At 47.6% G+C, this 115,343-nt stretch carries 110 protein-coding genes (2 of these 110 cut by a window edge); 60 read left to right on the top strand and 50 right to left on the bottom strand.

Annotated features, from left to right (window positions below; genetic code table 11):
- The 5 genes from miaB to secG form a co-directional block, all read left to right on the top strand.
- Positions 1–194, top strand: partial view of a tRNA (N6-isopentenyl adenosine(37)-C2)-methylthiotransferase MiaB gene (gene miaB, locus WBJ53_RS13350; RefSeq protein ID WP_338876633.1) — the 3' portion only. Its footprint begins 1,270 nt before the window's first position; 194 of the gene's 1,464 nt are visible here — the last part of the coding sequence; its start codon lies off the left edge, out of view; its stop codon occupies positions 192–194.
- A 73-nt stretch (positions 195–267) separates the two neighbouring features.
- Positions 268–1,641, top strand: a complete 1,374-nt coding sequence (locus tag WBJ53_RS13345) for a sigma-54 dependent transcriptional regulator (protein WP_338876632.1) — start codon at positions 268–270, stop codon at positions 1,639–1,641.
- Positions 1,622–2,191, top strand: a complete 570-nt coding sequence (locus WBJ53_RS13340; RefSeq protein WP_338876631.1) for an LptE family protein — start codon at positions 1,622–1,624, stop codon at positions 2,189–2,191. Before WBJ53_RS13345 ends, WBJ53_RS13340 begins: the two co-directional genes overlap by 20 nt.
- A gap of 119 nt (positions 2,192–2,310) precedes the next feature.
- Positions 2,311–3,144 carry a hypothetical protein gene (locus tag WBJ53_RS13335; protein WP_338876630.1) on the top strand — a complete coding sequence of 278 codons (834 nt, stop codon included), beginning with the start codon at positions 2,311–2,313 and terminating at the stop codon, positions 3,142–3,144.
- A gap of 72 nt (positions 3,145–3,216) precedes the next feature.
- Positions 3,217–3,621: a preprotein translocase subunit SecG gene (gene secG / locus WBJ53_RS13330; protein ID WP_338876629.1), complete on the top strand. Its 405-nt coding sequence runs from the start codon at positions 3,217–3,219 to the stop codon at positions 3,619–3,621.
- Positions 3,622–3,693: 72 nt separating this feature from the next.
- Here the strand turns inward: secG and WBJ53_RS13325 are convergent, their stop codons facing one another.
- Positions 3,694–4,401, bottom strand: coding sequence for a hypothetical protein (locus tag WBJ53_RS13325; RefSeq protein WP_338876628.1), 708 nt, complete (start codon positions 4,399–4,401; stop codon positions 3,694–3,696).
- Positions 4,402–4,650: 249 nt separating this feature from the next.
- Here WBJ53_RS13325 and WBJ53_RS13320 point away from each other — a divergent pair, with 249 nt between their 5' ends.
- The 3 genes from WBJ53_RS13320 to WBJ53_RS13310 all read left to right on the top strand — a co-directional run bounded on the left by WBJ53_RS13320 (position 4,651) and on the right by WBJ53_RS13310 (position 7,317).
- A complete protein-coding gene (locus tag WBJ53_RS13320) occupies positions 4,651–4,947 on the top strand; it encodes a co-chaperone GroES (RefSeq protein WP_097124490.1) in 297 nt (98 codons plus the stop codon).
- A 104-nt stretch (positions 4,948–5,051) separates the two neighbouring features.
- Entirely contained in the window at positions 5,052–6,692 is a 1,641-nt protein-coding gene (groL, locus tag WBJ53_RS13315) for a chaperonin GroEL (RefSeq protein WP_338876627.1), read from the top strand.
- Between the two features lie 130 nt (positions 6,693–6,822).
- Positions 6,823–7,317 carry a GNAT family protein gene (locus WBJ53_RS13310; RefSeq protein ID WP_338876626.1) on the top strand — a complete coding sequence of 165 codons (495 nt, stop codon included), beginning with the start codon at positions 6,823–6,825 and terminating at the stop codon, positions 7,315–7,317.
- Between the two features lie 290 nt (positions 7,318–7,607).
- Here WBJ53_RS13310 and WBJ53_RS13305 read toward each other — a convergent pair whose 3' ends face one another.
- Positions 7,608–8,267, bottom strand: a complete 660-nt coding sequence (locus tag WBJ53_RS13305) for an ABC transporter ATP-binding protein (RefSeq protein ID WP_338876625.1) — start codon at positions 8,265–8,267, stop codon at positions 7,608–7,610.
- 160 nt (positions 8,268–8,427) lie between these two features.
- Between WBJ53_RS13305 and sucC the strand changes: the two genes are divergently transcribed.
- Entirely contained in the window at positions 8,428–9,645 is a 1,218-nt protein-coding gene (sucC, locus tag WBJ53_RS13300) for an ADP-forming succinate--CoA ligase subunit beta (protein ID WP_338876624.1), read from the top strand.
- A gap of 119 nt (positions 9,646–9,764) precedes the next feature.
- Here sucC and WBJ53_RS13295 read toward each other — a convergent pair whose 3' ends face one another.
- Complete coding sequence (locus WBJ53_RS13295) at positions 9,765–10,592, bottom strand: M48 family metallopeptidase (RefSeq protein WP_338876623.1); 828 nt, start codon at positions 10,590–10,592, stop codon at positions 9,765–9,767.
- Positions 10,593–10,802: 210 nt separating this feature from the next.
- Here WBJ53_RS13295 and WBJ53_RS13290 point away from each other — a divergent pair, with 210 nt between their 5' ends.
- The 10 genes from WBJ53_RS13290 to WBJ53_RS13245 all read left to right on the top strand — a co-directional run bounded on the left by WBJ53_RS13290 (position 10,803) and on the right by WBJ53_RS13245 (position 19,289).
- The gene (locus WBJ53_RS13290) at positions 10,803–11,414 is read left to right on the top strand and encodes a fumarylacetoacetate hydrolase family protein (RefSeq protein ID WP_338876622.1); all 612 of its coding nucleotides are present in this window, start codon (positions 10,803–10,805) and stop codon (positions 11,412–11,414) included.
- Positions 11,415–11,640: 226 nt separating this feature from the next.
- A complete protein-coding gene (locus WBJ53_RS13285; RefSeq protein ID WP_338877188.1) occupies positions 11,641–13,569 on the top strand; it encodes a M23 family metallopeptidase in 1,929 nt (642 codons plus the stop codon).
- Between the two features lie 89 nt (positions 13,570–13,658).
- The gene (gene bcp, locus WBJ53_RS13280) at positions 13,659–14,108 is read left to right on the top strand and encodes a thioredoxin-dependent thiol peroxidase (protein WP_338876621.1); all 450 of its coding nucleotides are present in this window, start codon (positions 13,659–13,661) and stop codon (positions 14,106–14,108) included.
- Positions 14,109–14,173: 65 nt separating this feature from the next.
- Positions 14,174–15,031 carry a transketolase gene (locus tag WBJ53_RS13275; protein ID WP_338876620.1) on the top strand — a complete coding sequence of 286 codons (858 nt, stop codon included), beginning with the start codon at positions 14,174–14,176 and terminating at the stop codon, positions 15,029–15,031.
- A gap of 85 nt (positions 15,032–15,116) precedes the next feature.
- The gene (locus WBJ53_RS13270) at positions 15,117–16,100 is read left to right on the top strand and encodes an AAA family ATPase (protein WP_338876619.1); all 984 of its coding nucleotides are present in this window, start codon (positions 15,117–15,119) and stop codon (positions 16,098–16,100) included.
- 65 nt (positions 16,101–16,165) lie between these two features.
- A complete protein-coding gene (locus WBJ53_RS13265; RefSeq protein WP_338876617.1) occupies positions 16,166–16,663 on the top strand; it encodes a hypothetical protein in 498 nt (165 codons plus the stop codon).
- Positions 16,664–16,672: 9 nt separating this feature from the next.
- Positions 16,673–17,626, top strand: a complete 954-nt coding sequence (locus WBJ53_RS13260; RefSeq protein WP_338876616.1) for a transketolase C-terminal domain-containing protein — start codon at positions 16,673–16,675, stop codon at positions 17,624–17,626.
- A 98-nt stretch (positions 17,627–17,724) separates the two neighbouring features.
- Positions 17,725–18,297, top strand: a complete 573-nt coding sequence (locus WBJ53_RS13255) for a sigma-70 family RNA polymerase sigma factor (RefSeq protein ID WP_338876615.1) — start codon at positions 17,725–17,727, stop codon at positions 18,295–18,297.
- A gap of 69 nt (positions 18,298–18,366) precedes the next feature.
- On the top strand, positions 18,367–18,831 hold the full coding sequence (locus WBJ53_RS13250; RefSeq protein ID WP_338876614.1) for a hypothetical protein: 465 nt from the start codon (positions 18,367–18,369) through the stop codon (positions 18,829–18,831).
- A gap of 26 nt (positions 18,832–18,857) precedes the next feature.
- A complete protein-coding gene (locus WBJ53_RS13245) occupies positions 18,858–19,289 on the top strand; it encodes a hypothetical protein (protein WP_338876613.1) in 432 nt (143 codons plus the stop codon).
- Positions 19,290–19,385: 96 nt separating this feature from the next.
- Here the strand turns inward: WBJ53_RS13245 and WBJ53_RS13240 are convergent, their stop codons facing one another.
- The 4 genes from WBJ53_RS13240 to WBJ53_RS13225 all read right to left on the bottom strand — a co-directional run bounded on the left by WBJ53_RS13240 (position 19,386) and on the right by WBJ53_RS13225 (position 22,367).
- On the bottom strand, positions 19,386–20,405 hold the full coding sequence (locus tag WBJ53_RS13240; RefSeq protein ID WP_338876612.1) for a DUF5668 domain-containing protein: 1,020 nt from the start codon (positions 20,403–20,405) through the stop codon (positions 19,386–19,388).
- Positions 20,406–20,495: 90 nt separating this feature from the next.
- On the bottom strand, positions 20,496–20,963 hold the full coding sequence (locus tag WBJ53_RS13235) for a PspC domain-containing protein (RefSeq protein ID WP_338876611.1): 468 nt from the start codon (positions 20,961–20,963) through the stop codon (positions 20,496–20,498).
- Between the two features lie 208 nt (positions 20,964–21,171).
- Positions 21,172–21,792, bottom strand: coding sequence for an N-(5'-phosphoribosyl)anthranilate isomerase (locus WBJ53_RS13230; protein ID WP_338876610.1), 621 nt, complete (start codon positions 21,790–21,792; stop codon positions 21,172–21,174).
- Between the two features lie 101 nt (positions 21,793–21,893).
- Positions 21,894–22,367, bottom strand: coding sequence for a DNA starvation/stationary phase protection protein (locus WBJ53_RS13225; protein WP_338876609.1), 474 nt, complete (start codon positions 22,365–22,367; stop codon positions 21,894–21,896).
- A 375-nt stretch (positions 22,368–22,742) separates the two neighbouring features.
- Between WBJ53_RS13225 and mnmA the strand changes: the two genes are divergently transcribed.
- The 10 genes from mnmA (at position 22,743) to WBJ53_RS13175 (ending at position 33,757) form a co-directional block, all read left to right on the top strand.
- A complete protein-coding gene (gene mnmA, locus WBJ53_RS13220) occupies positions 22,743–23,897 on the top strand; it encodes a tRNA 2-thiouridine(34) synthase MnmA (RefSeq protein ID WP_338876608.1) in 1,155 nt (384 codons plus the stop codon).
- Between the two features lie 154 nt (positions 23,898–24,051).
- Entirely contained in the window at positions 24,052–24,738 is a 687-nt protein-coding gene (locus tag WBJ53_RS13215; protein ID WP_338876607.1) for a DUF1080 domain-containing protein, read from the top strand.
- Between the two features lie 658 nt (positions 24,739–25,396).
- Complete coding sequence (locus WBJ53_RS13210; RefSeq protein WP_338876606.1) at positions 25,397–25,645, top strand: hypothetical protein; 249 nt, start codon at positions 25,397–25,399, stop codon at positions 25,643–25,645.
- Between the two features lie 78 nt (positions 25,646–25,723).
- Complete coding sequence (locus tag WBJ53_RS13205; RefSeq protein WP_338876605.1) at positions 25,724–26,404, top strand: HAD family phosphatase; 681 nt, start codon at positions 25,724–25,726, stop codon at positions 26,402–26,404.
- Positions 26,405–26,461: 57 nt separating this feature from the next.
- A complete protein-coding gene (locus tag WBJ53_RS13200) occupies positions 26,462–27,523 on the top strand; it encodes an agmatine deiminase family protein (RefSeq protein ID WP_338876604.1) in 1,062 nt (353 codons plus the stop codon).
- A gap of 6 nt (positions 27,524–27,529) precedes the next feature.
- Entirely contained in the window at positions 27,530–27,868 is a 339-nt protein-coding gene (locus WBJ53_RS13195; protein WP_338876603.1) for a n-acetylglutamate synthase, read from the top strand.
- A 32-nt stretch (positions 27,869–27,900) separates the two neighbouring features.
- Complete coding sequence (locus WBJ53_RS13190) at positions 27,901–28,614, top strand: hypothetical protein (protein ID WP_338876602.1); 714 nt, start codon at positions 27,901–27,903, stop codon at positions 28,612–28,614.
- Positions 28,615–28,844: 230 nt separating this feature from the next.
- A complete protein-coding gene (locus tag WBJ53_RS13185; protein ID WP_338876601.1) occupies positions 28,845–31,208 on the top strand; it encodes a peptidylprolyl isomerase in 2,364 nt (787 codons plus the stop codon).
- A gap of 92 nt (positions 31,209–31,300) precedes the next feature.
- Positions 31,301–32,683 (top strand): peptidylprolyl isomerase, encoded by a 1,383-nt coding sequence (locus WBJ53_RS13180; protein WP_338876600.1) that lies wholly within the window; start codon positions 31,301–31,303, stop codon positions 32,681–32,683.
- 111 nt (positions 32,684–32,794) lie between these two features.
- On the top strand, positions 32,795–33,757 hold the full coding sequence (locus WBJ53_RS13175; RefSeq protein WP_338876599.1) for a MoxR family ATPase: 963 nt from the start codon (positions 32,795–32,797) through the stop codon (positions 33,755–33,757).
- A 68-nt stretch (positions 33,758–33,825) separates the two neighbouring features.
- Here the strand turns inward: WBJ53_RS13175 and WBJ53_RS13170 are convergent, their stop codons facing one another.
- From WBJ53_RS13170 to WBJ53_RS13135, 8 genes are all read right to left on the bottom strand, one after another.
- Positions 33,826–34,014 carry a hypothetical protein gene (locus tag WBJ53_RS13170; protein WP_338876598.1) on the bottom strand — a complete coding sequence of 63 codons (189 nt, stop codon included), beginning with the start codon at positions 34,012–34,014 and terminating at the stop codon, positions 33,826–33,828.
- Between the two features lie 51 nt (positions 34,015–34,065).
- Complete coding sequence (locus WBJ53_RS13165) at positions 34,066–35,055, bottom strand: ABC transporter ATP-binding protein (RefSeq protein ID WP_338876597.1); 990 nt, start codon at positions 35,053–35,055, stop codon at positions 34,066–34,068.
- 89 nt (positions 35,056–35,144) lie between these two features.
- On the bottom strand, positions 35,145–36,236 hold the full coding sequence (locus WBJ53_RS13160; protein ID WP_338876595.1) for a hypothetical protein: 1,092 nt from the start codon (positions 36,234–36,236) through the stop codon (positions 35,145–35,147).
- Between the two features lie 184 nt (positions 36,237–36,420).
- On the bottom strand, positions 36,421–37,401 hold the full coding sequence (locus WBJ53_RS13155) for an SPFH domain-containing protein (RefSeq protein ID WP_338876594.1): 981 nt from the start codon (positions 37,399–37,401) through the stop codon (positions 36,421–36,423).
- Positions 37,402–37,531: 130 nt separating this feature from the next.
- Positions 37,532–39,157, bottom strand: a complete 1,626-nt coding sequence (locus WBJ53_RS13150; protein WP_338876593.1) for an NADP-dependent glyceraldehyde-3-phosphate dehydrogenase — start codon at positions 39,155–39,157, stop codon at positions 37,532–37,534.
- 145 nt (positions 39,158–39,302) lie between these two features.
- A complete protein-coding gene (locus tag WBJ53_RS13145) occupies positions 39,303–39,989 on the bottom strand; it encodes a LytTR family DNA-binding domain-containing protein (RefSeq protein ID WP_338876592.1) in 687 nt (228 codons plus the stop codon).
- A 3-nt stretch (positions 39,990–39,992) separates the two neighbouring features.
- Positions 39,993–42,839 carry a PAS domain S-box protein gene (locus WBJ53_RS13140; RefSeq protein ID WP_338876591.1) on the bottom strand — a complete coding sequence of 949 codons (2,847 nt, stop codon included), beginning with the start codon at positions 42,837–42,839 and terminating at the stop codon, positions 39,993–39,995.
- Positions 42,836–43,375 (bottom strand): heme NO-binding domain-containing protein, encoded by a 540-nt coding sequence (locus WBJ53_RS13135; protein ID WP_338876590.1) that lies wholly within the window; start codon positions 43,373–43,375, stop codon positions 42,836–42,838. The genes WBJ53_RS13140 and WBJ53_RS13135 overlap by 4 nt, the downstream gene beginning before the upstream one ends.
- Positions 43,376–43,603: 228 nt before the next feature.
- On the opposite strand from WBJ53_RS13135, the gene WBJ53_RS13130 reads away from it, so the two are divergent.
- Positions 43,604–44,167 (top strand): sigma-70 family RNA polymerase sigma factor, encoded by a 564-nt coding sequence (locus WBJ53_RS13130; RefSeq protein ID WP_338876588.1) that lies wholly within the window; start codon positions 43,604–43,606, stop codon positions 44,165–44,167.
- Position 44,168: 1 nt separating this feature from the next.
- Here WBJ53_RS13130 and WBJ53_RS13125 read toward each other — a convergent pair whose 3' ends face one another.
- From WBJ53_RS13125 to WBJ53_RS13080, 10 genes are all read right to left on the bottom strand, one after another.
- Positions 44,169–45,239: a membrane dipeptidase gene (locus tag WBJ53_RS13125; protein WP_338876587.1), complete on the bottom strand. Its 1,071-nt coding sequence runs from the start codon at positions 45,237–45,239 to the stop codon at positions 44,169–44,171.
- Positions 45,240–45,333: 94 nt separating this feature from the next.
- A complete protein-coding gene (locus tag WBJ53_RS13120; RefSeq protein WP_338876586.1) occupies positions 45,334–46,449 on the bottom strand; it encodes a D-TA family PLP-dependent enzyme in 1,116 nt (371 codons plus the stop codon).
- 3 nt (positions 46,450–46,452) lie between these two features.
- On the bottom strand, positions 46,453–46,929 hold the full coding sequence (locus WBJ53_RS13115) for a RidA family protein (protein WP_338876585.1): 477 nt from the start codon (positions 46,927–46,929) through the stop codon (positions 46,453–46,455).
- Positions 46,930–47,127: 198 nt separating this feature from the next.
- Entirely contained in the window at positions 47,128–48,405 is a 1,278-nt protein-coding gene (locus WBJ53_RS13110) for an amidohydrolase/deacetylase family metallohydrolase (protein ID WP_338876584.1), read from the bottom strand.
- A 16-nt stretch (positions 48,406–48,421) separates the two neighbouring features.
- Positions 48,422–49,645: an aminotransferase class V-fold PLP-dependent enzyme gene (locus WBJ53_RS13105; RefSeq protein ID WP_338876583.1), complete on the bottom strand. Its 1,224-nt coding sequence runs from the start codon at positions 49,643–49,645 to the stop codon at positions 48,422–48,424.
- 98 nt (positions 49,646–49,743) lie between these two features.
- Entirely contained in the window at positions 49,744–50,217 is a 474-nt protein-coding gene (locus tag WBJ53_RS13100; protein ID WP_338876582.1) for a RidA family protein, read from the bottom strand.
- 118 nt (positions 50,218–50,335) lie between these two features.
- The gene (locus tag WBJ53_RS13095) at positions 50,336–51,982 is read right to left on the bottom strand and encodes an alpha-L-fucosidase (protein ID WP_338876581.1); all 1,647 of its coding nucleotides are present in this window, start codon (positions 51,980–51,982) and stop codon (positions 50,336–50,338) included.
- 58 nt (positions 51,983–52,040) lie between these two features.
- Positions 52,041–54,314: a family 20 glycosylhydrolase gene (locus WBJ53_RS13090; protein ID WP_338876580.1), complete on the bottom strand. Its 2,274-nt coding sequence runs from the start codon at positions 54,312–54,314 to the stop codon at positions 52,041–52,043.
- A gap of 246 nt (positions 54,315–54,560) precedes the next feature.
- Positions 54,561–56,081, bottom strand: a complete 1,521-nt coding sequence (locus tag WBJ53_RS13085; protein WP_338876579.1) for a SusD/RagB family nutrient-binding outer membrane lipoprotein — start codon at positions 56,079–56,081, stop codon at positions 54,561–54,563.
- Positions 56,082–56,090: 9 nt separating this feature from the next.
- Positions 56,091–59,189, bottom strand: a complete 3,099-nt coding sequence (locus WBJ53_RS13080) for a SusC/RagA family TonB-linked outer membrane protein (protein ID WP_338876578.1) — start codon at positions 59,187–59,189, stop codon at positions 56,091–56,093.
- Between the two features lie 335 nt (positions 59,190–59,524).
- Between WBJ53_RS13080 and WBJ53_RS13075 the strand changes: the two genes are divergently transcribed.
- Entirely contained in the window at positions 59,525–60,283 is a 759-nt protein-coding gene (locus tag WBJ53_RS13075) for a DeoR/GlpR family DNA-binding transcription regulator (RefSeq protein WP_338876577.1), read from the top strand.
- A gap of 167 nt (positions 60,284–60,450) precedes the next feature.
- Complete coding sequence (locus WBJ53_RS13070) at positions 60,451–60,612, top strand: lmo0937 family membrane protein (RefSeq protein WP_338876576.1); 162 nt, start codon at positions 60,451–60,453, stop codon at positions 60,610–60,612.
- A 163-nt stretch (positions 60,613–60,775) separates the two neighbouring features.
- Here the strand turns inward: WBJ53_RS13070 and WBJ53_RS13065 are convergent, their stop codons facing one another.
- The 3 genes from WBJ53_RS13065 to WBJ53_RS13055 form a co-directional block, all read right to left on the bottom strand.
- A complete protein-coding gene (locus tag WBJ53_RS13065) occupies positions 60,776–61,522 on the bottom strand; it encodes a hypothetical protein (protein WP_338876575.1) in 747 nt (248 codons plus the stop codon).
- Between the two features lie 32 nt (positions 61,523–61,554).
- On the bottom strand, positions 61,555–62,634 hold the full coding sequence (locus WBJ53_RS13060) for an AMP-binding protein (RefSeq protein ID WP_338876574.1): 1,080 nt from the start codon (positions 62,632–62,634) through the stop codon (positions 61,555–61,557).
- Between the two features lie 100 nt (positions 62,635–62,734).
- The gene (locus WBJ53_RS13055; RefSeq protein WP_338876573.1) at positions 62,735–63,187 is read right to left on the bottom strand and encodes a Rieske (2Fe-2S) protein; all 453 of its coding nucleotides are present in this window, start codon (positions 63,185–63,187) and stop codon (positions 62,735–62,737) included.
- A gap of 112 nt (positions 63,188–63,299) precedes the next feature.
- Between WBJ53_RS13055 and WBJ53_RS13050 the strand changes: the two genes are divergently transcribed.
- Both WBJ53_RS13050 and menB read left to right on the top strand, forming a co-directional pair.
- Entirely contained in the window at positions 63,300–63,758 is a 459-nt protein-coding gene (locus WBJ53_RS13050; RefSeq protein WP_338876572.1) for a DUF2452 domain-containing protein, read from the top strand.
- A gap of 79 nt (positions 63,759–63,837) precedes the next feature.
- Positions 63,838–64,662 (top strand): 1,4-dihydroxy-2-naphthoyl-CoA synthase, encoded by an 825-nt coding sequence (gene menB, locus WBJ53_RS13045; protein WP_338876571.1) that lies wholly within the window; start codon positions 63,838–63,840, stop codon positions 64,660–64,662.
- Positions 64,663–64,721: 59 nt separating this feature from the next.
- Here menB and WBJ53_RS13040 read toward each other — a convergent pair whose 3' ends face one another.
- Positions 64,722–65,537, bottom strand: a complete 816-nt coding sequence (locus tag WBJ53_RS13040) for a hypothetical protein (RefSeq protein ID WP_338876569.1) — start codon at positions 65,535–65,537, stop codon at positions 64,722–64,724.
- A gap of 36 nt (positions 65,538–65,573) precedes the next feature.
- Positions 65,574–66,308: a hypothetical protein gene (locus WBJ53_RS13035; protein WP_338876568.1), complete on the bottom strand. Its 735-nt coding sequence runs from the start codon at positions 66,306–66,308 to the stop codon at positions 65,574–65,576.
- A gap of 105 nt (positions 66,309–66,413) precedes the next feature.
- On the opposite strand from WBJ53_RS13035, the gene bla reads away from it, so the two are divergent.
- The 4 genes from bla (at position 66,414) to WBJ53_RS13015 (ending at position 71,479) form a co-directional block, all read left to right on the top strand.
- Entirely contained in the window at positions 66,414–67,310 is an 897-nt protein-coding gene (gene bla / locus WBJ53_RS13030) for a class A beta-lactamase, subclass A2 (protein ID WP_338876567.1), read from the top strand.
- Between the two features lie 133 nt (positions 67,311–67,443).
- Positions 67,444–68,853, top strand: a complete 1,410-nt coding sequence (locus WBJ53_RS13025; protein WP_338876566.1) for a metallophosphoesterase family protein — start codon at positions 67,444–67,446, stop codon at positions 68,851–68,853.
- A gap of 208 nt (positions 68,854–69,061) precedes the next feature.
- Positions 69,062–70,375 (top strand): aminotransferase class V-fold PLP-dependent enzyme, encoded by a 1,314-nt coding sequence (locus tag WBJ53_RS13020; RefSeq protein WP_338876565.1) that lies wholly within the window; start codon positions 69,062–69,064, stop codon positions 70,373–70,375.
- Positions 70,376–70,495: 120 nt separating this feature from the next.
- Positions 70,496–71,479, top strand: a complete 984-nt coding sequence (locus WBJ53_RS13015) for a Gfo/Idh/MocA family oxidoreductase (protein WP_338876564.1) — start codon at positions 70,496–70,498, stop codon at positions 71,477–71,479.
- Positions 71,480–71,492: 13 nt separating this feature from the next.
- Here the strand turns inward: WBJ53_RS13015 and WBJ53_RS13010 are convergent, their stop codons facing one another.
- The 4 genes from WBJ53_RS13010 to WBJ53_RS12995 form a co-directional block, all read right to left on the bottom strand.
- On the bottom strand, positions 71,493–72,569 hold the full coding sequence (locus tag WBJ53_RS13010) for a hypothetical protein (RefSeq protein ID WP_338876563.1): 1,077 nt from the start codon (positions 72,567–72,569) through the stop codon (positions 71,493–71,495).
- Between the two features lie 6 nt (positions 72,570–72,575).
- Complete coding sequence (locus WBJ53_RS13005) at positions 72,576–73,211, bottom strand: ATP-binding cassette domain-containing protein (RefSeq protein ID WP_338876562.1); 636 nt, start codon at positions 73,209–73,211, stop codon at positions 72,576–72,578.
- A 132-nt stretch (positions 73,212–73,343) separates the two neighbouring features.
- The gene (locus WBJ53_RS13000) at positions 73,344–74,666 is read right to left on the bottom strand and encodes an ABC transporter permease (protein ID WP_338876561.1); all 1,323 of its coding nucleotides are present in this window, start codon (positions 74,664–74,666) and stop codon (positions 73,344–73,346) included.
- Between the two features lie 101 nt (positions 74,667–74,767).
- Positions 74,768–75,679 carry an ATP-binding cassette domain-containing protein gene (locus WBJ53_RS12995; RefSeq protein WP_338876560.1) on the bottom strand — a complete coding sequence of 304 codons (912 nt, stop codon included), beginning with the start codon at positions 75,677–75,679 and terminating at the stop codon, positions 74,768–74,770.
- A gap of 290 nt (positions 75,680–75,969) precedes the next feature.
- Here WBJ53_RS12995 and WBJ53_RS12990 point away from each other — a divergent pair, with 290 nt between their 5' ends.
- Positions 75,970–77,952 carry a zinc metalloprotease gene (locus tag WBJ53_RS12990; RefSeq protein WP_338876559.1) on the top strand — a complete coding sequence of 661 codons (1,983 nt, stop codon included), beginning with the start codon at positions 75,970–75,972 and terminating at the stop codon, positions 77,950–77,952.
- Positions 77,953–78,029: 77 nt separating this feature from the next.
- Here the strand turns inward: WBJ53_RS12990 and WBJ53_RS12985 are convergent, their stop codons facing one another.
- On the bottom strand, positions 78,030–78,455 hold the full coding sequence (locus WBJ53_RS12985) for an RDD family protein (protein ID WP_338876558.1): 426 nt from the start codon (positions 78,453–78,455) through the stop codon (positions 78,030–78,032).
- A 96-nt stretch (positions 78,456–78,551) separates the two neighbouring features.
- Positions 78,552–79,796, bottom strand: coding sequence for a dicarboxylate/amino acid:cation symporter (locus WBJ53_RS12980; RefSeq protein ID WP_338876557.1), 1,245 nt, complete (start codon positions 79,794–79,796; stop codon positions 78,552–78,554).
- 342 nt (positions 79,797–80,138) lie between these two features.
- Between WBJ53_RS12980 and WBJ53_RS12975 the strand changes: the two genes are divergently transcribed.
- The 3 genes from WBJ53_RS12975 (at position 80,139) to WBJ53_RS12965 (ending at position 85,241) form a co-directional block, all read left to right on the top strand.
- On the top strand, positions 80,139–80,426 hold the full coding sequence (locus WBJ53_RS12975) for a hypothetical protein (RefSeq protein WP_338876556.1): 288 nt from the start codon (positions 80,139–80,141) through the stop codon (positions 80,424–80,426).
- Between the two features lie 157 nt (positions 80,427–80,583).
- Positions 80,584–84,570 carry a two-component regulator propeller domain-containing protein gene (locus WBJ53_RS12970; RefSeq protein WP_338876555.1) on the top strand — a complete coding sequence of 1,329 codons (3,987 nt, stop codon included), beginning with the start codon at positions 80,584–80,586 and terminating at the stop codon, positions 84,568–84,570.
- 272 nt (positions 84,571–84,842) lie between these two features.
- Complete coding sequence (locus WBJ53_RS12965) at positions 84,843–85,241, top strand: LytTR family DNA-binding domain-containing protein (protein WP_338876553.1); 399 nt, start codon at positions 84,843–84,845, stop codon at positions 85,239–85,241.
- 194 nt (positions 85,242–85,435) lie between these two features.
- On the opposite strand, the gene WBJ53_RS12960 is transcribed toward WBJ53_RS12965, so the two are convergent.
- The gene (locus WBJ53_RS12960; protein WP_338876552.1) at positions 85,436–86,932 is read right to left on the bottom strand and encodes a glycine--tRNA ligase; all 1,497 of its coding nucleotides are present in this window, start codon (positions 86,930–86,932) and stop codon (positions 85,436–85,438) included.
- 91 nt (positions 86,933–87,023) lie between these two features.
- Between WBJ53_RS12960 and WBJ53_RS12955 the strand changes: the two genes are divergently transcribed.
- The 6 genes from WBJ53_RS12955 (at position 87,024) to WBJ53_RS12930 (ending at position 91,008) form a co-directional block, all read left to right on the top strand.
- Positions 87,024–87,209 (top strand): AAA family ATPase, encoded by a 186-nt coding sequence (locus tag WBJ53_RS12955; protein ID WP_338876551.1) that lies wholly within the window; start codon positions 87,024–87,026, stop codon positions 87,207–87,209.
- A complete protein-coding gene (locus WBJ53_RS12950) occupies positions 87,196–88,044 on the top strand; it encodes a DUF3696 domain-containing protein (protein ID WP_338876550.1) in 849 nt (282 codons plus the stop codon). Before WBJ53_RS12955 ends, WBJ53_RS12950 begins: the two co-directional genes overlap by 14 nt.
- The gene (locus WBJ53_RS12945) at positions 88,044–88,520 is read left to right on the top strand and encodes a hypothetical protein (RefSeq protein WP_338876548.1); all 477 of its coding nucleotides are present in this window, start codon (positions 88,044–88,046) and stop codon (positions 88,518–88,520) included. Before WBJ53_RS12950 ends, WBJ53_RS12945 begins: the two co-directional genes overlap by 1 nt.
- Before the next feature lie 10 nt (positions 88,521–88,530).
- Positions 88,531–89,013, top strand: a complete 483-nt coding sequence (locus WBJ53_RS12940) for a methylated-DNA--[protein]-cysteine S-methyltransferase (protein ID WP_338876547.1) — start codon at positions 88,531–88,533, stop codon at positions 89,011–89,013.
- A gap of 138 nt (positions 89,014–89,151) precedes the next feature.
- On the top strand, positions 89,152–89,643 hold the full coding sequence (locus WBJ53_RS12935) for a lipocalin family protein (RefSeq protein ID WP_338876546.1): 492 nt from the start codon (positions 89,152–89,154) through the stop codon (positions 89,641–89,643).
- A gap of 144 nt (positions 89,644–89,787) precedes the next feature.
- On the top strand, positions 89,788–91,008 hold the full coding sequence (locus tag WBJ53_RS12930; RefSeq protein WP_338876545.1) for a pyridoxal phosphate-dependent aminotransferase: 1,221 nt from the start codon (positions 89,788–89,790) through the stop codon (positions 91,006–91,008).
- Between the two features lie 114 nt (positions 91,009–91,122).
- Here WBJ53_RS12930 and rpiB read toward each other — a convergent pair whose 3' ends face one another.
- Positions 91,123–91,557 carry a ribose 5-phosphate isomerase B gene (gene rpiB / locus WBJ53_RS12925; RefSeq protein ID WP_338876544.1) on the bottom strand — a complete coding sequence of 145 codons (435 nt, stop codon included), beginning with the start codon at positions 91,555–91,557 and terminating at the stop codon, positions 91,123–91,125.
- Positions 91,558–91,820: 263 nt separating this feature from the next.
- On the opposite strand from rpiB, the gene WBJ53_RS12920 reads away from it, so the two are divergent.
- Entirely contained in the window at positions 91,821–92,621 is an 801-nt protein-coding gene (locus WBJ53_RS12920) for a TIGR00730 family Rossman fold protein (protein WP_338876543.1), read from the top strand.
- A 35-nt stretch (positions 92,622–92,656) separates the two neighbouring features.
- On the opposite strand, the gene WBJ53_RS12915 is transcribed toward WBJ53_RS12920, so the two are convergent.
- On the bottom strand, positions 92,657–93,643 hold the full coding sequence (locus tag WBJ53_RS12915) for a helix-hairpin-helix domain-containing protein (RefSeq protein WP_338876542.1): 987 nt from the start codon (positions 93,641–93,643) through the stop codon (positions 92,657–92,659).
- A 161-nt stretch (positions 93,644–93,804) separates the two neighbouring features.
- Between WBJ53_RS12915 and WBJ53_RS12910 the strand changes: the two genes are divergently transcribed.
- Complete coding sequence (locus tag WBJ53_RS12910) at positions 93,805–95,445, top strand: DUF3667 domain-containing protein (protein ID WP_338876541.1); 1,641 nt, start codon at positions 93,805–93,807, stop codon at positions 95,443–95,445.
- A 70-nt stretch (positions 95,446–95,515) separates the two neighbouring features.
- Here WBJ53_RS12910 and WBJ53_RS12905 read toward each other — a convergent pair whose 3' ends face one another.
- On the bottom strand, positions 95,516–96,775 hold the full coding sequence (locus WBJ53_RS12905; protein WP_338876539.1) for a PQQ-dependent sugar dehydrogenase: 1,260 nt from the start codon (positions 96,773–96,775) through the stop codon (positions 95,516–95,518).
- Between the two features lie 310 nt (positions 96,776–97,085).
- Here WBJ53_RS12905 and epsC point away from each other — a divergent pair, with 310 nt between their 5' ends.
- The 4 genes from epsC (at position 97,086) to WBJ53_RS12885 (ending at position 102,423) form a co-directional block, all read left to right on the top strand.
- Positions 97,086–97,931 carry a serine O-acetyltransferase EpsC gene (gene epsC / locus WBJ53_RS12900; RefSeq protein WP_338876538.1) on the top strand — a complete coding sequence of 282 codons (846 nt, stop codon included), beginning with the start codon at positions 97,086–97,088 and terminating at the stop codon, positions 97,929–97,931.
- Positions 97,932–97,960: 29 nt separating this feature from the next.
- Positions 97,961–98,869 (top strand): cysteine synthase A, encoded by a 909-nt coding sequence (cysK, locus tag WBJ53_RS12895; RefSeq protein WP_338876537.1) that lies wholly within the window; start codon positions 97,961–97,963, stop codon positions 98,867–98,869.
- 115 nt (positions 98,870–98,984) lie between these two features.
- Entirely contained in the window at positions 98,985–99,854 is an 870-nt protein-coding gene (locus tag WBJ53_RS12890) for a YitT family protein (RefSeq protein WP_338876536.1), read from the top strand.
- Between the two features lie 130 nt (positions 99,855–99,984).
- On the top strand, positions 99,985–102,423 hold the full coding sequence (locus WBJ53_RS12885) for an outer membrane beta-barrel protein (protein WP_338876535.1): 2,439 nt from the start codon (positions 99,985–99,987) through the stop codon (positions 102,421–102,423).
- A gap of 26 nt (positions 102,424–102,449) precedes the next feature.
- On the opposite strand, the gene WBJ53_RS12880 is transcribed toward WBJ53_RS12885, so the two are convergent.
- The 4 genes from WBJ53_RS12880 to WBJ53_RS12865 all read right to left on the bottom strand — a co-directional run bounded on the left by WBJ53_RS12880 (position 102,450) and on the right by WBJ53_RS12865 (position 105,477).
- Positions 102,450–103,343, bottom strand: a complete 894-nt coding sequence (locus tag WBJ53_RS12880) for an NmrA family NAD(P)-binding protein (RefSeq protein ID WP_338876534.1) — start codon at positions 103,341–103,343, stop codon at positions 102,450–102,452.
- 30 nt (positions 103,344–103,373) lie between these two features.
- Positions 103,374–103,967, bottom strand: coding sequence for a TetR/AcrR family transcriptional regulator (locus WBJ53_RS12875; protein WP_338876533.1), 594 nt, complete (start codon positions 103,965–103,967; stop codon positions 103,374–103,376).
- Between the two features lie 213 nt (positions 103,968–104,180).
- Positions 104,181–104,948: a class I SAM-dependent methyltransferase gene (locus WBJ53_RS12870; protein ID WP_338876532.1), complete on the bottom strand. Its 768-nt coding sequence runs from the start codon at positions 104,946–104,948 to the stop codon at positions 104,181–104,183.
- A 61-nt stretch (positions 104,949–105,009) separates the two neighbouring features.
- Complete coding sequence (locus tag WBJ53_RS12865) at positions 105,010–105,477, bottom strand: peroxiredoxin (protein ID WP_338876531.1); 468 nt, start codon at positions 105,475–105,477, stop codon at positions 105,010–105,012.
- A 258-nt stretch (positions 105,478–105,735) separates the two neighbouring features.
- Here WBJ53_RS12865 and WBJ53_RS12860 point away from each other — a divergent pair, with 258 nt between their 5' ends.
- The gene (locus tag WBJ53_RS12860; protein ID WP_338876530.1) at positions 105,736–106,656 is read left to right on the top strand and encodes an ROK family protein; all 921 of its coding nucleotides are present in this window, start codon (positions 105,736–105,738) and stop codon (positions 106,654–106,656) included.
- Between the two features lie 49 nt (positions 106,657–106,705).
- On the opposite strand, the gene WBJ53_RS12855 is transcribed toward WBJ53_RS12860, so the two are convergent.
- The 4 genes from WBJ53_RS12855 to WBJ53_RS12840 form a co-directional block, all read right to left on the bottom strand.
- Positions 106,706–109,348: a TonB-dependent receptor gene (locus WBJ53_RS12855; RefSeq protein ID WP_338876529.1), complete on the bottom strand. Its 2,643-nt coding sequence runs from the start codon at positions 109,346–109,348 to the stop codon at positions 106,706–106,708.
- Positions 109,349–109,500: 152 nt separating this feature from the next.
- Positions 109,501–110,244 carry an SOS response-associated peptidase gene (locus WBJ53_RS12850; protein ID WP_338876528.1) on the bottom strand — a complete coding sequence of 248 codons (744 nt, stop codon included), beginning with the start codon at positions 110,242–110,244 and terminating at the stop codon, positions 109,501–109,503.
- Between the two features lie 96 nt (positions 110,245–110,340).
- Positions 110,341–110,952: a hypothetical protein gene (locus tag WBJ53_RS12845; protein WP_338876527.1), complete on the bottom strand. Its 612-nt coding sequence runs from the start codon at positions 110,950–110,952 to the stop codon at positions 110,341–110,343.
- Between the two features lie 12 nt (positions 110,953–110,964).
- Positions 110,965–111,456 (bottom strand): RNA polymerase sigma factor, encoded by a 492-nt coding sequence (locus WBJ53_RS12840; protein ID WP_338876526.1) that lies wholly within the window; start codon positions 111,454–111,456, stop codon positions 110,965–110,967.
- A 106-nt stretch (positions 111,457–111,562) separates the two neighbouring features.
- Between WBJ53_RS12840 and WBJ53_RS12835 the strand changes: the two genes are divergently transcribed.
- Complete coding sequence (locus WBJ53_RS12835) at positions 111,563–112,198, top strand: pyridoxamine 5'-phosphate oxidase family protein (RefSeq protein WP_338876525.1); 636 nt, start codon at positions 111,563–111,565, stop codon at positions 112,196–112,198.
- On the opposite strand, the gene WBJ53_RS12830 is transcribed toward WBJ53_RS12835, so the two are convergent.
- A complete protein-coding gene (locus tag WBJ53_RS12830) occupies positions 112,156–112,782 on the bottom strand; it encodes a hypothetical protein (RefSeq protein ID WP_338876524.1) in 627 nt (208 codons plus the stop codon). The two genes, WBJ53_RS12835 and WBJ53_RS12830, sit on opposite strands and share 43 nt — an antisense overlap.
- A 13-nt stretch (positions 112,783–112,795) precedes the next feature.
- Positions 112,796–113,143 (bottom strand): DUF6249 domain-containing protein, encoded by a 348-nt coding sequence (locus WBJ53_RS12825; protein WP_338876523.1) that lies wholly within the window; start codon positions 113,141–113,143, stop codon positions 112,796–112,798.
- Between the two features lie 113 nt (positions 113,144–113,256).
- Here WBJ53_RS12825 and WBJ53_RS12820 point away from each other — a divergent pair, with 113 nt between their 5' ends.
- From WBJ53_RS12820 to WBJ53_RS12805, 4 genes are all read left to right on the top strand, one after another.
- On the top strand, positions 113,257–113,826 hold the full coding sequence (locus WBJ53_RS12820; protein WP_338876522.1) for a sigma-70 family RNA polymerase sigma factor: 570 nt from the start codon (positions 113,257–113,259) through the stop codon (positions 113,824–113,826).
- Positions 113,819–114,262: a hypothetical protein gene (locus WBJ53_RS12815; protein ID WP_338876521.1), complete on the top strand. Its 444-nt coding sequence runs from the start codon at positions 113,819–113,821 to the stop codon at positions 114,260–114,262. The genes WBJ53_RS12820 and WBJ53_RS12815 overlap by 8 nt, the downstream gene beginning before the upstream one ends.
- Before the next feature lie 89 nt (positions 114,263–114,351).
- Positions 114,352–114,852: a DUF4385 domain-containing protein gene (locus tag WBJ53_RS12810; RefSeq protein WP_338877187.1), complete on the top strand. Its 501-nt coding sequence runs from the start codon at positions 114,352–114,354 to the stop codon at positions 114,850–114,852.
- A gap of 102 nt (positions 114,853–114,954) precedes the next feature.
- Positions 114,955–115,343 carry the 5' end (the start) of a tetrahydrofolate dehydrogenase/cyclohydrolase catalytic domain-containing protein gene (locus WBJ53_RS12805; protein WP_338876520.1) on the top strand. The gene runs 493 nt beyond the window's last position, so 389 of the gene's 882 nt are visible here — the first part of the coding sequence; the start codon lies at positions 114,955–114,957; the stop codon falls past the right edge of the window.

The following is a 115,343-nucleotide window of genomic DNA, read 5'->3' as shown; positions in this document are numbered from 1 at the left end:
ATCAACGGCATATTGGTCAGATACAGCGTGTGCTGATCGAAGGGCCATCAAAACGTTCCGAGGATTTCCTCTGTGGGCGAAACGACCAGAATAAGATGGTTGTTTTTCCGAAAGGAGCCCTTCAAAAAGGCCAGTATGTGAACGTGCTGGTTACCGAGTGTACCTCAGCAACACTAATCGGGGAAGTGGTTTAGTGTTTACAGTTTCGGTATTTGGCTTATAATTTACCATAAACCAAATACCGAATACCGAATGCCGTAAACATTTATGAATAATCAAGAAATTCAGAGCGTTAAACAACGCTTCGGTATAATTGGTAACGCTCCTGCGCTCAACTACGCCATCAATGTAGCGATGCAGGTAGCATCTACCGATCTGACCGTATTAATTACGGGCGAAAGTGGTAGTGGTAAGGAATCATTCTCCAAAATCATCCATAGCCTGAGTGCCCGCAAACACGGCCAGTTCATTGCGATCAACTGCGGAGCTATTCCCGAAGGAACGATTGATTCGGAATTATTTGGCCACGAAAAGGGCTCCTTTACGGGTGCTGTCGATTCGCGAAAAGGCTATTTCGAAACAACCAACGGAGGAACTATTTTTCTGGACGAGATTGGCGAAATGCCACTGGGAACTCAGGCCCGATTGCTTCGGGTACTGGAAAACGGTGAGTTTATTCGGGTAGGTTCGTCGAAAACCCAGAAAACCGATGTCCGCGTTGTAGCCGCCACCAACGTCAATCTAATGGATGCCGTTGAAAAAGGTAAATTCCGCGAAGACTTATATTATCGCCTGAATACTGTACCTATCTACGTACCGCCCCTACGGGAACGTGGCACCGACATTGAACTCCTGTTTCGGAAGTTTACGACCGACTTTGCCGAACGTTATCGAATCAAACCGCTCCAACTTACCGAAAGTGCCAAACAGGTATTGATGAGCTACCCATTTCCGGGAAACATTCGGCAGTTGAAAAATATAGCAGAACAGGTATCGATTCTGGAGTCGGAGCAAAACAAACCAATTGACGCCGAAACACTGGCCAAATACCTGCCTCAGCAACAGACCAGCAACCGAACGCTGGCGTTATTTCCGCAAAGTCAGGGCAATGGCAATACCGAAAGCTTTTCGGAACGGGAACTGCTCTACAAGGTACTTTTCGATATGCGTCGTGATGTAAACGACCTCAAAAAGCTCGTTCGCGATGTGCTTGGTAGTGAACAGGATGGCCATCAGATTCTCAATAATCATAAAGACTTATTCGACTCCATTCAGCCTGATGGCGACTATCATCCGCAAAATGACACAAGCATAACCCGTTTTTTGCCCGCCGGTAACACTACAGCTCGAAACGAAGTCCCCCGCACTTCCGTACCACCACCTTCAGAAAGCTACGGAAGCCATCCCCCTGTTCAGCTATTCGACGATGTTGATCGGGATATTAACGACGTTCAGGTTGAAGATGTAACGCACGAAACCGAAGAAGATGATTCGCTGTCGCTGGAACGCCAGGAGAAAGAAATGATCCTGAAAGCGCTTCGCCGAAACAACAACAAACGCAAATATGCAGCCCAGGCGCTGGGCATCTCCGAGCGAACCTTATACCGGAAAATCAAGCAGTATGAAATTGACGAAGAATAGTTTTTTAGTGAAGAATGAAAAGTTAAGAATAAAGAATAAAAAAGCTGTTCACTTTAAACAGTTATTCTTCATTCTTAACTTTTCATTCTTCATTCAATCGTGCGGTATTTACTCCTTCACAGGAACTACCCTTTCGCCCGACATAAAGACCGTAACGGTCAATAACTTTGTGCTGGCAACGGCGGGCGGGCCAGCCAACCTGCCACTTACCTTCAATGAAAAGCTGAAAGAGTATTACCAGCGCTATACGAACCTGAAAGTTGTACCCAACAACGGTGATCTGGTACTGGAAGGCAATATTACGGGCTACGACCTGCTGGCTGTAGCGCCTACGGCTCAGGACCAGGCTGGTGTTAACCGACTCCAGATTACAGTGTTGGCTCGTTTTTATAATAACAAAGACGAAAGTAAGAACTTCGAACAATCGTTTTCATTCTATCAGGATTTCCCTCAGAACCAAACCCTTAGTCAGAATGAAAGTCGACTGGTGCCCAAAATCCTGGATCAGATTGTCCTGGACATTTTCAATAAGACGGCTGCCGACTGGTAATTTTTCGTTGACGAACTATGACTTATAGATGAGAAAAGTGAAAAACTCTGGACCATTCTTCATTTAAAATTCATGATTCATCACTACCTTCGAGCTATCGTATTGCGACACCCCAACCCATGCTGGCACTCGACAAAGAAACCTTTTCGTATTGGGTTACCCATCCGGATGACCTAACTACAACTGATTTTGTTCAACTACAGGAAAGTTTACAGGCATACCCATATTGCCAATCGCTGCATACCCTGACAGCCAAAGCGGCTTCTGTTCATCTCAAAAGCCAGATTGTTCCGTTTATCAGGCAGGCTGCTGCTCATGCACTAAGCCGAAATGCATTGCGCAAATTGATCGATAATGAGTTTCAATGGTCTGAAAACCTGCTGACCAGGCTAAACGAGCTATCGACCAAACACGTGCCCATTCCCGACGATTATCAGCAGGAGAGCTATGCACTCTTTAAATCAAAAGCAGGTTTAACTAACGGTTTTCCCAAATTGCCTTTATTACGCTTACCCGAGCCGGCTCCTCTCGAAATTAAGGAAACGACTCCAACCCCCGAAGATCCGACCCTGGCCGAAACCAATCTTCAAAATGAGCTCGCCCAGATTGCCGAAACATTGCCAGCAGAACCCATTCTTTCTGAAGCAGATTTAGCCCGGAAACAACAGTTTGATCTAATTGAAGATTTTATTAAGAAAGAACCACGTATTTCACCCGTACGAACCAAACTTGGTGAACCAATTGAGCAGGAAGACTTAACCAAACGCAATAAACCGGTTAGTGGTGGGCTAGTAACCGAAAGTTTCGCAAAAATTCTGGTAAAACAGGGTAAATTTGACAAAGCCCGCGAAATCTACGAGAAGCTCATGGTGAAAAATCCAGAGAAAAGCGCGTACTTTGCGGAAAAAATCAGTGAACTTACGAGTGCGGCCAACCAGTCGAGCGAATCGTAAACGCACTCAGTTTATTGAAATCAACTCATTTAAGAATAAACGCCCCGGCGTTCCGGTGGTCATTAAACGTTCATGCTAACGGCAACTATTGTCATTATTTGCATTCTCACAGTCTTATTGATTCTGATTGTGCTCATTCAAAACTCAAAAGGCGGTGGACTAGCCGGTGAATTTGGCGGGCTTGGTTCTAACCAACTCATGGGGGTTAAGAAAACAACCGATCTGCTCGAACAGATCACCTGGGGGCTTGGTATAGGTGTTATGGTTCTTTGCCTTGCTTCCTATATCATGATCGATCGTAATCAGGCTGGTATTATAAACAGTGCCAACGTAGATCGGGCTCAAACCCAAACCCTGCCGGGTGCGGCTGCCCCCACTCCTGCTCCTAACGCAGCTAATGGCGCAGCGCCTAGCCAGGCCGTTCCGGGAGCAGCTGCACCAGGTGCTTCAACCTCAGCTCTGACACCTCAGAAGTAAAAACTTGTAGAACCAATAAAAAAGGCAGCTCGTATGAGCTGCCTTTTTTATTGCCCTTGCGTTTCAACCCTGCTAGGCCACGGCTTTTGCCAGCAATTGGCGGGCAATTGGCAACAGTGTTTCCTGAATCGGATAGGGCTGTTGACTTTCGAGCATATAGGTAGCTGGATTGGGCAAGTAACGATGCCGCCGAATCAGGTCGAGTTTAATATTTTCAAATGTGCTGGTAATACTTTTCCGCACCGCTTCAACATAGCGAAGTCGCACCAATCGCCCTCCCGGCTCCTCTTCAGAATAGAGTGTCAGCCGAAAATAATAGACCTGCGTTTCGTCATGATTGGTGGCATGAATCAATAAATAGCCTTCTTCGGGCTGTAGCGGCAACAAACCAATTGGCATCAGACTCATTGAACTGGCAATATCGAGCCATCGTTGCTGCCCTTCTGTCAGCATAGCCTGAAAACGTGGCAGCGCAAAATTCATGATTGCATCGATCTCTGCCATGAATTCATTGTCCGTTACCTCAGATTTATACTCGATTCGGGGAGGTGGTCCGGTAATTCGCTCTACGCGCTTGGGAAACGCAGCATTTAGCGTACCTTTGCCCCTCGAAAAGTGAACACCGGCTTCATAATGACTACGTAAGTCAGCTAAATCGGGGTACAATTTATTTTCGGTAAAATTTTGCCGGACGGCCTGTAAGTATGCCATCACGACATACTTCTGGTACTCGGCATCAATCCAATTTTGCGTAAACCAGTCAGACTGCAATTTTTTCATAGACTCACTAACGCACTTTAATCAGCATATTGGTAGCTCAAAATAAGGAGCGAACACCAGAAAACCAAATTCTATTTGCTTAAAGTGTAGATTTTGAAAATGAAAAACAAATAAACGGGCAAATGGCAGACTGTCAGTTAAAACCCGGAAATTTTGACAGTTTGGCGAGTTGGCACAAAAATTGGCAGTCGGTGAACCGACGTGTAATGCATTGCACAAACAGTTAATAACCTTAATCAACTCATTATCATGGTAGCAGAAACGGAAAGCGTTAAAGTGAACGTGAAACCGCTGGCTGACCGGGTGCTGGTAGAAGCCGCACCGGCCGAAGAAAAAACCTCGTTCGGAATTATCATTCCCGACACGGCAAAGGAAAAACCTCAGCGTGGAACGGTCGTAGCCGTTGGTGCGGGCAAGAAAGATGAGCCGCTAACGGTTCAGGTGGGCGATACGGTGCTGTATGGCAAATATGCTGGTACAGAAATCACCGTTGAAGGCAAAGAGTACCTCATCATGCGCGAATCAGACATTTTCGCAATCCTGTAAGCTAATTATGAATGAAGAATGCTGAATTGTTCTCTGCTATAAAACAATCTTCATTCTTCATACCCATTCATAATTAATCATTCATAATTCATCATTAACCAACAATGGCTAAGAAAATATTTTTCGATACTGAAGCCCGTGAGCGGATTAAAAAGGGTGTTGATACCCTGGCTGATGCGGTAAAAGTTACCCTCGGCCCTAAAGGTCGCAATGTTATTCTTGATAAAAAATTCGGCTCACCAGCCATCACCAAAGATGGTGTGACGGTAGCGAAAGAAATTGAGCTGAAAGACGCCATGGAAAACATGGGCGCCCAGCTTGTTAAAGAAGTAGCATCGAAAACCGCGGATTCGGCGGGTGATGGTACAACCACAGCAACGGTTCTGGCACAAGCAATTTACTCGATCGGTGCTAAAAACGTAGCCGCTGGTGCTAACCCAATGGACCTGAAGCGTGGTATCGAAAAAGCTGTTGCTGCTGTAACTGCCAATCTGGCTGAGCAGGCACAGACCGTTGGCGACGACTTCGGCAAAATTGCTCAGGTAGCTACCATCTCAGCTAACCACGACGATGAAATCGGCAACATGATTGCCGAAGCCATGAAGAAAGTAGGTAAAGAAGGTGTAATTACGGTTGAAGAAGCTCGTGGTACTGAAACGGAAGTTAAAACCGTAGAGGGTATGCAGTTCGACCGTGGCTACCTGTCGCCTTACTTCGTTACTAACACCGAAAAAATGGAAGTTGAGCTGGATCGTCCGTTCATTCTGATTTCGGAGAAAAAAGTATCGTCGATGAAAGAGCTGCTGCCCGTTCTGGAGCAGGTTGCTCAAACCGGTCGTCCACTGCTGATCATCGCTGAAGATGTTGATGGCGAGGCTCTTGCTACATTAGTAGTTAACAAAATCCGTGGTGCTTTGAAAGTAGCTGCCGTTAAAGCTCCTGGCTTTGGCGATCGTCGGAAAGCGATGCTGGAAGATATCGCTATCCTGACCGGCGGTCAGGTTATCAGCGAAGAGCGTGGCTTCAAACTCGAAAACGCTACGATCGACTATCTGGGTCAAGCCGAAAAAATTCTGATCGACAAAGACAACACGACTGTTGTTAATGGCGTAGGTCAGAAAGAAGATATCACGGGTCGCGTGAATCAAATTAAAGCCCAAATCGAAAACACGACATCAGACTACGATCGCGAGAAATTGCAGGAGCGTCTGGCAAAATTGTCGGGTGGTGTGGCTATCCTCTACATCGGTGCGGCTACCGAAGTAGAAATGAAAGAAAAGAAAGACCGCGTTGACGATGCATTGCACGCTACCCGCGCTGCTGTAGAAGAAGGTATCGTAACTGGTGGTGGTATTGCCCTGATCCGTGCCATTTCGGCTCTGGATGGCATCAACACGATCAACGAAGACGAGAAAACGGGTGTAAACATCATTCGTGTTGCGCTTGAGTCGCCACTTCGTACCATTGTTGCCAATGCTGGTGGCGAAGGTTCAGTGATTGTAAATAAAGTGAAAGAAGGTACGGGTGGTTTTGGCTACAACGCGAAAAACGATACGTTTGAAGATCTGTTCGCTGCTGGTATCATCGATCCGAAAAAAGTTACTCGCCTGGCACTGGAAAACGCAGCTTCGATTGCGGGTCTGTTGCTGACGACCGAGTGTGTTATTGCGGATGAGCCAGAAGAAGCGCCTGCTGGTGGCGGTGCTCCTGGTATGCACGGCGGTGGCATGGGTGGCATGATGTAATCGTGATCGGCCTGCCGATATGGCCGGGATTTTCTGGATTTAACAGATCATTCTGGTTTATAATAAACAAAACGCCCCTGGTCGAAAGATCAGGGGCGTTTTGTTTATTTGCATCAATTATTCTTTAACCATGCTAACCTTACAACCGCTCTCCCCTGCCGACCTGGCTTTCGTTATCCAATCTGAACAGCATCCCGACAACCAACGCTATGTTGGCCAATGGACAGTAGAGCAATATCGCAACGCTCTTGACGATCCGAATTACCAGTGTTTTTTAATTATAGCCGATGGTAATCCAGTTGGTCATTGCATTCTATATGATCTCCAGAACCCCGATAATTCGGTATTGCTCAAACGAATAGTCATTCAAACCAAAGGACAAGGCTATGGTCGTATTGCGCTGGAAAACATAATGGCCTACGTATTTGGGGTCTTAAAGGCGAATCGCCTTTGGCTCGATGTAAGAACTTTTAATGAGCGGGCGGAGAAACTATATCAATCCATTGGTTTTCAGTATGAAGGAACCCAACGAAAAGCATCGCACGTCGATCAGGAGTATGTCGACTTAAAACTCTACGGAATGCTTCGGGAAGAATACAATCAACGAACCGGGCAAGCGGGGTAGCTGCTTATTTTGGCGCTGTTGAGCAGGTACATATAAACGAAAAAGCCAAGCGAGACACTCTCTTGGCTTTCTGATTTACTCAACGTTATGAAAAACTTTTCTTTTCGACACAATTATAAAACAAAATTACAGAATATTCATTCTTTTTCGTAAAATAATTTTTTCGCTTTTTCGTAAACACTTAACAGCCAATGAATTAATACCAATAAGCCACCGCCCCCTTAAGTACATATACTTACCAAAAAGAGAGTAAAACTCGCCTAAAGAGTAAACGTTTAGCAAGGCATAACTTAGTTAAACAGTAAGCCATCACGGATGGTTACGGTACGATCGGCCAGAGCAGCCAGCATTTCGTTATGAGTCACAATAATAAATGTCTGACCTAATTCCTGGCGAAGGCGAAAGAAAAGCTGATGGAGCTCTTCGGCATTTCGGGAATCAAGATTGCCGCTCGGTTCATCAGCAAAAACAATAGCGGGTTTGTTGATCAGTGCCCGCGCAACGGCCGTTCGTTGCTGCTCTCCACCCGACATCTGAGAAGGCAAATGATTCAGGCGCTCCTGCAAACCGAGTGTAACCAGTAGTGCTTCGGCACGCTCGCGCACTTCCTGCTCTTCTTTTCCGGAAATAAAACCGGGCAGGCAAACATTTTCCAAAGCAGTAAATTCGGGTAGCAGGTTATTGAATTGAAAGACAAACCCAATTTGCTCATTCCGAAACTTAGCCAGTTGGCGATCGTTCAGTGCGAATACATTCTGACCATTAATCTGCAAATCGCCCGAATCTGGTCGGTCGAGTGTTCCCAGAATTTGTAGCAGGGTAGTTTTTCCGGCTCCCGATGCTCCCACAATTGATACAACTTCGCCCGATTCGATACTTAAATTGATACCTTTCAGGACGGGCAGGTTGCCATAACTCCGGCGTATGTTCGTAGTTTGTAGTAGCGGCATGTAAATAATGATGAATGATAAATGATGAATGATTGCGGAGAAAAGAAGGTAGCATAATCCATTTAAGTCGATTACGTTCATCATTCATCATTCATCATTCATCATTTCCTGTTAACTTGCCGCAAAAATACGATTTCCAATTCTCCTTGTTGCAGTTGCCATGAATATACACGAGTATCAGGGTAAAGAAATTCTGAAAAAGTACGGTGTCCGGATTCAGGAAGGCATCGTGGCCGAGTCGCCTGAGAAAGCCGTTGAAGCCGCCAAACAAATTATGGCGCAGTCCGGCTCAAAGTTCGTTGTCGTTAAATCGCAGATTCACGCTGGTGGTCGCGGCAAGGGAAAAGTTGTCGGGAGTGAGCAACGGGGTGTCGCGTTAGCCAAGTCAGTTGATGACGTACGTGATATTGCTAAAAACCTGATCGGGAATGTTCTTGTCACCCATCAGACGGGGCCAGAAGGCAAGAAGGTAAACAAAGTTCTGGTTGCTCAGGACGTTTTCTACCCCGGTGCCACAGAGCCCAAAGAAATGTACATCAGTATCCTGCTCGACCGGACTAAAGCCTGCAATGTGATCATGGCCAGCACCGAAGGAGGGATGGACATTGAAGAGGTGGCCGAAAAAACCCCGGAGAAAATTGTAAAAGAATGGATTGACCCATCGGTTGGTCTGCAACCGTTTCAGGCTCGCAAAATAGCCTTTGGGCTGGGCCTTGAAGGCGAAGCCTTTAAAGAGATGGTAAAGTTCGTAACGTCGCTCTATAAAGCGTATGTCGATACGGATGCGTCGATGTTTGAGATCAATCCGGTTTTGAAAACATCGGATAACAAAATTCTGGCTGTCGACGCTAAAGTTAACCTCGACGACAACGCGCTTTATCGCCATCCAGACCTCGCCAATTTGCGCGATATTACCGAAGAAGACCCACTCGAAGTAGAAGCTACCGCCAGTGATCTAAACTACGTAAAACTCGACGGTAACGTGGGTTGTATGGTTAATGGTGCTGGTTTGGCCATGGCCACCATGGACATCATCAAACTATCGGGTGGTGAGCCTGCCAACTTCCTCGACGTAGGTGGTGGAGCGAATGCCAAAACGGTTGAAGCTGGTTTCCGAATCATCCTGAAAGATCCGAACGTAAAAGCAATTCTGATCAATATCTTCGGGGGTATCGTTCGCTGCGACCGCGTAGCAACGGGCGTGGTGGAAGCTTATAAAGCAATTGGCGATATTCCAGTTCCAATCATTGTTCGTTTGCAGGGTACAAACGCCGAAGAAGGCGCCCGAATCATCGATGAATCGGGGCTTAAAGTGCAGTCGGCTGTCTTGTTGAAAGAAGCCGCCGAAAAAGTTCGTCAGGTTGTCGAAGCACTGTAATTGCCACTAACAGCTTCCTGCTACTGATGTCTTATAATTTATGATTGCCAGCAAGAAGCTGTCATAGAAAAAAAGAAAGCCGGGTTTATGTCCCGGCTTTCTTTTTTATACTTATTGGTCTATCGACGTCCATTATAATATTTCATGGCATCGGGCAGCAGCTTTTGCAGGTCCGCAATTCGGCGGGCATCGGATGGGTGGTCCGAAAAGAATTCGGCGGGTGCTTTTCCGGCACTGGCTTTAGCCATTCGCTGCCAGAACGTAATGGCTTCGTTTGGATCGTAACCAGCCATTGCCATAAAAATCAGGCCCAAATGATCCGCTTCTGATTCCTGATTACGGCTATGCGGAAGTGCTCCAAAATACTGATACATCAGCGGTCCGCCAGTACCAATAGCTTGCTGAAATAGAGCCTGCGTTTGTGGGCTCTTTGATGCGGTCGCAATACCAGCCGCTACCTGGCCAACCTGAAGTATACCGTTTGCCACCAGGCCTTCACTCATGCGTTCGTTACCGTGTTCGGCTATGGCGTGCGACACTTCGTGACCCAGTACGGTTGCTAAACCGGCTTCGTTTTGCGTATAGGGCAGAATACCGGAGTAAACCACAATTTTGCCACCTGGCATACACCAGGCATTCACCTGATTGCTTTGCACAAGGTGATATTCCCACTTAAAGCCCTCCAGCCGTTTGCTATAGCCATTGGAGTTCATGTAGCTCTCCACTGCCTGACGGATTCGATCGCCTACCCGAGTTACCATAGCGGCATCGCCGGTGCTGGCAATAACCCGGCTAGTATCCAGAAATTGACGATATTGTGTAAAGCTCATTGAGAGCATGTCATTATTGGGAACCAGAATCAGTTGCTTTCGTCCAGTAAGGGGTACTTTCTCGCAGGCTGTAACAGCAAAAACGAGCGACATCATCAAGAATATGACTTTTTTCATTTCCATGTGTTTTTGTTCGGAATGGTCTTCTGACGTTATATGACCCGTAACGTATCGGATTTGTTCAAATATTTAGGCAGGGGTGTGGTAGGGCCCTCTTTAGTCGTTAGATTTGTAGCATTTTGAATAGTTTAGTGAAAAGCGGAGCCGTTCCGCATTATATATCATCCAGTGCGGGGCTCAATAAAGTGCCGCACCACCGCCTTACTTATGAAAATCATCTGCGTTGGCCGTAATTACGCCGAACACGTCAGGGAACTTAACAACGAAAAACCCGACGATCCTGTTATTTTTATAAAGCCTGAAACGGCTGTTCCACTTAAAAATGAGCCATTCTTCTATCCGAGTTTTTCGAACGATGTTCATTACGAAGTCGAAATTCTGGTAAAAATTAACCGGGTCGGCAAAAATATAGAAGAGAAGTTTGCCCACAAATATTACGATGAAATTGGTGTTGGTATCGACTTCACAGCCCGCGATGTTCAGAGTAAGCTAAAAGCAAAGGGGCTCCCCTGGGAACTGGCAAAAGGATTCAACGGCTCGGCTCCCATTTCGACTTTTGTACCAAAAACCGATTTCCCTGATTTACAGAATCTGAACTTCCGGCTCGATCTCAATGGCGAAACTCGTCAGGTAGGCAACACCAGTATGATGTTGTTTAAGATTGACTACCTGATTTCGTTCGTGTCGCGTTATTTCTTACTCCAGCAGGGTGATATCATTTTCACTGGCACCCCATCTGGCGTTGGTCCTGTACAAATAGGCGACCAGCTAACAGCATACATTGAAGATAAACTAATGCTGGCAGTTGACGTTAAATAAACGAATCCCATTGTTGGTTTTTCGTGCCTGATTGAGGTACTGAGGCAGGCAATGATTTTATTATTAGCTTTTGAAACGAGTAATCATTCATAGTTTTCTGGCGGCTATAGTGGCTTCCGGTCCGCTATTGGGACAGACGAGCGTCGACGCTGAAAAACCGTCAGCTAATTCGAAACTAACCGAAACGCTGCCTCCAGATTCTCCCGTGGCGCCAGCGGGCTATTTCATGTTCCCCATCATGCCGGGAGCAGCTAACTCATTGTCGGGTGGCATGGGCGATTTGCGGGCCAATCACTTTCATGCCGGTCTCGACATCCGTACTGGTGGTCGCGAGGGGCTCGATGTTCATGCGGCTGCCGATGGCTACGTTTCCCGTATTGCGGTTTTTACGGGGGGATATGGTAATGTTATTTTCATTAAACACCCCAATGGCCTTACCACCGTTTATGGGCATCTGAAATCGCTGAAAGATACACTGGGCACTTTCTTACGGGAGCAACAGTATCAGAAAAAAACGTTCGAAATCGACCTTCGGCCAACGCCCGGACAATTTCCGGTAAAAAAAGGGGATGTTGTTGCTGCATCAGGGAATACGGGCGGATCGGGTGGACCACACCTTCATTTCGAAATTCGTGACGCGAAAGACAATCTGATTAATCCGTTGCTCTACGATTTTTCGGAACTGCGCGACGATGTTCCGCCCTATTTTGAGCGTATTGCCCTGAAAACCATGACGGCTACATCGCGGGTCAACGGCGAATATCAACGGGTAAGTTATGCTCCTGTCCGATTAGCAGATGGCTCCTATACCCTCAAACAACCCATTACAGCTTCGGGACTGATTGGGCTTGAAATACTGGGCTATGACAAAACCAGCGGATCACCCTACCGGAATGGCATCAACTGCCTCGAAATTAGGCTCGATGGCAAGGAAGTGTTTGCCTACAACATGAATAGCTTCCCGAACGAGCAAACGCGGTTCATGAATATCCATGAAAACTACGAAGTAGAGCAAACCAGCGGTCAGCGCTATCACCGAGGCTATATTGCCGATGGCAACATTCTCAATCTTTACAAGCTACAGAACAATGCCGCTTACCGGGGCCGACTGCCACTACTGGACGGTCAACCGCATGAGGTCTCGCTGACGTTGTATGACGCCTTCGACCATGCAGCCAAGTTAACATTTACCATTCTGCCCGAAAAGCCCATCCCGGCACCCAACCGAACCGATTCGCTGACCATTCAGCCAGATGCCGACGAAGACACAGAAGAGGAATCGATTCAGGGCGATCCATCGGCAACCATTACAACGGATGAAAATGTGCTGAAACTTACGGTAAAAAATGTATCCGTAAGCAATCCACCTATGGCCAAACTCCACATTGGCCGAACCGTTGTTGAGCAAAGTGTCAGCTATATACATAAGAATCAGGCCGTTTATCTGATAGATTTGCGTCAGTCGCTGCCCGACTCTGTTCAGTTTGGGCGTAATGTAGTACGGACAAATTTTAAAAAGCGCATTATGCCGGGTCGCAGTGAAATGCTGGTTGATGGTAATACTCGACTGCGCTTTAGCCCTCAAACGTTGTTCGATACGCTGTATCTGGCCATGCGTACACTGCCGGGTGGAGGCCTGGAAATTAATCAGTCGACCATTCCCATCAACGACTATTTAACAATCCAGTATACGCCAAACTATCCAATTGCCATCGATACCATGCGAACCAAAGCTTACTGGGTAAGCGGAGGTAATGAGAGTTTTCTGGGCGGAACGTGGAACAAAGGAAAAATTGAGTTCAAAACGCGCACACTTGGGCGCTTTCAATTAATAACCGATGCCACACCACCCAGAGTCGAAATTCTGTCGGCAACGCCAAACGGTATTACAGCCCGAATTCGAGACGATTTGTCAGGAATTGCGGACTTCCGGGCACTGGTCAATGGTGAGTGGGTTTTGATGCAATATGATTACAAACGGGCTTTGTTATGGTCCGACAAACTGAATCCTGACGAACCATTCGAAACCGGAGCGGAAGTACTCGTTCAGGTTAAAGACCGATCGGGAAATATCGGTTCCGACAGTACAACCATTGCCATTCCTCGCCCGGCTGTTCGCCATAAGGCAGCTCCCAAACGACGCAGGAAGCGGTAAAGTCAGTATTCGGTTTACGGTGGCTCTGCCTGTTAGCTCGCTTTAATGCAAAGCCACCGTAAACTGAAAACCATAAACCATAAACCATCATGAACCTAAACATTGGCGACCCGGCCCCCGACTTCAGCAGTATAGACCAGAACGGTAATCCGGTAAAATTGTCAGATTTTCGCGGAAAGAAAGTTGTGCTGTATTTTTACCCCAAAGACGATACCCCCGGCTGTACGGCGCAGGCCTGTAGCTTACGCGATAACTACACTAGCCTGAAAGCAGCTGGTTATGAGGTTTTAGGGGTTAGTGTCGATGACGTTAAATCGCACAAAAAATTTGCAGGAAAATATGATTTACCCTTTACGCTAGTGGCCGATACCGATCAGCAGATTGTAGAGGCTTATGGTGTCTGGAAGGAAAAATCGATGTATGGCCGCACTTACATGGGAACTGTACGAACAACGTTCCTTATCGACGAAAACGGCATTATTACCGACATCATTGGAAAAATAGATACCAAAAATCACGCAGAACAAATTTTAAAATAGTTTTACGCGGGCAAAACCCGCCAATTGTTTACCGTAAAAAAAAGCGGGAATCCCCCGCACTACACATGGAAATCGAACAACTCGAACACATTGCCACTGCCGTTCGTCGCGACATCGTTCGCATGGTTGCAGCCGTCAACTCGGGCCACCCTGGTGGATCGCTGGGCTGTACTGACTTCATGGTCGCTCTTTATTTCGACGTCATGAAGCTCAAGAAAGATGCCGACGGCAAACCTATCTTCGATATGGATGCCCGCGACGAAGATGTTTTCTTCCTCTCTAATGGGCATATTTCGCCCGTTTTTTACTCTGTGCTGGCTCGTTCGGGCTATTTTCCACTCGAAGAATTGTCGACGTTCCGTAAACTCGACAGCCGTTTGCAGGGTCACCCAACCACTGCCGAACATCTGCCGGGTGTTCGTATCGCATCGGGTTCTCTGGGGCAGGGCTTATCGGTAGCCGCCGGAGCTGCCTATTCGAAAAAACTCAACGGCGACACCAACCATGTTTATGTGCTGATGGGCGATGGTGAACAGCAGGAAGGCCAAATATGGGAAGCGGCACAATTTATTCCGAACAAAAAGCTGGGCAACCTGACCGCCGTTATCGACTATAACCACGCTCAGATCGATGGTTCTACGGATAACGTGAACAGTAACCGCGACCTTGCGGCTAAATACAAAGCGTTTGGCTGGCATGTCGACGAAATGAAAGGGAACGACATGGCCGATGTTGTTGCAACCCTGAAAAAAGCCCAGGAAAACCCCGACGTACCGACGCTGATTCTGATGCATACCGAAATGGGTTATGGGGTCGATTACATGATGGGTAGCCACAAATGGCACGGTATTGCTCCGAATGCCGAACAGTTGCAGCAAGCCCTCAACCAGTTGCCACTGACCGTAGGCTATTCAGATTATTAATCAGACCGACTCAACTTCGACAACGTTTTAAGCCGCATTGGCGCGGAGTGGCCCGTGCCATCCGATTTGTCAAAGCATAAGGCTCATGAAGATCAAACGCCTGGTTATCGAAAATTTCAAGTCCATCGAACGGATCGAGCTTAGTGAGCCGAACCCGTTCACGGTCTTTGTCGGCCCCAACGGGTCGGGCAAGTCAAATATTTTCGAAGCGTTGGAGTTTGTGAATCTTAATTATAAGCTAGGTAGCCAAGGTGCTTTAAGCGTTATGGGAGGGTGGGATTCTATTCGAAATCGACATCGAAGCCATGAATTGTTTAAATCGATTATTGAGTTTGCTGATTATGAAATTTCAATAGATCCCGCTAAATCGGAGAAAACAGATGTACTATCGTATATATATTCTATGCCTTTAGTAGAAGGTATACATATGCATCCTAATGATTCTCTCAATAAAAAACAATTTATTAATGGTTTCACTCGCTTATTTGTCAAAAATAATCAGATTGTCAAGATCTCTTTAAATGATAATCAGCGTTTATCACTATCGGCGGCTAATCTGGAAAAGGTTCTAAAGCGTATTTTGAGCGACCAAACCTTACGGGCTGAAATTTTCGAATGGCTTGACCTGTTTGTGCCGGGTTTTAGAGCGGTTGAGGTCGATGATCGGGATGAACTTCATTGGTTCGAAGAATCAATCCCCGATTATTTCACCAAGGATCTGATCTCTGACGGAACTTACAACATTCTGGCTATGCTGGCCGCTGTTTACCAGAGCGATGACAAACCCCAGTTTCTTTGCATTGAAGAACCGGAAAATGGCTTACATCCGCAGGTTGCGGGCGAGCTAGTCGATTTCTTCCGTATTATGTGTGAAGAACGTGGTCATTACATCTGGCTGAACACACATTCACAGTCAATGGCGGCACGCGTGAAGCCAGAAGAATTTGTGATCGTAGAAAAGAAACAGGGTGCAACGGTAACCCGGCAATTCAGAAAAGAAGATTTTCATGGAATGCGGGTCGATGAAGCCTGGCTCACAAACGCGTTGAACGGAGGGCTGGCATGGTAAGGATCGGGTTTATCTGTGAAGGTGATACAGAGGTAAAGATTATAAAATCAGATGCCTTTCAACAAGTGTTACAAAAAGCTGGATTACAGTGTATTTTTCCCGTTGAAGACGCTGATGGCAATGGAAATCTGTTGCCTCATAACTTAGGCGAAAAGCGGGAAACACTTAAGAAAGCCGGGGCCGACGCAGTGGTTATCTTAACAGACCTTGATGAAGATTCCTGCATAACCCGAACCCGACAGCGAATTGGCGATTTTCCTAACCAGCACATTATTGTAGCTATACGGGAAGCCGAAGCCTGGTTTCTGGCCGATTCTGCTACATTGAGCGCGTTATTAGGGAAGACAGCTTATTTCGAATATCCAGAACAGGAACCGGAGCCATTTGAAACAATACGTCGGCTCTTCCTCAAAGAAACAGGGCGGGGAGTTGGAACAAAACCAATTCTTGCCCGTCGGATGCTTAAATACGGTTTCACCGTAGAAAAAGCAGCCCAGCATCCCAATTGTCCGAGTGCCCACTATTTTCTCACTAAATTGCAAACCATCGCTTCGGCGAACTGAATACAGACAATGAAAAAATACGAGTATACCGAAAAAAAAGACACCCGCTCCGGCTTTGGCGCGGGCATTGCCGAACTCGGCAAAACCCACCCCAATGTGGTAGCTCTGACCGCCGATCTGGCCGGGTCGCTGAAACTCGAAGCATTCATTAAAGAAAACCCCGACCGTTTCGTGCAATGCGGTATTGCCGAAGCCAACATGATTGGTGTTTCGGCCGGTCTGACTATTGGTGGCCACATTCCGTTTGCTACCACCTTCGCCAACTTCGCAACGGGCCGCGTTTATGACCAGATTCGCCAGTCGGTAGCATACTCGAACAAAAATGTTAAAATCTGCGCATCGCACGCGGGTGTAACACTGGGTGAAGATGGTGCTACACACCAGATTCTGGAAGATTTGGGCATGATGAAAATGCTGCCCAACATGACCGTCATTAACCCATGCGACTACAACCAGACCAAAGCGGCAACCATTGCTATTGCTAATCACGTTGGCCCGGTTTATCTACGATTTGGCCGTCCGGTTATTCCAGTCTTTACACCTGCCGATCAGAAATTTGAAATTGGCAAAGCCTGGACTGTCAATGAAGGCTCCGACGTGTCGATTTTCTGTACCGGTCACCTCGTTTGGGAATCGATCAAAGCGGGAGAAATACTGGCTGCTGAAGGAATTGAAGCCGACATTATCAATATCCATACGATTAAACCGTTAGATGAAGAAGCCATTCTGGCATCAGTGAAGAAAACGGGGTGTGCCGTATCGGCCGAAGAGCACATGATCAACGGCGGTCTGGGCGATAGCATTGCCCAGGTACTGGCGCGAAATTATCCGGCTCCACTCGAATACGTTGGCGTTCATGATACCTTCGGAGAAAGTGGTACGCCCGATCAACTGATGCAGAAATATGGTCTCACCGCCGATAAAATTGTTGAGCAGGTGAAAAAAGTAATGGCAAGAAAATGAGTTTACAGTTTTCCGTTTAGAGTTTTCAGTGCTCTGCGAAGGTCTTAAACAGGCGAGGCACTGAAAACTCTAAACGGAAAACTGTAAACTGAACTAAAATGACTGACGAAGAACTCCTAGCCAAATATCGCGATCCGTCGAGCCGGAACTATGCCTTCAATCTCCTGGTACGCAAGTATCAGCAGAAGATTTACTGGCATATCCGGAAGATGGTCATTGACCACGACGATGCCGATGATCTGGTTCAGGAAACATTTATTAAAGTCTGGAATAGCCTGGAACAGTTTCGGGGTGACAGTCAGTTATATACCTGGATTTACCGAATTGCTACCAACGAGTGCCTCAATTTTTTGAACAAAAAACGGCGTCGTTTTTTCTTACCGATAGGCGATGTGGAGGGCGAGTTGATGGAGAAGCTGGAAAGTAATACGGATTTTGTTACCTCCGGCAATGAACCCAGTGGCGAAGAAATTCAGATGAAGTTACAAAAGGCACTTCTGAAATTACCCGATAAACAACGGCTGGTCTTTAATATGAAATACTTCGACGATATGAAGTATGAAGAAATAGCAGAGATTACCGGCACGTCGGTTGGGGCCTTGAAAGCATCGTATCATCTGGCGGTAAAAAAAATCGAAGAATATTTGGACAAATCTGATACATCCGATTAAACCCCGCTTCATGAAGCTTGTCAAACCTCATATACAGAATGAATTGTGTAACTTGTACACAGAACGACAATGAATGAAATGGAAAACTTCAGGCTCGATGAACTTCCCCCTGAACACGCGCTCAGGCAGCAACCGTTCAGGGCTCCCGATGGTTACTTCGATCAGTTACCATCGCGAATTCAGGCTCGTGTAACGCGTAAGCCCAAACCAGCTTTTAGTATTAGCTGGTCGTGGCAACGAACGGCTGCGTCGCTGGCTGGTGCCAGCCTGCTCGTACTGCTTGTCTGGAAAACACTCCCCCAGCGGCAGGAATCGATTGGCAATGAAGCATTGGCAGGTGTAAGCGATGAAGTAATTGCCGCTTATCTGGACGATCAGGGAGTCGATCCCTACGAATTGGCCGATGGTCAGCAAATTCATGCGTCGTTGGGCAGCGATACAACAGCTATCCAGTATTTAAATGTACAGCCGGCTGATATCCAACGGCACATCGACGAACAAAACGTATCGGACATTCTGAGCTACGGCTCCTGACTTATAGAATGGTTAATTCTACCACAATGAGACACGCATGGATTGGTTGGATAGTAGCTTTTGTGATGACAACCCACATCGCACAGGCACAAAACGACCTCAACGGACGCCAGAAAATTGAATCAGCCAAGATTGGCATGATCACAAATCGGTTGAATCTGACCACGGACCAGGCTCCGCAATTCTGGGCAATTTATAATGAATATAACGCCAGAAAGCAGGAACTGAACCGACGAATTCGCCAGCTAACCAGCGACCCAGCCCGCAACAACCTCAACGACAATCAGTTGGTAAATGGATTGCGCGAGATCAATGCCACCAAACAAAAACTGGCCGACCTCGATCAGGAATATATGAGCCGGTTTCTAAAAGTAATTACCCCCGCCCAACTAACCGAATTGTATAAAACTGAACAGACATTCAATCGGATGCTGATCAATCAGTTGAAACAAAACTAGACCGCCCGGCGGCCCGGCGGGATTTTTGTGATTTATCGGACTGACTTTGATTAAAAATAAAATCAAAGTCAGTCCGATAAATCACAAAAATCCCGGTCAGTAGCGTACCACTTTAAAGCTGGAGATACCACCATCAAAGCGAATCGTCATCTTTTTTTGCGCTGTTGCATAACCAGGACTTTCAAATTCGCCACCCCCTATATCCGTAAACTCGTCGAGTCGTTCGATATTCAGGGCTCCATCTTTTACGACGCGGCAACCTACTTCTTTCGGAACCCGAACCGTAACCGAAGCCGCACCAACATCCAGCTTCACATCCGCCTGATCGGCTTTTGCGCCAAGCTTTAGATCGAGGTCAGCAGCACCAGCGGCCAGTTTCAGATTTTTTACGGCATACGCACTCAGATCCAGATCGCCCTGGCCAGCGCCTAAGGCAATATCCATTGTCCATACCGGCTTTTCGTTCAGATGTACGTCGACCCGGTTTTCAAATTTCCCCTCTTTCAGATCAAATTTCTGATCCTCATCCGTTGGTTTCAACTCAATTGTGGGTACATGCGTTGTTTCATTCCGGTCAACCGTCATGGTATAGCTACCAAAATTGAGCTTCGTGTTGGCTTTAATCAACTCCGACGTTGGGTCACTGATTTCGAAACGCCCGGCACCACCGGCCATTTTAAAGACGGCCTCCCGGGTGTCGGCCTCCATCGACTCAGCAAAGGTATTGGTCTGAGCAGACCCACTTAAATTCCGGTGCTCGCGCTCAGAGCGATACTCATCTTCGTTGTCATTATCGTCATCATCAGAGCGATTGTGGTCATCGTCGTCGTCATCATGGTCCCAGCGCCAATGATAGTGTTCCCGATCGCGATTATGCGAAAAGAAGCCAAATAAGGTAGTGGGTACGGCAACGGCCAGCATTACGGTTGTGACAAACGAGGCTGGATTGCCACGTCGTTCAAGAATTATATTAATACCAGCCAAAATCAACAATAGGGGCCACAAGTTCACAAGCGAATGCCAGTCGACATCCAGCCATCCGGCTCGACGTGCCAGAAACAACACGCCAAATGTGAGTAGACAAATGCCCCAGAATAATCCGTTTCGTCGTTGCATGACATTTTTTTTTAAGATGTAAACGCATGAAATAGGGAGTATGACGTATTTCTGGATTCAGAACCTACCTCATCTCCCCTATTTCAACGCTTACAAAGTGTCATTAGGATTGTTGTTATTATTGGAATCGAAGGGCGTTTTGATGCGATCGCGGAAAATTAGCCACAGACCAATAGCGATCAGGAAAAACGGCCACAGATCGCCGAAATCGATGTCGAAATAACGATCCAGCAAAAACAAAACGCCAAGCAGAATCAGGACAGCTCCACCAACAACACTACGGTCGGGCGATGCGGGTCGATTAGGATTGTAGGGATTCATAGAAAAAACAGGGTTTGCATAAACGGTTGATTGTGCGGCCGATGTACCGAACCTGCGTTCTGGCAGCGCAATCCACAAGATACAGTAAATGATAAGCGCTGGAAAGTGCGGAATGAAAATTCCTATCACAAATAGGACTCGGACTAAGGAGCGATCTATACCAAAGTAGTCGGCTATACCAGCGCATACACCACCTATCTGGGCCTGGTCAGGAATACGTTCTAATCGTTTGTTCATGGCTTTTTGTGTCTAAAACCGATGTAAACCTAGTAACGGAAAAGAACGTATGAAATCAGAATTGGAAGAATGGACGTGCCGTGTGATGGAAGTATGTTTTCAATGATAGTAGGTTATACATAGTAGCAGGCATTCAACTAAATCCTGAAAGATTGTAAACCCTTTCAGGTTTGTTTATTGGCTACCCAGGGAGCTACCTTATTTATTTCTAGTCTTCTTCGATAGCTTCGAGAATATCCATTAACTCGCCAAACTCTTTATTGCCAGGCTGCTCCTCATCTCCTCCACTCAATGCAATTCCCTGCACCGGTAGTTCGGCCAGTAGTTCACGAACATTATTGGCTGAGATACCTACCCCTAGCAGAACCGGGTAGCGACTGGCTAACTGCTGAAGAACAATCTTAAGATCGCTATCAAGATGAAGTGGACCATTATGTTCCAGAAGAATATAATCTGCTCCGGTAGCTCCGGTTCTGATAAGTGTACTGAGTTCGTCGAGCGTAACAAGCGACAGATCAATTCGTAGAATGAGCGGCTTGCCGAGTGTGCCCAGATAAGGTAGCAAAGCGGCCTCATCCACCTGCAAAAGATCGGGCTGGTATGTGTCCAGCATTTGACTGATCTCATCAGGATCGGTCGATACGGTTTCGCCAACAATCAGAACGCCAGCCACCCAGGACTTTATTTCGGCAAACGTTTTGGGCTCAACATAATTTACAGAATCGACATCCATCGAAAAGCCGAGCATATCGACACCCATGCCCGCACAATATCGGGCATCACTCAAATTGGTAACGTTAGAAATTTTGACTAAAGTAGCGAGAGCCATTATAATCTATTGATTGCTGGCACGAAGTTAAGGCTACCAGGTGCAGGGTGCAAATAATGGCGGGGGCTCCTCGCCATCCCTGCGTGACGCCCCCGCCATTATTACTTAAGATGCGCCCGTAGCATCCAGGCAATTTTTTCGTGCTTTTCCATTAGCCCGGTTATATAGTCACTCGTTCCAGCGTCGTGATGAGCTTCCTGAAACTCATTGATATTGCCCCGCAGAAACGTAATAATGCTTTCATGATCGCTCAGAAGCTTTTTAATCAGGCTACGACTATCGTTGCCATCTTCGTCCTGCTCGGTTAAATGGGTCAGTTGCAGAAAGTTTTTCAACGTTGCTGGTGCATAATGCCCTAGCTGCCGGATTCGTTCGGCAACATCGTCGACAATCTCGGCAGATTGGTTATAAAGTTCTTCAAAATAGAGATGGACTGAATGAAAATCCATCCCTTCCAGATTCCAGTGTGCATTGAGCGTTTTTGTGTAGAGCACGAATTCGTCGGCCAATACCTTAGATAACTGATGGGCAACGATTTCACGGTTTTCAGAGGAAATACCAATATTTGCTTCCATAAGACTTGTGAGTAATGAATGGTTGAACTGTTAATTAAATTCCGGCGTAATTTAGTTAGAATTTGCTCAGAAACCGGATCGTCTTAAACGCTATAGCTCATTGTCGGTTTGTTTTCCAATACCCAATGCTGGCCCATATTGGTATTTTCCGCATGACGTTTTTGGCGGCTACCAACAAATTATCCGGCTATATTGAATTGATTTATGCCTGTTGTTGTTAAGCGTTATTGATATGGAGGCATTCCATAAATGGAACAAATTTTCTATAATTTGGTATTTACCCATTGCCATGAATTACAGGAAGTGGGCGATCCTCTGTTAAGTAACATCATATTAAACCAATAATCGCAGGACTTTGAATCCTGGCAGATCGTTATGAGTAAACACGGACGCATTCTTGTTGCCATGAGTGGCGGCATCGATTCCTCACTGGCAGCGGTTATGCTGCACGAAGAAGGCTACGAAGTAATTGGCATGACCATGAAAACATGGGACTATGCATCTTCGGGCGGCACTAAAAAAGAAACTGGCTGTTGCAGCCTCGACTCCATCAACGATGCCCGCAACATTGCCGTAAGCCTGGGCTTTCCGCACTATATTCTGGATATCCGCGAAGAATTTGGCGACTATGTGATCGATCATTTCACGGGCGAGTACCTGGAAGGTCGCACACCAAACCCCTGCGTACTCTGCAATACGCACATCAAATGGGACGCCCTATTGCGCCGGGCCGACCGGCTCGACTGTGAGTTTATTGCAACCGGACACTATGCCCATATCCGGCAGGAACAAGGTGGTTTGGCGGATGGCCGATACATTATTTCCAAAGGAGTAGATACACTAAAAGATCAGTCCTACGTGCTTTGGGGTGTATCGCAGGAAAGCCTGAGTCGAACCAAATTGCCTCTGGGACATCTTCGTAAATCTGAAATTCGCGAAATGGCCAAAGAACGGGGCTTTATCGAACTAGTTACCAAATCGGAATCATACGAAATCTGCTTCGTACCCGACAACGATTACCGGGGCTTTCTCAAACGGCGCATTCCGGGACTAGAAGACAGTGTGGCGGGTGGCAATTTTGTAATGGAAGGGACCGGCAAAATTCTCGGCAAACACCAGGGTTATCCATTCTATACCATTGGGCAACGGAAAGGGCTGGGCATGGCCTTCGGTCAGCCTATGTTTGTTACCGAAATTCGGAAAGAAACCAACGAAGTTGTACTGGGAATCGATAAAGACCTACTGCGCGATGGCATGATTGTGAGCAAACTGAATCTGCAAAAATATGGTCACCTTCCGGCTCCACTCGAAACCATTACCAAAGTTCGATACAAAGATCCGGGAACGGCTGCAACTATATCTCAGCATAACGATAAAATTGAAGTTCTTTTCCATGAAGGTGTTTCGGCTATTGCACCCGGTCAGGCTGCCGTTTTCTACGAAGACAATGATGTTATTGGTGGCGGCTGGATCATGAAAAGTTTTCGGCAGAGCGAAGCCAAAGCAACCCAACAAGCGGCTCTGGTATAACCTAAAAGTCAGCAATCTGCTTTAACACAATCGACTGATTGGCAAGCTATTTCGAACGGCACTGTATAGACTGGGGCAATAAAATCTCGGCATATACGGTGCCGTTCTATGTAAAAACACCTTTCTTTGTAAATAGACTTTACCACTAAACTAGATGAAAAGCTGTCTGCTCCTTACAGGTCTTTTACTGGCATTAACCACCCAATTATTCGCTCAGACTCCACCTACCGGACACCCCAATACGAACGGAGCAGGCTGGAAACCCCTTTTCGAGAGAGACTTATCTGATGCAGGTTACCCTAAAGGCGTATGGAGTTATTCGGAGGGCGAACTCACGGCCACCGAAGATAAAGCCATCTGGACAGCCAGAGCCTATGACGATTTTGTGCTGGACCTTCAGTTTAAAACCGCCGATGGAACCAATAGCGGCATTGTTGTGCACTGTAGCGACACAGCCAACTGGATTCCAAATTCGGTAGAAATTCAGATCGCCGACGACCATTCTAAAAAATGGTCAGAATCGCCCAAAAATTGGCAATGTGGTGCTTTTTTCGGCCATCAGGCTGCTACCAAAAGCCTGGTAAAAAAGCCTGGCGAATGGAACCGGTATACGATTACCTGTCAGGGAAAAATGATTTATATCGTTCTCAACAATCAGTTAGTGAACACCATTGATCTGTCGAAATTCACATCGGCCAAGACAAACCCTGATGGCTCTGAGGTTCCGGCCTGGCTCAGCAAACCCGCTGCCGACTTACCCTTGCATGGCTATATTGGTTTACAGGGAAAACATGCCGGGGCACCTATTTACTTCCGCAATCTGAAGATTAAGGAATTATAGACCGAATCAGCAGTAATGCGCAGTTGATAAGAAACAGACACTGCCCCAGTAGTAACGCAATAGCACATCCAACAAAGCAGTCAGACAAAATCTGGCTGCTTTTTTCTAATGGAAGCACAATCATAAATAACGGACCAATAGTCAGCAGTAGGTGCAGTCTTGTCAGTGTTGGATTGGATCTTTTTAGGTTCCGGCGCATTAACCAATAACCCACACCCACCCCAAACAAAAGTATCGAGCCTAGCCAGGCAAAATTCATATTACCGACTACATAATAAGTATCTGCCAGTTGAATATCAACAGTGCGCCCATTGAAACCTGCCCCAGTCAGCAACAATACGGGTATAGAAAACCAACTCGCTAGATAGGGTTTCCGAAGATCTAAGTTCATATTGCGCTGTTATAGTTGGTAATATTATGGCAGGGCTTTCGCAAAAAATCGTGCCACGGTTCTATCATTATGCGCAAGCTAACCACAGTGCGTCGTACGCTGGCACGGTTTTGTAGTGAAGTCCTGTATTGTTTTTGAATAATGGTAACACAAGTGCCCCATAAGTTTAACGTACCAACAACTATTACGCAACCCTCCCCACAATAAAATCAATGGTTAAGGTCTGCTCTGGCTCTTTTTCGATTCAGATTTTGTTAGAATTACACGATGCAAAATGAACCCCAAACCCGTCATAGCTCCGTTCTACCCGAACTCCGGTTTTCGCTTAGCCTGCTGTATGTTGGGAGGCTACTCGCTGGCATGAAAGCCAATAATACCGAGGATCTGTTTGATGAGCGGATTGAAACCGTAACGGATGAACTTGTCGCCACCGAACTGCTCCACGAAGCGGCTGTGCTGGCTGGTGATATTTTGCCTGAATTACCGCCAACTTCGACGCCCGATAACAACGCTTAAACCAGAATCTGCTTTCTTTGCATGGCTTTGCCCCTGTTGGTATAAACGGCAACCGGCCTCCATCTTTCTTCTGTTTTTATGCACGATTTCCCGTTTGCCGCACTTTTCGACATGGACGGTGTTCTGGTCGACAATGCCGATTTCCATATTAATGCCTGGTTACAGTTTGCTCAGGAGAAAGGCTTTCCGCTGACCCGCAATCAGTATCTCGAACATATTAATGGACGCGTTTCGGCCGATGCCATGGCCTATGTGTTCGGACGGCCTATTGAACCCGGCCAACTCATCACACTGACCGAAGAGAAAGAAGCTATTTATCGGGAACTCTATCGCCCATATCTTCAGTCGACGCCAGGCTTGCTCCCGCTTCTGGACGCCCTGAAAGCTAAGCATGTACGGATGGCCGTGGGTACGTCAGCTCCGATCAGCAATGTGTATTTTACCCTCGACGGATTGCCCTTACGCCCTTATTTCGATACCGTGGTTGACGCCAGTATGGTAACCCGCGGAAAACCAGACCCCGAAATCTACCTGAAAGCGGCCGAACGTGTTGGCGTTGCTCCTGCTCGCTGTATTGTGTTTGAAGATGCTTTTGCCGGAATTGAAGCGGGCTTAAACGCAGGTATGTCGGTAGTTGCTCTGGCCACTACTCACACTCCCAATGAGCTGATATCGACGGGGGCCTCGCTGATTGTTAACGACTTTACGGAGCTTTCCGTAGCAACGCTACAGGATTTGGTACGCAAATCCAGCCGCTGAGCGGGCTATTTTGTACCTTTGTAACAGTACTTTTTTATTGAACCAACGTTCATACCATTGAGCAACTCATTCGACAACTCCTTCATTCCTGCCCGCGAGGGTTTTTTCTTTCCGGCCGAATGGCATCCGCACCTGGCAACCTGGCTAAGCTGGCCACATACCGAAGCATCGTGGACCAAAGAGCGCCAGGAATTGATGTTTCCGGCTTATATCGACTTCATCAAAGCCATTGCCGAGAGCGAACAGGTTTGTATCAACGCTCACAACGACATTGTCATCCAGGCCGCTAAACTCCGCCTGCTCGCTGCCGGGGCCGATATGGACCGCATTACACTTTTGCCCAACCCTACCAACGATTCATGGTGCCGCGATCATGGACCGGCTTTTCTGATCAATCCGAAAACGAAAGACCGCATGATTGTTAACTGGGGTTATAATGCCTGGGGTGGCAAATATCCACCCTACGATCGCGACGACCTTATTCCAATCGAAATTGCCCACTATCGCGGCCTGGAGTATGTAACCCCAGGAATTGTTATGGAAGGCGGATCGGTCGAATTCAACGGAGCCGGAACCGTACTGACCAGCCGGGCCTGCCTGCTCAATCAGAACCGAAACAGCCATTTAACTCAGGAACGGATCGAGCAGTATCTGTGCAATTATTATGGCGTGCAGCAGGTGCTTTGGGTTGAAGATGGAATTGTGGGCGACGATACCGACGGGCATATCGACGACACGGTCCGGTTTGTCAATGAAGATACAGTTATTGCGGCCTTCGAGCCGAATCGAAACGACGACAATTACCCCTTCCTGCAGGAAATTCATCAGGAGCTAAAACAGATGCGTCTCCTGAACGGGAAACAACTCACTATTGTCGAACTACCCATGCCAGACCCGGTCATCAGCGATGGGTTACGGCTTCCGGCATCATATGCTAATTTCCTGATTACCAACAAGTCGGTTATCGTTCCTACATTCCGCTGCGACAAGGACCAAACCGCCCTCGATTTGATTGGCCAGTGTTTTCCAGAACGTACGATCATTGGCATCGACTCAACCGAAATCGTATGGGGACTTGGAAGTTTTCACTGCCTGAGCCAACAGGAACCTAGTGTCTGAACCAGCATGTACGATAACAAAATTTTCCGATCTGTTGCCAATACCGACAATGGCGAAGTGAGTGGTGAAACCCTATTTTATTATCATCAGCAAGACCGTATTGTCTGGGCTGACTATAGTGGCGGGGCCATCATTAAAGGATTTTTGATTGCCACAGTACAGGACGATCAGAGTCTGGAGATGCGGTACGAACACATCAACGCCCAGCACGAACTAATGACTGGCCGATGTAAATCGATTCCAGAACAATTGCCCGATGGCCGAATCCGGCTGCATGAGCGCTGGCAATGGACCAGTGGCGACCAATCGTCGGGCGAGTCAGTTATTGAAGAAGTTCCGAGCTGATTATACAACTATTCATACGTAGTGGTGTGTTTATGACTGAGTTCAACAAAATCCTGAAAATCAGCCTAATCAGTATAATCCTGGTCCAGATAGTGAGTTGTTCTCCGCAGCCGTCAATTCTGGCTGAGTTAGCTCCACGCTCCTTAAAAGCCGTCGATCTGGAAGAAACACTAAGTCGACACGACGAGGTGATGATGGCCTATTCGCTGACCAGCTACGATGCCAGTAACAAAGCAATATCGGTTGTGAATGGCGGCTGGGGCGTTGTATCTATCCAGAAAGGCGAGCAGCTTGATCTGCAAAAAGCGTCTTCAATCAAAGCTCAGCCCATCCATCTGGAACTCCCGCGAAATGGTCGAATTGTGGCTTCGCTGGTGTTGATTGAAGTAGACGACTATAACCGAGCCAAACAAATGCTGGATAAAGTACGTCGCATTCATAACATTGTCTCTGGCCCAGCAGCTTTGGTTGTAACGGCAACGGAAGTATTAACACCCTTAAAATATGTAGCAGCCGGTTTGGCAGCATCGGGTATTGGCTTACAACTCATTGACCACCTCGACGACGACGACCTACTTGGCCAAAGCAGTATTGAACTCAATGAAGCTGAATTACGCAAAAGAAAGCAACGATTGGTGCATGTGCCAGCCGTATTTTCAGGACGAAATATGCGCGATTCGTTCGAATACCGACTTGATTATGATGTTGTACTTAAGGCTATGAAAATCCGGCCAGTTCGCCAATAAGCATTATCTTCGATCGTTGTTTTCATAGATCGAATGTTTTTGTCCTTAACTTCGTTTTATCGTATACAAGGTGTTGCATTCGCTACCTACCCAAAAAACTATCTATTGATTCATGAGGGCGTTATAAGTTAAACAGGGAAACAACGCTACTTAACTGTTATCTGCTTATCTCATCTACCAATATCTGAGTGATTAATAAACCGAATAAATCCATTTTCTTCTCCGACGCTATGCGCCAACTCACAGGCGGAATATTGCTGGCACTTGCCGTAACGGCCTGCAAAACATCCGCACCCGTAGTTCAGCAAACGCCCCCGCAACCGGTTATTCTGACCCTGGGTTCTAAAACCTTCAGTACTGACGATTTTTTTCAGTCGTTTACAAAAAACCAGTTCTCATCAGATTCTACCCAGCATACTGATGTAAAAGATTATCTCGACCTGTATACCAATTTAAAGCTTAAAGTGCTGGATGCCGAAGCCGAGGGGCGCGACACCACCGAAGCCTTTCGGGAGGAAATAAACACCTATCGAAAGCAACTGGCACAGTCGTATCTGACCGATAAGGTACTGGTTGAGTCGATGGCCGCCGAAGCATATCAGCACATGCAGGAAGAAATAAATGTGTCGCATATTCTGGTATCGGTTGTTCAGGATGCTGCGCCTGCCGATACTCTGGCCGCCTATCAAAAAGCGCTGGCGATTCGAAAACAGGCTTTGGCAGGCACCGATTTTGCCAAACTTGCCCAGGACAATTCGCAGGATGTACAAACCGCCAGCAAAGGTGGCAATCTAGGCTACATCACTGCTTTTTCGCTGATCTACCCCCTCGAAACAGCCGCCTATGCTACCCCCGTTGGGCAGATTTCGCAACCTATTCGAACCCGTTTCGGCTATCATCTTTTACAAGTGAATGACCGCCGGCCTGGGCGTGGAAAGATCCGTGTCGCTCACCTATTGGTTCGGCTAAGCCCTGGTGCCGACGAAACGGGGCAGAAAGCAGCAAAAGATCGAATCGATGCCGCCTATGCTCGCCTACAAAAGGGTGATTTGTTCGAAACTGTTTGCAAGGAAGTTTCTGATGATGTTACCTCGCGTAACAATGGTGGCCTTTTGCCTCTATTTGGCGTAGATCGGCAGGTTCCCGCTTTCGAACAGGCCGCCTATGCACTCACAAAGCCCGGAGAACTATCAAAACCCGTTCAAACCAATTATGGCTGGCATATTATTAAACTCATCGAACGGAAAGGACTTGAGCCATATGCCGACCTGGCTCCTTCGCTCCGGCAGCGCGTCACGACCGATACTCGGGCTGAGGTATTACGCCAATCGACCGTTCAGCGGCTTCGGAAAGACTATCCGATTCAGGAAGATAAATCAGTAGTGGCCACTGCTCTGGCCAAAGCCGATAGCAGTCTTCTCAGAGGAAAATGGCGCTTCAGCGAACCGCTGGAAGCAGATCTGGACAATAAAACAATTGCGACGATTGGCGGAAAGCCCATTAGTGTTAACCAGTTTTTTGCCTATGTACGGCTAAAACAACAGCCACAGCGAAATCCGGCACTGGCCGATGCTGAGCCTACCCAGCCCATCGTTGGGTCGCCCGCAGTAGCCATGCGCCGACTATTCGACCGCTTTATTGGCGATCAGCTCATCAGCACCGAAGAAGATAACCTGGACAAAAAGTCGCCCGAATTTCGGGCCTTGCTCAGCGAGATCAGAGAGGGTGTTTTGCTGTCGCAGGTAATGGAAGAAAATGTGTGGGAACGTTCGATGACCGACTCCACGGGTCAACGGCAGTATTTTGAGCAACATAAAGATCAGTATCGCTTTCCGGAGCGAGCCGTAGCAACGATTGTTGTTGCTCAAAACGAAGACCAGTTGAAACAGGCTCGTGAAATGCTGGCAGGCCGTCCGCCCTATCAGTTACGCCGGTCGGCACCAGACTTATCATTTGATCAGAATCAAACCATGTTAACGCCCAAACTTCGGGAAAGGTTGTTTGAGGTAGTTGCCACATTGGCCAGCAATCCGGCTTATGTGGTTGAAGTATCGGGCTCTCATGATGCCACCGAGAGAGATTCCATTTCGGCAGGGCGCATCCGAGCTGTTGTTAATTACCTGCTAAAGAATGGCATTACTCTCAATCGGATTGCCGAAAAAGACTACCAGGGCGTTCCACCACGGCGTACGACCGATGCTCCCAAAGATCCTGCTGTTCAGCGCCGGATTTCTTTCCAGTACTTTTCGAACGCAAAAACCGACATTGCCCGAGTCTTGAACAACTCTTATGGCCAGGCAGACACCGAAGCGGCTGTTACGGTTCTGGACGGTATTTTTGCCGAAGGTGACAATGCCATTCTCGACGGTATCAGCGAATGGAAAGAAGGAACGACAACCTTTAATCGGGATAGCAAATCGGTGATGGTATCCATTAGCCGAATTGAACCCGCCCGCGCCAAAACGTTTGCCGAAGCCAGAGGTTCGGTTATTAACGACTATCAGGGAGTACTCGAAAAACAGTGGCTGGCACAACTTCGGCAGAAATACCCGGTCAAAGTCAATGACGATGAAATTCGGAAACTGACGAAGTAGGCCATCTAATGTCCAATAGCCAACGTCGCTTAAAACGCCTTAAATTTCCTTAAAAATCAGAACCTTTAGCGTTCCGTATGTATCTTTAAAACATGAAAAAATCAATCAGCCATATTTTCGTTGTCTTGATGGGTTGGTTCCTGGTATCTCCTGCCTTTGGCCAGGGACAGGGCATTAGCCTCAATAAGATCATCGCAAAAGTTGATAATTACTATGTGCTCCGGTCCGATCTGGAAGAAGCCTATCAATCGTATGTTAGCCAGAATCAGACTCCTCCCCAAAAATGCCAGCTTCTGGAAAGTCTCGTTATCAATAAGATGATGCTGGCAAAAGCTGAGATTGATTCGGTAGTGGTCGACGATAAGATTGTTGACAGTGAGTTAGACCAGCGAATGCAGTATATGGCCCAGCAGTTTGGCTCGGAGAAGAACATCATTGAAGCTTACGGAAAAAGCCTCGAAATGCTCAAAAGCGAGTTGCGCCAGCAGGTAAAAGACCAGAAGATTGTGCAGAAGATGCAGCAGAACATCACGAGCAATGTAAAAATCACTCCTCGTGAAGTACGTAAGTTCTTCGATGCCATCCCCAAAGATAGCCTGCCATACATGCCTGCCGATGTAGAAATTGGGCAGATTGTGCGCTTTGCCAAGGCTACTAAGGAGCAAAAAGATGCCCTTCGGCAACGTCTTCTCGACATCAAAAAACGGGTTGAAAATGGCGAAGATTTCGGTAAACTGGCCAAAGAGTACTCCGAAGATGTGAGTTCTGCTCAGAACAATGGTGATCTGGGCTTTGCCAAACGGGGGATGATGGTGGCCCCTTTCGAAGGGGCAGCTCTGAAACTAAAACCAAACGAACTCTCCGACGTTGTTGAATCTGAATTTGGCCTTCACCTGATTCAACTCATCGAAACACGCGGAGCCGAATACCACGCTCGTCATATTCTGCTTCGGCCCGACTATAATCGGCTTGATTTAAGTGAACCGACCCATTTTCTGGATAGCCTTCGTACATTGATCGTGGCAGATTCTATTAAATTCGATAAAGCCGCTCATGATTTTTCGGAAGACAAATCAACAGCCGATGCAGGTGGTCTGCTCCGCGATCCGCAAACGGGAACCAGCAAACTGGCAATGGACGGTACAATGGAATATGCGCTGTTTACTATGCTCGATACAATGAAAGTTGGGTCTGTGTCAAAACCCTTACCGTATCGTACGGAAGATGGTAAAAGTGCGGTACGCATTCTGTATTTCAAGAGTAAAGTTCCCCCTCATACCGCTGATTTTAAACTCGACTTTGAAAAGTTACAAAATATCGTGCTAGCCAATAAAAAGAACCACGCCATTGATGAATGGTTCCGCAAATCGGTATCCGATGTATACATCACTGTCGATCCTGAATTTCATGGGTGTCGTATCTTCGGAACGACCCAAAAAAGTGCGGCAGCACTCAGCCAGGGTGACGGAGAATAGTTTTCAGTAGTAAGTTTTCTGATTTCAGTTAATTTGCGTTCTTACGGACAAATACACTGAAAACCGCCCTGGCGGTCCGGTGAAAACTTTAAACTCTTTAACTTTATTATTGTGCCTTACTCATCGGATGTTGCGGCTGCAGAAGCCCTTACTGCTTCTTATCAGAAACTTAAAAGTGAAATTTCAAAGGTTGTAATCGGTCAGGATGAAACCGTTCGGCTGCTGTTAACGGCTATTTTCTGTCAGGGTCATTGCCTGTTGGTAGGGGTTCCGGGACTGGCCAAAACGCTGTTGATTCAGACAATTGCCGGTGCGCTCGACCTCGATTTTAACCGCATTCAGTTTACCCCCGACCTGATGCCGTCTGACATTCTGGGCTCCGAAACGCTCGATCAGGAGCGCAACTTTAAGTTTATTAAAGGGCCCGTTTTTGCCAACATTATTCTAGCCGACGAAATCAACCGCACTCCTCCTAAAACACAGTCGGCTCTGCTCGAAGCCATGCAGGAATATGCGGTTACGATTGCTGGCCAAAAATATAACCTGGGTCGCCCGTTTTTTGTACTGGCTACCCAGAACCCAATCGAGCAGGAAGGCACCTACCCGCTACCCGAAGCCCAGCTCGACCGTTTCATGTTTAACATCTATCTGGATTATCCTTCGTATCAGTCGGAGCTTGATATTGTAAAAAGCACAACGACCGACAATCGCTACGACGTACAACGGGTCATTACGGGCGAAGAAATCAGAGAGTTCCAGCACCTGGTTCGTCGGGTACCGGTGGTCGACAATGTAGTCGAATATGCCGTTAAGCTCGTTCATAAAACCCGCCCCAATACGGAACTGGCCTCGTCGGATGCCAATCAGTATTTAGAATGGGGAGCCGGTCCACGCGCATCGCAGGCACTGATTCTGGCCTCGAAGTGTAATGCCCTGCTGACTGGTAAATACTCACCCGATATTGAAGATGTTCGAGCGGTTGCCTTACCAATTCTCCGCCACCGCGTTGTCCGGAATTTCAAAGCAGAGGCTGAAGGAATATCAGTTGAGCAGTTGATCAAACGGATGTTATAAGTGAATTGTCATTAGTCATTTGCCATTGGACACCAATCTGCTACTGACAAATGACTAATGACAAGTTACTAGTCATCCTTCTTTTTCACATTCGTTTTTCCCAGATAATCGTCTTTGCCCATTCCGGTCGATGTATCATCGACTCCCGATGCGTCGACATCATCGGTTTCTTCATCGACTAAAAAGTGTTCGCTTTTGCTAAAGGCGGAGTCGGTATCCCAGTCTTTCTCGCGCTGAACTGATTCGTCCTTTTTCATAACGCATTGTCTGTTTGTTTATCTCTTTACAACAAAACGAGACAGGAAAAGTTAGTGCTGAAGCGAATGCAAAGCCTGATCGGCGATAACAATTGTTACCTGTTGGCCAATTTGTAAATTATCCTGAACAGATAGCATTCGCAAACAAACATAGCGTGACATTTCGACTTCAACCTCAACGTGGCTTCCCTTAAAAAAAAGCGCCCTGATTTTTCCGGGAGCCCCTGTTTCATTCAGCCTTATCTGCTCGGGACGCAGACAGATCAGCCGTTCGGGATTGTCGGTCTCGGGTAAGCCTACGACAGGCAGGTGTTTGGCTTTAAATATATTGACGAGACCAGTCATTCGGGCAGCATACGCTGTTGCAGGATACCGATACACTTGTTTAGGGTCGCCCAGTTGAATCAGCCGTCCATCGCGAAGAATACCGAGTGTATTGGCAATGGATAAGGCATCCGTGGCATCGTGGGTTACAAACAGGCAGGCTGTACGTTCCTGACGAACCAGATCGAACAAAAGATCGCGAACCATCAGCCGGTTTGGTAAATCCAGATGACTAAAGGGCTCATCGAGTAGCAAAATAGCTGGCTTATCGGCAATAGCGCGCGCAATAGCGGTTCGCTGTTTTTCGCCACCCGACACCTGACGTGGGAGTCGGTCCTGCACCTCGGTTAAACGGCACAGAGTAAGGAGCTCGTTTACCCGAAATTCGCGATAGGTTTTCTCAAAAAACCGAAGCGCATAGGCAATGTTCTCCCGAACAGATACATTAGGCATTAGCTGATATTCCTGATGAACCAATCGGATGTCGTCGTGCCCTGGAATAAGCACTTCCGATGGACCAGCAATCCGTTCATCGTGGAGCCTTATTTCTCCCTCATTGGCGTCAGTCAAGCCAGCCAGCATACTCAGCAGCGTACTTTTACCCGATCCGCTGGCTCCAACCAGCGCCATAATACGTCCGGGAGGCAGTTGCAGCGAAACACGATGAACGGCCGTCTGCGAACCGTATAGTTTAGTTAGGTTTGTGGCTTTCAGCAACTAAAATCAGCGATTAAAAATTAGGCATTGATTAACAATTATGGAAAATATGGCCCATTGCTCAATAGCGATTGACACCAATGCCGGATTTACTTTTTACTTATTGCGTAGAAAAACAGAACCAGTAATATAAAACCAATCACAAGCAGGGCAATTTTCCAGGCCGATTTTGGCCGTTCGCCCGCAATTCGTCCGGTTTGTCCATTAACCAGAAACTGGTAAGCTTTCCCATTGTACACATAAGCGCAAATCCACAGGGGGAGCAGAATATGCTTGAACGTCTGATTGCTCAATTGCGTTGAAACCCGAAGGCCACGCTGTACATTTCCACCCAGTTCCGACGCACAGGCATTCTCTTCGCGGGCACGAATGGTGGATTCGGCCCGGCGGGCACTATCGGACAAATCGATGCTGTACACTTCAGCATCCCAGCCTAACAGAAAGCGCGGGTCATAATCGACAACATCGGTCAGGTTATAACTACTGGCTTCAGCTACAGTCCCCTCCTGCCCTGCCAGTTGTTTCGACGCCATAATTAAAATATCGTCGTAAAAGCTACTATGCGAGCCGCTTCTGGGCTCCCACCGAACACGCTGTTCCTGCTGGTTCATTGTTCCTCCTTTACCGTCGGGGACCTGAATAGTCACGTTGTAGTAAAAGCCAGCCTCGCCCTGCCAATTCGAATAAGCCTGTGCGTCAAACGTCCAGAAGGGAATATAAATACCCCGAAAGTTATCGGGTCGGGCTCCGGCTTTCAAATCGGACGGTGCCAGCAAATCGTCGCCAACCCAACTTTTGAATCGTTCGATTGCCTGCTCGCGCGAAATTCGAAAGGGTAACACACCGGCAGGTTCAATCAAACGAGTATTTTTGGCTTCCGGGTTAACATTCTTTGTGCCACAAAAAGCGCAGGTAATCGTAGGCAGATCGGCATTTACGGTTGTTCGGGCACCGCAATTAGGGCACTCAAACACACGTTTTTCTTCCATTGGCGCATTAGGAAGCTGTTGATTTTCGACCTGATAGCCATGTAGGGGCCGTTCTTCCAGCTTATTTTTTGTAAACGGAATGGCTTGCGTATTACCACAATGATCACAACTCAGTTGCTGTTTTTCGGGAGAAAACCGCATTTGTGATCCGCAGGTTGGACAGGGCACCCGAAATAAATCGGTCGATAGCATGCAGAGGAAAGAGGGATTACGGGATTCGGTTTACAGGATTGGGATTATTGCCTACAGAGCTACCAAGAAATTCAGTATGGAACAGGGTCTCTGTAACTTATAGAATCTGCTTTCTTAAATCAGACTATAGTTCGTTTAGAGTACGCCTATAAGGTTTTAGAAACCTTATAGGCGTACTCATTTGTCAGATTTTAGCCAGCAGTTCAGCTTTTTTGGCCGCAAATTCTTCTTCTGTTAATACGCCCGCAGTTTTCAGATCGGCTAATTGTTTCAGAAGTTCCATCGTTTTTGCCTTATCGTCGCCAGTAGGTTGTTGAGCGTTTTGGGCACTGGCGCCACCCATAAAATTACCCAGACCGCCCATCAGTATGGCGGCACTACCGGCTCCTCCTTCTTCGGCGGCTTTTTCGAGCGATACACCCGCCTGAAACTGCTGAAAACGAGCCATATCGCCCACCATATTCATCTGTGTGGTTTTGTCCAGAAACGCTTCGACCTCGGGCGGCAGGCTGGTATTTTCGATATAGAAACGAGTCAGTTCCAGACCATAGGCCGTAAAATCATCCTGCAAAATCGGGCGCATTTTCTCGCCAAGTTCCTGATAATTGCGAGCCAGATCGAGAATAGAAATATTAGATTCGGCTATTGTGTCAGAAAATTTACTGACAATAGCTGTTCGGAGCTGTTCTTCAAGATCACCTATCCGAACTACAGGTGTTGTTCCGCCAAACTCATGAATAAACTTTCCGCCATCGGTTACCCGTAGCGAAAAAACGCCAAACGCACGCACCCGCACCTGTTTGAACTCAGGATCACGAACGATGATTGGGTTTTGGGTACCCCATTTCAGATTAGTAAACTGCTTGGTCGATACGAAATACACATCGGCCTTAAAGGGCGATTCGAAGCCATACTTCCACGACTGTAGCGTAGTCATAATTGGCATATTCTTCGTGGTGAGTTCGTAGCGGCCGGGCGGATAAACATCGGCCAATTTCCCTTCGTTCAGAAAAACCGCCATCTGCGACTCCCGAACGGTAAGTTGCGCTCCATATTTGATGTTATTGCCGTTATCGGGAAATTTATAGATAACCGTATCAGTGGAATTGTCCACCCAATCGATTACTTCGATGAACTCATTACGGATAAAATCGAAAAGGCCCATTAGTCAGACGTGTTTAGTGAGAAAATACCGAAATAGGAAACAAGCGTAATTCACTGGCAAATTATAGGATTATCATTCAATTGCCAGCACTACACCTGTTTCCTATTCAATGAAGTGCCTCCGGCACTGCCTAAAAAATAAAATTAGTACTCAAAAACTCCGATTTGTGCTCCCGAACAATCTCGTTTAGAATATGTTTGTTTGCTTCGGTGTCTTTAGTAGCTACCGCCGACCGAATCGAAAACGACCGGAGCGCATCTTCGACCGATAGTGTTCCTTCGGCCGAATCTTTACGCCCCGTAAACGGAAAGGTATCAGGTCCTCGCTGACACTGGGCATTGATGTTGACGCGACTTACCAGATTAACCAGCGGGTCAATCAGTTTCGCAATCTCATTGGTATCGGTACCGAAAATACTGGCCTGCATCCCATGGTCGTCGGTGATGAGGTAATCGATAAACTCGTCGGTATCACTGAAAGGTACAACCGGAATAACGGGGCCGAATTGTTCTTCCCGATACAAGCGCATGCCTTCACTTACGGGATACACAACCGCAGGCTGAAACAAAGAAGCAATCATTTCGCCACCACCTTCGTTAACAATTGCGGCCCCTTTTGCCTGAGCATCAGCAATAATCTCGGCCAGATATTGGGTTTTAGTTGGCTCAGGCAAAGGGGTAATCTGCGCACCGGCCATCCAGGGCATACCTAGTTTCAGCTTGTTTACGGCAGTGCTGAACCGTTTCAGAAATTCGTCCACTATACTGCTATGTGCCCAAACAATTTTGATGGCGGTGCAGCGCTGCCCATTAAATGATAACGACCCCAGTAAACATTCGCTCACGGCTACGTCCAGATCAGCATCGGGCAAGATAATTGCCGCGTTTTTGGCATCCAGACTCATAATTGACCGAAGCCGGTTTAGTTTGGGGTGTTGTCGCTGTAGTTCATCAGCCACCCGGCTCGATCCGATCAGGGTCAATACATTGATCTTGCCCGACTGCATGACTGGTGGCACCACATTGGCACCACGACCGTAGAGCGAGTTAACAACGCCCTTCGGGAAACTGGTCTGAAACGCTTCGAGCAACGGATAATGCAATAATGACCCGTGTTTCGGTGTTTTGAACAGGATGGTGTTTCCCATCAGAATAGCCGGAATAAGGGTTGTGTACGTCTCGTTGAGCGGGTAATTGAATGGCCCCATTGCCAGCACAACACCCAGAGGTGATCGGCGAATTTGCCCGATGATACCTTCTTCAATACGGAACCGTGAAGAATTGCGGTCCATATTTTTCAGGGTATCGATGGTATCATAAATGTATTTCGCCGTTCGGTCAAATTCTTTTGTGGCATCGGCCAGATTCTTGCCAATTTCCCACATAATGAGGTTCACGACAAGCTCTTTCTTTTCGAGCATTTTGCCAACAAACGTTTCCATACACTTAATGCGGTCGGCAACCGACATGGTTGGCCATTGGCCACGGCCATTATCGTAGGCGGCAACGGCAGCGTCCAGTGCATCGAGTGCTTCTTTAGGCCCCGTAACCGGATAACTTCCAACGAGTACGCGTTCAAGTGCTCCATTGGCAGCTGGCAAGCAGATAGGCGAGTACACGTCAGAAACCGGGCCATCCCACTGACGCATCTCGCCATTGATCAGGTATTGGCGCTGATGGATTGGCTCAATTCGATAATTGGCCGGAATTTGAGACTCGTCGCCAGGGAACAGGCTGGCGAGTTGTGGGTTTGTCATAAGTTGAAACAGGTTGAATGGAGAACGCGGCAAACGTCGCGAATCGCGAATCGAAATCCAACCCGAACAACAATTAAATTCCTGTTAGCTCAGCCCTCTACCCGGCCCGAATGCCGAATTAATGTTACTCATTTGCCAGAAGTGACTAGAGCAAGTTGAGTCGGCTCATCAGTTCAGATTTGTTGGCCCGGCTGATGGGTATAACTTTATCGGTAATAACCAGCGTATTTTCTTCAATATCGACAATCTTGTTGAGGTGAACGATATAAGACCGGTGTACGCGCAGGAATTGTGGCCCCAGTTTTTCTTCGAGCGACTTCATGGTTGTGTAGACCACATAGGTCTGGGTTGCTGTATAGATTTTTACATAATCGCCAATATTTTCAATGTACGTGATTGTATCGAACGGTAACCGAACATACCGCCCCTCATTTTTGATATAAATCTCTTTTCGGTCGGTGGCCAGTTTATTGAGTTTATTGAGTTCTAGTACTTTTTCAACGGCCAGATTGAAGCGGGGTATGGTTATGGGCTTATGGAGATAATCAATAACCTGATACTGAAATGCCTGATAAGCATATTCCGTTTTGCCGGTGGTCATCACTACCGATGGAATGATGGGTAGGTTTTCCAGCAACTCAAAACCCGATAGTCCTGGCATCTCAATGTCGAGCCAGATCAGATCAATGGCATGGTTTGTCAGAAAACTTAGTGCATCGGCGGCATTATCGAACACCCCAACCAGATCCAGCGAGGCATGATTCTCACACAGGCGCTGTAACGATTTGCGAGCCATAGGCTCGTCTTCAACAAGAATACATCGTAAAATCATAGGTTATAACTGCGAAAACCTGTGCATTTCTTTTTCCAATACAGGCAACACATTATTTGTTTCGGTCACAATAGCATTGCAGTATGTTTCGATCAGTTCTGGTTGGGCACCCTGCTTAACGGCCTCTTCCAGTTCTATCATTTTATTCTGTAGACCGGGCAAACCCACCATACTGAATGTTGGTTTCAGTTTATGAATCATACGGGCAAGTTCGTCCGAATTTTTCTGATCAAGCAGGCTGGGCAGTAGTTGTATATCGGGTACAATATCGGTCAGAAAGGTGCCGATCATCTCCGCTACATAGTCAGGATCGCCCCCATACAATTCCATCAATGCGGCCTGATCTATCTGGATTTCAGGCGAATTTGGCACAGACACAGGAGCGTATCGTTGTAGAATGTCCATGAGTTGATCAGGTTCAAAGGGTTTAGTCAGAAAATCGTTCATCCCTACTTCCATTGCCATGTTTTTATGGTCGAGCATCGCCGATGCAGTTAAGGCGACAATAGGCGTGTGCTGGTTCGGGTTCTGCGTGCTCCGAATAGCCACCGTTGCTTCATAGCCATTCATGATAGGCATTTGAATGTCCATCATGATAACATCGAATTGCTCTTTTTTTGCCTGTTCAACGGCTTTTTTACCATCCATTGCCAATGTATAAGGAATCTTCCATTTGTTCAGCAAACTACAGATGTACTTCTGATTCATCAGGTTGTCTTCTACAACCAATACGTGGCAAACCTTAAGATCTCGGGCTACGGTTGCATCGTTCACAGGTTTTTGCACCGGCTCGCCAGATAAAACCTCTTTTGTAAAAGGTAATACAAACAGAAACGTACTCCCCTCGCCCTCATGGCTCCGCACCGAAATAGAACCGCCCTGAATTTCGACCAGTTCTTTCGTAATGGCCAGCCCCAACCCGGTCCCTTTGTGTTTCTGACCGTATGGGTTTACCTGTTTGAACTTCTGAAAGACCAGATCCAGCTTATCGGACGGAATACCGATACCGGTGTCCGTTACGGCAAATTCAATCCAGCAAACTCCTTTTTCCTCCTTTTTTATTCTGGCTGTTAGTTGAATACTACCCTCTTCGGTAAACTTTTCGGCATTACCAACCAGATTCATCAGAATCTGATTGAGCATAAGTTCGTCGCCCACAAAATTGCCCGAGATGCGCGTATCCAGCATCACGTCGATCGAAATGGGTCGGTCGTGCAGCTTCATCTCAAAAACTTTCTGCGTCGACCGCAGCAAGCCAACCAGATCAAACGGCCGGGCCTGCACCTCAATTCGTCCTGCTTCAATTTTTGTCATATCCAGCAAATCAGAAATCAAACTATGCAGAAAATCGGCCGACGTTTTCAGAATTTCAATGTATTCCCGCTGCTGGTGCGTTGGCTGCGTATCGAACAGCAAATGCGACATTCCGATAATGGCATTGAGGGGTGTTCGGATTTCGTGGCTCATATTAGCCAGAAACTGTTTTTCGGCTTGTCGGGCTTCGTCGGCAATTTCTTTGGCGTGGGCCAGTTCTTCTTCCAGGCGCTTCCGTTCCGTCAGGTCATAGTGGATTCCCATCGATCCCACAATGCGATTCTCTTCGTCTATGATGGGAACGCCACTGATAAGCACCCAGATTCGGCTACCATCTTTCTTACGAAGCTGCATTTCATATGAACTGGCATTACCTTGTTTGCGCTCGCTCTCGTGGTGTTGATTCACGTCCGAAAATTCTTCCGGAAGAAATAATTGGGCAGCATTTTGCCCAATGAGTTCTTCTTCCGAATACCCCACCATATGGCAGAATCGCTCGTAGGCTCTCGTTATCGTCTGGTCGTTATCTACTTCCAGAAGGCCGAGCTCCATGTTATTCATAATGCCCCTATACTTTTCTTCGCTCCGGCGAATTTGCTCGCGGGCAAGGTATTTTTCGGTGACATCCGTAAATTTCCAGAGGTGCCCCAGATACTGATCGCCCAGAGAAATCGGAATATAATCGCGTTCCAGAATATGTCCATTCACCATTCTGATTTCTTCTCCTATCCGAGCCTCCCGATTATGAATCAGATCCTGAACCTGTTGAACATAGCCCTCCGGATCTTCCATCATGTGCTTCACCGCTTCGGCCGACTGCGAATAATCCAGACCAATGAGCTGATCCGGGCGCTTGTCCATACAGAACATATCGCAGAATAGCTGATTGACCAGAATGATGCGCCGGTTTTCGTCTTTAACCAGAATGGCAGAATGCATGCTGGTGATCAGTGTCGAAAGCCGGGTCTGTGTTCTTTGCAACTCGATTTCGGTCTGTTTTCGATCAGATATATCGCGGGCAACGGCCACTAGCTCGATAATGGTGTTACCGTCAACAATAAGCCGAACCGTTTGCCCGATCCAGACCAGATGGCCATCTTTGGCAACAATCGGGAACTCCTGATAGGTGCTATCTATCCGATCCTGAATCATCGTCAGATAGAATTCCAGCAGCCTTTTTCGGTAGCCCGGAGCTACAATATCGGTGAAATGCTTCCCCACAAACTCCTGCTCCGTATACCCAAGGGATCGCTCAACAACGGAGTTGACGAACGTAAAAAAACCTTCGGGCGAAATTTTGTATAGAATATCCTGAACAGACTCAACCAGATGACGATATCGTTGCTCACTCTGGCTCAGTTCGTTCAGCTTATCGCGAATCTGCTGTTCCAGATTTCCGTTCAGGTGCTGAAGCTGCTCATTGGCATTATAAAGCTCCATTGCCTTTTTTTCCAGAATAGCTTCAGCCTCAGCCCGAGCCGCTTTCTCCCGTTCGAGGTGCCTTTTCAGTAATTCGATATCGCTTTGTTCAGTCATAATTTCACGATATCAAAACGTACCTGACTGCCATCATTAACCAGAATGGTTTGGTGGATGGTTGCTTTCTCATTAAAATGAGCCAGACAGGCTTCTATCAGACCATATGCAAAATCAGCCAACTTTCGTTCCGATCGGTAATACATGCACAGATGGTTCTCAGCGAGTTGAGAAACATCGAAATGCGGCAGTTCGGCGTCTGGATAGATCTTTTTCACTTCTACATGGATAGAATTTTGAATAGACTGTAATAAATGAAAAGCATTATCGTATCGATCAATAAAGGAGCTGTAATCGCGCCTGAACTTATCGAACATATAATGGCCATACATACGGAGTAAATCTGGTACTGCAATTTGCACTTCTTGGCTTAAGTTATCAACCAGAGTAACCATTTCGGCAGGATCGTAGGTACCAACTGCAGTATATATCCCACCCGAGGCTAGTTCACTCGTGGTCAGCAAATGATCGACTAAAGCATAATTAAATTTCTTTTCGATCATTTCTAATAACTCGGTAAATACAATTCCTTTCACAAAATAATATAATTTACAAATAGTAATTTCATATATACAATTAGTAACAAATATACTACTACCTGAGCGTATTAATTCATTGAAAAAACAATACTAAAGGATTTTTTTGCCAAAAAACGAGAAAAATATACAGTTTGTCGAATTATCTGAAATTGAAAGCAAAAAGAGGGAAAACTTTAGGTCAGCAAAACACTAAAGCGAATCCATTCTCTCTTACCCTGCTATCCCATGAAACCGAAACTAAAGGATGAAGAAATTATCAGGCAGTATCTGGACTCAAATTCGAACGACTGCTTCGAAACACTTTATAACCGTTACGTAAATAAGGTATATAGTCGGTGCTTATCCCTGACGAAGGATTCGGAGAAAGCGCAGGATTTTACCCACGATATATTTATTCGGATGTTTTCTCATCTCGACCGTTTTCAGGAACGGTCGAGTTTTTCAACCTGGCTCTACTCGATTTCTTATAATTATTGCATGGACCAGCTTCGGGTTGGCAATCGGTTACCAACCTCATCGCTAAGCGACAACGACGATGCCGATGACCGGCAAATTGCCAGCACCGACGACGCCGAAGACCTGAACTACAGCCTGCAAAAACTCTCCTGGGCCATGAAAAATATTTCCCAGGAGGAGGCTTCAATATTACGAATGAAGTATCAGGACGGGCTGGATATACGCCAGATAGCCAACCAGTTAAACCTGAATGAAAGTGCCGTTAAAATGCGGCTCAAGCGAACACGCGATAAAGTCAGACAACTCTACGAGCGAAGCGCATACGTAGTGTAGTTTACTGCCATACGCTACGCAGAAACCGCAGCCAGTTGCCATGCATTACCTTGGCAATGTCGTCGTCAGTATAGCCCCGCTGGCGTAGTAAATCAGGAATTTTCTGGAGATCAGCAATCGTATCTAAATCATAAGGCGATTGTTCCCGACCGAAAGCGCCATCCAGATCAGAACCGATCCCAATGTGATTGGCATTACCGGCCAGTTGGCAGATGTGGTCTAGGTGATCAATCATCACAGCCAGATGACAGTTCATGGCGTCGGGCGTCGACTGGCCACGCACCCAACCCGGAACCATCATCCAGGCATCCAGTGCTCCTCCAATCACGGCATTGCGGGCAATTAGTTCCCGAATTTGCTCGTCGCTGAATTGCCGGTTATGATTCACCAGAGCCCGGCAATTGTTATGACTCGCCCACACAGGGCCATTGAAGTAATCCAGCGCTTCCCAAAAACTATCGTCGCAGAGGTGGGTCGCATCCAGAATGATATTGAACCGCTCCATTTCGGCAAGCAATGCCCGCCCGGCAGCTCCCATGAAGCCCGTTGCATCCGTTCCCTGCGCATAGCGTCCCGGACCATAGTGTGCCGGACCAATGGCGCGTAGCCCATAGCCATACGCCCGTTCGACATACGCGGGAGTAATCAGCGAATCGGCCCCTTCCAGGCTCAGAATATACCCAATCGGTTTATCATCATTGGGTGTGTTGTCGTTCCAACGATTCAGATGGTTTTCTAAACTGGCCAAATCCCGGATTTGTACCATTTGCCCTTCGGCTTCCATCGCTTCGTACCAGCTCCGCTGGCCTTGTGTTTGCGCCCAGGCCTGCTCGGGCGACTGCCAACCCGGCAACGGATTATCGGGAGCAACATAACGGGCGATCTGCGTTGCCACAACCAACCCGATATTTCCCCGCCGGAGTTCGGGCAGCGATACCGTTCCTTTGGCTCGGTCGGGCTTGTCGGTCATGCCGGCTTCGCGTTCGCGTATGCGCTGGATGGACTGACGCAAATCACGATTCCATTCCATCGCGTTCATACTTAGATCGAGATGGGCATCTATTGTAAACATAATGTATAGGAGGTGTTCGGTTTATGGCCTATGGTTTCTAGTTACGTTGCAGTAAAGGATACTCATTGGCGGAGTAACTATAAGCCATAAACGATTAGACTGAAATTTTTCTATCGCGGGCAATGGTTAGCCATTCGCCCGTTATGGAGCCGTTTTCTACGGTATAGGCTCGTTCGTAGAGGGCCACCGTTGGGCAAATATGATTGGGGAGCCCATACAGTACGTCGCCGATTTGGTAGGAATGGCCTTCGCCCGCTTCGAGCACCAGATGTTCTTCACTCTGCCCAATGGCTTTTAGTTCTGGCGCATTCAAAAACATCACCCGCTGTGTCAATTCACCTTCGGCAGCTACAGATTTATGACCCAGGTCGACGCAGACTTTTGTTGAATCGGGTAGCGAAATAACCCGCGTTATAACCAGTCCAGCCGTCAGGAATGGCTGTTCGGGAAGCCCTGTCTGATAGCCTTTGTCCCAATAGATAAACGTACCGGGGCTACAATCGACACCCTGCCGTTTGGCATGAATCGGGAACGTCGGACTTCCTCCCACTACAATAACAGGAGGCTCAAAACCTTCGGCAACCAGCGCATCACTCAATTCCTGAACGGGTCTGAAGGCTGCGTCGCAATCGGCCGTTCGGAGCGAAAAGTCGGCATTACGCAGGTGACCATCATAGGCGTGAAAGCCAACCGGGCGAATGCCTGGTAAGGTAGCCAGTTCGGCATACAGGATACGTACGGCATCGGTAGGCACTATTCCGGTACGGTTCATCCCCACATTGAGGTCAATATAGACCGCAACAACCAGGTCTGCATTGACTGCCTGATCCGAAAGCTGCTGCGCCGTTGCCAGGTTATCGACCAGACATGCAAACCGAACGTCTGGATACTCCTGCATCAGTGTCAATAACCGATGCATTTTAGCCACATTAGGCTGATAGGCCAGTAACACATCAGTAGCCCCACACAATGCCAGCATTTCGGCTTCGGCAATCGTAGCACACTTAAATTTCCGAATACCTGCTTCCAGCATCAGACGCGTTGCTTCACGCGATTTATTCGTTTTTACGTGCGGCCGCAGCCGGGCAACATCGTCGATCGACTCGATGAGCAACCGGATATTTTCCCGTACACGATCGGGATAAATGACAAGAGCAGGCGAATCGAGGTGAGCAACATCGTCGATCAAATACCAGGGCTTTTGCTCCATTGCTCAGACCAGTTCAAACAACGCTTCTACTTCCACAGGAATATTGTCGGGGAGCGATCCCATGCCCACTGCCGAGCGTACGCCAATTCCATTGTCGGTTCCCCATACATCGGCAAACAGTTCGCTGCATCCGTTAATTACGTATGGATGACGTTCAAATTCAGGCACACAATTTACCATGCCCAGTACTTTAATGACCCGTTTTACCCGATCAAGACTCCCCAAATGCGTTTTAATAGTCGACAAAATGGTCAGGCCTACCTGCCGGGCAGCCAGTTTACCTGCTTCCATATCCATATCGGCACCAATCCGGCCAATAATCAGGCTCTTATCTTCGCGAACCGGTCCATGCCCGGATACATAGAGGTATTTCCCGTCAATGAGAAAAGGCTTATAAACACCCAGAGGCTGGGGAGCAGGAGGCAACGAAAGTCCAGTTTGCGCAAAGGCTACTTCGGGCGACAGAACGTCAGCTTGCATAACAAATTGATTTTTAAATGGTATTGAGTATGTAACATTGAGTGATTGCCCGACCGATTCGCTGACCGATTAATTGACTCTACAGATCATTTACTGAACCAATCCGGCAATCGGGCTAGCAGCGTTCAAACTTAACCGATTTTTTTTGCAAACGGTCAGAAATTGAATCATTGGTATATGAAATAAAAGAAAACTGTTTTACGACCTTGGCGTCTGTGTCACTACCACCGGGCTGGCAATACCATTCAGATCATAAACGATCTTCCCTTTCCGGATGGTCATTTCGCATTCGAGCTTTTGTTTGCCTTCAATTTTATAGCCCGTATAGTCGAAAAAGCCGAAATAGCCCGTATCGCGCACCTCAAACGTTCCTCCCCGAACGTTCAGAATAGCCACATCAGCTTCTGAACCAACCGATAAACTCCCCAGTTCGGGCCGATGGATAGCAAGTGCAGGACTCCAGGTAGTGGCTTCAATTACCTGTTTCAGGGTCATGCCCATCGCTATAAATTTCGACATCACATTCAGCAGATCTTTCATAGAATTATTCATGCTGCCCGTGTGAATATCGGTGCTGATCGTAGTTGGATAAAAACCACTTTTGAGTGCCGGAATTGCCTGCGAAAACGCGAAACTTACTCCTCCATAGCCCACATCGAACAGGATACCTTTTCGCTTTGCCTCCCATACGAATGGCTTTATCTGGTTTGTTGTCACGTCCAGAATGGGTTCCCGGCTTTTCAACTGGCCAAAACAGTGCGTGTAAATGTCGCCAGCCCTAAGGTGTTTGGTCAGTAACGTTTCGAGGGGCAACGTGGGTGTACTTCCTCCAAAATCGATCATAACAGGTAGGTTTGCCAGCTTTCCGGCTTCGACTGCCCGCTCTGTGGGTGTCCAGTTGTAGCCGTTATAATGCGCCAGTTTCACGCCCACAATCTGCTCAGGATATTGTTTTGCCATATCGGCCGTGAGCTGTGCGTCCATATCATCGACATTCTGTTCGAATTTTCCGCCCCGCATCCCGCTCCCGACAATGTTCAGCATGGCTAAAACACGAGTCTGCGACCGGTCGACGGTTTGCTTTTTGAACGTCGGAAAATCGCGCCAGCCCGAGCAGCCTGCATCTACCACAGTAGTGACGCCATTGCGAAACGTAAAGCCATCCGGGGGTAATGCATTGGGGCCATTGCTGTAGGTCTGATCGAGGTTGGTTCCAAAAAAAACATGCGTATGCATATCGATCAGCCCCGGCGCAACAATCAGTCCATTGGCATTAACAATCTGAACAGCACCCTTTGGATCAATATTCTTGTCAACCCTACTGATTTTTCCGTTGCTGATGGCAATGTCCATCACCTCATCAATCTGATTATGAGGGTCGATCACATGCCCACCTTTAATGACGATACTGTAGGGCTGGGCCACAACCAGATGGCTGCTTAAGAGCGCTATAAACCCGAGAATCAGCTTTTTCACACCAACTAATGAAAATCTAAACGGTAGCTTTTGCTAATTCTTCCTTAATACGCCGGGCAACGATTTTTTCCTGACCAGGCTTCATCATCCAGACCGTAACACCAATATGGCCTGGACCGCTCCCTCCTACTTCAATTGACGGATCACCTTTTCGAAGGGCTTCCTGTAAGTCTTTGCCAGTTAGGTGTATCTTTTGGGGGTCCCAGGCAATCTTGAGCGTTGGTGTATGGTTTCCTAACGGTGGAACCTGTACGTCGACCAGTACGCCGTTTACGGTTTTAACCGTATTTTCAATGTGAGCCGTGCCTTCTTCCCACGTTTTCCAGACTTTGTCGTGGTCTTCGTTGATAAATTTTTCGAGGGCAACATACATACCCAGAATTTCTTCTTTGTTCACCTTCATACCCCGGCCAATGTTGAAACCACGCGGAGGCATATGCAATCGGGCAGCCGAAATAATCGCTTTCTTCCCCATCAGAATACCAGCGCTTTGTGGCCCACGCATGGCTTTTCCACCCGAAATAACAACGAAGCTGAACCCCATGTCGTTGAAGCGCCAGAGATTTTCGGCCGGGGGCACGTCGGCTGCAATATCAATCGATGTCGGTATGTTGTGTTTTTTGCCTAACGCTACCCACTCTTCATGCATAATTTTACCTTTATCGGCTTCAATATGCAGAAAATGCATGAGCGCGGTTTTGTCGTTGATGGCTTTTTCTACATCCTCCGCCGTTTCAACCTGGATGATTTTACAGCCTGTATTCGTTAACGCATGGTTGTAGACAATGTCGTGAGCTTTCTGGCAAATCACTTCGGTTTTCATACCCGTTCCGGCCAGATGCGGCAGTTGTTCCACCTTTTTCTGATCCATGCCCGTCAGAATGCCGGCCAGACCCAGCGTCATCCCCGAAAATGCTCCCGACGTAACAACAGCAGCTTCGGCATGAACCATCTGGGCAATTTTAGCGCCGACCTTATCCTGAATCTCATCGAGCAGGCAAAATTCTTTCGCTCCGTAGTTGATGGCCTCCAGTACTTCGTCGTGCATGAGCGACCCCGTCATGTAGGTTAGCGTACCGGCGGCATTGATAAACGTTCGTATCCCTAATTCTTTAAACAGGTCGCGTTTGGGAGCGGCCAGGGGTTCAGTTGTCGCCAACATGGGCAGCCCACTCCCCGCCAGGCTACCCAGAAACGGAACGCTCGATAAGCGCTTAATAATTTTTCGTCTGCTTAACATGTCTGTTTAGAGTTGCAGTTTTCCGTTTAGCATGTCCGTGCTTCGCTGGTTTGGATTCCTGCCTTTGCGAAGCGCTGAAAACGCTAAATGGAAAACTATTATACATAGGCAATACAATCCATTTCGACCAGGGACGAACCAGGGACGCCACCATATACGGCAACGGTGGTGCGGACGGGTGGCTTATTCCCAAAGCGACCTTTGTAGACCTCGTTCATGGCTTTATAGTCGTTCAGATCGTGCAGAAACACACTAACCTTAAGAACCTTTTCCATCGACGACCCCGCTTTGATCAGTTCTTTTTCCAGTTCTTTCAACACTTCTTCGGTATGCACCTTAATGTCGCCCTCCTTATGGTATCCTTTTCCGGCAACAAATACCAGATTACCTAACTTTGTAGAACCCGAAAAGAGTGGCACATCGTCCTGCATCACCACATTGAAGGCTTCTTTCTGTGGAGCCAGCGCAACCTGCTCCTGTGGGGCAAACGCCTTAGCGGTTGCACTGAGTCCAACAGCCCCAGCCACTGAAGCGAAAAGGCGTTTTAAAATCGATCTGCGTTGCGTTTCCATACTTGTATTGACAATTGATTGGTTAGTTATAAATCAAAAGGGCCATTGGTTATCAGTCGTTGGGAATAGACCCAGCCTTAAATGCCGTACTAATGACTATTATCCAATGACCAATTTCCTAATCAAGCCGTAGTTTGCTGATTTTCTGCGTATTACCATCTATTTTCAGACCGTCCTGGTAGAGAACAGCCCGGTACTCGATTTCGTCGTACGACTGGATCGTACGACGAACGATTTCCAGGGTTTGCTGGCCCGGTTGAGAGATCGGGTAGCTATCGGATTCGGTCCATTGCTGATTAAATTCTTCATTGAGCGAACTCTGAACCGGTCGGTACTCGAATCCTAACCGGTAGTTTTTTCCACTCCCCAGTTTGTCGACAGTTGCGGTGAGTTTCAAATTTCCGGCAGGTGTTTTTTCGGCTTTTACGGTTCGAAAATGGGCTGGTTCCAGCGCTGCGTCAACGTTTTTAAGTTTTACCACAATGGGATTTGGCCACTTGTGGTTATTATAAATCCGCTGCGCCCGAACAACCGAAATCTGTAAGCCCTCCGGTGTTTGCTCAAAACGAGCCCGTCCATCATTGGCAGGCTGGTATTCGACAATATTTCCGGTTTGCCCCAACACACTCACCTCCGTAGAAGCCGTTGTTTTAATGGATTTGAGCAAAAATGTCCGTCGTTCGCCCCGCGGCCAGTCAGACAGATTGGTCAGGTAAGCATATACTGTATTTTCGTCTTTCTGCTTCGTGAACCAGATGTCGCCTTCGTTCCGAACAATCCACGGCCGAACGTTATGAACAGCTTCCTGATTGATAAAATGCCAGGCACCGATCTCCATCAGCCGTCCCTGCTGCCCTTCGTTAAGGCTACCCCACTGCGTTGGGCCAATGTTTAGTAGGTACGAGCCGCCCTTTGCCCGCGATTCAATCAGGAAATTGATTAGTTCGGTCGCCGATTTATAGTGATCGTTGGTAGGTTTGTAGTTCCAGGCTGTGCCCATTGTCATGCAGCTTTCCCAGGCAGTTGTCAATGTTTCGCCCGGCAGGTATTGCTCAGGCGTTTCCAGCACCCCACGGGTGATTAGGCAGTTGGGCTGGTATTTCCAGATAACCGCTTTTACCTCTTCGCGCAACACATCACTATCGATGAAAAACAGATCGACAGGGCCATAGTTGGTCATGAGTTCGGTACACTGCGCTTCTACAAATTGCCTGTATTTTGCCTGAAAAGGCTTTGCTTTTTCCCAATGGTTGTCGCGCGTGATGTCTTTCATGCCATTGCGGTAGGCAAATGAAAAATCTTCCGGCGAGTAATAGAATCCTACAGCTAAACCCCATTTTCGGCAGGCATCCACATATTGCCGTACTATATCTTTTTTGTAGGGTGTGTTCATCACCCCAAAATCATTGGTTTTGGTATCCCACATACAGAAGCCTGCGTGGTGCTTGGTGGTAAACATGATGTATTTCATGCCTGCATTTCTGGCCAGCATCACCAGGCGCTCGGGGTCCCAGTCTTTCGGATTGAAGGTTTTAGGCAATTCATTGAAATAGCGTTCGACATAATCTGGCGATGCCCCAACCAGCGAATGACTAATCACTATACCAAGCTGCGTATCCACATTCCAGTGAATGAACATCCCGAAACCGGCATCTTTCAGCCACTCTTCCCGCTGCGGTTTGTTATGATTGGCACCAATCTGCGCCAGTAGGCTGGTAGTAGACAGGCAAAAAAAGAGGAACGTAAAAATTCTGATAATCTGCATAGCTCATTGACATTTAGGCCCGGCAATCTACTAAGTTAATACTCAGAATATCAACCACTTAATCCACTATTAATTCATCGAGCAGTAGCCATGCTTTGCCTCCTGCTCCGTATTCATTTGGTGGTATGGTTCCTTTGCTGGTGGCCCGGATTCGGATGTATCGTGCCTGAACGGGAGCAAATTTGCCCACTACAGGATTGATTCCATTGACCGGAAACTGTGTTTGCCGATACACTTCCTGAAATGTTTTACCATCGACCGACACCGCAAACTGAATCGTATCTGGCGCCCACATTCGCTGCCAGTGGTAGTTGAGTATCTGTGTACCAATGCTCGAAACCGACTGCGGGCGCTGTAAATCAATCTGTATGTCGACGTCTTTCCCCTGCCAGCCCAACCACTCGCCAGTGTTATAGCGGTTTGTGCCTAAAACTCCATTTACGGCAATCAATGGACTGGCTGGTCGATAACCACCCATTGGCTCGGACGAAAGCAAAACCGGCCTTCCGGTTGATTTACTGATAATTAAGGGTTGCTGAAACACACGTCCCTGCTGTTTGCCTTTCAGAAAAATAGCCGCTTTTATAGTACAGCTCTGCGAAATAAGAATTGGATTAGAATAGGTAAGACTTGTTAGTGCAGGTGTCGATCCATTGGTTGTATAACGAATCGTTGCGTTGGGCAACGTAGTCGACAGAGCCAAGTGCAAGGTTCCGTTCGGGTTCACGATTACGCTATCGGTGAGCTCATCGAAGCGGTTGGCATAATGAACGTCGAGTTGTTTCAATAGGGAGTCGTGCTGCCGCAGCCGTCGAAGAAAATCCGGGTAATTTCGCTTGTTTTGGGGGCTCCAGGCGATTTCGGCAACTGCCAGTGCTCTGGGAAAAATCATATACTCGGCTTTTTCGGGAGTTGGCATGTATTCACTCCAGGCATTACCCTGAACACCTTTCAGGTAAACAGCTTCTTCGGAGCTAATTTCAGCCGGTATCGGTTCGTAGGCATAAACTTTGCTCAGGGGTGTATAGCCTGCCGCAGCCAATGGTTCTTCGGGATAAAGTGACTGGTAATAATCGAAATAAACGTGGCTTTCGGGCGTCATGATGGCCGAATGTTTCTGCCGAATGGCTTCAATGCCACCGTCAACTCCCCGCCAGCTCATCACGGTAGCGCCTTCTGTCAGGCCACCTTCCAGAATTTCATCCCATCCGATCACCTGACGCCCCTTTTTATTCAGGTGTTTTTCGATCCGGCGAATAAAATAGCGCTGAAGTTCATGTTCGTCGTTCAGGTGTTCGTCCCGAATCCGGGCCTGACACCGGGCACAGGTTTTCCAGCGCGTTTTAGGGCATTCGTCACCGCCGATATGGATGTATGTTGAAGGGAACAGCTCGACCACTTCGTCGAGAACGCCTTCCAGAAAGGCAAATGTGCTATCGTTTCCGGCGCAATACACATCGTCGAACACGCCCCAGAACGTAGCCGCCTGATACGGACCTCCCGGTTTGCCGTCGGGTTTCAGGCAGCCTAGTTTCGGGAAAGCGCTTAGTGCCGCCAGCGCATGGCCCGGCATCTCAATTTCCGGAATGATTGTGATATGCCGCCGGGCTGCATACTGCACAATCTCTTTAATTTCAGCCTGTGAGTAGTATCCACCGTACCTCTTACCATCGAAACGGTGCGGCAATTCTTTTTTATGCCCAATAAGCGTCTCAGACCGGTAAGCTGCCGTTTGCTGTAGCGCAGGAAAGCGTTTGATTTCGATACGCCAGCCCTGATCGTCGGTCAGATGCCAGTGAAAGGTATTGAATTTGTAGAGAGCAAGCAGGTCGATGTATTTTTTGATAAAAGCTACCGGAAACAGGTGGCGACTCACATCGAGATGCATCCCCCGATACGAAAATCGAGGATAATCGGTAATTACACAGGCCGGAACAGTCTTTGTTTTTGCTGGTACAATTAGTTGGGTAAGGGATTGCAAACCATAAAACAATCCGGCTTCATCGTGACCAGTCAGTATAATTTTCTGTGGCTGAATCAGTAGCTGATAGCCCTCTGGCTGAGCAACCTGGTGCGGATCAATCTGAAGCGAAAGAGCCGGTTTTGTTTTCGCAACAACCAACGATACACCCGTACAGGCCCGAAATTGTACCTGAGCCAGCGCAATAAGGTCGCCCGACACCCCGGCACCCGGCGCGATTCCGATCTGGTTACCCAATCGAAATTCGCCCGATGTCCGACGGTAGGTTACAGGTTCGGGAATGAGTCTGCTCTGTGCAGACAGCTTTCCAAAGCAAAACAGAGTCAATAAGATCGTTACTATATTTCGCATTCAATCAGAGCGTTTAGATGGTGTTTTCTGCCTTCAGGAACAGGCCGTTCCTGAGGAAAAATTGACTGGGCACAAGGGCGGCCCAGCCAATCACATCCATGAGAAAAGGTATTAAACTCTTGAATCTCCTTTGCTCACTACTACACCAAATTGTCGACCGTTAGGCTACCTAAACCGGTAGTTCTATATTTCTGTCAGTAGCCAACGGTCATTAGAATATACCCATAACAATTGGCTACTGACTAACTATTTATCCAGCCACATACGGGTCAGGAACGTATTATCGCCCTGCCGCGATACGGCACTGTTATAATTCTCTTTATTCAGGTTTTCTTCAGTGGCGGGGTAAAGCATGCGCCTGAAAATTTGCCCACCGGTAATGTTCCCGACATAATTGTTAGGAACCAGCGCCGGATAGCCCGTGCGACGCCAGTTTAAGAATACCTCCTGCGAATTGGGGAAAATAGACACCCAAAACTGGGTGTAAAGCTGCTCCAGTTGTTTCTCGAACGTATTGGTCGTTACCAGCGCATTGGCCGTAGCGTATGCATCAATAGTGGCCTGCGCAATTACGCCATCAGATCCGTACAACGACCACTGACGCATTGCCGCCTTCAGTCCCAGATCATATAAAGTAGCGGCTGGCTTTGCTGTATACCAGCCGCGGAGGGCTGCTTCGGCCAGATAGAAATTCACTTCCGCATTGGTTAGCACCAGCATGGGCGAATTCAGTTTCAGAATGGTGTTCTGGTTTGGCTCCGAATAGGTCACAAAATCAGCAGGCTTTGTATTGGGAATGTTGGCGGCCATTCCTTTCTGAATACGTACATCGGTGCTGGGTTTGCCATTTACATATACTACCGACAGTACCGGTAACCGGGGATCATTGGTTTTTTTCAGGTAGTTAATGAAGGTGTCGTAATATTTTCCACCTTCCGGATTGCTGATCCCATCGGCTTTCAGATAGTCGCTGTTCAGCATCCAGTAGGCCAATGGATTCTGGTTAACAACCTGCCCCGACGCCATATAGGTAATTTTAGCAATGTCGGCATCGTCTTCAATCAAACTCCCGGCAATCGCTTTCTTGACCCAGGTTTCGGCCAGGGCAATGTCGGGTTTCGTCATCCGCATTCCCATCCGAAGCATGAGCGAATAGGCGAATTTTTTCCAGCGGGTAATGTCGCCAGCATAAATTAAATCCGCAGCACCAAAGGTCGATTTTGTAGCATCGAACAACGCAATGGCTTTTTCCAGCTCGCCCAGCAAATCGGCGTAGATGTCTTTCTGCGGATCATACGCTGGTTTAAACAAACTCTGCGTGTAGCCCAGTGCAGCCTGCGAATACGGAATATCGCCGTAGAGATCGGTTATTTTCGAAAACGCATAGACCCGCCATATTTTAGCAATAGCCAGTTTATTTACCAGCGCCGGATCTTTTTCCAGCCCCCGAATCACTTCGCCTATTTCGTTGATCTCGTTGGGGTACGCGTTACTAAACACGGTATAGGGAGCGGTGCCCTGGTTGAAAATGTATTTGGAACCCCAACTGGCTACATCGTTGTAGCTGGTCGTATACTGCATGGTTCCCTGCAAGCCCGTAATTATGTTGCCAACGGCATCATACTGCGCCTTGGTGAATACAAAATCGGGGCTGATGGTGCTGGAGGCATCGGGGTTACTGTTTATTTCTTCTAGGCCTTTATCGCAACTCTGTAGCGTACAAAGAGCCGCCAGACAATAGGTAATTAGTTTGAAACGGTTTTTCATGGCTGTCTTTTAGAATTTTACGATGAGGTTCAGACCATAACTTCTGGTGCGGGGCAATCCTAACGATTCGAAACCCTGGTTTGAGCTGTTGGTGAAGCTCTGCTCTGGATCGAAATTGTCGGTTTGCTTATACAGTGTCAGCAGATTACGCGACACAAACGAAATGGTTGCCGATTGGATCCGCACAACTTTAAGCGTGCTAACCGGAATGTTGTAACTGAAAATAACCTGGCGCAGCTTCACGAAACTACCATCGTGCAAAAACAGATCGGTGTAGTTTTTATCGTTGTCGTAATAGTTCCGCAGATTTTCTTTGGCAATGGTGTTGGTATACGCATCGCCTTTGGCCGTTACGCCCGTTACGGTAAGACCATTTTCGCGACCGTCCAGCGTCCGCTTCAGTTTACCCATCCGGTTGGCATACACCTCCATTACCGAGAAGACCTTGTTGCCGAACTTACCATCGAGCAGGATATTGAGCGAGAAGTTTTTGTAATGAAATTCGTTGGTCAGGCCCATCGTTAGTGGAGGAACACCCCGCCCAAGCTCCTGAAGTGGCGATTTCACGGCAAAACCCGTTGTTGGATCATATACGATGTTGCCGTTGGCATCGCGAACGCGGGTTGTACCGACGATGGTTCCGTATGGTCGTCCCTCAATGGAGTTAATGTAGGCCCAGTTCCCCACCGAGGTGGCCATCTGCATGGAGTTGATGCCATCGGCCAGCTTCAGTACTTTACTGTCGTTGTAGGCTACGTTATAACTTACGTTCCAGCCAAAGTTTGATGTTCTGACCGGATTGAGCGTCACCAGCGCTTCAACTCCCCGGTTGTTGAGTTTACCTACGTTCAGATACACCGAATTATAACCCGACGTGGGCGATATGCTGGTCTGTACAATATCGTTGGTGGTGGCACGATTGTAGTAGGTCAGATCCAGACCAAGTTTCTTGTTAAAAAACTGAAGATCAACACCCACTTCAAACGTGGTAGAGGTTAGTGGTTTCAGACCAGCATTCGTAATGGCATTGCTGGTTACGTTCTGGAGCGGCTGCCCCGAACTGGGCACCATCGAATAGGTTAGATTGATTACGTACGGATCGGGAGTTGCGCCCCCTACCTGCGCCCACGATGCACGCACCTTTGCATAATCGATTACGCGAGGCAATTGAAGCGCCTGCGACAGCACGAAGCTTCCTCCAACGGATGGGTAGAAAATGGTATTATTCTTCGGACTTAGCGTTGAGAACCAATCCTGACGACCAGTCATGGTCAGAAAGGCAACGCCTTTATAATCAAGATCGACCGACCCGAATGCCGAGTTTGTTCGGGTTTGCTGGTTCAACGGCACCGTGCTTACGGTAGCAAGGTTGGTAGAACTGTAGAAATACGGAATAATAAATGTCTGCCCCGAGGTGGTTAGCTGGTTGTAGCGGAAATCCCGACGGTTCATCCCGGCCAGCGCCGACAACCCAAAATGCCCAACGGTTACATTGTAGTTTGCCGTGAGCATCATATTGGTTTCGCTCACGTCGGTTTTCAATTGCGTAAATTGCCCATTCGGGATATAACGGGTGCCTGTTGGCAGAATGTATTTATAGTTGTAGTTGTAAAAATCCCGGCTAACCGTTCCCTTTACAGACAGGTTTTTCAGGATTTTATAGGTCATTCCTACCTGACCAATGAATCGATTCTTGCTATCGTCCTGCTTATATTTATTCACGACGAAATAGCTATTGGAGGCAATATCGGCATCATTCCAGGCTATCTCATTGCCATTGGCATCGTAGCCGGGGCTCAACCACCGAATATCGGAGGTGTTCCCAATCATATAGGGTGTCCAGTTCGGATTTCCAAGAGCATCGCCCGCACCAGTTTTGTTGTGTCCGGTTTCCAGCGTATACTGGGCCAGTGCTTCAATAGAAACCCGTTCGCCAAACGCTCCGCTGAGGTTCAGATTCCCCGTTTTACGGTTGTAGGTGTTGGTAGGCAGAATCCCTTTAGCATCCAGATCGGCCAATGAGAACCGATAGTTAACTTTCTCATTACCACCCGTAAATGCCAGCGTATTCGTGAATGTTTTACCGGTTTGGTAGAAATTCTTGATGTTGTTTTTCTGGGCTACATAGGGATGGGTTTTCCCATCGGCCGCCACAAAATCTGAACCGTCAATTTTAGCGCCCCACGACCGACGCCCCCAGGCAATTCCCTGCGCCTGTGTTGTTGGTTTGGCCGCTCCATCGCCCTGACCGTATTCATACTGCCAATCGGGAAACACCGCGGCATTTTCCATCGTAAAGGTCGAGTTGAATTCCACCCCGACACCCCGTTGTGCTTTGCCTTTTTTGGTAGTAATCAGAATAACTCCATTGGCTGCCCGCGACCCATACAGAGCAGCCGCCGTTCCTCCTTTCAGCACACTGATCGACTCAATATCATCGGGGTTAATTCCGGCAATACCGTCACCACGGTCTACGTTACCCTGCCCCCCATTGGTTGTTGCGCTTCCACCGGGCACTGTGTTATCGATGGGCATCCCATTGATCACATACAGTGGCTGGTTATCGCCCGTCAGCGATCCATTTCCCCGAATAACAATCCGACTCGAACCACCCGGCCCGGTCGATAGTCCTGTTGCGTTAACACCGGCAATTTTTCCCGACAGTGCGTTGGCTACGTTGTTTTCGCGTGCCTGCGTAAATTCGGAGCCTTTTACTTCCGTTACGGCATAGGCCAGTGCTTTTTTGTCTTTGGCGATACCTAGTGCCGTCACAACAACTTCACCCAGTTGCGTGGCGTCTTCTTTCAGCGAAACATCAACAACCGAACGGCCAGCGGCATTCACCTCCTGGGCAACAAAACCAATATAGGAGAAAATTACCGTTGCATCTGGTTTCGACAACCGGAGCGTATACTTGCCTTCGCCATCGGTTACGGTGCCTTTGGTTGATCCTTTCTCAACAATTGTAACACCGGGTAGCAGCGCACCATCGGCCGCATTGGTCACTTTGCCAGAAATTGACTGCGCCAGCGCGGACGCACTCAACAGCAGCAGTACCGTTAAAAGCGTGCTCCAGCGAGCCTGCCAGGGTAGTAGCGTGTAGTTCATAGAGATGCCACTTTACGTTTAGACTAGAGAGGTTAAAAAACGGGAAAAGAGACTTTTGTCTGCAATTTTTGCAAAGTTTATCTGCAAATTTTGCGCAATATAGTGGAGATAAAGAATTTATTACAAATAAAATTTTACCTTTTTGCATGAAATAGCGTCTTTGTATGCAAAAAGTACGTTTTACCTATGTTTTATATAGCAATAATGAAAATTATGCAAATTCACCCAGGATAGATTGCGCTTTTTTTTCGACCAGTCCGGATAAATGCTGTAAATGGGTAAGATTTAGCTCTATTTTTGCTTTTACGTCGAATAACCGATCTCTGTATCCCTCTATGTCAATTGCCTTTTTAAAAGACGAGCGTAAAGAATTGATTATAAAGCAGGTAAGCCTTCATACACGAATGAGCCTGACAGACCTGGCTGCCGTACTCAACGTTTCGGAAGATACCGTTCGACGCGACATCAACGACTTATCGGATGAAGGAAAGTTGATTAAAATTCGGGGGGGCGCCATGTCAAAGGCCTATCATCACTCGTCGCAATTGCAGGAAACGTATGCCCATCAGAGCAAAATTGCAATTGCCGAGAAAGCTCTAACCCTCCTCCACGACGGTATGCTAATTCTGATGGGTGGTGGCACCACCATCCGGGAGTTTATAAAAATGATTCCTGCCGACCTCAAAGCGACGTTTATTACGGTGAATCCATTGACGGCCGTTGAACTGCTCGACAAACCCAATCTGGAGATTATTATGATCGGTGGCCAGATTTCGCGCTATAGCCAGATGAGTGTAGGTGGCGAAGTTTACCAGCGATTGTCAGAGTTGAAAGTCGATCTGTGCATTATGGGCACAAATGCAATCGACCCCAAAGAAGGGCTTACCGATTCGGACTGGGAGACGGTTCAGGCTAAAAAAGCCATGATTCGGGCGGCCCAGAAAGTGGCCGTTCTGGCCATATCGGAGAAAATGAACAGCGTGATGCGAATGAAAGTAGCCGATCTGCAACAAATCGACTACCTGATTACTGAACTACCCACCGACTCGCTGCAACTTGCTCCTTATCGAACGGGTAAAACTCAGGTCTTCTGATATCCACCATACGGCACAACTTACTCATTATCTGAATATTAAAAACCAAGTATCGCCTAAAGCCAGTATGTTTTCAATGTACCGCTTGCTCAGGTTTTTAATCACTTCCGGTGGAACGAAGTTTAGTTCATGTACTAATTACTCAACTAAACTTAAGCTTCTTTATCATGGGAAATCTGCTGTACACCATCGCTGTGGTGTTAATTATTATCTGGTTGCTGGGCTTTTTAGGCTTTAACAGTTTTGGAATGGGTGGTTTAATCCACGTATTGCTCGTTATTGCCGTCATCGCTATCATCCTTCGCCTGATTCAGGGGCGAAGTGTTTAACACAGTATTGTAATAGATTTCAGCAACGTAATTTCCGGGATAGAATTTTTCGGTAGATAAGGAGCCTGCTCCTGTTCAGCGGAAAATCGCCCGGAAATTACGTTTTTACTGTTCCCGATTCGATATGGCTAACGCTATTCTTCTCTTCATAGTACTCTATGGCTTATCTGGACAGTTTTTGAAACAGCCTCGATAGCGCAGGGAATTCGGTAATGTTATACCACTCTTCGCTACCTAAATTAAGCCACTGCCCATCTCGTCGTGGGCGTTTTTGCAGCGCTTCGTCTGGATCGTAATCATGATTATATACCTCCGCCATTGTTTGCTGGAGCGTTGCCCATGGCAATGTTCGGGTTTGTTCGTGCCGGTTCTGCACCGTAGTTACCCGAACCGTCCGATCTGCGAACGAGGCTACCAAATGGAGTTCCAGCTCACCCTGTTTCGCCGAAGTGTCAAGATAGATCAGTTCAAAAGGTCGTTCGCGACCAATGGCTTCATAAGCCGCCTGAATGAGTTCCTGGGTCAGGTATTGCCAGCTATCCGAATTGGCAGGCTGCCCTTTCCTCAGCCCTAGTGGCTTACTTTCGAGTGCAATCTCCCAAAATTCGTCATCCTCGTCCAGACCATCTTCATTCAATGGTTCAACTGCTGTTTTCGCCACCAGTTCGTCAATAGCCTGCAACCAGGGCTTAGGCAATTGCCCGGCCCATTGAAAATCATCGTCGCGGGTGTAGCCTTCCGCAATCAGTTCATCATCGTCAATATCGTCACGATCAGGATAGGTTATAGCCAGATCGACCTGAACACCATTGCCCCCAAGAGGCTTTAGTCGTAACGTATAAAAATAAGCATAGGGTGCTGGTAACGACCGGGCGGTCTGAAAACGAATTTGAAGCTGATTAAACGACATACATCTTATGATCGGGGCAACTGCGCCCAAAGTTAACGGATTTGTGCCATTGTGGTATTGCGGTCAATTTTGCCGGTTGGCGTTTCGGCAAATGCATTCACTACCAGCATCTGCTTTGGTGCGGCATAAGCCCCAAGCGCTTTCCCAACGGCCATCCGAACCGTTTCAAACTGGCTCTCCGGAATTGTTTTTTGCTCAATCACCAGAACTACTTTCTGACCTAACCGCTCATCGGGGATGCCTGCAATAAACAACCGGGGAACCGATTGAGGAGCCAATTGTTGCGCCAGTGTTTGCTGCACAATCTGCTCGACCTGCTCGGGCTGAACTTTCACCCCACCACTGTTTATGACGGTGTCGGCCCGGCCCAGTAACCGAAATCGTTGGGGATTGTCCGTGTCCAGTAGCTCTACGACATCGTTTGTCTGGATCAACTCAAAATTGGTAGCAGCCGCCAAAATCGTCAGACATCCCCGCTCATCGGTACCCAGCACAACACCATCCAATGCCCTGAATGCATCGCTTCGGCCTGGCCCATTCAGCCGTCGCAAGGCAATATGCGATACTGTCTCGGTCATGCCGTAGGTTGAAAAAACGGGGGCGTTAATTACCTGTAATGCCTGCTCCAGCGCCGGGCTGGTAGCCGCCCCTCCTACCAGAATGGCTTTCATGCCAGAGAGAATAGGCACCTTTTCGGGAGTGTTCTCCAGAATCGACTGTAGTTGCAAAGGCACAACAGCCATAAACTCAAAGTGTGTATCGGCAGGGTCAAATGCCGTCAGTGGATTGCCCGATGGCTCGACAATAGTCATTTCCATACCAATTTCCAGCCCCCGAACCAGCATCATTATTCCGGCAACATAACGGATATTCAGGCAAACCAAAGCCTTATCGCCTGCTCGTAAGCCTAGTGTATTGGCGGTGAGTTGAGCACTGGCCTGCATCTGGCTGCGCGTCAGTATAATGGATTTGGGCGTACCGGTAGAGCCTGATGTCTGAAGCACAAACGTAGCCTTACCACGTTGCCACGCCTGACAAAAAGCCAGCGCTTCGGCTTCATAGGGTGTCGACGGAACTGGCCATAAATCTGGAAATGAAGGATTTAAGATCATTAGACTGTTTGGTACCATGGTTTACGGTTGCGCTGCATGAGGTGGATATATGCTGATGAGCGGAGCAACTATAACGCATACGCCATAGCATCAATACCACCTACGTATGCACCCGTAGCGTACCATTCGCCAGATCATTTACTGAATATTGCGTTAATGCTTTGGTGGCAGGCCCTGCCACCACATTGCCGATGGCGTCGAACCGCGACAGATGAAGTGGGCAATAAAACTGATTTTCGGTGGCTTTATAGACCAATGCCACATTACTCTGGTGCGTACACTTCGACGAAACGGCCAGATATTTCCCTTCCTTTGTCTGGGCAACAATGATGTTATTGATTACGACATAACCGCCTTTCACCTTCAGGTTTACATTCGACCGATCGTTCAGGTTGATCAAAAAGTCAATTGGCGGTTCGGGCTGAACCAACGTATCGACGGTATCACCCTGCCCACAGGCGGCACTGCACCGTGTCAGCAAAATAGCGCCGATACTTGTGCCAACTAATCGAAAAAACTCGTGCCGGTCCATTGTCGGTAAGGTGTTTTCCATGTGGTTCGTTGTATTTTTGCAAACATGATCGGTTTTCCGATGTAAAGATCTGTTTTTTTTGTCATTCAACGACAGCGAACCAACAGGTTCGCCGGGCGGTTACCCATCTAGTATGGAAGAAGCAAAAGTAATTGTCAATCCCATTTCTCCTGACAAAGTTGCCGAAGCTCCGGGACTTCTGGCGTATGCACACACGGCAGGAGGAGCTGTTATTCGCCCCGAAGACAAAGGTAAAATTACCGGCCGGGCCGTTGCTGCCATGCGCGAACAGACAGATTTGCAACTAAGCCAGCTTTACCGGCAAATGCAGCTACTGGCCGAGCAGGCTACGGCTATCCGCAATCGGGTCGAAATTTCGGAACGAATCTACGCAGCCCATATGAATTTTGAACCCATTGTAGGCCATACCTATTATTTCTATCAGCGCAAAAACGGCACTGACCTCCTTTCGATGGTGGCACCCAACGAATGGGGTCGTAAATTTCCGTTCGAACGCTGCCTGGCCACCGTTCGAATGATGGCCGATCATACCTGGGATGTGCAGTATCATGAAGTATCTTATAATGAGTGAAAGAGCGAAAGAGTGAAAGAGCGATTGCCGATATTCGCTCTTTCACTCTTTCGCTCTTTCACTCTTTCACTTTTATTCTATGACAAGTAACTACCCCTGGGAGACCATAAAAGAATACCAGGAAATTATTTTCAGCTATTACGACGGGATTGCCAAAATCAGCATCAATCGCCCGCACAAACGAAACGCCTTTACGCCCCAGACGGTGAAAGAAATGTCGGAAGCGATGGAAATTGCCCGGCAGGACGAGCGCGTTGGGGTTGTTATTCTGACCGGCGAAGGTGGTGAAGCGTTCTGTAGCGGTGGCGACCAGTCGGTTCGTGGACACGGCGGTTATATTGGCGAAGATAAAGTTCCCCGCCTGAATGTGCTTGATCTGCAAATGCAAATCCGGCGAATTCCCAAGCCTGTAGTTGCTATGGTGGCAGGCTATGCCATTGGGGGCGGGCATGTGCTACACGTTGTATGCGACCTGACTATAGCCGCCGACAACGCACGGTTTGGCCAAACCGGTCCTAAAGTAGGCAGTTTCGATGGCGGTTTTGGCGCTTCATACCTCGCCCGGATCGTTGGCCAGAAAAAAGCCCGCGAAATCTGGTATCTGTGCGATCAGTATGACGCACAGGAAGCGCTGGACATGGGGTTGGTTAACAAAGTAGTACCGCTCGATGAACTCGAAGAAACGACCATTGTGTGGTGCCGTAAAATGCTGGAAAAAAGCCCAATTGCTCTTCGTATGCTCAAAGCTTCCTTCAATGCCGAACTCGACGGCCAGGCCGGAATTCAGCAGTTGGCGGGCGATGCCACACTGCTCTATTACCTTTCAGAAGAAGCCAAAGAAGGAAAGGATGCCTTTCTGGAAAAGCGAAAACCCGACTTCAGCAAGTTTCCCAAGTTTCCTTAAGTGCCCATATACCAATAAAAAAGGAGCCTTTCGCTCCTTTTTTATTGGCACTCGTTTAGTTACCGATACACAAACTCCCGAACGCTACCGGGTTCCGACACACCGTTGGGCACCACATACTCGCGAATTGGCCGCCCCTGCGAATCGTTATCGTAGTAATACCGAAAAATAGTAGTCTGCGCATCCAGTAATGTAGCTGAGGTTACTACCAATGTCTGTTTGACGAGCAAATTCCGGCTGTGCTGTCCAAGAAAAGTCAACGGCGACGGAACGCTGGGCTTAGTCAGGTTGTATTCGTACGTATTTCGCTGAATCATACCCGAATCAAAGACCGTTTCACGCGCAATTACATTACCATCTTTCACTGTGTAGGTATCCTGCTGCCCGTTGCCTTTATAGCTGATTAGAAATCCATCCGCATCATATACATACTCATCAGGCTCCTGATTTCCTTTCAGGAATCCTTTTTCGTTCAGCAGCAGTACGTTAACAAGATCTTTGCTATCGGCATTCTGATATCGCTGAACCAGATCGGGTGTGTATCGATAGGAAAGCTGTTCCCAATAGTTCGTATTCCAGAGCGTTGTTTTCTGCTGGATCAGTCGGTTTAGTTCGTCGTAGCTATAATCATTTTTGAGCCGCCACCGCAAACCGACCGACGTTCCGTTCAGTGTAACGGTTTTCTCCGGATCTATATTGACAAAATACTCCGTGATTTGCGCTACCGGCCCCAATGGTACAACGTCTGTTTTTTCGGATTCAGACGATGAAGGTATTGATTTATCTGTCGTCGTATTGTTCGGATTAATGTTAGTTTCGGGGGTAACACAGGCCGATACCAATAGAGAGATAAGTGCTGTTATAGCTGTTTTCATGGTGTTGTGTGTTCTCTTCGGCAATGGTTGCTTGCCTTACGTATTGTCTACCCAAATTCGGGTAGGGGCGATAGCCCGTTGCCCATCACCTTTTAACAATTCAATACTATATATTCCGGGTGGCGTTGTCTGTTTATTAAAATAGAAACCTACTTCATCCTGACTTCGGTCATCCGTATTTAATTGAAGCTCGATTGGCGTAGTACTCCCCTCTTTGGTAGCAAAGATTTTAAACCCGCCAGGGTGCCCATCGTATAAGTTACTAACAGGCAAAAAAACCACGTAGTCTTGGTAGTACTTTAGATTGATCCTGATCGTATCAACTGTTGTTCCCCCCGATTCAAATCGCAGCGCCCCATCCGCCTGAAGCAATAGTTTGTATTCTTTTTGTTTTGTCTGCCCTTTTAATCGCGCAAATAGCCGGATAGGATCACTATTATTGTAATTGATGACATCAATTGTAATTGCCTGCGACTTTCCTTCCGGCGAATAGAGCAAATCTATCGTTCGCATATCCACTGGCGCCACAATGGAATTAGGAGTTGTCTGAAACGTAATTACAGAAAATTTACTTCTTAAACGACCAGTCTGATAGGTAAAAGGAGCAATGGTAATTGTACCAGCCGCCTGATCTATTGCTGTCGTTGTAGCCGGATCGCCTGTAATTGACGCGTTCAGAATTTGCGGATCAGTTTCTACTATTTCAGCTTTTCGACAGGAGAAAACGCCTGGCAACAAAAGCCACAGAGCTAACAAATAGCCTTTTCTCATCACAAAAAACAGTTTATCATCACAAAAAAACAGTTAATTATACAATTATATATCCAATCATAAACTATATATTACCTAATTTCACAGTAAAAATAATTGCTCATTATGGTCAAGATTCCTCTACCAATTCTTCTCTTTAGTTTTACCCTCGTATTCGGCCAATCTGACCAACATTCTATTCAGAAATTAGAAAGCCAGATTGCTCAAATCGCCAGCGATGCCCAGGGAAAGGTAGGGGTAGCCGCCATGCTGGTCGAAACCGGTGAATCGGTCAGTTTGAAAGGCAATGAGCAGTTTCCGATGCAGAGTGTCTACAAAATGCCAATAGCCATGGCTGTTTTACACCTCGTCGATCAGAAGAAATTGGCCCTTAACCAGCGCGTTCCGTTTACTAAAGCCGATTATATTTCAGAACGGCAGCACAGTCCCATTCGGGATAAATTTCCGAATGGTTCCTCACTGAGCCTTTCCGAACTGCTGCGATATGCCGTTTCAGAAAGCGACGGATCGGCCAGCGATATTCTTATGAACCTTGCCGGAGGCTCAACGCCAATTATGGCCTATCTGAAAAGCCTGGGTATTCGTAACATCATCGTTAAGAATACCGAACGCGAAATCGGCAGCGACAATGCCGTTCAGTACAGAAACTGGGCTAAACCCAACGAGGCCGTTGCGCTATTGCGGCTCTTACAGCAAGGAAAAGGACTTTCGCCAGCCAGCCGGACCTTTTTGCTCCGAATTATGACCGAAACCGAAACGGGTCTCAACCGACTGAAAGGGCAATTACCGAAAGGCACCGTAGTCGCCCACAAAACGGGTACGTCCTGGACCATCGATGGCGTTACGGCCGCTACTAATGACATTGGGCTCATTACATTGCCCAACGGCAAACACATCGCCATTGCCGTGTTTGTATCCGACGCCAGAACCGATACCAAAACCCGCGAAGCCGTAATTGCCCGTATTGCCCGAGCAGCCTGGGATTATTGGGAAAAACAATAGGAAAACGGCTCTCTCCATAGTCCTTTTCGGGTCATAGTAAGTAAAACAATAGCTGGTCATTTGTTTACAGTTTGGTAATAGTATTCCGGAATCATCCTGGTAGCTTTGCCTATCAAAAACTTCCTCTTTTTTCATGCGGTACTCATCCTCTGTTTGGTATCTGTTTCTTCTATGCTGCCTGATTAACCTGCCAATGCTACGGGCTAATGCTCAGTCGGGTGGAGAGCTCGTGCGTGGGCCCTATCTACAAAGAGCGACGCCAACCAGCATCACAGTCCGCTGGCGAACGAGCACGCCCTCAACCGGCGTGGTGCGCTATGGCACATCGGGCAGTAAGCTCTCTAAAACAACCAGCGAACCCAGCGCTACCACCGATCATGAAATAACCGTGTCGGGTCTGAAACCGAATACGCAGTATTTCTATTCCATTGGAACTGCCGATGTAACCCTACAGGGAAACAACGACAATTTCTTTTATACCTTTCCAACCGAAGGCACTGCCAAGAAAACCCGGATCTGGTCGCTGGGCGATTTTGGTAATCATTCGGCCCGGCAGTTCAACGTAAAAAACGCGTTTAAAGAATACGTAAAAGGTATTGGTGACCCTTACATTGACCTATGGCTCTGGCTCGGCGACAATGCCTATAATCGGGGGCAGGATGCCGAATACCAGCATAATGTGTTTAGCGCCGATACGGGTTATGCGGGCGATCGGTTTATGAAACAAACGCCCATTTTTGCTACACCCGGCAACCATGACTATGCGGGCAACAACGACCTGCGGGTTAGCCTCGACATTCCGTATTATCAGGTAGTATCGCATCCAACTAAGGGCGAAGCGGGTGGTGTGCCGTCGGGAAGCGAATCCTACTATTCGTTCAATTACGGTAATATCCATTTTGTTAGCCTCGATTCGGACCGTTATGACGACAGCACCTACAAAGCTTCCAACGTGCGGTTTGGTGAAGGCAGTCCACAACTGGCGTGGTTGAAACAGGATCTGGCAGCCGCTCAAACTAATCCTAAAATCACCTGGATCATTGCATATTGGCACCATCCGCCCTACACGAAAGGCACGCACGATTCAGACAAAGAAAAACAGCTTCGGGATGTCCGGATGAATCTGCTTCCGGTGCTGGAGCAATACAAGGTCGATCTGGTAATGGGCGGTCATAGCCACGTTTACGAACGGTCGGGTTTGCTGAAAGGGCATTATGGCGATGAACTTACATTCGACGCCAGCACCCATACGGCCAATAGTGCCAGTAAACCAGCCAGTCAGCCAGGAAAATCAGAAAGTCATTTTGTAAAAAATCGCAAAGCGGCTGTCAACGAAGGTACGATCTATGTGGTTAATGGCGATGGCGGAGCGGGGGGGGGTCACGTAAAAACCGGCACGGCGCAATGGCCACATAACGCAATGGAGGTCTCCTATGATGGCGTGGGAGGGTCTATGTACATCGAGATTGAAGGCAACAAACTGTCGGCTACCATGATTGCGGGCGACGGCTCGATTCAGGACCAGTTTACGATAAGCAAGTAAGGCCGAATTACTTTTATAAAACCTGAGACTACAACCAGCGGTTGTTTTGCCGTTATAGATCGAGGATACCAGGGCTTACCATTAGGCATAGCGGTATTTTTGCCAAATATTCAATAGATACCAGCCTTTTTGGCCTAGCCATTAATTGGTTTAAACTAAAAAACCGTAGTTTTACCATATATCGTTCATCCTCAGAACATAAGCTATCATGTCATCCCGCAGAACTTTCTTCCGACAGACCGCAGTTGCTGCCACTGGTGCGCTCACGTTACCTTCTTTTTTACCCGAAGCCTTTGCCAAATCGATTCCCTCGGCCGACATGGGACAGAAATCGGCTACAGAATGGGCTCAGGATGAAGATTTCTGGGCGTGGGTGAAATCAGAATATACCGTTTCCCCTACCATACTCAACCTGAACAATGGCGGGGTGTGCCCACAGCCGAAAGTGGTTCAGGACGCTCACATCCGATTCTATCAATATTGTAATGAGGCCCCATCATACTACATGTGGCGCATTCTGGACCAGGGGCGCGAATCGTTGCGTGCGAAACTGGCCGACCTGGGAGGCTGCTCGCCCGAAGAAATAGCCATCAACCGAAATGCTACCGAAGGACTGAATACGGTTATTTTCGGCCTCAACTTAAAGGCTGGGGACGAAATTGTATTGACAAAACAAGATTACCCAAACATGCTGAACGCCTGGAAACAGCGCGAAAAGCGGGATGGTATCAAATTAGTGTTTCTGGACCTGGATTTGCCGAGCGAAAACGACGACGTACTTGTCGATACATTTGTGAAAGCCTTCACGTCTAAAACCAAAGTCGTGCATGTTACTCACCTGGTTAACTGGGTAGGCCAGGTGCTGCCAGTACGTAAGATTGCCGATGAAGCCCACAAACGGGGTATTGAGGTAATTGCCGATGGCGCCCACTCATTTGCGCTGTTTGACTTCAAAATTCCTGATCTGGGAGCTGATTATTATGCTACGAGCCTTCATAAGTGGCTCTGTGCGCCATTCGGGAGTGGCATGTTGTATATCCGCCAGCCTAAAATTAAAAACGTATGGGCACTCCTCTCGAACAATGAACCGGATGGGCCCGATATTCGCAAATTCGAGAGTTTAGGAACCCGATCATTTGCGTCGGAAATGGCGATCGGAACGGCGGTTGATTTTCATAATAGCATTGGTTCTGCCCGTAAGTTTGCCCGCGCCCATTACCTCAAAAACTATTGGATGGAGCGCGTTAAAGACCTGCCAGGAGTGAAACTTCACACATCGCTCAAACCCGAATTTGCCGGAGCGGTTGCTCTATTTTCGATCGATGGGATGAAAGCCAGCGAGGTAGACGGGCAGTTGATGAACAAATACAAAATCCATACAACAACAATTGATTGGGAGCATTTTCACGGAGTTCGGGTTACTCCCCACGTTTATCATTCGCCTAAAGATCTGGATCGGCTGGTTACGGCCATTTCGGCCATTTCGGAGAAACAGGCCGTTGCCAGTAAGAAAAAAAGCTAGGAAACCCGTTGATTATAGTTGAAAAAATAGAGCAGATGTGGGCAGAAAACAGATAGATTCTGTATACATCTGCTTTTACATTCAGCAAGTAGAACCAGGAAAAAGATCAGGATTAGTTATATGGACCAGTTGAATTGGGGTATCATTGGTTGCGGAGACGTAACGGAAGTAAAAAGCGGACCCGCATTTAATAGAATTCCTCATTCGACACTGGTAGCGGTTATGCGCCGGGACCCCGAAAAAGCAGCCGATTATGCCCGCCGGCACAATGTTCCAAAGTGGTATACAGATGCTGACGAACTGATCAATGATCCTGATGTGAACGCGATTTATGTAGCTACACCTCCAGATAGTCACGCTGACTATGCGATCCGGGCAATGCGGGCAGGAAAACCTGTTTATGTAGAAAAGCCAATGGCCCGAAATGCCGCCGAGTGCGAATCCATGAATCAGGTAAGCCAGGAAACGGGGGTTCCGCTCTTTGTGGCCTATTATCGACGCGCTTTGCCTTATTTCCTGAAAATCAAGGACCTGGTCGACCAAAAAGCAATTGGTGATATTCGGTACATACGGGTTCAGTTGAACTGGCAACCGTATGCAGAAGAAGTGGGTGAAAACCCTCTGCCCCGATGGCGGGTTTTTCCCGAAATTTCGGGGGGCGGACACTTCCATGATCTGGCGTCACATCAGTTCGATTTCCTCGAATATGTATTTGGACCGCTAAAAGAGGCCAATGGGATAGCCAGAAATCAGGCTGGTTTATATCAGGCTGATGATATTGTAGTGGCAACATTTGAGTTCGAATCGGGCATACTCGGAACAGGTAGCTGGTGCTATACGGTGAATCGGGAACAACGCATCGACGAAACGCAATTTATTGGCTCCAAAGGCAAAATTACTTTCTCCTATTTCGAAAATTACCGGATCAAAATTGAAACCGAAACAGGCATCGAAGAAGTGACAATTCCTTTCCCGGATCATATTCAGCAACCCTTACTTGAAATGATCGTCGACGAACTTCGGGGTATTGGTAAAAGCCCCAGTACGGGCCAGACAGGAGCGCGGGCCAATTCGATTATGGACCAGATAACAGCCAGAAAATAAGAGCGCTACGGTATCAATAGTGGGTTCCTACTTTGCGTTGACTACGTAACCAAACTGCAACAGCTCCAATCCAGCCAATCAGTAACCATGCCATTGCGGGCAATCCAAACATGATAATAATGAGGCCGATAACAAATCCGGCCACAACCCCCGACAGCCAGCGTTCGGGCAGCACTTCATAACCGTAGGCAAGGCTATGCATTAGCAAAATCCAGCCCCACCCTGTCAGCCATAGCCACGCTACATAATCGAGTCGAATGTCGGCCGGACAGTTACGCAGCAAAATAAGCAGTTCCGGGAGCCAGATGACTGCGAATGTCAGTGCATACCGGCCCAGGCGCTGTAGCCCGGAAAATGGCATATTAGGCAGCAGCAACAAGTACCGACGCTCAAAATGGCTAATCTGCCCACCTACCTGCGAATGCGCCAGTACAGCCAGCAATAGGCCAATTAACAGTAGTCGTTCATCGTAATCGTCCGTTGGATATAATCGGCAAACACCGGCCAGTATTAAGCCCGAAAATGCTTTGGTCAATACTAGCGACAGGGGTTCGTGTCGGAGCCAGTAGGTCGGAAAAAACAGTTCATAAGGTAGTTGCACCGATAACCGGAATAAACGAATGGATTCAGAACCGGGGTGTTTTAATCGGTAATTGGCGAATAATGCCCCAACAAATACAAGTATGCCAATAAACAGCAGGATAGCCACCAGCGCCAGCCATTGTTGATAGGAAGCCGCAATTTTTATCATCCAGCCTCCATAGCCAATAATTGGCATCAATAAGCTAATCTGTATGACAAACCACATGGCCCAACGCTTTGGTGAAGGAATGAGCCAGAACGTTCTTATAAACAGATGTTCGGGAGCAGCCAGTTGCTGCCCCACAAACGCTATGGTTTTCAGCAGGTATAATGTCCAGAGTCCAAATACAATAGCTAATAGAAAGGGGTTTCCGATTGCCGCCGTAATGAGTGCTTCGTGTTCGTTAGCCCGCAAAAAGCCAAAAGCAAGCAGAAATACGACCAGAAATGTACCGGCATTCTGTACGTAAAAAGACGTAACAAAAATCCGATTCAGTACAGTGAGCATATGCGGTCAGGTTGCGGGTACAATTTCTCCATTGCCAACCTGCCAGGTGCTGGCAATCGGTAATCCCGTCAGGGCAACATCCTGATGTGAAGTTAACCAGAACGACACCTGCCCGGCGGTATTAAGCTGTTGTATAAACTCAAACAGCCGGGCGGCAGTAGTCACATCCAGTGTTGTTAGAGGCTCATCGAGGAGCACCAGTCGGGGCTTTCCTAACAATGCTAATAGCAACGATAATTTTTTAAGCATACCACTCGAAAACGTACCGGTCGGCTGCGTCCAGAATTTATCGACGCCCAGAAGTTCAGCCAATGCATCAATTTGGCCAGCCGGGGCCTGTTTGGCTTTGCCAACAAAACCCGTCAAATCGCGGGCTGTCAGGAAATCAGGATAAACCGGTTCAGCTTCGGCATAATTTACCCGCATTCGATACGCAACCGAATCGCGATTGATTTCATACTGATTGTCGAGAATAATTTGTCCAAAAAACGGCAAAAGGCCCGCAACCGTCCGAAAAAAGGTTGTTTTTCCTGACCCATTGCCGCCCCTGAAATAATGAAAACCAGCCGGAAGCTCTAACATAGGTATTGTCAGAACCGTCCGGCCAGCATAGGCTTTGGTGAGGTTAGAAACAGAAAGCAAGCGGAGAAACGAGTTTATGGTATTTGGTTTACGGTAGCGCTGCGTGAGTAGAGATTGGTTTGTAGTTTATGGTTGCTCCGCCCAGGAAGGATGTAGGCTAACAGGCAGCGCTACCGTAAACCATAAACCGAATCATGCCTTATAAAACACCCATTTCGAGAGTTCTTTGTAGGTCACTTTTTTACCATACATCAGAATGCCAACGCGGTAGATACGAGCTGCCAGCCAGGTGGTCCCCATAAAGCCCAAAACCAGCAGCACCATCGACAGAATCAATTCCCAGGCAGGTACGCCAAACGGAATCCGAACCATCATCACAACTGGCGATGTAAACGGAATCATCGATGTCCAGAAAGCCAGGGCACCATCGGGATCTTTGATAACGAACTGGGCTACCGCAATAGCACCAATAATGGGAATAGTGATTGGAAACATAAATTGCTGCGTCTCCGTCTCGTTATCGACGGCGGCTCCAATTGCCCCGAACAGAGCACTGTAGAGCAGATAACCGCCCAAAAAGTAAAAGAGAAAACTCGCTACAATCAACGGAATATTAAGCGTTTCTACGGCTTTCAGTACGCTGGCCACGGCACCGTTTTTAGCCTTGTCGGTTTTAGCAACCTGGTCGGGTGAGGCTACTGCACTTGAATTTTGCATCGCCTGTCGACCCCGCTCAACCTTATCTCCTACCAATGTGCCGCCCACTGTAAATAGCCCAATGGTAAGCAAAATCCACAGCATAAACTGCGTCAGGCCCACCAGCGCAACACCCAGGATTTTGCCCAGCATTAGCTGGAAGGGTTTTACCGACGAAATAATAACCTCGACAATCCGGTTTGTTTTTTCTTCCATAACGCCCCGCATCACCTGGGTTCCATAGATAAACACGGAGATATAAATCAGGAAGGCGCAGAAATAGCCAATAATGGTCATCGCAATGGCATTGCTACTCTTTTCGCCCCCTTCGCTCAGGTTAATGGTTTGTGCATCGACATTGACCTTGGCGTCTTCAATCACTTTCTGGGTAATCCCGGCCTTTTCTAATTTAATTGTCTCGATCTCTTTCGAGATAGCCCGTTCAATATTACTCTGCAAGGCCAGACTAACGCTTTTCTGCGCAAAAATCTGTACGGTTTTGGGTTCTTCGATTACATTTTTCGGGATAAATACCAGCGCATCGTATCCCTGTTTGACAAACTCTTTTTTGGCTACGGCCAAAGGTTGTTTTGAATAGGAAAATGACGTTTCGTCGTCGTTCTTGAACTTGTTGACGAATCGTTTACTCTCATCGACAACCGCCACTTTTTTCTGATCGATCGAACTAACGGCTGCCCAGCCGATAATGGCATAGAAAGCAAAAATCAGCATCGGGCCCAAAATGGTCATGATCAGAAACGACCGTTTCCGTACTCGCGTCAGATACTCCCGTTTTATGATTAGAAAAATTGTTTGCATACGATTAATGATTGAATTGATGAATTGTTGAATGATTGAGTTGCGGTTGAATTTTCCATGTTTGGGTTATTCAATTATTCAACCGCACGGCAGACCGTAATTCAATCATTTACTTCTCCAACTGCCTGGATAAAAATCTCATTCATACTTGGAATATTCTCGCCAAATGCCCGAACTGCCACCCGGTCGAGTAAGAGTCTGATCAGATCGTTAACGGCTGCATCGGGCGGGATCTGAATATCGGTCCGCAAAAATTCATCCTCAACTGGCTGAGTTTTCAAGACTGAGAATGCAGCAGGCAGTTCTCCCAATTCGCCCTGATATTCGACGTGGTATGTATTTGTTTTGAATTGATCCTTAATGGCTCGCTTTGGCCCATCGAGTACTTTCCGCGAACGGTTAATGAGTGCAATGTTATCGCATAGTTCCTCAACCGACTCCATGCGGTGCGTGGAGAAAATAATGGTTTTACCCTTATCGCGCAGTTCCAGAATTTCGTCTTTAATCAGATTGGCGTTGATGGGGTCGAACCCGGAAAACGGTTCATCGAGAATAATCAGATCGGGTTCGTGCATCACCGTAGCCACAAACTGTACCTTTTGCTGCATCCCCTTAGAAAGGTCCTGAATTTGCTTATTCCACCAGGCTTTAATATCGAACTTTACGAACCAGATTTTCAGCTTTTCCATAGCTTCTTTTTCGCTCAGGCCTTTCAGTTGCGCCAGATAGAGCAGTTGCTCCCCTACCTTCATTTTCTTATACAGGCCGCGTTCTTCGGGCAGATAGCCAATGCGCTGGATATGATCGGGCTTGAGCCGTTCGCCACCAAGTATAACTTCACCCGCATCGGGGGCCGTAATTTGATTGATGATGCGAATAAGTGATGTTTTTCCGGCTCCGTTTGGCCCCAGCAGACCAAAGATACACCCTTGAGGAACGGTTAGACTTACATCATCAAGAGCACGATGCTCGGCATACTGCTTAACAATGTGATGGGTTTCGAGAATATTCATATATAAAAATTGTCAGTTTAGGCTAATGCTGACTATAGGGTAGATCAAACCTACACACGAATAGGCTGCCAGCAAAAAAGATTCGGTTAAGTGGTGACTGGAGCCAGACGAATGGCGCTCTTTTTCTGTATTCGTCTGAAGGAAGCAACGAGTCACTAAAAAATAACAAAGGTTACTGTTGCCCTGTGGTTAAGCCGCAACGACTAACCATGATACACCTAAATACCCGGACAATCATGGGAAAACAAAACCCGAATCAAAGCACAAGAAAACGTCGCACTTGTGCAACTATGGACGAACATCAGCGTCTCGTCTATTTATCGCCTGAATATAGGCGCCGACGCCGAGAGATTGAACTGGAAACCCGCGCTTTTATTGAACGTTATGCCGAAGAAGGGCTTCGTACGGGTATTGTACGCATTCCAGTTGTTGTTCATGTTGTATGGAACACCGCCGGGCAAAATGTCAGTGATGCGCAAATACAGTCACAAATAGACGTATTAAATGCTGACTTTCGCCGAACTAATGCCGATACAGGCAGTATTCCGGCAGCATTTACCGGGGTAGCCGCCGACACTCGAATTGAGTTTGCTCTGGCTGTTCGGGACCCAAACTGCGGCTCAACAAATGGAATCACTCGTACTCACACCAATACGACCGGCTTTACCTACGCCACCCTTAACAACGTAAAGTCGGTGGCTACGGGTGGAGCCGACCCCTGGCCATCAGATCGTTACCTGAATATGTGGGTAGCTAATTTTACAGATAGCCTGCTTGGTGTGGCTACGTTTCCTGGTGGGCCAGCCGAACTGGACGGGTTTATCGTTGATACGCAGGCTTTTGGCACAATAGGAACAGCGGCAGCACCTTTCAATCGAGGGCGTACCGCAACCCACGAAATTGGGCACTGGCTCAATCTGCTTCACATTTGGGGAGATGATCAGTCTCTTGCCAACACCTGTAGTCAGTCTGACGAATGTGCCGATACGCCCAATCAAAGCATTATGAACTATGGTACACCGGCATTTCCTCATATTTCCTGCGGAAACGGGCCCAACGGCGATATGTTTATGAATTACATGGACTATGTTGATGATGCTGCCATGTTTATGTTTACCCAGGACCAGGCCACCCGTATGAATGCAACATTGTCGGTAGCACGTTCAGGTATTCTCTCATCCGATGGCCTGATTCCGGTTACGGAAGCTCCCACACCCGACTTATGGATGCAGGATAATGCCGATGACACCGGTGCCGAACCCGACCCTAGCCCAAATCCTATGTGGATCAGCGACGATATCTGGGTGCGTAATGGGGCAGATGGTTTCATGAATCAAGATCATCAGAACCCATTAGGAGATCAGCTCAACAAAGTTTATGTTCGTATTCGAAATCGTGGCTGTGCAGGTGCAGCCGCTCAATCGGGCACCGTAAAACTTTACTGGGCCAAAGCATCGAGTTCGCTATCCTGGCCTGCTCCCTGGGATGGCAGTGTAACAGCGCCTGCACTTATGGGCGGCTTGATTGGAAGTCAGGCCGTAACCGTTGTGGGAGGAAGCCACGAAATTTTGTCATTTGACTGGGCAGTACCCGACCCATCGGACTATGCTGCTTTTGGGGCCGATAAAGCCCATTTCTGTTTGCTCGCCCGGATTGAGACCTCGCCTGCTTCACCTTTTGGGATGACCACTCCCGAAACCAGCAACCTCTACGCAAACGTACAGAACAACAACAATATAGTTTGGAAAAACGTATCGGTTGTCGATACCGATGGCGATGGAGGGCGTTTTGCCGATGTAGTCGTGGGCAATTTCGACCCAAAACCCCGAAAAATCCATCTGGTTTTCGAAGCTCCTAAACGTGCGAGTTTTACGTTATTCGACTGGGGTCATATTCTCATTGAGTTTCGCGGTGAGGCATTGGCCGCTCTTGCTAAAGGAGACGTAAAATCCCGAGGTTTTGAACGGCTGAACGACGGTCGGCTTATCCAGACTCAGCCTTTCGCACAAATTCTGGGTCTGGAACTTAAGCCAGGCGAGTTCGGCACAGTTCATATTCAGTTTGTACCCAATGGCCGCGTTGCAACAGGTGCACAGGTTTTTGAATTTGATATGACTGAGCTGAACGAAAAGGAACAACGCATTGGCGGTCAGCGGTTTTTGCTCAAAACAACTACCGGCCGAAAACGCCCCTGCTGGGATAAACAACTCAATACGTTCGACGGTGTGGGCTGGACAAATTCCAAACAACATAATTGCGCATGCGGTTGCTAGTTCCCAATTGCTTACTCTTATACTAAGAAGAACCACAGCCAACCTTGGCTGTGGTTCTTCTTATTGGGTTGTACATTTTATGCTTTTACGACAATGGTTTTTGCCCATTTATCGCCAAATCGTTTGCTATCCCCGCTAAATACCATCAGCGCATCGACAATGTTAAAGAAGGGAATGAGCAGCGAAACCTGACGGGTAATGGCCGTTCCATAATCGCCTTCGAGACTGCCACCCGTTTCTTCCTTAATTGCTTTTATACCCATTAACTTTTTGCCAATACTTTGACCACCCAGATACCCATTTGTGGCCGGTAAAGCATCTTTCGTTAGCAAGTAGCCGATGGCAATAACATAGCCTACTGTTACCAGATTATAAGAAATCATCATTAATACCCAGGCAGGTACATTGCCAATAATACCATCGATGAATGCAGCAACAAAGCGTTGTACGGGGGTCGCTTTTACGTATGTAGAAACTGGAGTGAAGGTAGGTTGCACGAGCATACAAGGTTTAGAGTGAAACAAATCGAAATAACTCCTCTAACCTACAAAAACGACAGCGAACCACCATGCAATTTTGTACAATGTGCGAACTGTTTACTAAGCGGCAATCTCTTCTGAATCAACAGGCTGTGTTCTAAATTCGCCCTCCCATTTCGAGATTACACAGGTAGCAACAGCATTGCCCGCTACACTGGTTGCGCTACGGCCCATATCGAGAACCTGATCAATCCCCAGCAGCAAAGCCAGGCCTTCGATGGGCAGGTCAAAAAGAGACATCGTTCCGGCAATAACTACCAGCGACGCCCTGGGCACCCCTGCAATCCCTTTCGAGGTAATCATGAGGGTAAGCATCATAGTAATTTGCTGTTCGATGCTCAGCGGCACATGATAGGCCTGCGCAATAAATGCCGTAGCAAACGTCATGTAAAGCATAGAACCATCGAGATTAAACGAATAGCCGAGTGGCAATACGAATGAGATGATCCGTTCTGAACACCCAAACCGGCGCAATGCTTCAATGGTTTGCGGAAACGAAGCCTCCGAACTAGCTGTACTGAACGATAGAATAATGGCTGAGCGTACCTCTTTCAGCAGTGCTATATAAGGAATGCGAACGGCCAGACAGATCAGCCCAAGAACAACGAAAATGAAGAACAGTAATCCGCCAAAGAAACAGAAAATCAGATAAACATAGCCCGTCAGAATACTCAGTCCCTGTTTGGCCACCACGGCGGCAATAGCCCCCAATACACCATACGGCGCAAACGACATAACATAGCTGGTCACCTTGAACATTATGTGCGACAAGGCATCCAGCGCCTTGATAATGACCTTACCCTGCGCCCCTACCGATCCAACAGCAACCCCAAAGAAGATACTGAATACAACGATCTGAAGAATTTCATTTGTAGCCATCGCTTCTATAAAACTCGTTGGCACAATATGTGTGATAAAGGTATCGAAGGTTAACTTTTTGACCTCAACACCCGTATCGGTCCCCTTTGCGGGTAATGGTAAATTCATGACCTCGCCGGGCTTCATGATATTGACAACCAGCAGCCCTACAATCAGCGACAAGATGGTAGCGAAGTAAAAATAGGCGAGTGTTTTAAGACCAATTCGGCCTACAGTACCAAAATCACCGAGTTTGGCAATACCAACCACCAGGGTCGCAAAGACAAGCGGCCCAATAATCATTTTAATGAGCCGTAGGAAAATTTTGGAAAGTATGTTTAAATCAGAACCAGAAAAGCCTGAACCCGTATCCGGGAAAAAGTAGCCGATCAGGATACCGATCACCATACCCAGAAAAATGCGGGTTGTCAAATTGGGGAGTTTCATGCAAGTAGGTCAAGTAGCCGTATCGACAAATGTAACAGAATTGAAGCACTCCTGAAAATACAACTGCCTAACCAATGAGGCTCTATGACGTTATTTCGTGGCTTTACAACCTCTAAAACACCGAATAATCTACTTTTTTTTGCAAAAAAGGCTTGTATGACTTAATATGCATTTAATCCGGCTAATTAGTCTACAAAGAACTATTCACTTAAATGTATGCTTATAAATAGGTTTACGATAAGCAAACAGTAGCCACATTAGAGGATAAATAAGTATATCAGTTAAGCGAAATGGCGTCTTAAATAAAATATCATCAACAAGTTGGGTTCCACCCTTAGGATCATGCAACAATCGATGCCGATGGTGCCAACTGATCAGAAAAAACGGCAGGCGGGTTCCCTGATCAACAAAATAAATTTCAGCGTCTGTCGTCTGCTGATCGACAATCTGACTAACCCAGTCTTGCCGAAACAGCAGGAAATTCAGTCGCAAATGAACAATGTCGCCTTTCAGGCAACCATCAAACCTAATTATATCGACGGGCGGAAATGGCGGGCTGAGTCGCTCAAACAAAACCCGATTGAACCCTTGCCAAACCGTAGTAATTGGCTGATTGACATGAGTTTTTAGTAGTATATGCATGCGCAGATTCCGGTTAAAAAGGAAGCGAATGAACCATAACGATTACCCTTTACAAACAATAAACCGTCTTTTGTGGCCCGCTCAAACGCTCATGGCCACAAGAGGCAGTTTAGTTGTTTTTTTACTTCCCTGTTTCACACCCATTATGCTTTTCAGTAGGCGCTGGCTCATTCAGGTGGTCGTTTTGCTCCTGGTTTTTATCCAAATTACCCAGGCATCGTCCCCCGGCCCCGAGTACCTTACGGTTCAGAACGGCCTACCACAGGGTTTTATTAAATCAATTTTACAGGATCGCCGGGACTTTATATGGCTGGCTACTCGCGATGGCTTATGTCGTTACGATGGCGTTCGGTTTAAAATTTTCCATCATGACCCACACAATTCCCAGTCGCCATCGTTCAGCAGTATTTATGAAATTCGGGAAGATGTACACGGAGCGCTCTGGACTCGTACCGAAAACAACAACGTCGACTATTTTAATCCAATAACCGAACAGACCCGACGGGTTTCGGATTCGCCCGCCTTTCGGCAGCTTGTTAACCGTAACGTGCTGACATCTATTTATCCCGATCAGCAGGGTAATCTGTGGATAGCCACCCTAACCAACGGTTTTTTTCAATTAAGCCCTAAAGGCGTCATTAAATACCACAACTGGCCCATTCGCAATGATACCGTTCAGCATCGGATTGAATCTCTGCTCGTCGATCGGCACAATAACCTTTGGATAGCGGCATCGGATGGCCTTTTTCGGTACGACACAAAGGCCCAACAGTTTACCGTTTTCCGTACAATAAATGGCTTACCGAGCAATGATGTGCGCGGGTTGCGGGAGCGTAAAAATGGCGAACTGATCATTAGTTTTCCGGGTCAGTTTGCGCTGTTCAACCCCAATGGAGGCACTGTTCGACAGGTAGTTCCAATGCCCGATCAACCCGCTATGGCTCCCATACTGGCTGGCGATTCGCATGGCAACGACTACATCAATTTAAATCGGTATTCCGATCAGTCGGGTTTGTCGCCTTTACCAATCACTACGCCTATTGTTCCGGGAAGTTTGCTTTCGCTATTAATCGACCAGTCGAATGTTCTCTGGATTGGAACAAATGGTAATGGCGTTGTTAAGTATGACCTTAACAAACGTCCTTTTCAAAGCTGGGCCTATACCATTAACTTCCAGATAGGCTGGATGAACCAGCAATTGGGAATTCCGATTGCCGCAATTCCACCCATTGTTCGGCAACAGGACCCTTTTAGCTTACGCTATCAGTTCGACCGGCAAAAAAACCTTTGGATAGGTGGTCTAAAAACACCAGTATATCGCTATAACGCTGTTCAGCAATTATTTGAAGCAATTCCACCAACCGGAATAGAGGCTCGCTGGCTACCGGCAGGTGCCTTCCATTTCTCGGCCCTTACAACAGGCCCCAACGGTGAGCTGTGGGGGCTTCTAGGTGCCGATGGGCGGGCTGTGGCCCGTTATGACCCAGACACAAAATCGTTTACAGCGTTTCCGCTTCCCCTTCCCATTGGGCATCCCTTCGAGATATTGGCCATGACCGTCGACGGTGGCCGTATTTATTTGGCTACACAGAGTCACGGTCTGCTGCGCGCCGACCTGGCCGACAAACGACTGATCCGGTGGCGGGCAAACCCCAACAACCCTAATGCGCTACCAATCAACTCCTTATCATGTCTGATTCAGGACCCGGTCCACTACAATTTTTTGTGGATTGGAACCTATGGTAGTGGACTTTGCCGACTCGATAAACACACCGGAAAGATACGAAGCTTCACCGTTCACGATGGTTTACCCAATAATGTCATCTATGGTATTCGCCCCGATGCCGACGGTCATGTATGGCTTAGTACCAATCATGGCCTTTGCCGTTTCGATACCCGAACCTTTGAAGTCAGAAACTATACCACCGACGATGGGTTGCCGGGCGATGAGTTTAATCGGTTCCATGACGTATCGTTGCCCGATGGCCGGATCGTATTTGGTGGTTACGGTGGATATACCGCTTTTGCTCCCCGGCAGGTAATCGACGATCATTTCAAGCCTGTTGTTGCGCTTACTGCTCTTCGGATCAATAACCAACCCGTTAGTTTAACAAATCCAGAATCTCCGCTTTCGAAGGATATAAATGAAACCCAGGAAATAACCCTCAATTATCAGCAAAACTTCCTCTCTTTCGATTTTGCAGCCCTTCAGTTTAACCACAGCAGCAAAAACCAGTATCGATACAAATTAATTGGGCTAGACGACGACTGGGTGTATAATGGTAATCAGACAACTGCTACCTACACGAATCTTCCTCCCGCTACCTACACCTTCGTTGTCAATGCCTCAAATACGTCGGGAATCTGGAGTCCAAACATGCATCAGATTTTCATACGCATAAAACCTGCTCCCTGGGCAACCTGGTGGGCCTATTCGGGCTATGCTCTTTTGTGTATTGGTGCTGTTGTGGCCTTTGTGCGGGTACGAATCAACCGCATCCGGCTCAAAAGCCGAATGGAATTACGAGAACAGGAATCAATTCAGCTCAAGAATCTGGATGAAGTAAAATCCCGCTTCTTTGCTAACATTACGCATGAATTCAGAACACCATTGACCCTGATTTTGAGTCCCCTTGAGCAGCTACTGCGCGACAGTCACGATCCGCACCAACACAGCCGATTGGCAATGGTTCATCGTAATGCCAGCCAGTTGTTACGACTCATCAATGAATTGCTCGACCTGGCAAAACTCGAAGCAGGTAGCCTGACAGTAAGTCCTACGAATGGCGATCTGGTCGAATTTTTAGAACGCACAACCAGCACCTTTACCGAAGAAGCACAACGCAAGCACATTAAGTTTCGGGTGCATTATCAGATTGAAGGCCGATTTTACTGGTTCGACTCCGACAAACTGGGCAAAATTCTTAATAATTTACTGGCCAATGCGCTAAAGTTCACCGATGAAAAAGGACAGATCGATGTTAACTTTTTTACCTTTTCGCCGGAAACCCCACCAATCAGCGAAATTCTGGGCCCAGTCAATATTCTCCGGCTGACAATAAAAGACACCGGAATTGGCATTCCAGACCATAAACTTCCTTACATTTTCAATCGCTTTTATCAGGCCAACCAGCCCGACAAAGCAACTGGTATTGGCTCGGGTATTGGCCTGGCTTTGGTTAAAGAATTAGTGGATATTATGCAGGGGACAATTAACGTTGAGAGTCAGCCAGACAAAGGCTCCATGTTTATTGTAGAACTCCCCTTCCAGGTGGCTCAGCCTATATTACCTGCTCTTGGAAACAGTACATTCGTGTCTGAGGCCAATGCCACCACGCAATCGAATGCTGGCGAAATCTCCGATTTACCCCACTTATTGCTGGTAGAAGACAACGACGAAATAGCCGAGTTTGTCACGGATATTCTTCGTCCCGACTGGCAGATTCAACGTGCCAGTAACGGCCGGGAAGGCATCGAGGCTGCCCTTGCCGATGGCCCCGATCTGGTTATCAGCGATGTGCTGATGCCCGAACTCGATGGCTATGAACTGTGTCGGCAACTGAAAAGCAACCCTATTACAAACCACATTCCTATCCTACTTCTCACGGCTAAATCGTCGATTGAAAGTCGGGTTGAAGGTTTAGCTGCCGGAGCCGATGATTATCTGGCCAAACCGTTTCAGATTGACGAGTTGCGCTGGCGCGTTCGCAATCGGCTCGAACAGCAACGGCGATTTAGTCAGCATTTTCGAACGCAGTTGCTGAGCGCAGGCTATGTGCCAACCGTAAGCCCGGTGCCCGAAGATGAGTTTATGAATAAAGTCTACGCTGTTCTGAATGCCCGGCTAGGCGATACAACATTTGGTGTAGAACCATTGGCAGCAGCCGTCAATATGAGTCGGATGCATCTGAACCGAAAAGTAAAAGCCTTGACTGGCCTATCGCCCAACGAACTGATCCGGGCCGTACGGTTGAACCGGGCCAGCGAAATGCTGCTGACCAATGTTCCGATTTCAGACGTTGCCTATGCAGTTGGTTTCGACACGCCTGCCTACTTCTCAAAAGTATTCAAGGAACATCATGGCTTAACCCCATCTGAATACATTGAACAGCATCGACACAAAGCGGCCTAAACCCTGCTTACCAGCCTACCCGTAGGTATGTTGCCGACAATACGTTTTTCTTAGCGATTTGCGAGCTACCGCTCAATCAACAAAGCCCCAGATGCACATCTGGGGCTTTGTTGATTGAGCGGTAGCTATTAAAAGTCAACTAGTTATCCTATATGTTACAAATTTTATAGCACTTGTTACGAATGAAAAAGACATTAGACAACCGGATTGCTATCATTGCATCATCTTCTTTTTCGTGATTAGTCAAGCACCATTAAACCAAAAAAACACTCATGACCTACGTATCGTCCGTAATTGCTTCTGCCCGCACAGCTCCCATTGAATGGCCACCTCTAAAATTATACTTACGGGAAACAGGACGCCAGTCGTTTCCGGTTTCGGATCTGGTTTATATGCAGGCCGTAGCAAACTACAGTTGGCTGAACTGGATGGATGGTCGTCGGATGCTGATGCCCCGAACCTTGAAATACTACATGCCCAAACTCCCAACCGAATGGTTCATCCGGCTGCACCGCAACTGCGTCGTTAACCGTCGGTATGTAGAGCGGCTCGAACGCACGGAAACGGGTGGGCTGGTACACTTGTCTACGGGTGATGTGCTGCCCGTTTCGCGTCGGCGGTGGACAAGCGTACGTCGGCAATTAATGAACAACATGCCTCACCTCAATTAAGCATAGCCTTTGGCCAATACCCTTGCTGCTGTTCAGAAGACCCGAATTATAAGCGAGGCAAGTGATTAGCCAAAGGTGTATAAAGCGGTTTTTCGCTTCTTAGAGCACCTTACAGTAAAACATGCACTGAAATCAAATAGCCCAGGTCGGCACCGACCTGGGCTATTTAGTGTCTCAACGAAACTACGCTTTTTTTACATTTTCTCCAGAACCCGCTCCATCGACACTTCCTGACCGATGCGGGCTTTTAGTTCACTGATCGGAACCCGCACCTGCTCGGTTGTGTCGCGATAGCGAATTGTAACCGTGTCGTCTTCCAGGGTCTGATAGTCGACGGCAATGCAGAATGGCGTCCCAATCAGATCCTGACGGGTATAGCGTTTACCAATCGCATCGCGTTCTTCATAAATTACCCGGAATTCAGAACGCAGGTTCTTCACAATAGCTTCGGCTTTTTCGGGCAAACCATCTTTGCGAACCAACGGGAATACGGCTGCTTTTACAGGAGCCAGCGCCGGATGCAGCTTCAGGTAAGTCCGTTCTTTCTGATCGTCGCCCTCGCCCACGGTTTCTTTCGTGAAGGCATTGCAGAACGTAGCCAGGAACAGCCGGTCGGCGCCTACCGATGTTTCAACTACATAGGGAATGTAGTTACCATAAGGCTTGCCCGTAGCCGGATCAATTTCGTTATCGAAATACTGCTGTTTCTTGCGGCTCAATTCCTGGTGCGATTTCAGATCGAAATCCGTACGCGAGTGAATCCCTTCCATTTCGCGGAAACCGAACGGAAATTCGTACTCAATATCTACGGCAGCATTGGCATAGTGTGCCAGCTTTTCGTGGATATGGAATTTCAGTTTTTCGGCGGGCAGCCCCAATGCCTGATGGAACTTCATACGGGCATCGCGCCAGCGCTCGTACCATTCCATTTCGGTTCCGGGCCGTACGAAAAACTGCATTTCCATTTGTTCGAACTCGCGCATACGGAACGTAAACTGCCGGGCCACAATTTCGTTGCGGAACGCTTTCCCAATCTGCGCAATACCGAACGGAATCTTCATCCGGCCGGTTTTCTGCACGTTCAGGAAGTTCACGAAAATACCCTGCGCCGTTTCGGGACGGAGATAAATCAGGCTGGCGTCTTCGGCCACCGAACCAACCTGCGTCGAAAACATGAGGTTAAACTGCCGCACCTCGGTCCAGTTGTCGGTACCCGAAATGGGGTCTTTAATCCCTTCGGCAAGAATCAGGTTTCGCAGGCCTTCCATATCGTCGGCGCTCTGCAACCGGCCCAATTCGTTGCGCAGGGCCTGACCCCGCGCCTGATCGCCCGCTTTTTCGTATTCTTCGGCTTTTAACTCGATGAGCTGGTCGGCCCGATAGCGCTTCTTTGAATCGCGGTTGTCGATCATCGGATCGTTAAACGAATCGACGTGGCCCGATGCTTTCCAGGTAAGCGGGTGCATAAAAATGGCGGCATCAATCCCAACTACGTTGTCGTGCAGTTGAGTCATGGCCTTCCACCACAGGGTTTTCAGGTTATTTTTTAGTTCGACACCGTTCTGACCGTAGTCGTACACGGCCTGTAGCCCGTCGTAGATTTCAGAAGACGGAAAAACGAAGCCATATTCTTTGGCGTGGGCGATAATGTCTTGTAAAGAAGTTGCTGGGGACACTTTCTGCTCTGTCATAATCAGTTACTGAGACCGCAAAGATAGGGGTTAGACCGAAAATCCCCGAAATTGGCTAACTTTCGGCTGTAGGTTTTATCAAGAAACGAGTATGCTCATTAATTCCCTCGGCCTGAAGAATTTCAAATGCTTTGAAGAACTCAACGTAACCTTTGCGCCGATTACCTTGCTTACCGGGGCTAATAGCAGCGGAAAAAGCTCCTTAATCAATGCTATTTTAGCTGTGCTACAGACCGAACAGTTTCCATTATACCTGTCGCCGAATGGGAAGTTTTGAGGAGATAGTCTATCAAAATCAAGCGAGCAATACGTTTTCTATATCTATTCAGTTTGAGGGGAATGACGGCACTTTTGACACCCAATGGTACCGAAATAACACCAACAATTTACCCCAAAACCTCTACGAATTAGATCCAACTTTCGCTCCTGAAGATTTCGATAAAAATTTCAATTATATAGGATCGTTCCGACAGCCTCCAGAAAGAACGTATTATCAAAAGGCGAAAGCTCAATATAAAGTTAGTCCCGACGGGGTAGGCTACATTGATCAAATTGTGGAATGGGAGGAGACAGCTCCTACTAAAGTTCTATTACTTAATGGCATAATGAGAGAAATTGAACTATTCACTAAAGTTCAATCCACAAAATTAAAAGGAGGACGTTTTGACTTAACTATAAAGACTACGACAAATTCTCGTTTTGCCTCCCTCACAGACGTAGGTTTTGGTATTAGTCAGTTCCTGCCAATAATAGTAGCTGATCTTCAGCTTTCCGATAACTCATGCCTGGCAGTTTCTCAGCCTGAAATTCATCTTCATCCAAAAATCCAGGCACAATTCGGCAATTATTTAGCGAATCAAATTAAGCGGACGCAAAAACAATATATCGTTGAAACACATAGCGAGTACCTGCTTAACCGCATTCGGCTTCTGCTGGTTACAGGTGAATTGAACCCAGAAGATGTTTGTGTTTTATATTTTGAAAACGATGGCACAAAAAATACTGTCCACAACGTAGAATTTACCACAAGTGGCGAAATAAAGGGTGCTCCTGCGGGCTTCTTCGATACATATGGAATTGATGTAATGGATATTGCGCTGAATGCTCACTAATGGAAAATCCCACCGGAGAAGAATTAGAAAAAATTCTAAAATCAGATCTTTTTGTCGATACCAACGTCGCAAAAAACTTTAAGAATCCCCTCGATCCTGAGTACAAAAAACTCCTCTCGTGGCTTCGCTCCAGGGGTTGCTGGGTAGTATCTAAAAAACTACTTGTTGAATATGGTCGAAGTAACCAGAACATTGTTGTACTAACCGACATATTACAACGCCAGGGCAGGTTAAAAGTTATTGAAAACGATGCCCACAATAAGCTCACTTTTACAAAGCTTACCGAGAAACGCCTTACCTGCAATGCCGAAGATGGGTGGCGCTTGAAAACGATTCTGCTGTCGCATCGTAAAATCGCCATTATCATTGATGTAGCCTTACGTAATGATGTGAATAACCACCCGATTTTTAATGGCGTAAAGCCACAGGCGGTTGCCCAGCCAGAAGAAATCGACTATGAATTTTTAGCAGTATAACTAGTGCGACATGACAACGACAATTTTCGACTCGCCCCTCGGGCAGGTACGTGTAACCGGCGACAATAACGGTGTCAGCAGAATTTCGTGCACCGACGTTTCGTCCGACGAACCCGTATCCACTGCTTTACCTGAACCGGTTGAACAGGCAGTTGCGCAGTTAATGGACTATTTCGGCGGGTCGCGGCAAACGTTTGATTTTTTGCTCAATCCTGCCGGAACTCCATTTCAGCAATCGGTCTGGAAAGCGCTACTTGATGTGCCTTATGGTACTACCCTATCTTACCTGGCCCTAAGCCGTCGGCTGGGCGACGAAAAAGCCATTCGGGCGGTGGCCGCTGCCAACGGTAAAAATCCACTCTGGATTGTGGTTCCCTGTCACCGTATTATTGGTTCCGATGGGTCACTGACGGGCTATGCAGGTGGCTTATGGCGCAAAAAGTGGCTTCTCGAACACGAACAGGGCGGTTCGGGCCAACTGTCGCTCTTCTGAAAATACCATTTATTTAGTCAGGAAAGGCATGCAATGATCCATAAATGCCGTACGTTTGTCTCTTAAATACACTAACCGATCACAACAGATTACCAGACAAGTGTCCTGTCTGCTTTTGTCGATAAAATAGATTACCGGGTGAAACAGCGATTACTACTTCCTTTGCTTTGTCTGCTCCTGATTGGCCTCATCAATGCATGCACTCAGGGCAGCAACGATGTTACAGTGTCTGGGCCAATAGTGGGGCAATGGGACATCAATCGATACGTTATTTCAGACCTGCCCGACTCCTACTCTACCCTCAACGGAACCATCAATTCCAACCTTGGCACCGATACCTATACGTTCCGTACCGACTCAACCTATTCTGAATCCTACTCATCGGCTAATACCCAAACGAAAGGAACCGAAGAAGGAACCTGGTCTTTGCGTGACTCCGTATTAACCATCAGACCCGTTAGTGCTTCGCCGGGCCAGACACCCGCCCCGTATGCGCTTAAATACATAAAAGCCACGGGTGAGTTAAGTTCAGGTAAATTTCAGACTTCGGAGCAAATCCAGAACCCGACGACTAATGTAGTAGAAACTATTACCTATAACCTCGAATTTTTTTATGTAAAACGATACTAAAAGCTATCCCCATTCACAGTGTCTGGCTGTCGAATTCGCGTTCTATATGCGTGTAGCCACATTGCGGGGTTTGGCAGTTGTATCGAATAAACAGCTCTTTTCCTGACCGTTGGTTTTAGTGAAAGAGCCTTGTAGTTTTGCAAAATGGATGAAATTTTAAAGAGTGAACGGCTCACCAATTTAAAGTATGACATTCGGGGGCCAGTCTATGAAAAATCGCTCGAATTAGAGAGCCAGGGCTATAAAATAATCAGTCTGAATATTGGCAACCCAGCCACCTTTGGATTTGATGCGCCCGACGAAATTGTTCACGACATCATCCTCAATATCCGCAATGCGCAGGGGTATTCTGATTCGCGTGGTCTGTTTGCCGCCCGCAAGGCAGTGATGCACCATACTCAAAACATCGGCTTACCGGGTATCACCATCAACGACATCTACATCGGCAATGGCGTTAGCGAGCTTATTATGCTCTCGATGCAGGCCTTGCTGAACGAAGGCGATGAGGTACTGATTCCATCGCCTGATTATCCGCTCTGGACAGCTTCGGTAGCCTTTTGTGGTGGCAAACCTGTGCATTACATCTGCGACGAAGCCGCCGACTGGAATCCTGACCTGGCCGACATAGAAAGTAAAATCACAGCGCGAACCCGGGCCATTGTTGTCATTAATCCTAACAACCCTACTGGTGCTGTATATGACAAATCGGTGCTGGAAGGTATCGCCCGTATTGCCGAACAGCATAAACTCATTGTGTTTTCCGATGAAATTTATGATCGGATTCTGTATGATGGAGCAGTGCACTATCCCATTTCGAAAATGGTGAACGATACGCTGTGTATTACCATGGGCGGGCTTTCGAAAAACTACCGGGCGGCTGGTTTTCGGGGTGGGTGGATGATTATGAGCGGTGCCCGTCATCGGGCTAAGTCCTACATCGAAGGACTAACCTTACTGGCCAGTATGCGTCTGTGCGCCAATGTGCCAACCCAATATGCAATCCAGACCGCACTCGGTGGTTATCAGAGCATTAAAGACCTGGTTATTCCAACAGGTCGCCTTTATAAACAGATGATGCTGGCATATAACCGCATGACTGCTATTGATGGTATTACCTGCGTTAAACCCAAAGGCGCACTGTATATTTTTCCTCGAATCGATCTGGATCAATTTCACATTGCCGACGATGAGCAATTCGTCTATGAATTATTGACGGAGCAAAAGGTGTTGGTAGTGGCAGGTAATGGCTTCAATTATTTCGATAAAAATCATTTCCGTATTGTGTGTCTGCCCACGGTTGATGAATTAACCATAGCGCTGGACCGGATTGAGGCCTTTTTGGAGAGCCGCCGGAAGGCCTCCTAGCCCCCAAAGGGGGAAGCGCTGCCGCCTTCTTTTACTGCCTTTGGCAGTTATTAGAATGCGACAGCAACTGAGCGGCAGCAGTTCCCCTTTGGGGGCGTGGGGGCTTGGCTTATTCTAACAGGCAATTTTGCCAACGCGCCGTTGGTGACGCTCTCCTTCAAATTCTGTTTCCAGAAAGCGCTGAACGCACTCCAGTGCATCGTTTAAGTCAATAAACCGTTCGGGCAAACAAAGCACATTGGCATCATTGTGCTGGCGGGTAAGTTCAGCTATTGCGGGTTGCCAGACTAATGCCGCCCGAATACCCTGGTGTTTGTTGGCAGTCATGGACACACCTTGCCCACTGCCGCAAATCAAAATTCCCCGATCGGCCTCCCCCGACTCAACAGCAGTTGCTACGGGATGCGCAAAATCAGCATAATCGGCCGAGTCGGCCGAATAGGTTCCAAAATCCGTTACGGTATAGTTGTGCGCTTCGAGCCAGCTTCTGATGGCTTCCTTGTACGAAAATCCGGCGTGATCAGCACCGATGGCAATACGATAGGACATAATAAGAAAGATAGGCTGATAGGGAAACTATTGCGGTTCGTTGTGATTTTGCCAACGATTTAATAACTTATTAACCGCGAATACTTATCTACCTGCATTCAGAAGAAACGTTTTGGCAAAATTATTCGTTATTTGACTCCGCCCGAATAAAAAAATAGATTACGATGGCTGTCGGTCTATCTTTTTTGTAGCTACAGGGCGGTTAATTCGATTTATAACTGAGTGAGTACGTTTCGCGCCCACTACCTTTTTTTAGTACATTGATGGAAGAAACAAAAGAAAATGTTCATCGCTCTGAAACGCAGAGCACCGAACGCATTACGCAGGATTTACCCAAGCGCGACGAGTTACTCCTTACCCCCGACGAACAACGGATTAAAGATGCGTTCCAGGATCGGAACTGGAATGAAATAAAAACGGCCGACTCTTGGGTTATCTTTAAGGTGATGTCCGAGTTTGTGGAAGGCTTCGACAAACTTGCCAAAATTGGCCCTTGTGTGTCGATCTTTGGATCGGCCCGTACTAAGCCCGACAACCCTTACTATAAAATGACCGAAGAAATTGCGGCCAAATTGGTTCGTCATGGCTATGGTGTTATCACAGGTGGCGGTCCGGGTATTATGGAAGCCGGTAATAAAGGAGCCTTCGAACAGGGCGGTAAATCGGTTGGTCTCAACATCAAACTTCCGTTTGAGCAACATAACAATATTTACATCGATCCCGACAAGAGTATCAATTTCGATTTCTTCTTTGTCCGGAAAGTAATGTTTGTCAAATACGCCCAGGGCTTTGTGGTGATGCCGGGCGGTATGGGTACGCTCGATGAGCTATTTGAAGCAATGACACTCATCCAGACCCGAAAAATTGCCCGTTTCCCGATTGTTCTGGTTGGCCGGGCATTCTGGGGTGGCTTGCTCGACTGGATTCATGATGTGATGCTAAATCAGGAACACAACATTAATCCAGAAGATATGAAACTCGTTAGTCTGGTCGATACACCTGCCGAAGCAGTTAAAGTGATCGACGACTTCTACAGTAAATACCTGCTCAAACCCAATTTCTAGCCTAGCCAAACCCCGACAATTGATCAGAAGTATGTTCAAAACTCCAGGTAAGGTGCTAGCTTATCAATCGTTTTCGCATCTAAAATCCGAATAGGTCGAAGCGCTTCGACCGACGAATAGGCTCCGTGTTGCTCGCGATAACGCACAATTATTTCTGCCTGCCGACGCGATAAAAACGGATGCCTATCCAGTTCGTCTGCCGAAGCCGTATTGATCCGAATGCGCCGGGGCGCTGTTCGAATCTGACCAAATTTCTGAAGCTCCGCAAGCGCTACCGAATCCAGTCCGTAAATGTCGCGGTACTGCTCTATCGACACGAATCCGCCCAGCGCGTCCCGAAACGCCAGTATTCGCCCGGCCAGTTTAGAACCAATTCCTTTTAAGGCAATCAGTTGAGTGGTATCGACGGTGTTAATATCAAATGGCTGCAATTCGGGTTTCGCTGGTCGCGAGAATTGCGGCCGATCGCCTGGTTTGTATGCTTCATGTGAAAACGGCTTATCGGCCCTGGCGGCATCAGTACTGCCTGCTTTCCCAGCCTCCTGTTCAGACAAGGTCATGTAGGGCGCTAACTGTTGGTATAGCTCGGATGGGAAATTATAAATCCGCAGCACGTCTTCTTTTTTCCGAAACCGCCCTCCTTTATTCCGATATTTTTCGATTCGTTGGGCTAACCAGCCAGGCGTTCCCAACTGCTGCCACCCGGCAACACTCACCGTATTCGGATCGAACATAAACAGTCGTGGCTCATTAAAGCGTTCAGCCGTTGTTTTCCTATTTTCAGTCCGTTCTGAATACGCTGGCTGGGCAGCCTCCTGCTGTTGCATCAACTTTACCAAACTATCCAGTTTTTGCTGGTCGGCTACCGACGTATCGACCGGGTTCCGGTCGGCAATGAACCGAAACACGAACGGAATCAGCAGACAAAGCAATGTCAGAACTAACAGTACCAGAAAGCCACGGGATTCTTTTTGGGAAAAGCCAAAATAGTCGCGAATAAGCGACTGCAAACGGTTAAACATGGTGGTGGGTATGGTTACGGATTAAAAAACCAATCGTCGTAACCAAAATAGCAAATAAAACCTACTAAAAGATCAATAACGAAAAAATAACGCAGGGGGATAGCTCTAGACCTACTGGCCATTTGCAAAAAGTAGGCTATTTTTGGCAAAACTGTCTATTCATGTCTACAGAGCACGATCAATGGTCTGTCTGTCCTAACTGCGACACTCCCCTTCCCGAACACGCTCACTATTGTCCGAACTGCGGTCAGGAAAATCATACCCATAAACAACCCTTTGGCCATCTGTTGTATGAGTTTGTGGAGAGCATTACTCACTTCGACGCCAAGCTCTGGGCTACCTTAAAGGCAACTGTGCTAAAGCCTGGCCAGTTTGTGGTCGATTTTGTGAACGATAAACGCGCCCGCTATGTGCCACCTGCTCGTTTGTACGTGTTCGTATCGGTAATTTTCTTCGTAATGGTTAATAAGGTTACCGAATCAGCTTTGCACCATTCACTGGAGATAGAAGAAAAAGTTCATGATATATATGGCAACAAGGCCAGTGAGTTTACATTGGATGGAGTTCTGGGCAAAGCTGTTGTTGAAGAGAAAGGTCTTGATGAAATCGGAAATGCCAAGTTTTATTTTAATCAGAAATCGGACCCCAAAGCCCAATCGACCATTGCTTATCTGAAAACGCTCTCGTCAACCCAGCTCGACTCACTCGTTCATGAGTTTTGGGAAGAAGGACAAAATGAAAAGGTGAATATCGACAACGATGCCGAAGAGCAACAGACAGTAGAAAAATCTAAGAATCCGTTATCATTTGCCCAACAACTACAAAAAGGCGTTTCATACTTACCGGCATCACTTCCTGTACGCTATACGGAGGATGATGACGAAACGACGACCAGCGAAAGTTATTCGGTGCCGGTTTCGCGACTGATCGAGCGCGATACACTTAACGCCAGTAATCTTAGTCTTGTCAAAACAATCACCATTCCATTTGCTAACGGAGACTCGCTAGGCATAGCTACGTTAGCCGCCCTTAAACAATATAACCGGCAACAACTTCTGGATCTCTATGGGCAAACTCACGCCATTTTGCCCGATATGCGTAATCAGATCTATTCGGAAATGAAAACGCTGGTAACTCTGCTGCCCAATGAGTACGATCATTCTCGCAATCGGAAAGTAGGAAACCAAGCCGATTATCTAGGTTTAAAACTAATATTTCCAAACGATTCGACCCGCGACGCGCAAATCCGGCTGACGAAATACATGAACGACGAGCAGTTAACCCATTTTATAGCGCAACATTCGAATCAGTCGCTCGACGAAATGAGTTGGTGGAAACGGAGCTTCATTCTGAAATCGATTCGGCAAAGTGCTAAATTCAAAACAACCGAACCCCTGACAGATCGTCCCGAAGTATTGCATAACCTCCTTCACGTCATTATTAAATATGTATCGTGGGTTATGTTTCTACTGATGCCAGTGGTTGCCTTCGTGCTGTTGATTATCTACTTCCGAAAGCGTAAGTTCTACTACGAGCATCTGATTTTTTCGGTCCATGTCCATACTGTTTTTTTTATGATTTTAACCATTGGACTGACCATTAGCTATTATGCTCACTGGGATGATGCTGTTGGGTGGTGTTTCCTGTTGGGCTATCTTTACCTGCTCCTGGCCATGAAACGTACCTACGGGCAGGGATGGGCCAAAACCATTGCTAAATTCGCCCTCTTCACCTTAATTTATGGCTTTGTCTTTGCTATGCTTTTCGGAATAAGTGGGGTACTTGGCTTCCTGAATTTCTAAAAAAAACAACGGCAGCGACTACCATACCTGAAAGGTTTTTTTAACCTTTCAGGTATAAGAAAGAAAACTACTACTTTTCAACAAGTTTCAGAATTTTCCCGCCCAAATCGCAGAGATACATTTCGTGTTTCTGGTCTTCGCCGAAGGCAGAAATAGCTCCCGACCGGGATACAATCTCCTGATTTGAAGCCGCTTTGGTGTCGTTTACCGAAAGCGCCCAGATTCGTCCGCTGGCATAGTCGGCGTAAACGTATTTTCCCTTCAGCGAAGGCGCCAAACTCCCCCGATAAACCAAGCCACCGGTTACCGACACATTGCCATTCTGATGATTATATTGCCAGATAGGGCCAATTAGCTTGTCAGGGGTTGGATTCCCTTTTGCCGTATAATCGTCGCGCCCTTCCTTAATACGCCAGCCGTAGTTGCCCCCTTTCGAGATGATGTCGATTTCTTCGATTTCATTCTGACCAACATCGCCAGCCCATAATCGTCCCTGTTCATCGAAACTGATCCGCCAGGGATTTCGTAAACCGTAGGCAAAAATTTCTTCGAGAAAACCCTCCTTGTTTTTCACAAACGGATTATCGGCCGGAATCCCATAGTGTCCTTTTTTTGTACTGTTCACATCAATCCGCAGAATTTTCCCGAGCCAGCTACTCCGATTCTGTCCGTTATTTTGCGGATCTCCACCACTCCCACCATCGCCCGTAGAAACATACAGATACCCATCTGGCCCAAACAGTACTTTCCCGCCATTATGATTCGAATAGGGCTGTTGGAACGTAAACAGAATAACTTCCGATTTTGGATCAATCTCTGTTGCCGTAGGCGATGCCGCTTTGAAACGACTTACAACCGTTTCGCGGGGATTATTTTTTGTATAATTGACATAGAAATACCCATTTTCTTTGAATTTAGGGTGAAAAGCAAGACCTAGCAGGCCCATTTCTCCACCATAGGCCACCTTTTTGCGAATATCCAGATACGTCTGCCTAACCGAAGCATCGGGGTTATTATCGAACACATTGATCTGGCCAGATTGCTCAACGACAAAAACCCGGTTTGTACCATCATTGGCATACGTAAACTCCACCGGAGCCTCGAACGAAAGCTTCGGATAAGCATTTACAACCCGAACCGCAGTGTGGGGTTTATCCTCCGAAAAAACCGTTGGTATAATTCCTGCTTCGTTTACGGTAGCAACTGCCATTTTTGGGGTAGCCTGCGTTGCGTCGTCATCGTCAGATTGACACAACGACCACACAAACCACGAAAATCCAGCCGTGGCAACCAGCGAAATAAGTAATGCATAAATAGCCTTACCAAACATGGCAATACACTCCGTTTATGTCTTTCAGCATAAGCCTAACAATAGCTTCTGACAAACCATAGCCAAGCTTCCGACGAAAGACGTCGATTTATTAATTAACTAATTATTGATCAAAATCGGAGCCAAAGTAAACGAGCGAACTTTACGGTACGCATTTTGTTGTCATATCAACAAATTATCCCGGTTTATTAGCGTTATTTCGGGTAGATAAATCTTTCGGATTGTTGTCTACTTTCCTCATCACGGGGCAACTATTCCACCTTTTTTCGACGTTCTATAACTACTTGCTATACCTGATATTTTGCGTTTTATGATTGTCGCAAACCCCGCTTTCCTCGAGCATCTGGTAGCTCAGCGATCTCAGTACCGCTTCAAACTTCCATCCCGGCCCGACGCAGGTCGTTTTATTGATCAGCTAATGCGGCTGTTGTTTCCTGTTACGCAGGATTGCCAGTCGGCTTCTCAGCATATTGGCGAGACCTATCAAAAACTAAACGATCAGCTCGTTTGTCTGTTTCAGCCACTGGCGGCTACCCTACCCGCCAGCCCCGAAATTTCGGCAGAGCGTTTCTTCGAACAACTTCCTGCCATCTATGACAACCTCTTTCTGGATGCTCAGGCCATTGTCGACAACGACCCGGCTGCGGTAGGTATTGAAGAAGTAGTAGCAGTATATCCAGGCTTTTATACCATTGCGGTTTACCGGATTGCCCACGAAATGCTCAAACTGAACATTCCACTCCTACCCCGGATGCTAACTGAATATGCACATGGGCTTACAGGAATCGATATACATCCCGGCGCTCAGATCGGGCGGTCGTTTTTCATCGACCACGGTACGGGGGTAGTCATTGGCGAAACCACAATCATTGGCGATAATGTCAAGATCTATCAGGGAGTAACGCTGGGCGCCACTCACGTTGCCAAATCAATGGCCCAGAAAAAACGCCACCCAACCATCGAAAACAACGTAGTAATCTATGCAAACGCGACCATTCTGGGCGGTCGAACGGTGGTTGGCCATGACTCGGTGATTGGTGGTAACGTTTGGCTCACGCACAGTGTTGAGCCCTATTCGCTCGTCTACAATCAACACCAGACCGAGGTTCGGATGAAGTCGCTCGACAATGCCGAGCCAATCAATTTTGTTATCTGATTCGCTTTACTAACCCCTTCCCGAAAACCATGAAAGTCGACAACATTTTAGATACCATTGGGCAAACGCCCCACGTTCGGCTAAACCGCCTTTATCCGGGTTTTGAAGTCTGGATGAAACTGGAACGAGCCAATCCAGGTGCCAGTATTAAAGACCGGATTGCGCTGGCCATGATTGAAGATGCCGAAGCTAGCGGCCTTCTGAACACAGATAGTGTTATTATCGAACCAACATCGGGCAACACGGGCATCGGACTTGCTATAGTTGCTGCTGTTAAAGGCTACAAACTGATTCTGGTCATGCCCGAATCAATGAGTATCGAGCGTCGTAAAATCATGGCAGCCTATGGTGCCGAGTTTGACCTGACCCCCCGCGAGTTAGGCATGAAAGGAGCCATTGCCCGCGCCCATGAACTGGTCGACAGCACCCCTAATGCCTGGATGCCTCAGCAGTTCGAAAACCCGGCCAATATTGCCATCCACAAACGCACCACGGCACAGGAAATTCTGGCCGATTTTCCGGAAGGCTTTGATGTGCTCATTACGGGCGTGGGCACAGGCGGGCATATAACTGGTGTTGCCGAAGTACTCAAAGAGAAATTCCCGGCACTGAACGTATACGCCGTTGAACCTGAAGCCTCGCCCGTTATCAGTGGTGGCGCACCAGGCCCGCACCCAATCCAGGGAATTGGCGCGGGTTTCATCCCCCATAATCTGCATCTCGATGCTATCGACGGCAGTATTCAGGTCAGTCGCGACGACGCATTTGCCTGGGCACAACGTGTTGCCAGAGAAGAGGGCATCTTTGTCGGCATTTCGTCTGGTGCTTCGCTGGCTGCTATTTATCAGAAATTACCCGACATAACGCCTGGTAGTCGAATTCTAACATTTTGTTACGATACAGGGGAACGATATTTATCGATTGAGGGATTATATTAAGTAAATAGTCTTAGGAGTCAGGTCAATTAAATGAGCAGATGTCGGCGACGATTTCTGCTCATTTAATTTGGCTTGGCCGTATCCCAACATTCATTTTCCCCCTTCAACGTTACGTATGGTCCAGCAATCGTCCTCTTTCCGTATTATCAGAGATACCATCTTCATAGTTGCCGGTGTGCTCAGTGCCGGTATGGGCATCAAAGGGTTTTTATTATCCAGTCATTTTATCGATGGAGGTGTCACGGGAGTTTCGATGCTGCTATCATCACTGCTAATCGTTCCTCTTCCGATCTGGCTTTTAGTGATTAATCTACCGTTTATAGGCCTGGGCTATCGGCAGTTTGGCCGCCAGTTTGCGCTTAAAAGTACTCTGGGTATTGCCGGGCTATCTCTGAGTTTAGCGATTATTCCCTATCCCGATGTAACCCCTGATTTACTGCTGACGGCTGTTTTTGGTGGTTTTTTTATTGGTGCAGGCATTGGGCTGGCCATGCGCGGAGGTGCCGTTCTGGATGGAACCGAAATTGCGGCCTTGCTCATCAGCCGCAGTAATCCAGTACTGAAAGTCAGCGACGTTATTCTGGTACTAAATGTTGCAATTTTCGGCGCAGCAGCGTTCTTTTTAGGGATTAATCCGGCTCTCTACTCCATGATTACTTACTTTGCGGCCTCCAAAACTGTAGACTTTATAATTCATGGTATTGAAGAATATACGGCGGTATTAATTATTTCCCGGCAACATCAACTTATTCAGGAACAGATTATCGAAAAAGGCTGGGGTGTTACGGTGCTGAAAGGGCAGGAAGGCTATGGTAAAAATGGTAGCCACCACGACCTTGATGTTGTCTTATATGTCGTGCTCACCCGGCTTGAACTGAGTCGACTGCGTAGCATGGTTGTTAACCTCGATCCAAAAGCGTTTATTATCCAGCATAGTGTTGATGATGTGGCAGGCGGAAAAGTAAAAAGCCTGCCCCTGCACTGATTCGCTGATTGGTAGCCAGGCTTGGCCGCTGGTACTTATTTTAGCCCGTTTGTGGAGAAACTCCGCGCCAGCAAACGCCATCGTTGTCATTAGGCAAAAATCGGTTTCGATCCACCTAAACGACATCCGTATGACTCTTTCTTTACGGGCTTTTTTTGCCTTTTTCTTCTTGCCGACACTTACGATCTCGGTTGCCTTTGCGCAAAACGCGTCTAAAATAACCGGTACGGTGCAGGACTCGACAGGCGTTGGCGTTGAATTTGCTACGGTAGCACTTCACCGGGCCACCGACTCAACAGTCGTTCAAACCGAGTTTAGCGATGCATCGGGAGCGTTTCAGTTTGCAGCCGTTCCGGCAGGCAACTATTTTGTTTCGGCTTCGCAGGTTGGGTTCAATCGGTCGCAAACCGATCCGTTTGCCCTATCGTTTCAGAACGAAACGCTGCCTGGTATCCGGCTCCGGCCAAATGGGAATACAAACCTGAAAGAAGTAACCGTTCAGGCCCGCAAACCCATGTTTGAACGGGAGGCCGACCGTATCGTTGTCAATGTCGATGGCAGTCCGCTCAGTGCAGGAGCAACGTCGCTGGAAGTATTGAGTCGGTCGCCAGGGGTTACCGTTGATCAGAACGACAATTTAGCGCTTCGGGGTAAACAAGGAGTTTTGGTATTGATTGATGGAAAACGTGTGCCAATGACTGGCACTGAACTCGCCGAAATGCTTCGGGCCCTGCCAGCCAATGCCGTCGAAAAAATTGAGTTGATCACCAACCCGCCCGCCAAATACGACGCAGCTGGCAGTGCAGGCATTATTGCCATAAAACTCAAAAAAGACGGACGCCAGGGAACAAATGGTAGTCTGACGACAAGTTATGGTTATGGGCGATACGGAAAATTCACGAGCGGGCTTACTCTTAACCATCGCCATAAAAAAGTGAACCTGTTCGGCAATTACAATTATAGCGACCGAAATGTGTTCACACAACTAAAACTTCACCGCGATTTTTACCAGGACGGTAAGTTTATTGGTAGCAGCGATCAGGATAATATTGGCAAAACCCGCTACGCTACCCACACCTACCGGGCTGGTGTAGACTATACCCTCTCGAAGCGAACAATGCTGGGAGCCGTTGTCAATGGCCAAAATCTCGATGCAAAAGCCAGTATTCCCAACGTTACTCAGACATTCGATGCGGAAGGCCAGCTACAATCCAGCTACCAGTCGGCTAATAGCCGCGGCCTGCGAATGCCTAACATTGCCGGAAACGTAAATCTGAAGCATAGCTTCGACTCGACGGGCAAACGGGAAATCACAGCCGACGCCGATTTCGCTCATTATGAAACCCATCGGCTCCAGAATCTGTCTACTCTGTTCAGTTTGCCGGTTCGTCCGCCAACGGTTCTGGCCGGTGATCTGAATGGTGCCTTAAACATCACGTCATTTAAAACAGACTATACGCATATCTTACCCAATAAAGGCCGCGTGGAGGGTGGTTTCAAAGTGAGTTGGGTCCATTCGGACAATGATGTGTTGTTTACCAACAGCAGCGACGGCCAAAGCGTGATCGATACCACCAAAAGCAATCATTTTCAATATGATGAGAACATCAACGCGGCCTACATTAACATTAATAAAGTATTCAGCAAGCTAACGGTTCAGATAGGCCTTAGGGGCGAACAGACCATTGCCCAGGGTATTCAGTTGATCGGCAATAATGGGTTCAAACGAAACTATTTTCAGCTATTTCCCAGTCTGTTTTTCAAGCAATCGCTTTCTAAGTTGCATGAGATGAGCCTGTCTCTGAGCCGTCGAATCGATCGGCCTACCTACAATCAACTGAATCCGTTCCGGGCTTATATTGATGCAACAACCTATTTTTCGGGTAATCCGTCGCTGTTTCCGCAGTTGAGTTATAACATCGAACTTACGCATACCTTCAAACAGAAATTCATTACCTCCGTCAGTTATACCCGTACCGATCAGCCCATTATCAGCGTAGTACAACCCGCCCCCGAGGGCAACCGGCAAGCCGTATCGACGTTCCAGAATCTGACCCGTTCCGACTATTACGGGCTAACCATGACCATACCCGTACAACCTGCCCGCTGGTGGACAATGGACAATAATCTGGTAGCTTATTACCAGTTGTTTATCGGAAATCTGGCCGGAACGTCGCTGAATGCCGGGCTACCTGCCTTCAGCCTCAATAGCACCAGCACGTTCACCCTCGGGCGCGGCTGGACCGCCGATCTGACTGGCAACTACCAGTCACGTCAGCTATACGGATTTCTCGATATTCAGCCGCTGGGACAGCTTAACATTGGCCTGCAAAAAACGATGCTGAATAAAAAAGGAACCCTCAAACTGAATATGACCGATGTATTCTACACGAGCCCACTTCATGCCACCTCAGCGTATGCCAATTATAAGGAGCGGTTCTATCAGCGGCAAGATACGCGCGTTGCAACCGCTTCGTTTACCTACCGATTTGGCAACGACACGCTAACTCCCTCGCGCCGACGGGCCGGTGGAGCCGAAGATGAAAAACGTCGGGCTGGAGGAGCCTAGAAATTCCAGGTTTATGGCCGTTGAATCTACTTAGGTTCACGGCCATGAACTGCCGAAGAAAGCTCAGCCGCAACGTGTTCAATTGTTGTTTGGGGCTTACCCAAATCAGCCCAGGTTTGACCAGCTTCAAAAACCTCAGGATAGTGATTAATAGCTTCGGTAATATGCCAGCCATAGTCGGCCTGAGCCGAAAACAAACGTCCTGATTTTAACAACAACGGTGGAGTGGTTAATAGCGTAAGGCTTTCTTTCCGGTAGGCCCTTACGAATCGTTCGGCAGCCTCGTGCTGAGTCATGGCTTCTGGCCCCTGAACGACGTATTCCTGATTTTGGCCGGGCTTGGCAATCTGCAAGGCCCGAACGACCTGCTTTCCGTAGTCGCTGGCCGAAATATACCAGGGGCAAACCGTTGAACGGCCAACCAACAACACAAACCGGCCAGCCCGCTGGGTTTGGTTAATTGAATCGATGAAACAGGATGGATAAAAAATACTGAAAGCAATCCCCGAAGCTTTGATCAATCGGACAGCTTCCTGCTTCACGTCAAATGCCCACCACCGGAAACCATTCATGCCCTGGTAGCGCATAACAATCGACGACAGATAGGCAATACGCCTTACGCCAGCCTGGCGAGCGGCTTCGATCAGATGCCATAGCCCCTGACCTTCCGTATGGAATTCGGCCTGCTTTTCGGTTTGTCGGATGGATAAGTTCAGGTAAACGACCTCTACGCCAGCAAGAGCCGTAACTAACCCCTCTACCGATCGTAAATCACCGGCAACAACCTGTGTATTGGGGAATAGCCGTACAGCCTTTACAACATCCCGAGCAATTATCCGGATCGAAAAACCAGCATGGATCAATTCGTGGGTTACAGGTCCGCCGAGCATTCCTGTAGCACCAATCACCGCAACCTGCATGATTGAAAACGGCCAGGTAACTACAGAAAATTATCGCAACGTACGCACAAATCGACGCATCGAATCCCGATATACCTGCTCCGACTGGTCGACAGGCTGCTGATCTTTGAGCATCATCGCCAGCATAATCATACCGTGCGACATAGCCCACCACTCGAAGTATAGTTTCTGGATACTTTCTTTCGATTTTGGAATGAACGAGAAAATAATTTCTCTGACAATGTTGCCAACCTCTTTTATGGCTTCCGATTCGTGAACGGGAAGCGTGCAATAAGCACCATTGAGGTTATACATTACCTGATAAATTTCCGGTTGCTGACGCGAAAAATCCCACTGAATAAGTGAAATTTCGTACAATCGTTTTTCCGGATCACGATACAGTTTTAGGATACGCTCGTATTCCTGACGCAAATGCCGAAAACCTTCATTTCGGATTTCATCCAGCAGTATATCCTTGCTATCGAAATATTCATACACAATAGGCGCACTGTACTCTATAGCGTCGGCAATCTTACGAATAGAAACGGCTTGCCATCCCTCACGACGGGCAATTGCTTTTGCCGTTCCTATGATTCCCGAGCGGGTGTTCTCGCGTGAACGCGGCTTACGCTCGATGGTTTCCATAAATTAGTAGGTAATCAGTCTTGAGTTAACGGTGTTAAATGGCCTGAAAACTACGCATTTATGGTTATATTGTCCACAGTTAATGTAAATATTCTAAAAAAAATAAATTTTGCGCGCTTTTTGTATTCGCCGAATACTTCATAAGAACATATATTATGAAGTTAAGCGACTTATTTATCCACTCTTCCGACGAATCGGCCAATAGGCTATCAATCAGGCTTTTTCAGCGAGCAGCCAAACGCCCTGATCGCCTAATTCATATAGGTCCCCTTCAACCGTTCCATAACATGCAGAAACCGATAAACCAGCCGTTGTAAAGATACGTATCAGTTCGGCCAGGGTGTAAATGTAATGCTCAGCCGTTCGGGTCTGAGTAACGCCTGCCTGAACGTATGTCAGATGCGAATCGATCCGGCTTTCGGTAGGGTCATAGTTATTTTCGACCAGAAGCAGGATTGGTTCTTCTCCTTCGGCATCAACCGGTAGCCAGTTTCGCTGCTGATAATCGGGCAATACCGATTCAGCTATCATTTCGGTATGCGCCAGAAATCGTCCACCAGGTTTTAGCAGACCGGCAATACGCCGGACAAAAGCCAGCATATCAGTGTAAGGGAAAAAACTAAAACTATTGCCCATGCAATAGGCAGCATCAAATAGAGCACTTGTCTGCAACTCGCCAACAGGCATTGTCAGAAAATCACCCTGAATTGCCGTCAATGCCAAACGTTCTGCCGATGCCGTTGTTCTGAGCTCGTTGATATAGTCATCCGAAATATCAACTCCCGTCAACTGAGCGCCCATCTGCGCCAATGGCAATGCATGCCGGCCATACCCACAAAACACATCGAGCAAACGATCGCCTGGGCCAAACTCCAGTGTTTCCACCAGCAGCTCCAGTTCCAGATGGGTTTGCTCTTCGGTTTGAGCGGCTTTCCAGGCACGTTGCGGCAAGCCGTAAAAAAAATGATGATACCAGGCCATGTGTTGAATGATGAATGATGAATTGAGGGTAAACCCGAAATTTATCATTCATCATTTATCATTAATTAAGATTTGCTAACGTTTCCTGTACGGCGGTGAAGTTAGGAACATCACCGGCACTTTCGAGAACTTCGGCATATTGAATGGTGCCTGTTTTATCGACAACAAAAGCTGAGCGTTTGCTTACTCCTTTCAGATTCATGACAAATGTGTCGTAATAAGTATCGTAGGCCTGCGAAACCTCTTTATTGAAATCGGAAAGAAGGTTAAATGGTAATTTCTGATCTTCTTTAAACTTAGCTAGTGTAAATGGTGAATCGACCGAAATGCCAACAATGTCGGCATTCAACTTGGCATAGGTAGTAATGTTATCGCGCATTTCGCATAGCTCGGCTGTGCATACGCTGGTGAAGGCCATCGGGAAAAATAGAATAATAAGATTTTTCCCTTCAAAGTCCTTAAGCGATACTTCTTTTCGTTCGCTATTAAAAAGTGTAAAATCTGGCGCTTTCTGACCCGGAGTTAGCATATTGAATTTTTGATTCTGGATTAATGATTGTTGATTTGAAACCAAATCCGTTTAGGTGGCGAAATTCCGAAAAAGCAGAACGAAAACAAGCACTACACTGTGTTTTATACGCCAATAGTTTATCGGGGAGTACCTAACCGTATTGATTTTGCCTATTGGGTCGGCTCATTTACCTCATAAAAAGGAGTATAAACAGCTAGCCAGACACTATAGTTTACAGACACGCTCATACCTACAATCAGCAATCTTACTTTTTAAATGCAGAACTACTGGGGAATTGATCTGGGTGGCACCAAAATAGAAGGTGTTATACTTTCCGCCCCCTCGCCCGACGCCGTTATTATTCGTAAACGTATTGATACCGAAGCGCATAAAGGCTACGATCACATTATGTCGCAGATTGTACGACTTATTGATCTGTTAAAAGCCGAAACCAGCCTGACTCCCGACCGCATCGGCTTCGGCACGCCCGGTACCTTCGACCCGGCCCGGCAAACCATGAAAAACTGTAACACGACGGTTCTGAATGGTCGCCCCATGAAGCAGGATCTGGCTCGTTTGCTGGGCGTTCCGGTAGCCGTGGCCAACGATGCCAACTGTTTTGCACTGGCCGAAGCAACCATGGGTATCGTTCCAGACGTTGTTCCTGATTTCCAGACCGTATTTGGTGTAATTATGGGGACCGGTGTTGGCGGAGGGGTGGTTGTGAAGGGTCGCGATGGAGCTCCGTTTGTGCTGAATGGCCTACAAGGTATTGGTGGTGAATGGGGGCATAATATTCTGGAAGAAAACGGGTATCCGTGCTATTGCGGGAAGCGCGGCTGCACTGAACAGGTTATTTCGGGGCCTGCCCTTCAGCGCTATTATCAGCAGATCAGCGGAGCCGAACGAACCATGAAAGAGATCATGGAACACTATTCCGCAGGCAGTGATCTGTTCGCCAGTCAAACCGTAAACCGAATGCTTGAATATTTCGGCCGGGCCATTTCGGTAATCGTCAATATTCTCGACCCAGACGCCATTGTGCTGGGTGGTGGTGTAGGAAACGTCGATTTACTTTACACAGAAGGTGTTGAACGGGCAAAAAAATATGTGTTCAATTCGGGTGAACTGAACACACCTTTTTTAAAACCCAAGCTAGGCGACAGCGCCGGTGTTTTTGGTGCAGCGTTGCTATAGGGCGGGGAGAGCGGGGTAGTTCTACGCAATCCCCGCTCTCCCTGCTTTTCTACCTCGGCCGGCCTCCGGTGCGGTTACCACCCGGTGCAGGTTGCTGCTGTTGTTGCTGAACCGCACCATTATTATCAGTTTCTCCGGCTTTCAGATCATCATTCTCAACCGAACGCCCTCTCCGGCGTTGCGGCTGATCGAAGTTTAGCTTACCCAGTTTATAACTAAAGGTGACACGGATACCGGCATTGTAGAGGCTGGTCATGCTGTTTTGCGTAAAAATCGGCGAACTCGACTCCGAACGAATCGTGAAGGGGTGGTTAAAGAAATTTTCGCCCGCAATACCGAAGCTGCCCCGCTTGTTTTTCAGGTCTTTCTTCACACCAAGGCTATAGAAAGCAAAACCACCCTGATAGCCCTGCAACTGCACCCGACGGCCTCGCATAAAGGCAAAGCCCTGAACGCCCCAGCCATTTTTAAGTGTCAGGTTGGAAAAGAACCGTCCCGTAACAACCCAGCCCGAGTTGGTTGCGTTATAAATATAAATCGAACTGTTGTTGGTCAGATAGGCATAATACGCATCGACCCCTCCGCCAATCTGCCATTTCGAGAACAGGGTTGCATTACCAAATACGTTTACGCCATAGGCCGACTCTTTACCGATGTTCTGATACGTGGTTCGGATGGCTCGCCCTACGCTGGTTGTTGCGGTATCCCGAACGCTTGTGATTGAATTGTTGGTCTGGCGGGCAAACAGCGATACGTTCAGATAAACACTCTTTACATACGCACTCGTACTGAATTCGAAGTTATCGGTCAGTTCGGGCGATAAGAGCGGATTTCCCTGCGTAATGTTTGTCGGGTTCGAGGTGTTGACATTCGGATTCAGAAACTGGATACCCGGCCGTTGTAAACGACGGTTATAAGCCAGTTTAATTGTTTTTCCTCCTTTAAGCGTCTTCGAAATATTGATGCTCGGCACCAGATTCCCATAGTTAGGAATGCCCAGATCCTGCCCGGCTGCTCCACCCAGTTCGCCCGGCTGATTCTGACTGTAGTTGGCATGAATGGTTGTATATTCGTAGCGGGCACCAGCCTTGACGGTATATTTCTTTTTTGTCGTCAGCGTATAGGATGCATACCCAGCACCAATGGTCTGATCGTAGTTCAGCGTGTTGGCCGTGCGAGTCGGGTCGGTAGTTAGTTCGCCGGTTCCTATGCCATAATTATAGCTAAAGGCACTTTCTACCTGCCGAAAAATTCCCTTACCACCAAACTCGATCAATTGGTTTTTACCAATTGGGGTCTGATAATCGCCCTGAAGTGTTGTTTCCTGATTATAGCTATTGTTCAGGTTTTGCTGGCGGGCGGCAATAGTTGAGAAATCGGCGTTGCTTAAAATATCGGCGGTGAAGTCGTTATTACGGTTATTGCGACTATACTGAGCCGATACCGTCAGTTCCTGCTGTGGTTTGTAGGTACGTGTATAATCGATATTGGCATCGACCGTACCCGACAAATCTTTCGTCACCACGTTACGCATGCTTAGACTCGGAAAATACCCACTGGGTGTTATTGTTCTGGTCAGGAAGTTATCCTGATTCTGAAAATTGTTACGAGTGCCGTAGCGGAGGCTCGCTGTAATGACACTGTTTTTACTGATGTCATAATCCCAGCCAAGCGTATAATGCCCAAAAATACCGTGGTTACGGGTGTCGGCTGATTGTTCGGTTCGGGTGGTGCCGCTGCTACCGAACGTTTCCTGCGTATTGGCAAATTTACCGATTACGTTATAGTTAGCCCGACCAAATCCGCTCAAACTGAAGCCCATTTTACCGGTCCGCAAATTACCGTTCAGCCCCAGATTGCTACCCCGGTTACCAGCCCCGGCATCGACGTTTAGGGTAAATCCCTGAATAGTCGTTTTCTTGGTGATGATATTGATAATACCAGCCGACCCTTCGGCATCATACTTGGCAGAAGGCGAGGTAATTACCTCCACTGTTTTGATCATATCGGCCGGAATCTGCTTGAGGGCATCCGCCACGCTACTGGCTACAATGGTCGAAGGTTTGTTGTTGATCAGCACCCGAACGTTGCTATTACCACGAAGACTTATATTCCCATCCAGATCAACCGTTAGTAATGGCACTTTTCGCATCACCTCGGTAGCATCGCCCCCTTTGGCCGTAATATCCTTGTCGGCATTGTAGACCAGCCGATCGACTTTTTCTTCGATCAGACTCGCCTGCCCAACCACTTCAACTTCTTTCAGCGTTCGCACATCGGGCGATAAAACAATAGTTCCCAGATCAGTATCACCTTTTCGGTTAAGTTTAATACGGGCTATGGTCTTATTCGTATAGCCTACAAATGAAATCAGAAGCCGAAAATTACCTTCGGGCAGTTTATTCAGCGTAAATCGTCCTTTTTCGTCGGCAACAGTGCCATCAATGGGCTTATTGGTTTTGGTGTCGATCAGGGCAATGCTGGCAAATTCAACAGGTTGTTTTGTGGTTGAGTCGACAATTATACCCGTCAGTTTGGCATTACCGCGAGGAGTGTTGTCACTCGATGTGCCAGGAATGGCAGGAGCCGGTTTCTGTCCACTACCCGGAAGAGTGGGGAACTGAGCCTGAACCGATTCGGATGCGATTAATAGTACGGTTCCTATCCATAACGTTTGTACTAGATTCTTCATAGTCAGGTCAATAAAACAAGATGAGCGAAGAAACTTCTTCGGGGAAGCTTCTCGGAAAAAGACAATTATCAAGCAAAACAAAGGCCAGAAATAAGATTTTTCCCATATTACTACATAAGCGGTATACGTAGTGAACAAATGGAAGAGCTTACTTAAGCAAATAGTGCAGACTGATTTTTAAGCTCCGGATACGTTGCCGGGTCCATTACTTCAGCAACATCGCTAGGTTCCGTACGCGACGTAATTCGTTTGCCGATGCTATAGCTGTGCAACCGACTGGCTGGATACTGTTTAGTTAATAACGCCAAAGCATCGGTTTCGTTCAGGTCATCGTGCAACCATGCCTGTTCGTCGTCTTTGCTCAGCAGACATGGCATCCGTTTTTTCGAGTTATGAATGGCGGCCAGTAACGGATTGGCATCCGTTGTGAGCAGCGTATAGGTCTGAATCAGTTCGCCGGTTTCCGGATCGGGCCACTCGTCCCATAAACCCGCAATCGAGGCAATTTTCTGATCGGTAGTGCTGATATAAAATGGGAATTTTTTGCTACCGATGGTGTGCCATTCATAAAAGCCCGTTACCGGAATCAGGCAACGTTTGCCTGTTTGAGCAGCCCCCCGAAATGACGGTTTTTCGTAGATGGTTTCGGCACGGGCATTAATGGTTCGGGTGCGAATTTCACTGGCATCTTCCTGGCTTTTGGTCCACCGAGGAATCAACCCCCAGCGCAGCATCCGAAACTGGTTGGGTTGCTGATGAGTCAGAATAGGCCAGGTCGGAAACTGGTATGCATTGGCATGATAAACAGGCTGAAAATCAGCCGTATCGGGAAGAACAGCCTCATAGCGGGCTTCGAGTTCTGCGGCTTTGATAGCCAGCGACTTATGATAACACATCGGAGATTTAAAGTGCCCGCAGACAGCTTGATGATTTATTTACTTAACCAATAAATCGCCCTTCTGGTTATCATAAATTGCCCGTATAGGAGCCCATCACCGCAATTCTTCGAGCTCCTGAAGTTGCCCTTTCAGTTCGGTGAGGTAACGGTCGGTGAACATACCGGCCAAGGTTGCCAGACCGATCGAAACAGCCGTCAGCACCATCGGAAACAAAATAACCAACAGCGTATTCTGCCAGCCATCCGTAAACTTACGGGCAATTACGGGTACCATAATCATCGATCCGGCCAGCATAGCCAACATCCAGACCCGTTTCATTAGTTTCGTGTGCTGGGCTCGAAACAGAATCAGATCGGCTAGTGCGTGATACAGGTCGTGAGTCAATAGTCGGGTTTTCTGAAGATCAGTACGGTGTTTCACCAAAAAATAAAGTCCCGATACGGCAATGATGAGATAGCATACGGCAGGCAGAAAATGAATGGGCCGGGTATAATCGAACGGGTTTCCGGCCAGAACGGCGCTAAAGAACAGCACTAAGCCCGTTAGTACGGAAAAGGCCAGGCGAAGTTCCCGAATCATGTTATCAATTGTGCCATTCGAGCGATTTCGTAATACAAGTTGCAACAGTTGATGGCTCAATCGCTCGGTCGAATCCAGCTTTTGTTCGTGGCGTTTCCAGGTTGCTTTTAATTCGTCGATATCCATTTCATTCTTGATTTATAGGTTGTCTTCAGCAACGATTTTCTTCAATTTCGCTTTAATCCGGTTGAGTTTTACGCCCACATTCGAGACCGATATTCCCAGAACTGTTGCAATCTGCTCGTACGAATTATCGTCCAGATATAGAAAAATAACTGCTTTTTCAACTGGCGACAATTGCTCCAAGGCCTCATAAAACTGCTGCATGGGCTCATTGTCTGGTGGCGGATCAATCAGCTGACTGGTTGCTAGCAGTTCTCCATCGGCAGTAGTCGAAACAATTTGCCGCGACCGGCGTCGAACCAACGAAATGGCCGTATTGAGTGCTATTCGATAAATCCAGGTAGACGCTTTTGACTCGCCCCGAAATGTTGAAAAACCCCGCCAGAGCTGCAATACGATTTCCTGATATAAATCTTTGCGGTCTTCCAGTTCCCGGCTGTAGAGTCGACACACGCTATGTACGATTCCGGCATGGGCATTAATTGTCTGGATAAACTCATGTTCCATTACTGCCTTTGTTTACCCTGTTAGTCGCCGGTTTAGTTAAAAACTTACACCGCAAACAAAAAAAGTCTCCTGCCCGTTAACGTTCATATGCTGATCGACCTGATTTATGCCCATTTCTGAGCAACCAAGCGGTGCCAAAACCACTCAAAAAAAAGTACCATCACTCGCTGAGCTTGAACACACTAGCTGGCAGCAACTCGCATCGGCACCCGAAAGCGAACAGGACCCGTTTAAGTTTATGACCGTTGCCACCTGCACCAGCAAAGGGGCCGATGCCCGCATGGTTGTGCTACGCCAGGTCGATGCCGGCCGTAAATATGTCTGGTTTCATACAGATGCCCGCTCCGAAAAGGTTATTCAACTGGAAGCGTTTCCAACAGCTACATTGCTTTTCTGGGATAACAAAAAACAGCTTCAGCTCCGGCTAATGGTAGAAACCCGGCTACATACCGACGACTATGTAGCTGATGATCAATGGCGTGCGCTCTGGACCGGAAATCGAAAGTTATATCTATCCGAGTTGAAACCGGGAACTGAGCAACCGACCCCCTATCCGGGTTTTCCAGTGCATTTTGGCGAAAACCTGCCAACTGAACAAGAAAGTGAAGAAGGTCGTAAAAACTTTGCGGTGATTGAATGCCGGGTGCTTTCGATGGAATATCTGCACCTAAGCCGGGCCGGGCAAACGCGGGCGTTTTTTCAGTATGAGCCCGAATCCAAAATGGTATGGCTGGCCCCCTGATGCGATTTTGTCAGTAGTTGCCAGCCCAAATAAGCGATCGGAATAAACAGTAGCACATCGGCCACGTGTGCCACCGATTCAATACGTGAAATACGACTGACCGGAAACGCAACTGCGCCCAGACAGAGTAGAACGCCGACCCAGACGGGAACTACTTTTTTGCGCAGAAAAACAATCCCCAGGACTAGCAGGCTAAGCGGAAACAATGGTCCCGACATAAACATGGTGATATTGAAACTTACCGGATGAGCGGCCGCCTGCTGCAGCAGAGCCTGTCTGGAAATACCAAAAACATCGGCATAAATTCCCCGCATACCAAAGTTATTCCCACTAATACAGCCAAAAATAGCCACCAGGAGCCCGAGCGTTGCGTATATTGGCATTAGGTGCTTTATTCTGGCAAACAATCCCGTAAGTGCTGGTATCCAGAATACCGTAGCTACGACCAGAATGGTGCCACCAGTTATGGTGTATTCGCCGTTTTCCCAGAAAAAAGTAGAGAGCATGAATAAAAAGGGTGCCGTAATCATTGAAAAGCCCCGGAGCTTCTGCTCAGATGCGGTCACTTCTGATGTAATTGCCATATCGAAAAGGGGGTTAATGTGAGTTAAGACGTGATGATATAATGGCATAATAAAGCAGGAAACCGAGCGCGGCAGACACCATAATGACTCCATACGGCAGACTCGAATCGGGCGGCACCGGCAGAAAATAAACGACAATGAGACCAATGCCCGTAAAGAGTAGAATTAATCCCCACTTCAGGCTTTCGGCTGGCGATTGGTTTTCCGACTCCAGTTGCCGAAGCGTTTGTTCATTCCACTGCCCGAGCTCCATAAGTCGTCGACGGAGCAGATACGTCGTAAGCGGACGCATAGTTAGATAAACACCAAAGGCAATTGCCAGAATGACATAAGCGCCCTGTAAACCATACTGTTGTTCCATTGGATTATGATAGCTTTTGCCCATGAGACAGTTCTACTCTCCGGAATGTTGCAGTTCGTTCTTTTTTTTTAGAAACTGCAACATTTCAGGCAAGGCTACTGTCTAACAGACCAATGAATGATGAACAACTGTTAGTGCGCCAGATCGTAGATGGTAATGTTCGGGCCTATCAGGTGCTGGTCGAGCGTTATCAGCGGCTCGTATTGCATATGATTAGTCGAATCATTCATCACCCCGCCGACATCGAAGATGTATGTCAGGAAGTATTCATCAAGGTATATCAGCATTTGCCTGATTTTCAGTTCGACTCAAAATTATCGACCTGGATTGCGACCATCGCTTACCGAACCGGTATCAACTACCTGAAAAAAAACCGCCATGAGGCCCTCCATCATTCGCTCGACCAGTTGACCGATGCAGAAGCGCTGACCGAATTAACCAGCCCCGACGAGTTGTTGGCATCTGTCGACTGGCACGCCTTTCTGCACGCACAGATTGCCAAACTGCCCGTTCATTACCGAACTATAGTAACGCTTTATCATCTGGACGAGCTATCGTATCAGGAAATTGGAACGATCACCTCTCTCCCCGAAGGTACTGTAAAAAACTACCTCTTCCGGGCCCGGAGACTACTCAAACAGGCGCTGGAACAACACGACAAACAACAACCTAAACATGGATAAACGTACTGACTCGCAGCTACAGGAATGGCTCGACAAACAAGTTCGGGCGAAGCAAAGAACCGAATCATTGAATGAATCGGATGAAGATTTTCTCTTATATAAGCGACTGTTTACCGAACTGTCGAATGAACCAGCCCATTCGTTAAGCCATTCGTTTGCCCCCAATGTGATCCGTCAGATTCAGCAACGGTCCCTTGCCCGTCGCGAAGCCCGACTTTTTCTTTTCTATGGATTAGGCCTGTCCCTAACTCTTATTCTGACCGGCAGTATACTGTTTGCAGCGCAGAATGAAGCACTGACCGCACTACAACAGGCATTCAGTCGCTTAGGTATCCCTATTTTGTTTGGCTTACTGCTAGTAGCACTTATCCAGGGAGCTGATTATTATCTGTTAAACCGGGTACGAAAGAGAAGTTTGGGGCACAGTATGCCCTGATCAGCACCGGGCAATGCCATCAGATCAGCCGTTTGGGCAATCCTTTTGGCAAGTTTTCGAGTTAAGCAGTAATCAATGTTATGAGTACTATGCCAGCCAGCGACCGAGCGTTTAACTACGACCTTGACTATCGAAATCTGAACCTGCGCGACCATCCCGAACTTTACCGAGTTGGCAAGGGCGAAATGGGTGTCTTGCTGGTTCAGCCCTATAAATCCGAAATTCTGCCTCACTGGCGATTCAAGACCCCGGAAATGGCCCGCAAATCGTCCGAACTTATTTTTAAGCTCTTTCTGACCTATAAACAACAGGGCGATTTCGTGGGCATGGATATGGCCCGTAAGTTTCTGCAAATGGGCTATACCCGCGCCCGTCGCTATGCTAATCACCGCACCGGCAAGAAATACGACGGTCCGGTTCCTGCCGACCAGAAAGGTCGTTCGGGCGCCCACGGGCGACCTCAACTGCCGCGCGACGAAGATCCGATTAAAGCAGAATCGGCCCAAATTTTTTACGATAAGTATCTGGAAGTGAGCAAAGATCCTGACTATAAACAGATGAAAAAAGCCTGGCAGGAACAGTACGGATAATCTTTGTGTACTTTTGTGGCTTCTTTGTGTGCTTTGTGTCTTTTTCAGAATTGTTCCCGACACGACGTCAACAAAGAAAGTACGAAGATTATAACGATATTTATGCAACTCCTTGACGGTAAAGTCCTTTCGGCACAAATCAAACAGGAAATCGCGGCAGAAGTCGCGCAAATACGCGAGCAGGGCGGCAAAATTCCCCATCTGGTTGCGATTCTGGTTGGCAACAACGGAGCCTCAGAAACCTATGTAGCCTCCAAAATGAAAAACTGCGAAGAAGTGGGGATGCACTCGACCCTATTCCGCTTCGATCCGTCGGTTTCTGAAGACGAACTGCTTGCCAAGGTTCGGGAAATCAACGATAACCCCGACATGGACGGGCTAATTGTACAACTTCCGCTACCCGATCACATTAACCCCGACCGGGTGATGGAAACCATCAATCCGGCCAAAGATGTGGATGGCTTCCACCCAATCAATATTGGGCGCATGGC

The organism is Spirosoma sp. SC4-14, assembly GCF_037201965.1.
GTDB lineage: Bacteria > Bacteroidota > Bacteroidia > Cytophagales > Spirosomataceae > Spirosoma.
Note: the sequence above shows the minus strand (reverse complement) of the source record. Positions and strands in the feature narration are given on the sequence as shown.

Excerpts from the sequence above, each read along its gene's own strand:
- WBJ53_RS13345 (WP_338876632.1), top strand. The coding sequence starts at position 268 with ATGAATAATCAAGAAATTCAGAGCGTTAAACAACGCTTCGGTATAATT.
- WBJ53_RS13340 (WP_338876631.1), top strand. The coding sequence starts at position 1,622 with ATGAAATTGACGAAGAATAGTTTTTTAGTGAAGAATGAAAAGTTAAGA.
- WBJ53_RS13335 (WP_338876630.1), top strand. The coding sequence starts at position 2,311 with ATGCTGGCACTCGACAAAGAAACCTTTTCGTATTGGGTTACCCATCCG.
- secG (WP_338876629.1), top strand. The coding sequence starts at position 3,217 with ATGCTAACGGCAACTATTGTCATTATTTGCATTCTCACAGTCTTATTG.
- WBJ53_RS13325 (WP_338876628.1), bottom strand. The coding sequence starts at position 4,401 with ATGAAAAAATTGCAGTCTGACTGGTTTACGCAAAATTGGATTGATGCC.
- WBJ53_RS13320 (WP_097124490.1), top strand. The coding sequence starts at position 4,651 with ATGGTAGCAGAAACGGAAAGCGTTAAAGTGAACGTGAAACCGCTGGCT.
- groL (WP_338876627.1), top strand. The coding sequence starts at position 5,052 with ATGGCTAAGAAAATATTTTTCGATACTGAAGCCCGTGAGCGGATTAAA.
- WBJ53_RS13310 (WP_338876626.1), top strand. The coding sequence starts at position 6,823 with ATGCTAACCTTACAACCGCTCTCCCCTGCCGACCTGGCTTTCGTTATC.
- WBJ53_RS13305 (WP_338876625.1), bottom strand. The coding sequence starts at position 8,267 with ATGCCGCTACTACAAACTACGAACATACGCCGGAGTTATGGCAACCTG.
- sucC (WP_338876624.1), top strand. The coding sequence starts at position 8,428 with ATGAATATACACGAGTATCAGGGTAAAGAAATTCTGAAAAAGTACGGT.
- WBJ53_RS13295 (WP_338876623.1), bottom strand. The coding sequence starts at position 10,592 with ATGAAAAAAGTCATATTCTTGATGATGTCGCTCGTTTTTGCTGTTACA.
- WBJ53_RS13290 (WP_338876622.1), top strand. The coding sequence starts at position 10,803 with ATGAAAATCATCTGCGTTGGCCGTAATTACGCCGAACACGTCAGGGAA.
- WBJ53_RS13285 (WP_338877188.1), top strand. The coding sequence starts at position 11,641 with ATGTTCCCCATCATGCCGGGAGCAGCTAACTCATTGTCGGGTGGCATG.
- bcp (WP_338876621.1), top strand. The coding sequence starts at position 13,659 with ATGAACCTAAACATTGGCGACCCGGCCCCCGACTTCAGCAGTATAGAC.
- WBJ53_RS13275 (WP_338876620.1), top strand. The coding sequence starts at position 14,174 with ATGGAAATCGAACAACTCGAACACATTGCCACTGCCGTTCGTCGCGAC.
- WBJ53_RS13270 (WP_338876619.1), top strand. The coding sequence starts at position 15,117 with ATGAAGATCAAACGCCTGGTTATCGAAAATTTCAAGTCCATCGAACGG.
- WBJ53_RS13260 (WP_338876616.1), top strand. The coding sequence starts at position 16,673 with ATGAAAAAATACGAGTATACCGAAAAAAAAGACACCCGCTCCGGCTTT.
- WBJ53_RS13255 (WP_338876615.1), top strand. The coding sequence starts at position 17,725 with ATGACTGACGAAGAACTCCTAGCCAAATATCGCGATCCGTCGAGCCGG.
- WBJ53_RS13250 (WP_338876614.1), top strand. The coding sequence starts at position 18,367 with ATGAATGAAATGGAAAACTTCAGGCTCGATGAACTTCCCCCTGAACAC.
- WBJ53_RS13245 (WP_338876613.1), top strand. The coding sequence starts at position 18,858 with ATGAGACACGCATGGATTGGTTGGATAGTAGCTTTTGTGATGACAACC.
- WBJ53_RS13240 (WP_338876612.1), bottom strand. The coding sequence starts at position 20,405 with ATGCAACGACGAAACGGATTATTCTGGGGCATTTGTCTACTCACATTT.
- WBJ53_RS13235 (WP_338876611.1), bottom strand. The coding sequence starts at position 20,963 with ATGAACAAACGATTAGAACGTATTCCTGACCAGGCCCAGATAGGTGGT.
- WBJ53_RS13230 (WP_338876610.1), bottom strand. The coding sequence starts at position 21,792 with ATGGCTCTCGCTACTTTAGTCAAAATTTCTAACGTTACCAATTTGAGT.
- WBJ53_RS13225 (WP_338876609.1), bottom strand. The coding sequence starts at position 22,367 with ATGGAAGCAAATATTGGTATTTCCTCTGAAAACCGTGAAATCGTTGCC.
- mnmA (WP_338876608.1), top strand. The coding sequence starts at position 22,743 with ATGAGTAAACACGGACGCATTCTTGTTGCCATGAGTGGCGGCATCGAT.
- WBJ53_RS13215 (WP_338876607.1), top strand. The coding sequence starts at position 24,052 with ATGAAAAGCTGTCTGCTCCTTACAGGTCTTTTACTGGCATTAACCACC.
- WBJ53_RS13210 (WP_338876606.1), top strand. The coding sequence starts at position 25,397 with ATGCAAAATGAACCCCAAACCCGTCATAGCTCCGTTCTACCCGAACTC.
- WBJ53_RS13205 (WP_338876605.1), top strand. The coding sequence starts at position 25,724 with ATGCACGATTTCCCGTTTGCCGCACTTTTCGACATGGACGGTGTTCTG.
- WBJ53_RS13195 (WP_338876603.1), top strand. The coding sequence starts at position 27,530 with ATGTACGATAACAAAATTTTCCGATCTGTTGCCAATACCGACAATGGC.
- WBJ53_RS13190 (WP_338876602.1), top strand. The coding sequence starts at position 27,901 with ATGACTGAGTTCAACAAAATCCTGAAAATCAGCCTAATCAGTATAATC.
- WBJ53_RS13185 (WP_338876601.1), top strand. The coding sequence starts at position 28,845 with ATGCGCCAACTCACAGGCGGAATATTGCTGGCACTTGCCGTAACGGCC.
- WBJ53_RS13180 (WP_338876600.1), top strand. The coding sequence starts at position 31,301 with ATGAAAAAATCAATCAGCCATATTTTCGTTGTCTTGATGGGTTGGTTC.
- WBJ53_RS13170 (WP_338876598.1), bottom strand. The coding sequence starts at position 34,014 with ATGAAAAAGGACGAATCAGTTCAGCGCGAGAAAGACTGGGATACCGAC.
- WBJ53_RS13160 (WP_338876595.1), bottom strand. The coding sequence starts at position 36,236 with ATGCTATCGACCGATTTATTTCGGGTGCCCTGTCCAACCTGCGGATCA.
- WBJ53_RS13155 (WP_338876594.1), bottom strand. The coding sequence starts at position 37,401 with ATGGGCCTTTTCGATTTTATCCGTAATGAGTTCATCGAAGTAATCGAT.
- WBJ53_RS13150 (WP_338876593.1), bottom strand. The coding sequence starts at position 39,157 with ATGACAAACCCACAACTCGCCAGCCTGTTCCCTGGCGACGAGTCTCAA.
- WBJ53_RS13145 (WP_338876592.1), bottom strand. The coding sequence starts at position 39,989 with ATGATTTTACGATGTATTCTTGTTGAAGACGAGCCTATGGCTCGCAAA.
- WBJ53_RS13140 (WP_338876591.1), bottom strand. The coding sequence starts at position 42,839 with ATGACTGAACAAAGCGATATCGAATTACTGAAAAGGCACCTCGAACGG.
- WBJ53_RS13130 (WP_338876588.1), top strand. The coding sequence starts at position 43,604 with ATGAAACCGAAACTAAAGGATGAAGAAATTATCAGGCAGTATCTGGAC.
- WBJ53_RS13125 (WP_338876587.1), bottom strand. The coding sequence starts at position 45,239 with ATGTTTACAATAGATGCCCATCTCGATCTAAGTATGAACGCGATGGAA.
- WBJ53_RS13120 (WP_338876586.1), bottom strand. The coding sequence starts at position 46,449 with ATGGAGCAAAAGCCCTGGTATTTGATCGACGATGTTGCTCACCTCGAT.
- WBJ53_RS13115 (WP_338876585.1), bottom strand. The coding sequence starts at position 46,929 with ATGCAAGCTGACGTTCTGTCGCCCGAAGTAGCCTTTGCGCAAACTGGA.
- WBJ53_RS13105 (WP_338876583.1), bottom strand. The coding sequence starts at position 49,645 with ATGTTAAGCAGACGAAAAATTATTAAGCGCTTATCGAGCGTTCCGTTT.
- WBJ53_RS13100 (WP_338876582.1), bottom strand. The coding sequence starts at position 50,217 with ATGGAAACGCAACGCAGATCGATTTTAAAACGCCTTTTCGCTTCAGTG.
- WBJ53_RS13095 (WP_338876581.1), bottom strand. The coding sequence starts at position 51,982 with ATGCAGATTATCAGAATTTTTACGTTCCTCTTTTTTTGCCTGTCTACT.
- WBJ53_RS13090 (WP_338876580.1), bottom strand. The coding sequence starts at position 54,314 with ATGCGAAATATAGTAACGATCTTATTGACTCTGTTTTGCTTTGGAAAG.
- WBJ53_RS13085 (WP_338876579.1), bottom strand. The coding sequence starts at position 56,081 with ATGAAAAACCGTTTCAAACTAATTACCTATTGTCTGGCGGCTCTTTGT.
- WBJ53_RS13080 (WP_338876578.1), bottom strand. The coding sequence starts at position 59,189 with ATGAACTACACGCTACTACCCTGGCAGGCTCGCTGGAGCACGCTTTTA.
- WBJ53_RS13075 (WP_338876577.1), top strand. The coding sequence starts at position 59,525 with ATGTCAATTGCCTTTTTAAAAGACGAGCGTAAAGAATTGATTATAAAG.
- WBJ53_RS13070 (WP_338876576.1), top strand. The coding sequence starts at position 60,451 with ATGGGAAATCTGCTGTACACCATCGCTGTGGTGTTAATTATTATCTGG.
- WBJ53_RS13065 (WP_338876575.1), bottom strand. The coding sequence starts at position 61,522 with ATGTCGTTTAATCAGCTTCAAATTCGTTTTCAGACCGCCCGGTCGTTA.
- WBJ53_RS13060 (WP_338876574.1), bottom strand. The coding sequence starts at position 62,634 with ATGATCTTAAATCCTTCATTTCCAGATTTATGGCCAGTTCCGTCGACA.
- WBJ53_RS13055 (WP_338876573.1), bottom strand. The coding sequence starts at position 63,187 with ATGGAAAACACCTTACCGACAATGGACCGGCACGAGTTTTTTCGATTA.
- WBJ53_RS13050 (WP_338876572.1), top strand. The coding sequence starts at position 63,300 with ATGGAAGAAGCAAAAGTAATTGTCAATCCCATTTCTCCTGACAAAGTT.
- menB (WP_338876571.1), top strand. The coding sequence starts at position 63,838 with ATGACAAGTAACTACCCCTGGGAGACCATAAAAGAATACCAGGAAATT.
- WBJ53_RS13040 (WP_338876569.1), bottom strand. The coding sequence starts at position 65,537 with ATGAAAACAGCTATAACAGCACTTATCTCTCTATTGGTATCGGCCTGT.
- WBJ53_RS13035 (WP_338876568.1), bottom strand. The coding sequence starts at position 66,308 with ATGAGAAAAGGCTATTTGTTAGCTCTGTGGCTTTTGTTGCCAGGCGTT.
- bla (WP_338876567.1), top strand. The coding sequence starts at position 66,414 with ATGGTCAAGATTCCTCTACCAATTCTTCTCTTTAGTTTTACCCTCGTA.
- WBJ53_RS13025 (WP_338876566.1), top strand. The coding sequence starts at position 67,444 with ATGCGGTACTCATCCTCTGTTTGGTATCTGTTTCTTCTATGCTGCCTG.
- WBJ53_RS13020 (WP_338876565.1), top strand. The coding sequence starts at position 69,062 with ATGTCATCCCGCAGAACTTTCTTCCGACAGACCGCAGTTGCTGCCACT.
- WBJ53_RS13015 (WP_338876564.1), top strand. The coding sequence starts at position 70,496 with ATGGACCAGTTGAATTGGGGTATCATTGGTTGCGGAGACGTAACGGAA.
- WBJ53_RS13010 (WP_338876563.1), bottom strand. The coding sequence starts at position 72,569 with ATGCTCACTGTACTGAATCGGATTTTTGTTACGTCTTTTTACGTACAG.
- WBJ53_RS13000 (WP_338876561.1), bottom strand. The coding sequence starts at position 74,666 with ATGCAAACAATTTTTCTAATCATAAAACGGGAGTATCTGACGCGAGTA.
- WBJ53_RS12995 (WP_338876560.1), bottom strand. The coding sequence starts at position 75,679 with ATGAATATTCTCGAAACCCATCACATTGTTAAGCAGTATGCCGAGCAT.
- WBJ53_RS12990 (WP_338876559.1), top strand. The coding sequence starts at position 75,970 with ATGGACGAACATCAGCGTCTCGTCTATTTATCGCCTGAATATAGGCGC.
- WBJ53_RS12985 (WP_338876558.1), bottom strand. The coding sequence starts at position 78,455 with ATGCTCGTGCAACCTACCTTCACTCCAGTTTCTACATACGTAAAAGCG.
- WBJ53_RS12980 (WP_338876557.1), bottom strand. The coding sequence starts at position 79,796 with ATGAAACTCCCCAATTTGACAACCCGCATTTTTCTGGGTATGGTGATC.
- WBJ53_RS12975 (WP_338876556.1), top strand. The coding sequence starts at position 80,139 with ATGCAACAATCGATGCCGATGGTGCCAACTGATCAGAAAAAACGGCAG.
- WBJ53_RS12970 (WP_338876555.1), top strand. The coding sequence starts at position 80,584 with ATGCTTTTCAGTAGGCGCTGGCTCATTCAGGTGGTCGTTTTGCTCCTG.
- WBJ53_RS12965 (WP_338876553.1), top strand. The coding sequence starts at position 84,843 with ATGACCTACGTATCGTCCGTAATTGCTTCTGCCCGCACAGCTCCCATT.
- WBJ53_RS12960 (WP_338876552.1), bottom strand. The coding sequence starts at position 86,932 with ATGACAGAGCAGAAAGTGTCCCCAGCAACTTCTTTACAAGACATTATC.
- WBJ53_RS12955 (WP_338876551.1), top strand. The coding sequence starts at position 87,024 with ATGCTCATTAATTCCCTCGGCCTGAAGAATTTCAAATGCTTTGAAGAA.
- WBJ53_RS12950 (WP_338876550.1), top strand. The coding sequence starts at position 87,196 with ATGGGAAGTTTTGAGGAGATAGTCTATCAAAATCAAGCGAGCAATACG.
- WBJ53_RS12945 (WP_338876548.1), top strand. The coding sequence starts at position 88,044 with ATGGAAAATCCCACCGGAGAAGAATTAGAAAAAATTCTAAAATCAGAT.
- WBJ53_RS12940 (WP_338876547.1), top strand. The coding sequence starts at position 88,531 with ATGACAACGACAATTTTCGACTCGCCCCTCGGGCAGGTACGTGTAACC.
- WBJ53_RS12930 (WP_338876545.1), top strand. The coding sequence starts at position 89,788 with ATGGATGAAATTTTAAAGAGTGAACGGCTCACCAATTTAAAGTATGAC.
- rpiB (WP_338876544.1), bottom strand. The coding sequence starts at position 91,557 with ATGTCCTATCGTATTGCCATCGGTGCTGATCACGCCGGATTTTCGTAC.
- WBJ53_RS12920 (WP_338876543.1), top strand. The coding sequence starts at position 91,821 with ATGGAAGAAACAAAAGAAAATGTTCATCGCTCTGAAACGCAGAGCACC.
- WBJ53_RS12915 (WP_338876542.1), bottom strand. The coding sequence starts at position 93,643 with ATGTTTAACCGTTTGCAGTCGCTTATTCGCGACTATTTTGGCTTTTCC.
- WBJ53_RS12910 (WP_338876541.1), top strand. The coding sequence starts at position 93,805 with ATGTCTACAGAGCACGATCAATGGTCTGTCTGTCCTAACTGCGACACT.
- WBJ53_RS12905 (WP_338876539.1), bottom strand. The coding sequence starts at position 96,775 with ATGTTTGGTAAGGCTATTTATGCATTACTTATTTCGCTGGTTGCCACG.
- epsC (WP_338876538.1), top strand. The coding sequence starts at position 97,086 with ATGATTGTCGCAAACCCCGCTTTCCTCGAGCATCTGGTAGCTCAGCGA.
- cysK (WP_338876537.1), top strand. The coding sequence starts at position 97,961 with ATGAAAGTCGACAACATTTTAGATACCATTGGGCAAACGCCCCACGTT.
- WBJ53_RS12890 (WP_338876536.1), top strand. The coding sequence starts at position 98,985 with ATGGTCCAGCAATCGTCCTCTTTCCGTATTATCAGAGATACCATCTTC.
- WBJ53_RS12885 (WP_338876535.1), top strand. The coding sequence starts at position 99,985 with ATGACTCTTTCTTTACGGGCTTTTTTTGCCTTTTTCTTCTTGCCGACA.
- WBJ53_RS12880 (WP_338876534.1), bottom strand. The coding sequence starts at position 103,343 with ATGCAGGTTGCGGTGATTGGTGCTACAGGAATGCTCGGCGGACCTGTA.
- WBJ53_RS12875 (WP_338876533.1), bottom strand. The coding sequence starts at position 103,967 with ATGGAAACCATCGAGCGTAAGCCGCGTTCACGCGAGAACACCCGCTCG.
- WBJ53_RS12870 (WP_338876532.1), bottom strand. The coding sequence starts at position 104,948 with ATGGCCTGGTATCATCATTTTTTTTACGGCTTGCCGCAACGTGCCTGG.
- WBJ53_RS12865 (WP_338876531.1), bottom strand. The coding sequence starts at position 105,477 with ATGCTAACTCCGGGTCAGAAAGCGCCAGATTTTACACTTTTTAATAGC.
- WBJ53_RS12860 (WP_338876530.1), top strand. The coding sequence starts at position 105,736 with ATGCAGAACTACTGGGGAATTGATCTGGGTGGCACCAAAATAGAAGGT.
- WBJ53_RS12855 (WP_338876529.1), bottom strand. The coding sequence starts at position 109,348 with ATGAAGAATCTAGTACAAACGTTATGGATAGGAACCGTACTATTAATC.
- WBJ53_RS12850 (WP_338876528.1), bottom strand. The coding sequence starts at position 110,244 with ATGTGTTATCATAAGTCGCTGGCTATCAAAGCCGCAGAACTCGAAGCC.
- WBJ53_RS12845 (WP_338876527.1), bottom strand. The coding sequence starts at position 110,952 with ATGGATATCGACGAATTAAAAGCAACCTGGAAACGCCACGAACAAAAG.
- WBJ53_RS12840 (WP_338876526.1), bottom strand. The coding sequence starts at position 111,456 with ATGGAACATGAGTTTATCCAGACAATTAATGCCCATGCCGGAATCGTA.
- WBJ53_RS12835 (WP_338876525.1), top strand. The coding sequence starts at position 111,563 with ATGCCCATTTCTGAGCAACCAAGCGGTGCCAAAACCACTCAAAAAAAA.
- WBJ53_RS12830 (WP_338876524.1), bottom strand. The coding sequence starts at position 112,782 with ATGGCAATTACATCAGAAGTGACCGCATCTGAGCAGAAGCTCCGGGGC.
- WBJ53_RS12825 (WP_338876523.1), bottom strand. The coding sequence starts at position 113,143 with ATGGAACAACAGTATGGTTTACAGGGCGCTTATGTCATTCTGGCAATT.
- WBJ53_RS12820 (WP_338876522.1), top strand. The coding sequence starts at position 113,257 with ATGAATGATGAACAACTGTTAGTGCGCCAGATCGTAGATGGTAATGTT.
- WBJ53_RS12815 (WP_338876521.1), top strand. The coding sequence starts at position 113,819 with ATGGATAAACGTACTGACTCGCAGCTACAGGAATGGCTCGACAAACAA.
- WBJ53_RS12810 (WP_338877187.1), top strand. The coding sequence starts at position 114,352 with ATGCCAGCCAGCGACCGAGCGTTTAACTACGACCTTGACTATCGAAAT.